Annotated in this window: 91 protein-coding genes, 1 tRNA gene and 4 pseudogenes (2 of these 96 only partly in view); 67 read left to right on the top strand and 29 right to left on the bottom strand. The window is 59.8% G+C overall.

Annotated features, from left to right (window positions below):
* The 6 genes from FFH90_RS16385 to FFH90_RS16360 all read right to left on the bottom strand — a co-directional run.
* Positions 1-724, bottom strand: the 5' portion of a protein-coding gene (locus FFH90_RS16385; RefSeq protein WP_111455245.1) for a Gfo/Idh/MocA family protein. 311 nt of this gene lie to the left of the window's left edge; the window shows 724 of its 1035 coding nt (coding positions 1-724); its start codon is at positions 722-724; its stop codon lies beyond the left edge, outside the window.
* A 6-nt stretch (positions 725-730) separates the two neighbouring features.
* Complete coding sequence (locus FFH90_RS16380) at positions 731-1618, bottom strand: shikimate dehydrogenase (RefSeq protein ID WP_225602878.1); 888 nt, start codon at positions 1616-1618, stop codon at positions 731-733.
* Between the two features lie 115 nt (positions 1619-1733).
* Positions 1734-3167, bottom strand: coding sequence for an MFS transporter (locus tag FFH90_RS16375; RefSeq protein WP_138867598.1), 1434 nt, complete (start codon positions 3165-3167; stop codon positions 1734-1736).
* A 330-nt stretch (positions 3168-3497) separates the two neighbouring features.
* A complete protein-coding gene (locus tag FFH90_RS16370) occupies positions 3498-5078 on the bottom strand; it encodes an aldehyde dehydrogenase (NADP(+)) (RefSeq protein WP_138867597.1) in 1581 nt (526 codons plus the stop codon).
* Positions 5079-5138: 60 nt separating this feature from the next.
* Positions 5139-6686 (bottom strand): UxaA family hydrolase, encoded by a 1548-nt coding sequence (locus FFH90_RS16365; protein ID WP_138867596.1) that lies wholly within the window; start codon positions 6684-6686, stop codon positions 5139-5141.
* A gap of 123 nt (positions 6687-6809) precedes the next feature.
* Positions 6810-7796 (bottom strand): LysR family transcriptional regulator, encoded by a 987-nt coding sequence (locus tag FFH90_RS16360; protein ID WP_138867595.1) that lies wholly within the window; start codon positions 7794-7796, stop codon positions 6810-6812.
* A gap of 120 nt (positions 7797-7916) precedes the next feature.
* Here FFH90_RS16360 and FFH90_RS16355 point away from each other — a divergent pair, with 120 nt between their 5' ends.
* The 6 genes from FFH90_RS16355 (at position 7917) to FFH90_RS16330 (ending at position 14185) form a co-directional block, all read left to right on the top strand.
* Positions 7917-9095: a fumarylacetoacetate hydrolase family protein gene (locus FFH90_RS16355; RefSeq protein WP_138867594.1), complete on the top strand. Its 1179-nt coding sequence runs from the start codon at positions 7917-7919 to the stop codon at positions 9093-9095.
* 290 nt (positions 9096-9385) lie between these two features.
* Positions 9386-10192 carry an IclR family transcriptional regulator gene (locus FFH90_RS16350; protein WP_138867593.1) on the top strand — a complete coding sequence of 269 codons (807 nt, stop codon included), beginning with the start codon at positions 9386-9388 and terminating at the stop codon, positions 10190-10192.
* Positions 10189-10989: a 2-keto-4-pentenoate hydratase gene (locus tag FFH90_RS16345; protein WP_138867592.1), complete on the top strand. Its 801-nt coding sequence runs from the start codon at positions 10189-10191 to the stop codon at positions 10987-10989. Before FFH90_RS16350 ends, FFH90_RS16345 begins: the two co-directional genes overlap by 4 nt.
* Positions 10990-10992: 3 nt before the next feature.
* Positions 10993-11886: a fumarylacetoacetate hydrolase family protein gene (locus tag FFH90_RS16340; RefSeq protein ID WP_138867591.1), complete on the top strand. Its 894-nt coding sequence runs from the start codon at positions 10993-10995 to the stop codon at positions 11884-11886.
* 21 nt (positions 11887-11907) lie between these two features.
* Positions 11908-12603, top strand: a complete 696-nt coding sequence (locus FFH90_RS16335) for a DUF4286 family protein (protein ID WP_019579032.1) — start codon at positions 11908-11910, stop codon at positions 12601-12603.
* A 286-nt stretch (positions 12604-12889) separates the two neighbouring features.
* On the top strand, positions 12890-14185 hold the full coding sequence (locus FFH90_RS16330) for an OprD family porin (RefSeq protein ID WP_111455235.1): 1296 nt from the start codon (positions 12890-12892) through the stop codon (positions 14183-14185).
* Positions 14186-14290: 105 nt separating this feature from the next.
* Here FFH90_RS16330 and FFH90_RS16325 read toward each other — a convergent pair whose 3' ends face one another.
* Positions 14291-14680: a helix-turn-helix domain-containing protein gene (locus tag FFH90_RS16325; RefSeq protein ID WP_019579030.1), complete on the bottom strand. Its 390-nt coding sequence runs from the start codon at positions 14678-14680 to the stop codon at positions 14291-14293.
* A gap of 102 nt (positions 14681-14782) precedes the next feature.
* Between FFH90_RS16325 and FFH90_RS16320 the strand changes: the two genes are divergently transcribed.
* Positions 14783-15901, top strand: a complete 1119-nt coding sequence (locus FFH90_RS16320) for an NADH:flavin oxidoreductase (RefSeq protein WP_019579029.1) — start codon at positions 14783-14785, stop codon at positions 15899-15901.
* Between the two features lie 634 nt (positions 15902-16535).
* On the opposite strand, the gene FFH90_RS16315 is transcribed toward FFH90_RS16320, so the two are convergent.
* Positions 16536-17117, bottom strand: coding sequence for a helix-turn-helix domain-containing protein (locus FFH90_RS16315; protein ID WP_138867590.1), 582 nt, complete (start codon positions 17115-17117; stop codon positions 16536-16538).
* 156 nt (positions 17118-17273) lie between these two features.
* Here FFH90_RS16315 and FFH90_RS16310 point away from each other — a divergent pair, with 156 nt between their 5' ends.
* Both FFH90_RS16310 and FFH90_RS16305 read left to right on the top strand, forming a co-directional pair.
* Complete coding sequence (locus tag FFH90_RS16310; RefSeq protein ID WP_138867697.1) at positions 17274-18167, top strand: DMT family transporter; 894 nt, start codon at positions 17274-17276, stop codon at positions 18165-18167.
* Between the two features lie 12 nt (positions 18168-18179).
* Positions 18180-18314, top strand: a pseudogene (locus tag FFH90_RS16305) (hypothetical protein); the annotation flags it as partial.
* A 52-nt stretch (positions 18315-18366) separates the two neighbouring features.
* On the opposite strand, the gene FFH90_RS16300 reads toward FFH90_RS16305, so the two are convergent.
* On the bottom strand, positions 18367-19281 hold the full coding sequence (locus tag FFH90_RS16300) for a LysR family transcriptional regulator (protein ID WP_086944243.1): 915 nt from the start codon (positions 19279-19281) through the stop codon (positions 18367-18369).
* A 268-nt stretch (positions 19282-19549) separates the two neighbouring features.
* Between FFH90_RS16300 and FFH90_RS16295 the strand changes: the two genes are divergently transcribed.
* The 4 genes from FFH90_RS16295 (at position 19550) to pgm (ending at position 25876) form a co-directional block, all read left to right on the top strand.
* On the top strand, positions 19550-20572 hold the full coding sequence (locus FFH90_RS16295) for a zinc-dependent alcohol dehydrogenase family protein (RefSeq protein WP_018926017.1): 1023 nt from the start codon (positions 19550-19552) through the stop codon (positions 20570-20572).
* A 588-nt stretch (positions 20573-21160) separates the two neighbouring features.
* Entirely contained in the window at positions 21161-22651 is a 1491-nt protein-coding gene (locus FFH90_RS16290; protein WP_138867589.1) for a hypothetical protein, read from the top strand.
* A 67-nt stretch (positions 22652-22718) separates the two neighbouring features.
* A complete protein-coding gene (locus FFH90_RS16285; protein WP_064618032.1) occupies positions 22719-24119 on the top strand; it encodes a PLP-dependent aminotransferase family protein in 1401 nt (466 codons plus the stop codon).
* Between the two features lie 110 nt (positions 24120-24229).
* Positions 24230-25876, top strand: coding sequence for a phosphoglucomutase (alpha-D-glucose-1,6-bisphosphate-dependent) (pgm, locus tag FFH90_RS16280; RefSeq protein WP_138867588.1), 1647 nt, complete (start codon positions 24230-24232; stop codon positions 25874-25876).
* 154 nt (positions 25877-26030) lie between these two features.
* Here pgm and FFH90_RS16275 read toward each other — a convergent pair whose 3' ends face one another.
* Complete coding sequence (locus FFH90_RS16275; protein WP_018926013.1) at positions 26031-26726, bottom strand: pirin family protein; 696 nt, start codon at positions 26724-26726, stop codon at positions 26031-26033.
* Positions 26727-27007: 281 nt separating this feature from the next.
* Between FFH90_RS16275 and FFH90_RS16270 the strand changes: the two genes are divergently transcribed.
* The 3 genes from FFH90_RS16270 to FFH90_RS16260 all read left to right on the top strand — a co-directional run bounded on the left by FFH90_RS16270 (position 27008) and on the right by FFH90_RS16260 (position 32332).
* A complete protein-coding gene (locus tag FFH90_RS16270) occupies positions 27008-29482 on the top strand; it encodes a UvrD-helicase domain-containing protein (protein ID WP_138867587.1) in 2475 nt (824 codons plus the stop codon).
* A 280-nt stretch (positions 29483-29762) separates the two neighbouring features.
* Positions 29763-31139, top strand: a complete 1377-nt coding sequence (locus tag FFH90_RS16265; RefSeq protein WP_064618027.1) for a cystathionine beta-synthase — start codon at positions 29763-29765, stop codon at positions 31137-31139.
* Entirely contained in the window at positions 31136-32332 is a 1197-nt protein-coding gene (locus FFH90_RS16260; RefSeq protein WP_138867586.1) for a cystathionine gamma-synthase, read from the top strand. Before FFH90_RS16265 ends, FFH90_RS16260 begins: the two co-directional genes overlap by 4 nt.
* A 219-nt stretch (positions 32333-32551) precedes the next feature.
* Here the strand turns inward: FFH90_RS16260 and FFH90_RS16255 are convergent, their stop codons facing one another.
* Positions 32552-32827 (bottom strand): DUF1652 domain-containing protein, encoded by a 276-nt coding sequence (locus FFH90_RS16255; RefSeq protein ID WP_018926009.1) that lies wholly within the window; start codon positions 32825-32827, stop codon positions 32552-32554.
* Positions 32828-33102: 275 nt separating this feature from the next.
* Between FFH90_RS16255 and FFH90_RS16250 the strand changes: the two genes are divergently transcribed.
* From FFH90_RS16250 to FFH90_RS16235, 4 genes and pseudogenes are all read left to right on the top strand, one after another.
* Entirely contained in the window at positions 33103-33918 is an 816-nt protein-coding gene (locus tag FFH90_RS16250; protein WP_086944249.1) for an AraC family transcriptional regulator, read from the top strand.
* Between the two features lie 51 nt (positions 33919-33969).
* Complete coding sequence (locus tag FFH90_RS16245; RefSeq protein ID WP_138867585.1) at positions 33970-35376, top strand: FAD-binding oxidoreductase; 1407 nt, start codon at positions 33970-33972, stop codon at positions 35374-35376.
* A 5-nt stretch (positions 35377-35381) separates the two neighbouring features.
* Positions 35382-35465 (top strand): annotated as a pseudogene (locus FFH90_RS16240) (cupin); the annotation flags it as partial.
* 59 nt (positions 35466-35524) lie between these two features.
* Complete coding sequence (locus FFH90_RS16235; protein WP_019579015.1) at positions 35525-36610, top strand: polyamine ABC transporter substrate-binding protein; 1086 nt, start codon at positions 35525-35527, stop codon at positions 36608-36610.
* 73 nt (positions 36611-36683) lie between these two features.
* Here the strand turns inward: FFH90_RS16235 and FFH90_RS16230 are convergent, their stop codons facing one another.
* Positions 36684-37715, bottom strand: coding sequence for an NAD(P)-dependent alcohol dehydrogenase (locus FFH90_RS16230; RefSeq protein WP_064618017.1), 1032 nt, complete (start codon positions 37713-37715; stop codon positions 36684-36686).
* A gap of 514 nt (positions 37716-38229) precedes the next feature.
* On the opposite strand from FFH90_RS16230, the gene FFH90_RS16225 reads away from it, so the two are divergent.
* The 11 genes and pseudogenes from FFH90_RS16225 to FFH90_RS16175 all read left to right on the top strand — a co-directional run bounded on the left by FFH90_RS16225 (position 38230) and on the right by FFH90_RS16175 (position 53212).
* A complete protein-coding gene (locus FFH90_RS16225) occupies positions 38230-39678 on the top strand; it encodes a serralysin family metalloprotease (RefSeq protein ID WP_138867584.1) in 1449 nt (482 codons plus the stop codon).
* A 67-nt stretch (positions 39679-39745) separates the two neighbouring features.
* Complete coding sequence (locus FFH90_RS16220) at positions 39746-40168, top strand: AprI/Inh family metalloprotease inhibitor (protein WP_111453381.1); 423 nt, start codon at positions 39746-39748, stop codon at positions 40166-40168.
* 211 nt (positions 40169-40379) lie between these two features.
* A complete protein-coding gene (locus FFH90_RS16215) occupies positions 40380-42167 on the top strand; it encodes a type I secretion system permease/ATPase (RefSeq protein WP_064618015.1) in 1788 nt (595 codons plus the stop codon).
* The gene (locus FFH90_RS16210) at positions 42164-43513 is read left to right on the top strand and encodes an HlyD family type I secretion periplasmic adaptor subunit (protein WP_138867583.1); all 1350 of its coding nucleotides are present in this window, start codon (positions 42164-42166) and stop codon (positions 43511-43513) included. Before FFH90_RS16215 ends, FFH90_RS16210 begins: the two co-directional genes overlap by 4 nt.
* A gap of 2 nt (positions 43514-43515) precedes the next feature.
* Positions 43516-44880 carry a TolC family outer membrane protein gene (locus tag FFH90_RS16205; RefSeq protein ID WP_138867582.1) on the top strand — a complete coding sequence of 455 codons (1365 nt, stop codon included), beginning with the start codon at positions 43516-43518 and terminating at the stop codon, positions 44878-44880.
* 180 nt (positions 44881-45060) lie between these two features.
* Positions 45061-45564, top strand: a pseudogene (locus tag FFH90_RS16200) (S8 family serine peptidase); the annotation flags it as partial.
* Positions 45560-45817 (top strand): annotated as a pseudogene (locus tag FFH90_RS30145) (autotransporter domain-containing protein); the annotation flags it as partial. The pseudogenes FFH90_RS16200 and FFH90_RS30145, both read left to right, overlap by 5 nt.
* Positions 45818-45883: 66 nt before the next feature.
* Entirely contained in the window at positions 45884-48931 is a 3048-nt protein-coding gene (locus tag FFH90_RS16190) for an autotransporter serine protease (RefSeq protein WP_138867579.1), read from the top strand.
* Between the two features lie 23 nt (positions 48932-48954).
* Positions 48955-50652, top strand: a complete 1698-nt coding sequence (locus FFH90_RS16185) for a polyurethanase (protein WP_138867578.1) — start codon at positions 48955-48957, stop codon at positions 50650-50652.
* Positions 50653-50749: 97 nt separating this feature from the next.
* The gene (locus tag FFH90_RS16180; RefSeq protein ID WP_138867577.1) at positions 50750-52603 is read left to right on the top strand and encodes a polyurethanase; all 1854 of its coding nucleotides are present in this window, start codon (positions 50750-50752) and stop codon (positions 52601-52603) included.
* 243 nt (positions 52604-52846) lie between these two features.
* Positions 52847-53212 carry a hypothetical protein gene (locus tag FFH90_RS16175; protein WP_138867576.1) on the top strand — a complete coding sequence of 122 codons (366 nt, stop codon included), beginning with the start codon at positions 52847-52849 and terminating at the stop codon, positions 53210-53212.
* Between the two features lie 29 nt (positions 53213-53241).
* Here FFH90_RS16175 and FFH90_RS16170 read toward each other — a convergent pair whose 3' ends face one another.
* The gene (locus FFH90_RS16170) at positions 53242-54168 is read right to left on the bottom strand and encodes a glyoxylate/hydroxypyruvate reductase A (RefSeq protein WP_026286404.1); all 927 of its coding nucleotides are present in this window, start codon (positions 54166-54168) and stop codon (positions 53242-53244) included.
* A gap of 272 nt (positions 54169-54440) precedes the next feature.
* On the opposite strand from FFH90_RS16170, the gene gabT reads away from it, so the two are divergent.
* The 4 genes from gabT to FFH90_RS16145 all read left to right on the top strand — a co-directional run bounded on the left by gabT (position 54441) and on the right by FFH90_RS16145 (position 58798).
* Positions 54441-55733: a 4-aminobutyrate--2-oxoglutarate transaminase gene (gene gabT, locus FFH90_RS16165; RefSeq protein WP_138867575.1), complete on the top strand. Its 1293-nt coding sequence runs from the start codon at positions 54441-54443 to the stop codon at positions 55731-55733.
* Positions 55734-55829: 96 nt separating this feature from the next.
* Positions 55830-56486, top strand: a complete 657-nt coding sequence (locus FFH90_RS16160) for a 2-haloalkanoic acid dehalogenase (RefSeq protein ID WP_018925992.1) — start codon at positions 55830-55832, stop codon at positions 56484-56486.
* A gap of 45 nt (positions 56487-56531) precedes the next feature.
* Positions 56532-57020, top strand: a complete 489-nt coding sequence (locus FFH90_RS16155) for an Lrp/AsnC family transcriptional regulator (RefSeq protein WP_003174918.1) — start codon at positions 56532-56534, stop codon at positions 57018-57020.
* A 572-nt stretch (positions 57021-57592) separates the two neighbouring features.
* Positions 57593-58798, top strand: coding sequence for a DUF1624 domain-containing protein (locus FFH90_RS16145; protein ID WP_138867574.1), 1206 nt, complete (start codon positions 57593-57595; stop codon positions 58796-58798).
* Positions 58799-58865: 67 nt separating this feature from the next.
* On the opposite strand, the gene FFH90_RS16140 is transcribed toward FFH90_RS16145, so the two are convergent.
* A complete protein-coding gene (locus FFH90_RS16140) occupies positions 58866-59579 on the bottom strand; it encodes a cupin domain-containing protein (RefSeq protein ID WP_138867573.1) in 714 nt (237 codons plus the stop codon).
* Positions 59580-59648: 69 nt separating this feature from the next.
* A complete protein-coding gene (locus FFH90_RS16135) occupies positions 59649-60506 on the bottom strand; it encodes a GNAT family N-acetyltransferase (protein ID WP_138867572.1) in 858 nt (285 codons plus the stop codon).
* 241 nt (positions 60507-60747) lie between these two features.
* On the opposite strand from FFH90_RS16135, the gene FFH90_RS16130 reads away from it, so the two are divergent.
* The 13 genes from FFH90_RS16130 to FFH90_RS16070 all read left to right on the top strand — a co-directional run bounded on the left by FFH90_RS16130 (position 60748) and on the right by FFH90_RS16070 (position 76887).
* On the top strand, positions 60748-62220 hold the full coding sequence (locus FFH90_RS16130) for an aldehyde dehydrogenase (protein WP_111453370.1): 1473 nt from the start codon (positions 60748-60750) through the stop codon (positions 62218-62220).
* 521 nt (positions 62221-62741) lie between these two features.
* On the top strand, positions 62742-63410 hold the full coding sequence (locus FFH90_RS16125) for a haloacid dehalogenase type II (RefSeq protein ID WP_018925987.1): 669 nt from the start codon (positions 62742-62744) through the stop codon (positions 63408-63410).
* A 42-nt stretch (positions 63411-63452) separates the two neighbouring features.
* Entirely contained in the window at positions 63453-64727 is a 1275-nt protein-coding gene (locus tag FFH90_RS16120) for an FAD-binding oxidoreductase (RefSeq protein ID WP_138867571.1), read from the top strand.
* Between the two features lie 94 nt (positions 64728-64821).
* Complete coding sequence (locus FFH90_RS16115) at positions 64822-66459, top strand: ABC transporter substrate-binding protein (protein WP_111453369.1); 1638 nt, start codon at positions 64822-64824, stop codon at positions 66457-66459.
* A 47-nt stretch (positions 66460-66506) separates the two neighbouring features.
* Positions 66507-67463: an ABC transporter permease gene (locus FFH90_RS16110; RefSeq protein ID WP_018925984.1), complete on the top strand. Its 957-nt coding sequence runs from the start codon at positions 66507-66509 to the stop codon at positions 67461-67463.
* A complete protein-coding gene (locus tag FFH90_RS16105) occupies positions 67460-68335 on the top strand; it encodes an ABC transporter permease (RefSeq protein WP_018925983.1) in 876 nt (291 codons plus the stop codon). The genes FFH90_RS16110 and FFH90_RS16105 overlap by 4 nt, the downstream gene beginning before the upstream one ends.
* Before the next feature lies 1 nt (position 68336).
* Entirely contained in the window at positions 68337-70178 is a 1842-nt protein-coding gene (locus FFH90_RS16100) for an ABC transporter ATP-binding protein (RefSeq protein ID WP_138867570.1), read from the top strand.
* Positions 70175-70483, top strand: coding sequence for a (2Fe-2S)-binding protein (locus tag FFH90_RS16095; RefSeq protein WP_018925981.1), 309 nt, complete (start codon positions 70175-70177; stop codon positions 70481-70483). Before FFH90_RS16100 ends, FFH90_RS16095 begins: the two co-directional genes overlap by 4 nt.
* A complete protein-coding gene (locus FFH90_RS16090) occupies positions 70465-71856 on the top strand; it encodes an NAD(P)/FAD-dependent oxidoreductase (protein WP_064617981.1) in 1392 nt (463 codons plus the stop codon). The genes FFH90_RS16095 and FFH90_RS16090 overlap by 19 nt, the downstream gene beginning before the upstream one ends.
* Positions 71853-73022 (top strand): FAD-binding oxidoreductase, encoded by a 1170-nt coding sequence (locus FFH90_RS16085; protein ID WP_018925979.1) that lies wholly within the window; start codon positions 71853-71855, stop codon positions 73020-73022. Before FFH90_RS16090 ends, FFH90_RS16085 begins: the two co-directional genes overlap by 4 nt.
* Complete coding sequence (argE, locus tag FFH90_RS16080) at positions 73019-74176, top strand: acetylornithine deacetylase (RefSeq protein WP_138867569.1); 1158 nt, start codon at positions 73019-73021, stop codon at positions 74174-74176. Before FFH90_RS16085 ends, argE begins: the two co-directional genes overlap by 4 nt.
* 149 nt (positions 74177-74325) lie before the next feature.
* Positions 74326-75783, top strand: a complete 1458-nt coding sequence (locus FFH90_RS16075; RefSeq protein ID WP_064617979.1) for an NAD-dependent succinate-semialdehyde dehydrogenase — start codon at positions 74326-74328, stop codon at positions 75781-75783.
* 24 nt (positions 75784-75807) lie between these two features.
* Positions 75808-76887, top strand: coding sequence for a tartrate dehydrogenase (locus tag FFH90_RS16070; RefSeq protein WP_138867568.1), 1080 nt, complete (start codon positions 75808-75810; stop codon positions 76885-76887).
* Between the two features lie 121 nt (positions 76888-77008).
* On the opposite strand, the gene FFH90_RS16065 is transcribed toward FFH90_RS16070, so the two are convergent.
* Positions 77009-77233 (bottom strand): YgdI/YgdR family lipoprotein, encoded by a 225-nt coding sequence (locus FFH90_RS16065; RefSeq protein WP_018925975.1) that lies wholly within the window; start codon positions 77231-77233, stop codon positions 77009-77011.
* 207 nt (positions 77234-77440) lie between these two features.
* Between FFH90_RS16065 and FFH90_RS16060 the strand changes: the two genes are divergently transcribed.
* The 4 genes from FFH90_RS16060 (at position 77441) to FFH90_RS16045 (ending at position 84445) form a co-directional block, all read left to right on the top strand.
* The gene (locus tag FFH90_RS16060; protein ID WP_138867567.1) at positions 77441-79108 is read left to right on the top strand and encodes a VRR-NUC domain-containing protein; all 1668 of its coding nucleotides are present in this window, start codon (positions 77441-77443) and stop codon (positions 79106-79108) included.
* The gene (locus tag FFH90_RS16055) at positions 79105-81384 is read left to right on the top strand and encodes an ATP-dependent DNA helicase (RefSeq protein ID WP_138867566.1); all 2280 of its coding nucleotides are present in this window, start codon (positions 79105-79107) and stop codon (positions 81382-81384) included. The genes FFH90_RS16060 and FFH90_RS16055 overlap by 4 nt, the downstream gene beginning before the upstream one ends.
* A 128-nt stretch (positions 81385-81512) precedes the next feature.
* Positions 81513-82421: a zeta toxin family protein gene (locus FFH90_RS16050; RefSeq protein ID WP_086944270.1), complete on the top strand. Its 909-nt coding sequence runs from the start codon at positions 81513-81515 to the stop codon at positions 82419-82421.
* A 104-nt stretch (positions 82422-82525) separates the two neighbouring features.
* Positions 82526-84445 (top strand): PAS domain-containing sensor histidine kinase, encoded by a 1920-nt coding sequence (locus tag FFH90_RS16045; protein ID WP_086944271.1) that lies wholly within the window; start codon positions 82526-82528, stop codon positions 84443-84445.
* 69 nt (positions 84446-84514) lie between these two features.
* Here the strand turns inward: FFH90_RS16045 and FFH90_RS16040 are convergent, their stop codons facing one another.
* The 3 genes from FFH90_RS16040 to FFH90_RS16030 form a co-directional block, all read right to left on the bottom strand.
* Complete coding sequence (locus FFH90_RS16040; RefSeq protein ID WP_111453363.1) at positions 84515-84991, bottom strand: hemerythrin domain-containing protein; 477 nt, start codon at positions 84989-84991, stop codon at positions 84515-84517.
* Positions 84992-85222: 231 nt separating this feature from the next.
* Positions 85223-86563, bottom strand: a complete 1341-nt coding sequence (locus FFH90_RS16035; protein WP_138867565.1) for a sodium:proton antiporter — start codon at positions 86561-86563, stop codon at positions 85223-85225.
* Between the two features lie 176 nt (positions 86564-86739).
* Entirely contained in the window at positions 86740-87894 is a 1155-nt protein-coding gene (locus FFH90_RS16030) for a MalY/PatB family protein (RefSeq protein WP_111453362.1), read from the bottom strand.
* Positions 87895-88129: 235 nt separating this feature from the next.
* Here FFH90_RS16030 and fdnG point away from each other — a divergent pair, with 235 nt between their 5' ends.
* From fdnG to FFH90_RS15995, 7 genes are all read left to right on the top strand, one after another.
* Complete coding sequence (fdnG, locus tag FFH90_RS16025; RefSeq protein WP_138867564.1) at positions 88130-91195, top strand: formate dehydrogenase-N subunit alpha; 3066 nt, start codon at positions 88130-88132, stop codon at positions 91193-91195.
* Positions 91196-92140: a formate dehydrogenase subunit beta gene (fdxH, locus tag FFH90_RS16020; protein WP_138867563.1), complete on the top strand. Its 945-nt coding sequence runs from the start codon at positions 91196-91198 to the stop codon at positions 92138-92140.
* Positions 92137-92790, top strand: coding sequence for a formate dehydrogenase subunit gamma (locus tag FFH90_RS16015; protein ID WP_111453360.1), 654 nt, complete (start codon positions 92137-92139; stop codon positions 92788-92790). Before fdxH ends, FFH90_RS16015 begins: the two co-directional genes overlap by 4 nt.
* 4 nt (positions 92791-92794) lie before the next feature.
* Positions 92795-93733 carry a formate dehydrogenase accessory protein FdhE gene (gene fdhE / locus FFH90_RS16010; RefSeq protein ID WP_086944277.1) on the top strand — a complete coding sequence of 313 codons (939 nt, stop codon included), beginning with the start codon at positions 92795-92797 and terminating at the stop codon, positions 93731-93733.
* 60 nt (positions 93734-93793) lie between these two features.
* A complete protein-coding gene (gene selA, locus FFH90_RS16005; RefSeq protein WP_138867562.1) occupies positions 93794-95242 on the top strand; it encodes an L-seryl-tRNA(Sec) selenium transferase in 1449 nt (482 codons plus the stop codon).
* Positions 95239-97158 (top strand): selenocysteine-specific translation elongation factor, encoded by a 1920-nt coding sequence (gene selB / locus FFH90_RS16000; protein ID WP_138867561.1) that lies wholly within the window; start codon positions 95239-95241, stop codon positions 97156-97158. Before selA ends, selB begins: the two co-directional genes overlap by 4 nt.
* A 6-nt stretch (positions 97159-97164) precedes the next feature.
* A tRNA-Sec gene (locus FFH90_RS15995) sits at positions 97165-97260 on the top strand.
* Between the two features lie 18 nt (positions 97261-97278).
* Here FFH90_RS15995 and FFH90_RS15990 read toward each other — a convergent pair.
* Positions 97279-98631 carry an OprD family porin gene (locus tag FFH90_RS15990; RefSeq protein ID WP_026331657.1) on the bottom strand — a complete coding sequence of 451 codons (1353 nt, stop codon included), beginning with the start codon at positions 98629-98631 and terminating at the stop codon, positions 97279-97281.
* Positions 98632-98680: 49 nt separating this feature from the next.
* On the bottom strand, positions 98681-99334 hold the full coding sequence (locus tag FFH90_RS15985) for a hydrolase (RefSeq protein ID WP_138867560.1): 654 nt from the start codon (positions 99332-99334) through the stop codon (positions 98681-98683).
* 223 nt (positions 99335-99557) lie between these two features.
* Between FFH90_RS15985 and FFH90_RS15980 the strand changes: the two genes are divergently transcribed.
* The 3 genes from FFH90_RS15980 to FFH90_RS15970 are packed head-to-tail and all read left to right on the top strand — an operon-like array spanning position 99558 to position 102549.
* Positions 99558-100523: a tripartite tricarboxylate transporter substrate binding protein gene (locus FFH90_RS15980; protein ID WP_138867559.1), complete on the top strand. Its 966-nt coding sequence runs from the start codon at positions 99558-99560 to the stop codon at positions 100521-100523.
* A gap of 1 nt (position 100524) precedes the next feature.
* Entirely contained in the window at positions 100525-101016 is a 492-nt protein-coding gene (locus FFH90_RS15975) for a tripartite tricarboxylate transporter TctB family protein (protein WP_111453354.1), read from the top strand.
* Positions 101017-101040: 24 nt separating this feature from the next.
* Complete coding sequence (locus FFH90_RS15970) at positions 101041-102549, top strand: tripartite tricarboxylate transporter permease (protein WP_111453353.1); 1509 nt, start codon at positions 101041-101043, stop codon at positions 102547-102549.
* A gap of 387 nt (positions 102550-102936) precedes the next feature.
* Here FFH90_RS15970 and FFH90_RS15965 read toward each other — a convergent pair whose 3' ends face one another.
* The 3 genes from FFH90_RS15965 to FFH90_RS15955 form a co-directional block, all read right to left on the bottom strand.
* Positions 102937-103368: a nuclear transport factor 2 family protein gene (locus FFH90_RS15965; RefSeq protein WP_018925957.1), complete on the bottom strand. Its 432-nt coding sequence runs from the start codon at positions 103366-103368 to the stop codon at positions 102937-102939.
* A gap of 116 nt (positions 103369-103484) precedes the next feature.
* The gene (locus FFH90_RS15960; protein ID WP_138867558.1) at positions 103485-104324 is read right to left on the bottom strand and encodes a pirin family protein; all 840 of its coding nucleotides are present in this window, start codon (positions 104322-104324) and stop codon (positions 103485-103487) included.
* 40 nt (positions 104325-104364) lie between these two features.
* Positions 104365-104748, bottom strand: coding sequence for a DoxX family protein (locus FFH90_RS15955; protein WP_019578966.1), 384 nt, complete (start codon positions 104746-104748; stop codon positions 104365-104367).
* A gap of 141 nt (positions 104749-104889) precedes the next feature.
* On the opposite strand from FFH90_RS15955, the gene FFH90_RS15950 reads away from it, so the two are divergent.
* From FFH90_RS15950 to FFH90_RS15935, 4 genes are all read left to right on the top strand, one after another.
* Positions 104890-105801 carry a LysR family transcriptional regulator gene (locus FFH90_RS15950; RefSeq protein ID WP_138867557.1) on the top strand — a complete coding sequence of 304 codons (912 nt, stop codon included), beginning with the start codon at positions 104890-104892 and terminating at the stop codon, positions 105799-105801.
* A gap of 88 nt (positions 105802-105889) precedes the next feature.
* A complete protein-coding gene (locus FFH90_RS15945) occupies positions 105890-107392 on the top strand; it encodes a sensor domain-containing diguanylate cyclase (protein WP_225602879.1) in 1503 nt (500 codons plus the stop codon).
* Positions 107393-107545: 153 nt separating this feature from the next.
* Positions 107546-108190 (top strand): hypothetical protein, encoded by a 645-nt coding sequence (locus tag FFH90_RS15940; protein WP_064617943.1) that lies wholly within the window; start codon positions 107546-107548, stop codon positions 108188-108190.
* Between the two features lie 75 nt (positions 108191-108265).
* Complete coding sequence (locus FFH90_RS15935) at positions 108266-108607, top strand: hypothetical protein (RefSeq protein ID WP_111453347.1); 342 nt, start codon at positions 108266-108268, stop codon at positions 108605-108607.
* 142 nt (positions 108608-108749) lie between these two features.
* On the opposite strand, the gene FFH90_RS15930 is transcribed toward FFH90_RS15935, so the two are convergent.
* The 4 genes from FFH90_RS15930 to FFH90_RS15915 all read right to left on the bottom strand — a co-directional run bounded on the left by FFH90_RS15930 (position 108750) and on the right by FFH90_RS15915 (position 113390).
* Positions 108750-109400, bottom strand: coding sequence for an MliC family protein (locus tag FFH90_RS15930; RefSeq protein WP_138867556.1), 651 nt, complete (start codon positions 109398-109400; stop codon positions 108750-108752).
* A 261-nt stretch (positions 109401-109661) separates the two neighbouring features.
* Entirely contained in the window at positions 109662-111077 is a 1416-nt protein-coding gene (locus FFH90_RS15925; RefSeq protein WP_138867694.1) for an amino acid permease, read from the bottom strand.
* Positions 111078-111252: 175 nt separating this feature from the next.
* A complete protein-coding gene (locus FFH90_RS15920) occupies positions 111253-112305 on the bottom strand; it encodes an ornithine cyclodeaminase (RefSeq protein ID WP_138867555.1) in 1053 nt (350 codons plus the stop codon).
* A 50-nt stretch (positions 112306-112355) separates the two neighbouring features.
* A complete protein-coding gene (locus FFH90_RS15915; RefSeq protein ID WP_138867554.1) occupies positions 112356-113390 on the bottom strand; it encodes a histone deacetylase family protein in 1035 nt (344 codons plus the stop codon).
* A gap of 119 nt (positions 113391-113509) precedes the next feature.
* Between FFH90_RS15915 and FFH90_RS15910 the strand changes: the two genes are divergently transcribed.
* The gene (locus tag FFH90_RS15910; protein ID WP_018925946.1) at positions 113510-114010 is read left to right on the top strand and encodes an Lrp/AsnC family transcriptional regulator; all 501 of its coding nucleotides are present in this window, start codon (positions 113510-113512) and stop codon (positions 114008-114010) included.
* 181 nt (positions 114011-114191) lie between these two features.
* Here FFH90_RS15910 and FFH90_RS15905 read toward each other — a convergent pair whose 3' ends face one another.
* Positions 114192-115343: the final stretch of a M10 family metallopeptidase C-terminal domain-containing protein gene (locus FFH90_RS15905; protein WP_138867553.1), read on the bottom strand. It continues 3663 nt past the right edge of the window; 1152 of the gene's 4815 nt are visible here — the last part of the coding sequence; its start codon lies off the right edge, out of view; it ends in the stop codon at positions 114192-114194.

Here is a 115343-nt window from a genome sequence, read left to right as displayed (position 1 = left end):
GTTGCTCGTCGGCGGTGCTGGGAAAACTGTATCCTGTTTCCACAACACCGATCACGCCATCCTCAGTCTGCAGGGTCAATACCGAATAGTCTTCGACGGCACCCCGATGCGTGAGTGAATTCATAACGGCTGAGACTCGCGAGACCTCCTTACCGGTCAATAGTCTGAAGAGATCTATGAAATGCGTAGCCACGTTGATCGTGGATCCGCCTCCTGAAAAAGCGGGATCGATGGCCCAGCCTGAGCCTGCAGTTTCATAACGAGCGGGCGGACCTACGATGAAACGGAAAGACATGTAGTTGAAGTCCGCAGGCAAGCGTCCCTCAGTATCTTGCAGTGCGCCAAGCAGTTCACTCATGCGGAAGATCAGCGGTACAGCACAGTAGAGATTGGCTTGCTCGGCTAGCTCACGTAGCCGTGTGACCTGTGCCATGTTGATGCCGCAGGGCTTTTCCAGGGCAAAGGGAATGTTTCGTGCAATCACGGCCTCTGCCAGCGACGGCATTTCCGAATGCCTGCCGAACACGAAAGCAAAATCGACCTCCTCGCGCTCAAGCAACTCATAGGATGAGCTATACAACGCGCATTTGAATCGCTCGGCAATTGCTTCACCCTTCACGTGCTCCGAATCCGATACGGCCACCACTTGGACCCCGTTGGTCTCAAGAGCATTCAGATACAGCGGGACATGCCAATGGCTGACCTCCAGTAACGCAACTTTCATGTGTACTCACTCCTGGCGCGGTGCTGTTACGTTATCGGGGTGGTAATCGAACCCAAGGAAGCGTAGTGCAAGCAACGCCTGGCCTTTGTGCATGGGGCCCCCGTCCTGGGTGCGACAACCTCTTTTACGCGCAGCATCGCAAAGCGGTGTCGATTCCGGCGAGTTGATGATATCCACGACGAGGGTGCCGGGTTCGAGTCGCTCGGGATCCACAGGCATAGGATCATTCTTGTTCATGCCAAGCGGCGTGGCATTGATCACGATTTCATAGCCATGTGGGTCGGGTGGGCCAGAAAGCGTGATGCAACCTGTTTCGGCAGCAACGGCTTTCGCCAGATCCTCGGCTCGGTGTTCGTCGACATCGGAGATAGTGAGCGATCGAGCTCCCGCCGATGCGACGGCAAATGCGATCGCTCTGCCTGCGCCCCCAGCTCCGACCAAAAGAACGTTCTTGTTCGCTGGATGATAGCCTTCCCATTGCATGCCAAGAACACAGCCGAGGCCATCGAATACGGCACCGACCCAGCGTCCGTCTGTCTCGCAACGAATGACGTTGATTGCACCCACTTGACGAGCAGTCGGATGAAGTTCGTCGACAAGAGCCAGCATCCTTTGTTTATGAGGCATGGTGACCAGGATGCCGGCGAGATTGTTCAATGCTCTGGCACCGACCACGAACGAGGACAGGTCATCGGCCTTGACCTCCAATGGAATACAAACCGCGTCTGCCTGTTGTTCTATAAAGAGTCGGTTGAATAGTTGCGGAGACTTGGCAGCCGCCAGCGGATGGCCGACCAATCCATAAAGCCGAGTTGTTCCTGTGATATGTGAGGCCATGATTGCCTGATATTTGATGTTGACGGGAAGAGGAGCGCTGGCTGGCTTCTTGGGCATGCACAGCGTCGATGGCTATGCATTGGCAAGTGCCGACCGCATGATGCTGCTCTGCCCATCGGGCCTGTGGGTCGCGAAAACCTAATGGTCGCACCAGTGTCATCGTCGAAGGTCGTTACGAACGCAGTTGGCTAGCCAGGTCATTCGGGACGGCTGTCTGAGCTGTGCCCCGCATCGCTTCGGCCCGCATACGATCGTATTCTTCTTTGGCAATAGGCACTGCGTTGCGCTTGCCGAGATCTTCAAGGCGAATCCGGTATGTTTCGCGTGTAGTGAACGCCGCGATCGCAGCGATAACACAGATACCTAATGTAAGAGAGCCGATTCTTAGCGGGATATTGTCAGAGCCGGGGGGCGCAACAGTGACGAAGATTGCCGGGAGAAACGCAGTCATCGCGGTCCCTATGTTCTGTCCGATGGCCATGCCGGTCACACGCACCCGCGTACGGAACAATTCGGGAAAGAGGCTCGGAAATACACCGTTGAAACCCTGGTAGGCGACGCCCCACATGAGTACGGAGAGAACCAGTGAAAGCCACAGGTTATGGATGCTGATAGCGTACAGATACGCGTAAGAGAGCAGTCCCGCGCAGAGAACGCCAATAATGACTGGGGGCCTGCGGCCGATCTTGTCTGAGAGGTTACCGACGAAGGGGATCAGGATTACCGCACACATGTTGCCCAGCAGAGGAATCCACAAATAGACGCCTGCAGGGAAACCGATTCCATAGGCCGGTTGAACCGCATAGGTAGCGCCGAATACCGAGGCGACAATGGCGATCACCGCAGCAAGTGCCATGCAGATCACACGCAAGAGATCACCCCAGCTCTGCCGGATGACTTCGACAACTGGCAGGACAGTAGCTTCGCCTTGCGTTTTTTGTTTGGCAAATACAGGTGTTTCGTCGACCTGGCGGCGAATGATATATCCCAGGATGACTACGATGACGCTGAGCAGGAACGGAATCCGCCAACCCCAGGAAGTGAACTGATCCGCAGGCATAAAATGAGCGAGAGGCAAGAAGACTGCTGCCGCGAGCAATTGCCCGGCCTGAACTCCTTGGAGGGTAAAGCTCGCGAAGTAACCACGGCGGCCGGACGGGGCGTGTTCGAGAATCATGGAACTGGCGCAGGAGATCTCCCCGGCCACCGCAAAACCCTGAATCAGGCGCAACGTCACAAGCAGCACCGGCGCCCAGATCCCGATCTGCTGGTATGTTGGCAGAAGTCCGATACACATCGTCGAGAAGCCCATCAGGAACATGCAGTAAACCAGAACCGTTTTACGGCCGTGGCGATCACCCAAATGCCCTAGGACAACAGCGCCTATCGGCCGGGCGATATAGCCCACACCAAAGCTGGCAAGAGAGGCAATGATGCCGACCGCAGGGTTATCAGATGGAAAAAAGAGCTGTGGAAACAGCAAGGCCGCCGCGGTCGCATAGATAAAGAAGTCGTAATACTCCAGTGCTGAGCCGATCCAACCGCTAGCTGCGGCTTTCTTTGACTGGCCTTTGGAATGAGCGTCGATCGGTATGCTCTGATTCATAATGTGTCTCCGGTTTCTCAATTGTTGTTATTGTAACTGCGTTCCATCAGTAATTCTGTTACCAGAATCGCCGCAATGTCAAGGGAGTCGTTCCTTGCTCGATCAAGGCGTGATGCTGGTTATTGTGAGGTGTTGAGTTCAGACGCCTGACGGTCGTCGCCAAGCCGAGCGAGCACGCTAAAGCCCGCTCGTGCAATTGAGCGAATAGGCTGTAAGAGGATGAACAGGCTCCGACGCGTCAAGCGCTCAGCACTGTTGCTTCATACAATGGGTAATGACGCCAACGACAGGTTCTAACGTCGTAGTACGCCGTCTTGCCCGTTTGCCAACCTACAAGCTATCTCGCGAGAGATGACCGTCGACGAGCCTCGAAATGTTCAACGGATTCGCGTTCTTGAGAGCATCGGGAAGCAATGCATCGGGGTAGTTTTGGAAGCAGACGGGTCTCAGGAAGCGGTCGATGGCCAAAGTGCCGACCGAGGTGCCCCGACTATCGGAAGTCGCAGGATAAGGGCCGCCGTGGACCATTGAATCGCAGACCTCGACACCGGTTGGGTAGCCATTGATGAGGATGCGACCAACCTTCATCTCCAACAAAGCAGTCAACTCTACGAATTGCGTAAGGTCTTCTGGCTCACCAATCAAGGTAGCGGTCAATTGTCCGTGAAGGGCATTGATGGCAGCGTTGAGTTGCGCCTGGTCAGTGACCTCGATGAAGATCGACGTGGGGCCAAAGATTTCTTCTTGAAGGACCTTGTCGCCTTTCAGCAGCAACTCTACGTCGGCTTTGAACAATTGTGGCTGCGCCTGGTGACCCTGTTGGTTACTGCCAGCCAGGTGCACGATGCCGGGGTGCGCGTGCAGGTTCTGCAATCCAGCCGCATAGCTGCGCAGGGTGCCTGCGTTGAGCATTGTTTGTGCCGGTTGGTCGTTTATTAACGCCGCCACTCTATTCTGAAAGGCACTGAATGCATCCGAGCGAATGCCAACCACCAGTCCGGGATTGGTGCAAAACTGCCCGCAACCTTGAACCACCGAGGCGGCAAGATCGTGAGCGATACTGTCGGCCCGACGCGAGAGGGCATGGGGCAGGATCACGACCGGGTTGATGCTCGACATCTCGGCGAAGACTGGAATGGGCTCGGGACGAGCGGCGGCCATGTCGCACAATGCCCGACCGCCTTTGAGCGAGCCGGTAAAACCAACGCCCTTGATGAGCGGGTGTTTTACCAAGGCTTCACCTACGCCACTGCCATAAATCATGTTGAAGACACCGGCAGGCATGCCACTGCGCTCGGCCGCCCGGATAATCGCGTTGGCGACCTGTTCTGCAGTCGCCATGTGGCCGCTGTGGGCTTTGAATATCACCGGACAGCCAGCCGCGAGCGCGGAGGCGGTATCGCCGCCGGCCGTGGAGAAAGCCAACGGGAAATTACTGGCACCAAACACAGCAACCGGACCGATGGCGGTGCGGTACTGGCGAAGGTCAGGGCGTGGCAACGGCTTGCGAAGTGGTAACGCTTGGTCGATGCGAGCGCCATAGAAGTCACCACGCCGCAGTACGTTTGCAAACAGGCGCATTTGACCACTGGTACGTGCGCGTTCGCCTTGGATACGAGCTGCAGGCAATGCTGTTTCACGGCAAACCAGGGCAATAAACTCATCGTCCAAAGCATCCAGCTCTTGGGCAATGGCATCGAGAAACTCAGCCCGTTTGCTCGCGCTCAGGCTGCGGTAGCTGGAAAAGGCGTTGTAGGCTGCATGGGCAGCGTCCTCGATTTCTTGCGAGGTCGCCTGGTGGAAGGCATAGGGTAGGGTTTCCCCCGTGCTGGCATCCACACTCTTGACGATGATAGTGCCGGCGGCGCTGCGCTGACCGCCGATAAAATTCTGGCCGGTGATGAGGGACATCGTTGTCTCCAGGTTGAATGTGCAAGAGATAGCTGGGCAAGGCATTCCCAGGACTGAAAATCAGGTGACGGCGCCGATCTGCCAAGGCACGAACTCATTTTGTCCGTATCCGTGTTGTTCGCTCATGCTGCGCTCGCCCGAGGCAATGCGCAGCATGGTTTCAAAGATCGCTGCACCGCACTCTTCGATGGTCAAAGTGTCTTCGGCTATTTCGCCGCAGTTGATGTCCATGTCTTCTCGCTGACGAGCCCACAAGGCGCTATTAGTCGCCAGCTTGATTGATGGGGCAGGGGCACAGCCATAGGCCGATCCGCGCCCGGTGGTAAACGCAATCAGGTTGGCACCACCGGCGACTTGGCCGGTTGCGGAGACGGGGTCATAGCCAGGGGTGTCCATGAAAACCAGCCCGTTGGCAGTGACGGCCTGGGCATATTCGTAGACATCCATCAGGTTGCTGGAGCCAGCCTTTGCCACAGCGCCCAGCGACTTTTCCAGAATGGTGGTCAAGCCACCTGCCTTGTTGCCGGCAGAGGGGTTATTGTTTAACTCGGCTCCCATACGCTCGCAGTAGCGTTCCCACCAATGAATTCGAGCGATGAGTTTTTCGCCGACTTCACGGTTTACAGCCCGCCGTGTCAGTAAGTGTTCGGCACCATAGATTTCAGGGGTTTCAGAAAGAATCGCGGTACCGCCGCAGGCGACCAGGCGATCGACTGCATTGCCCAACGCAGGGTTGGCAGTAATACCGGAGTAACCATCCGAGCCACCGCACTGAAGCCCGACGGTCAGATGGCGAGCGCTGACCGGTTCGCGCTGAATCTGATTGGCCTCGCCAAGCAATTCCTTCACGTGGTCAATGCCACTGGCGATGGCCTTGGATGTACCGCCACTGTCCTGGATATTGAATGTGCGCAGTGTATTACTACGGGTTAGTCCTTGCGTCGTGAGTAATGAATCGATTTGGTTCGTCTCGCAACCCAAACCGATCACCAACACGGACGCAAAGTTGGCGTGGGTCGCATATCCGGCCAATGTCCGGCGCAACATGCTCAAACCGTCGCCCGCAGGATCAACGGCGCAGCCGGCAGAATGAGTCAGAGCAACAACACCGTCGACGTTTGGATACGCTTGCAGTGCAGCGGGATTGATGTCCCGACGAAAATGGTCTGCGATGGCGCGGGCGACTGTGGCAGAGCAATTCACTGAAGTCAGAATGCCAATGTAGTTGCGCGTCGCGACGCGTCCATCCGGGCGTACGATACCCATGAACGATGGGGCTTCACTCGGCTTGAAGTTGGGCTTCGCATCGACGCTGAAAGCATAATCTCGTGTGAATTCCCCCATGGCCAGGTTATGCACATGGATATGCTCGCCTGCTTCTATGTCGACAACCGCAAAACCAATGATTTGCCCATAGCGCCTTACCGGTTGACCGGCTTCGATACGCCGGGAGGCCACTTTATGGCCCGCCACAATCGCTTGCCGGATGGTCACGCCTTCCTGCTCTAGGATTTCGCCAGCGAGTAGCGGTCGGCGTGCGATGAGCACATCGTCCAGCGGGTTCAAACGCAGCACAGCTGCTGCGCCGGTTTTCATGATCAGTTCCATCGCATCCTCACGGGCTGCTGGGTGGTGCGCGGTCACTCATAGCGCCGCACTTTTGTGCCGGCACTATAGGATTCATAGAAATGGCTGCCTAATGAGAGCTTTCGATTGCTCGATAACTTTGCCTCATCGACCTTTACGTGGATCGCTGCAGTGCTTCTTCTCCGTAGCCGTTTGCCGCAGTCTGGCGAACTCTAATAAGGTCGCAACAAACATCCGCGTTGGCTCTGACAGGGGCTCATCCTTGCGAGTGATAACCCCGTAATCCTGAGATTCAACTTTGAAGGGCGTATTGAGGATTTGAAGCTGCCCATTTTGCAGTTGCGACTGGACCATGGACTCGGGGAGCATGGCGAGCATTGGCCCAGACTGCAGCAATTGCAGGAAGGTTTGCATCGAAATGGTCTCCACTGTGTTGGTTGGCGGGGCGATCTTGAACATCGCGAAAGCGCGCTCCATGCGTTGTCGGATCGGCGTATTAAAGGGATACATGACCCATGGCCATTCGCTGAGTGCTTCGGTGGGGACCTCTTCAAGTTGGCACAGCGGATGTGTGCTGTTCACGACAAGGCAGAAGGGTTCAGGTCCCAGTGAGGTAAATTCGAAAGGCTGACAAGCCTCATCCGTGAAGCGTGCGATGATCAAATCGAGCTTTTTTTGTTCGAGCATTTCCAGCAAGTGGTTGCTGGTTTGTTCGATCACCTCGATAGAAAGGAGGGGACGATCCCGTTTGATGCTGGCGATCGCTTCAGGCAGCACCACTGATGTCGCGGCGAAAATGGTGCCGACTTTTAAATGACCATGCCCGCCTTTTCGCAGTTTGTTGACCTGGTCGACGAACGACTCCGTGTCTTCCAAGGTAATGCGCGCATAACGGGCTACGAACTCTCCCAGTTCAGTAAGCACCAGACTGCGCGTTTGACGCTCAAACAGTGGGAAACCCAGGAGAACTTCCAGATCGCGAAGCAATTTACTGATGGCCGGTTGGGTAACATTCATCTGTTCTGCGGTCGTGTGCATATTGCGGGTCTTGGCCAGGCTATTGACCAGTACCAAATGTTTGATCTTCAGCCAGCGGGAGACACTGGCAAAAGTAATTTGATCGTTTTCCATCGGATAAGGCCTTGTCTGTCGATAACGAAACAGCATTGATTAGTGAGTTTCTTTCATTGGGATTTACGGGAGCGGTCCATTAGTTTTACGGCTCTGATGGCCGACTGATCTGGAAGCTCTATGGCGAACTTGAAACTGACGCGCGAAAACACCCTGCCAGTGGATGGCTTGGCCGGAACACTGATCGGCCGTGCCTGGATCCCGGGTGCGGTTGCAGGCCCCTCGCCAGTGGTGCTGCGCGATGACGGTGTGTTTGATCTTTCTGAAGTCTTTTCGACAATGAGCGAACTGTTGGAACACACCTCGCCGTTGTTGGCGGTTCGTCAGGCGTCTGGCAGGTACGTCGGGACTGTCGAGGAATTGCTTGGAAACACTGGCAGCCATGCCGATCCCGGCAAGGCATCGCTGTTGCCCCCAGCAGATTTGCAAGTCATCAAGGCAGCCGGGGTGACGTTCGCTTCCAGCATGATTGAGCGGGTAATCGAGGAGCAGGCCCGAGGCGATGCTGCAAAAGCGGAAAGTGTTCGCCGCTTGGTGCAAGAAGCCATCGGCGATAACTTGCGGGCAATCAAGCCGGGCTCGCCAGCAGCGATGCGCCTTAAGGCTGTGCTGATCAAGCAAGGCATGTGGTCGCAATACCTGGAGGTCGGTATCGGCCCGGACGCGGAGATTTTCACGAAGGCACCGGTTCTGGCCGCCGTGGGCAGTGGCAGCGAAATCGGCATCCATCACAAGTCTGAATGGAACAACCCAGAGCCGGAAATTGTGCTGGCGGTGAACAGCCGAGGCCAAGTGCATGGCGTCACCTTGGGCAATGACGTCAATTTGCGTGATTTCGAAGGCCGCAGCGCACTGCTGCTGAGCAAGGCCAAGGACAACAATGCGTCCTGTGCGATCGGCCCATTTATTCGTCTGTTCGATGAAACGTTTACCCTCGACGACGTGCGCAACTGCGTCGTGGATTTGCAGGTTCAGGGCGACGACGGCTTCATCCTTGAAGGCAGCAGTTCCATGGCGTTGATCAGCCGTGATCCGTTGGATCTCGTGGCCCAGACGGTCGGCGGTGATCACCAATACCCTGATGGCTTCATGCTTTTTCTCGGAACCTTGTTTGCGCCTACCCAGGATCGTGAGGCACCGGGAAGCGGCTTTACGCATAAGCAGGGTGATGAGGTCAGCATTGGGAGCCCGTTGCTGGGCACGTTGCGCAACACAGTCACCTACAGCCATGAGGCTGCGCCCTGGACTTTCGGCTTGCGAGCGATGATGCACAATCTTGCTGCCCGCGGGCTGCTGTAGGTAAGGCAGGTGGGTGAGCTGCATTGGGTGTTCTCCCGCAACGATTGAACAAACACGGGTGCACGTCTATTGATAAAGAGCCGAATCCGAAGGGTCCGGTTTTTTATATCCGCCAGGCGTCTCCCACCTTCTGGAGACCCGGTTGCATGGCTAGCCCTGTCTCGATAAGGCGAACCAGGTACAAGCAGGTTTGACTTATCGGGTGACGCCTGCATACTATTGGAACGTCGTTCCAGTACGAACAATGTTGCTCACATTCACCTCATTGTCAAAGATAAGTCGAGAAAAATATGAGAGTCGTCAAAGGTGCTGTTGACCGTTGCCTGGAGGCTATTGAGCTGCTGGCACGTGAAGCTCGCTGGATGCGGATGTCCGATATCGCAGCCGAGCTGAGCTTGGAAAAGGGGCCTGCTCATCGAGTGCTTGCTCAGTTAGTCGAGCAAGGGTGGGCAGAACAGGATGAAGCCACCTCGCAATACCGCTTGACGCTGAAGCTGGCGCTGTTGGGGCAGCGCTATTTGCATGGAATTGGTTTGCCTGAGTTGGTCCAGCCGATCCTTGAGCAAGTGGCTGTTCAGTGCCAAGAGTTGGTGCGCCTGACGGTGGTCAACGAGGGCACCTTGTCTTGGCTGTCTTCGGCCCAAGGCGCCGCGCCAGGGCTTATGTATTCGCCAGCCATGGATAAGCCGATCAATCTCTACGCCACCGCCAATGGCAAAGCCTGGCTGGCCTCAATGCCGGATGAACTGGCCATTGAGCATGCGCTGCGTAGCGGCTTGGGGAAAGCTGATGCCGGGATGGGGCAGGGGCCGAAAGCGATCAACAGCATCGAAGGCTTGTTGGCCGAGCTGGCGCTGACCCGCAAGCGCGGGTATGGCTTGGTCATTGAAGAAGCCGAGGCGGGTGTCTGGGCGATCGCCGTACCGGTCAAGCTGGTTCCATCTGGCACTGTGGTTGGCACGATGAGTATCGCCGGCCCGGTCTTGCGCATGCAGCCTGAACGTTATGACCAATTGCATGCTCTGCTCGAAGATGCAGCCAACAAGCTGGGTACGGTTTGGCCGCGCCAGAACAGTGTGCATACGGAGAACGTATGAGCCAGCTCGCACCTGCATGGACCGAGGCGGGGTCAGGGTTGGAAGTCGCCGCTGCCGCTCTGGTCCGTGCACGGCTAGAGGGTGTTCGGCTGGCATCCTTGCCAGGCCCGAACCTGCCAGGCAGCCTCGCACAAGGTTTTGCCATTCAGCAGCATGTGGGGCCATTGGCTGGAAAAATCGTGGGGGGGTGGAAGTGTGCGTTACCCCCGGCTGGCAAGTGGATCGTTGCCCCGATCTACAGCGACAGCATCGTAAAAGGCGAACGTTACCGACTGGCCGCCGACGCCGATAAGGCGCGCATCGAGCCTGAACTGGCGTCCGTCCTGGCCCATGATTTGCCGGCTCGTGTTGAGCCTTATACAACTGAAGAGATCGTTGCTGCGATCAGCGACGTGCACTTGGCATTGGAAGTGATCGATTGCCGTTACACCGATCCACACACACTGCCGTTCGAGCAATTGCTCGCGGACGGTTTATTCAATCACGGCCTGGTATTCGGGGCGCCAATCACGCTGTCGAACCCTGCCAGCATTCCCTCTGAACTGGATATCACCCTGAGCGATGCAACGGCAGAGCTTGTGAATATCAAGGGCCGCCATCCGGACGGGAATCCGTTGTTGCCGATCGTATGGCTGGCCAATTTTCTGTCTACACAAGGGATAGGGCTGCAAGCAGGGCAGGTGATTATCACCGGGTCCTATGCAGGTGTTCTCGATGTGCCCGTCAACCAGCCACTGCATGTTCGGTTCGGCGAAGCCGGCTCATTGTCTGTCCATTTCTCAACGCTGGAGGAGTAACAAATGCGCTTAGTTCGTTTTGGTTTGCCGGGGCAGGAACAGCCGGGAGTTTTGGATTCGCAAGGAATCGTTCGAGACCTCTCGGGCATTGTCGATGACATCGATGCGTCGGCTCTGAGCCCTGCAGTGCTTGAAAAACTGCGTGCTGTTGACGTTGAAAAGCTGCCAGTGGTGGCGCCTGGCACACGTCTTGGTCCATGCGTAGGCAACGTACCGAACCTGATTTGCATCGGTCTGAACTACTCCGATCACGCGGCTGAAACGGATACACCTATCCCGAGCCAGCCGGTGGTCTTCAACAAACACACCGCGTCCATCAGCGGCCCCAATGACCCGGTCATTTTACCAACGGGGGCTCAGAAGCTTGATTGGGAAGTCGAACTGGCCATCGTCATCGGTACGCCCGCCTGGCAGATTGATGAGTCGCAGGCTTTGGATCACATCGCCGGTTATTGCCTGGCCAATGATGTTTCCGAGCGGGCTTATCAGCTGGAGTACGAAGGTCAGTGGACCAAGGGGAAAAGCGGTTTTTCTTTCGCACCACTGGGACCTTGGCTGGTCACCCGTGACGAAATTGCCGACCCGCAGGCCATTGACCTCTGGCTCGACGTGAACGGCAAACGTCTCCAGACCGGCAATACCCGTACGATGATTTTCAGCGTTGCACATATTGTCGCGTACCTCAGTCGCTTCATGCCGCTAATGCCGGGTGACGTCATCATTACCGGTACTCCACCAGGTGTAGGGCTCGGGCAGAAACCACCGGTTTTTCTCAAGGCGGGTGACACCATGCGTGTCGGTGGCCAAGGGCTGGGTGAGCAATTTCAGACCGTGGTTCCTTACGTTGCTGAAATGGGCGCTGCATGGGGCGCCGGTCGCCATCCCAATGTTGACTGACTATCGCTAGAGGAAAACGCTATGAGCTTTGCAGGAACAGGTGTAGTCGCGATTTGGCATGATCTTTTGCCCGAAGCGCGGGACGAGTTCTATGAGTGGCATAACCGAGAACACATGCCTGAGCGGGCCGGAATTCCGGGCTTTTTACGGGGGCGCCGATACATCGCTCTGGATGCAGGTCCGACCTATTTCAACCTCTATGAGGCTGACACTGTGCAGGTGTTGGGCGGGCAGGATTATTTATCGCGTCTCAACAGTCCGACGGCTTGGACAAAGCAGTCGGTGCAGTCATATCGCAACGTCGCGCGATCCATCTGCGAGGTTACTTACACCAGCGGTGTAGGGCAGGGCGCGTATTTGTTAACGGTCCGTTTCGATGTTGTCGAAGGCCAGCATAAATCGGTGTCAGACGCATTGCGCCAACGCGTGCTTCCTCCTCTTGCTGATAAACAAGGTATTACGGGCGTGCATTTGTGTGTAGCTGATGAGGCCGTGAGCAGAGTTGAAACCGCAGAGAAAAAGGCCCGCGCCGAAGGGACCCAAATACCGGCCTGGATCGTCATGATCGAAGGTTGTGCACCTGACTACGTTCGTGTCGCCGGCGAGTCTTTTGTGGCCGAGCTAAAACGGCTGTTGGAGGGGCAATCGACGGGACCAGAAACCACGCTTTATCAATTGGAATACACACGTTGCAAAACGCCGGGGAGTGCGGGTTGATCGCCGAGCGTTCGAGTACGTTTTAACTTTCAGTCGTTGTTCTTACGCAATTCCCCACGAGCGTGCCATTACCGGCATTGAGTCAGGCTCGCGTCTGCGCACGCTCGGGTTTTGCTTAAGGTGATATTAAACAATTATCAAGTTGCTCAATAACGGACTGTTACAAGACAGATAAGGGATTCCCGCAGTTTCTCGGTAATTAGCTCTTCGAGCTGCCTGTGACCAAGTTGATTCGCGAGCTAAAAATCGCAACAAAAACAATAATAACTCATTGTGAGAAAACATCATGCGCTACCCTATTATTTCCCGCAGCGTGCCCGCACATCACTCTCTGATCAGTCTGACTCTTGCGGTTTGCGCGGGTTCGTCAGCGGCTGTTCAAGCCGATCAAAATAGCGGTTTTGTCGATGGCGCTACCGCAACTCTCAATTTGCGCAACGCTTATATCAATCGCAACTTCATCAATCCTGCCTATCCCAACAGCGCCGCACCACAGAACAAAGCCGAGGAGTGGACACAGAGCTTCATCCTTGACGCTCGCTCTGGTTATACCGCTGGGCCGATAGGATTCGGTGTTGATGTATTGGGTCTTTATTCTCAAAAGCTTGATGGTGGCAAAGGCACCGGCGGTACCCAACTGTTGCCGATCCACGATGACGGCCGCCCCGCCGAAAACTTTGGGCGTCTGGGCGTGGCGCTGAAAGCCAAGCTGTCGAAGACTGAATTGAAGGTGGGTGAATGGATGCCCGTGTTGCCGATCCTGCGCTCTGACGATGGTCGTTCTCTGCCACAGACGTTTCGTGGCGGTCAGGTGACCTCCAACGAGATCGCCGGCCTGACACTCTATGGCGGCCAATTTCGCAGCAACAGCCCACGCAACGACGCGAGCATGGAAGACATGTTCATGAACGGCAAAGCCGCGTTCACCTCCGACCGCTTCAACTTCGGCGGCGGCGAATACACCTTCAACGACAAGCGCACCCAGGTCGGTCTGTGGTACGCCGAATTGACCGATATCTACCAGCAACAATACATCAACCTCACCCATAGCCAGCCCGTGGGCGACTGGATCCTGGGGGCTAATCTCGGTTTCTTCAACGGCAAGGAGGATGGCAGAGCCCTGGCTGGCGACCTCGACAACAAAACCACCTTCGCCCTGCTCTCGGCCAAATACGGCGGCAACACCTTTTACGTGGGCTTGCAAAAACTCACCGGCGACAGCGCGTGGATGCGGGTCAACGGCACCAGTGGCGGAACTTTGGCCAACGATAGCTATAACTCCAGTTTTGATAACGCTCAGGAGCGCTCATGGCAGGTACGACATGACTTTAACTTTGCTGTGCTCGGAGTCCCGGGACTGACATTAATGAACCGATATATCAGTGGTGATAATGTCCACACAGGTTCGATAACAGATGGCAAGGAATGGGGCCGAGAATCGGAATTGGCCTACGTTGTGCAGTCCGGCGCGCTGAAAAATCTCAGCGTTAGATGGCGCAATTCGAGTGTTCGCAGGGATTTCAGCACCAATGAGTTTGATGAAAACCGGATTTTTATTAATTATCCCATATCGTTATTGTGACGAGTATTTCGCTCGCCCAATACCTGGCAGCGTGACTTCTGCGATCGCTTGAACAGTAATAACTTCATCAGGCGGTTGCAGATAAACCCAGCGTCAATTAGGCACTTAATGTGGCGTTGGTAGGTTTGCCTCCGCGGCCTCGTCAAACTTCGACCGGGCCGCTTCAACTTCAGGCAATTTGTCGAGCGTCCATTTATGCAATTCGCGAAATGGCTGCTGCAGTGTTCGACCAAGTGGGGTGATCTCATACTGCACTGCCACAGGCGAGAACGAAATGATTTGGCGCGAGACGAGACCATTTCGTTCCAACCGTCGCAGGCACTGTGTCAGTGCCTTCTGAGTGACGCCCTCCAGGCGGCGCCTGATGGCATTAAAGCGATGCGGCCCGTCATCAAGTACCGCCAGAACCATCATCGACCACTTGTCTGCGATTTGGTCGAACAGCGCCCGGCTTGGGCACTCCGACGAAAAACATTGCGGCTTTAATTCCAGCATCGAAGTTTCCTCATGTATACCTAGGCGACTCTAAGTGCCTAATTGACATTTGGTTTACAAAATATACTTATATGGCTTCCAAAAGCAAACGGAGTCCATCCAATGTCAAACCTAGATACCAGCATTTTATTTCGTCCCTTTTCCATCCGGTCGCTTGAACTGAAAAACCGGATTGTCATGGCGCCGATGACGAGGCAATTTTCGCCGCAGGGCATCCCCGGCGAAGGGAGCACTGCTTACTACCGGCGGCGGGCAGAGGGTCAGGTCGGGTTGATCTTGTCGGAAGGCACCGTCGTTGATCGTCCCGCTTCACGTAATGGTTCCAACATTCCTTTTTTCCACGGTGAGGCAGCGTTAGCCGGATGGAAGAACGTGATCGATTCTGTTCACAATGCGGGTGGCCGGATGGGGCCGCAACTCTGGCACACCGGTGCAGTGCGTGACGTCAGCGGCTGGGAGCCTGATGCGCCAGTTGAAAGCCCATCTGGCCTCGACTCGCCAAACGACCCGCGCGGTGTGGCGATGAGCGAAGAGGATATTGCAGACACAGTTGCTGCATTCGCCAAGGCAGCGGCGGATGCGAAACGATTGGGTTTCGACACCGTTGAGATCCATGGGGCTCATGGTTATTTGATCGATCAGTTCTTCTGGGCCGGCACCAATCAGCGCACCGATCGTTATGGCGGACCGACTATCAAAGAGCGCTCCCGTTTTGCCGCTGAGATCGTGTCTGCCGTTCGTCATGCGGTCGGGTCCGAATTCCCTATTATCATGCGCGTTAGCCAATGGAAGCAGCAGGACTTTGGCGTGCGCCTCGCCGACACCCCTGCATTAATGGAAGACTGGCTGCTGCCGTTGGTTGAGGCTGGTGTTGATGTTCTGCATTGCTCGCAGCGACGCTTCTGGGAACCTGAGTTTCCCGAAATTGACGGGGAGACCGGACTGAACTGCGCGGGCTGGGCAAAGAAAGTCACTGGAGCCACAACCATCAGCGTTGGTTCGGTTGGGCTGGATAATGATGTTACTCACGCCTTCGCCGGAAAGGGATCAATCCCTGCGAGCCTGGATCGGCTCATCGAACGCATGGAGCGCGAAGAGTTTGATCTGATCGCTGTAGGGCGTGTTCTGCTGAGTGACAAGGATTGGGTCGCCAAAGTGGAAAATGGAGATTACGCAGATCTGAAGGGATTCAATCCGGCATCTTTAGCCGAATTGGCTTGAGCCTTACTGCGGAGTGGAGAGTGTGATGCCACAAAGGTTTTAGTCTGAAGGAATCAGAGGTCTAGCCTCGGATGCTGCGAGGTGGAGATCGTAATCTGCTGTTGAGTGCGCAATGACTGTTTCAATTGAGCGAACATGTCAAGGCCACTCAACATCCGCGCAAACAGGATTGCGTTGCAGTGTGGCCCGGGCATTTACGCGCAGGCTACACAGTGTTGCTAGGTAATGTAGTTAGATTTTTCATGGCGCGGGAATCCACCGATTGAGCAGCAAGGCTGCGGCGAAGTATCCATCTGCGATTTACCTATAACGCTCTGTTATTAAATGGTGATGAAGGCGGAGAGGGTGACGGGTTTGAGCGCTGCTTTTCAGGGTACACCTGAGATCGAAAACATTTGGGCAGGGCTCTAGGAAAGTGGTTCGCGCGATAAAAAAACTGATGATACCCCCCACTTTTACCCCAAGTCGCTCGTGATACACGAGCGAACGAAAATGGCGAGTGCTGGCAGAATTCCATTAGGGTTCTAATGGTTACTGTTAACTCCGCATTGGAGTCAGGGGCATCGTGAATTGCTGTCAGGGCGTCCAGAAAATTCAGGGCGATTCAACATTTGGCGTGTCCATGCCACCTATCTCAGGAATGCTCTATCACCATCACCGCAGTGGTGTCTGCCTCGAGTGCTTCGAACACGTGAGGCACATTAGCCAGGTAGCTGATGTAGTCGCCAGCGTTCAGCAATACAGGTCCAGTCGCCGGGCCGATATGGGCACTGCCACTGCACAGCACCACGTGCTCTACGGTGCCCAATGGGTGGGACTGAGACAGCCGAACTTCGCCGGGCTGCACTTTGAGCCGGTAGATATCACGTTGTACTCCCGCCGGGCAATCGGCAAGCAGTGTCGCTGCATAATTGGCAGTCTCGGCATAGGTCGTCATACCCTCGTTGGCGCGAATCACCCGCAGGGTCTGCTGGGGTTGCTCGAAGAACCGGGTGACTTGCAAGCCCATTGCCATTGCCAGCGACCACAAGGTTTCGATGCTGGGGTTACCGATTCCCGACTCCAATTGAGACAAGGTCGACTTCGCCACCCCGGCGCGCTTTGCCAGCTCGGTCAAGGAAAGCCCGGCGGCCAGGCGCTCGCGTTTGATTGAAAGGGCCAGCAGATCGATTCGGCTCGGGTTATTTCTCAGCAGGTTGTTCGTTATATTGGTCATTCGTTTTTTAAATCATCCTGAAATGAGTTGACGCTCCCAGCGCGTTTTGTTCAGTATAGTGAGCGTTAGTTCATTATAAAGTTCTATTTGCCGAACCAACCCCCGCGAATGGCGGCTTAGGTTATGGCAATGCCGGCAGCAAGGAAGCAGTGAGTGATGAAGTCGCAAACCCGTGGGACGCTCGAAATGATTTCGGCCATGGTGATCTCCGGCACGGTGGGCTGGTTCGTCATCATGTCGGGGCAGAGCCCGGAGGCCGTGGTGTTCTGGCGTTGCTTGTTCGGCGCCATGGCGATGCTGGTCACATGCCTGGTGCTTGGGGTGCTGGATCGCTCCCGGATCAACGCCCGGCAGTTCATTCTGGTGTGCCTGGGCGGGGTGGCGCTGATCCTCAACTGGGTGCTGCTGTTCAGTGCCTACAAACATTCCTCTATCGCCATTGCCACGGTGGTCTACCACGTTCAGCCGTTCATGCTGGTCGGTCTGGGTGTGCTGTTCTTCGCCGAGCGTCTCAGCACCGCCAAGGTCGGCTGGTTGCTGTTGGCCTTCGCCGGTCTGATGCTGATCGTGTCCGCCAAAGGCAGCGGGCAGGGCACTGGCGCCGACTACCTGCTGGGCGTTTGCCTGGCCCTGGCTTCAGCCTTCTTCTACGCAGTGGCGGCGGCGATCACCAAGCGCCTCAAGGACTTGCCCGCGCACCTGATCGTGCTGATCCAGATGGTGGTAGGCGTGCTGGTCCTGGCACCGTTCGTGGATTTCAGCAGGGGCGATACGGTCGAGGGCGCCTGGACATACCTGATCATTATCGGCGTGGTCCATACCGGGCTCATGTCGACCCTGCTGTACAGCGCCATCCAGAAAATCCCCACGGCGTTGGTCGGGGCGCTGTCGTTCATCTATCCGATCGTCGCCATCCTGGTCGACTGGGTTGCCTTCGCCCACCCGCTCAGCGCCCTGCAAGTAATTGGCGCGAGCGCCATCCTGTTGGCGGCTGCGGGCATGAACTTCGGTTGGTCGCTGGGCCGCGCCCCGCGTCAGGAAGTGATGTAGGGCTCGGCGAGAAACCTCCTGCTGATCGGAGCGGAAGCCTTTACCACCGTCGTCAACCCGCAAGACCGTGCCGCTTGGCCGATCTTCGGTGCCGGCGCCTCCACGGCCCGTCGCACCGTGGACGGTACGGACAATCGCCATGCATGACCGCTGTGGATAGCGCCCGGTTGCCAGCGATCAGGCGCTACGCTGGTTTGATTCAAAGACTCTCAGGGTCCCCGAAAAACATCTGAATCCGCGACCTCAACCACCGCTCACCCGGATCATTATCCTGCGACCCGCGCCAGGCCATGTGCAATTCAAAGCTGCGCACCGGCAACGGTGGATCTTCCGCCCGAACACCACCGGCGGCGGTCAACGCTTCGGCGGTGTAGTCCGGGACGGTGGCCACGATGTCGGTGCCGCTGATCAGTGTGCTCAGCCCATTGAACTGCGGCACCGCCAGCACCACGTGCCGTTTGCGCCCCAGCTTCTCCAGCTCTTCATCTATAAAGCCGCTCAGGTCGCCCGCGAACGACACCAGCGCGTGGGGGCGGGCGCAGAAGTCATCCAGGCTCAACGGCCCCGGCACGGAGTCGGCTCGCAACAGTTTCGGCATGCTGCGGCGCAGTACTTTGCGCTTGGCGTTGGCCGGCAGGTCGGCGGTGTAGCTGACGCCAATGGAAATTTCGCCCGAGGCCAACAGGTTCGGCATCAGGATGTAGTTGGCCCGACGCACCACCAGCACGATGCCCGGTGCCTCGGCGCGCAACCGCTTGAGCAGCATCGGCAGCAACGCGAACTCGACATCGTCCGACAGGCCGATGCGGAACACCGCGGTGCTGGTGGCCGGATCGAATTCCGCCGCGCGACTGACCGCGGTGGAAATCGAATCCAGGGCCGGCGAGAGCAGGGCGAAGATTTCCACCGCTCGGGCGGAAGGTTCCATGCTGCGGCCGGTGCGCACGAACAACGGGTCATCGAACAGCCCGCGCAGGCGCGAGAGCGCCGCACTGATGGCCGGCTGGCCGAGGAACAATTTCTCCGCAGCGCGGGTCACACTGCGCTCGTGCATCAGTGTTTCGAAAACGATCAACAGGTTCAGGTCGACACGACGCAGGTCATTACGATTCATCTGGGGTCCTGGCAGATTCAGCAAACTTGACGTGAGCGACCATATGAGAACAATGGCCGGCGTGAATCTTACGGGGAAAGGCTGGTACTCTGCACAGGGTAATTCAGTTTTCCCTGAAAGGCTGCTTCGGTTTTTACGGCATTGGATGATGTCGCCGTCGCTGCGGAATCAATGACAGGCATGTCGACTATTAATAGCCACTGATGGTCTTGGGTAGAAAGCCCAGATAGAGTTCAGGGCATTAGAGGTTACTTTGACGAGGTTTGCGATGTCCCGCACGATCCGTTTTCACAAGTTTGGTCCAGCCGAGGTGCTCAAATGCGAAGAGCATGCGGCCGCTCTGCCTGCGCCGGGCGAAGTGCAGGTGCGTGTCGAGGCGATAGGCATCAGCTGGTACGACATTCTCTGGCGCCAGAACCTGGCCTCGTCCCATGCTCGCCTGCCTTCAGGCCTGGGTCATGAAATGGCCGGCGTGGTCACGGCGCTCGGCGAGGGGGTCGATGACCTCGCTATCGGTGACAAGGTCGCCAGCTTCCCGGCCGAAAGCCCCAACGATTATCCGGTCTACGGCGAACAGATCGTTCTGCCGCGCACGGCGCTGACCCGCTACCCGGACGTGCTCAGTCCGGTCGAAGCCAGCGTGCATTACACGCCGCTATTGGTCGCCTATTTTGGCTACACCGATCTGGCGCGCGTCAAGCCCGGGCAATTCGCTCTGGTGACCGACGCCAGTCACTGCGCCGGGCCGTCGTTCGTACAGCTGGGCAAAGCCCTTGGTGTGCGAGTAATCGCTGCGACCAAAACCGCGGACGAGCGTGAATACCTGCTGTCGCTGGGTGCCGAAAAAGTCATCGTCACCGAAGAAGAAGATCTGCTGATGCGGATCAACAAAATTACCGACAACCGTGGCGTCGATGTGGTGTTCGATGGCCTGGGCGGCCCGCAGATGTCGCTGCTCGGCGATGTGCTCGCGCCTCGCGGCAGCCTGGTGCTCTATGGCCTGCAGGGTGGTAACCAGACGCCATTTCCGGCCTGTGCGGCGTTCCAGAAGAACATTCAGTTCTTCGTGCACTGCATCGGCAACTTCACCGGCAAGCCGGAGCTGGGCATCCTCCAGGATCAGGCCGCACTGCAACGTGCCCTGCGCGACATCAACCAGTTGACCGCAGACCATGTGCTGCTGCCACTCAAGACTCGGGTATTCCCGTTTTCCCAGTTTGTCGAAGCACACCGCTACATGGACGAATGCCCATGCCGCGAACGGGTCGCCCTTGAGGTCGAGCCTGTCTGAGCTCTTCGTACGAGCCCCCTTGTATAAACCCCTCTGGAAAGGTCCGTGCAGGCACGGACTTTTCCGCTGTCAAAACCTCCAAAATGAGACATCCCATCGATCCCTCGGTGGGGCGGTTCAGCAACTGAACTGGTTTTTGCTCTCGATCTGTATCTTCTAATCATTATGTAAGCCCTGATAATTGAATGATTATTTCATCTCAAGGAAAGAGTCATGGCTGGGTATCAGGTTGAAACTTTTCAACGCGCATCGGCAATACATGCTCAACAAATAATTCGACGCCGCTCGGCGGTCATACATTTATTGGCAATTTCTTTCTTTATTTCTTGTATTACACGTCTGTGGGATGTTGTCGGAAATTTCCTAGGACATCGCTCGGGGCCGAAAAACACCCGTCCTGCCTGGCGTTGCGGCGGTATTGCCCTGCTTGGGGTTCTCGAGACATGCAACCATTTCAAATAATTACAAAATGCTTAAGTGCTAGCATTTGATAACAACCCCGGCACCCCATTCATGACAGGCAATCCGTCGCGCAGTGCATGTAATTGTTTGCGTGGCGTCGAACTTATGAGTAACAGGTAAACAATGATGACCCATACCCATGAACAGGCAATGAATTATGTTTATCAACAAGTACTGCAGCGCTTGCTGAGCTTTTTCTCTCGCGCCGAGCGCACGGCATTGCAACTGATGATTCAGCGCCTGGTGGTGTCGGCTGGAGGTATGGAGCGTATCGGCGATTACAAGGTGTTGGCGATCCAGTCCGGGTCCCGTGACAGCTGCTACACACTGGCGCTGCTGCGCGCCGCGCAACTGAGTATCGCCGGTCGGGCACCGGCGACGTTTCAGCTGCGAGTGGCCACTTTGCGCTTGAATGGCACGGCTGTGACAGCACTGGAAAACATCCATCGCAGCAGCAGTGCATTGTTTCTCTACGACGATCCCCGGGTCGAAATGTTGATGGTCGATAATCGTGAGGTCCTGCCGTTCAATCACTTGGCGCCAATCTCCGATGCCGGCCGCGAGTCGAATCGGCTCAACCTGCTGATGGTCGGGCACCGTCGGGCCTGGAACGGGCCGCTTGAGTTGTGGGACGACGGGTACCTGGCCACAGGTGATTTTTATGGACAAATTGCCCGCTGGGACAACGGCGTCGATGTCATGGTCAGCAGCGATTCACCCCGTCGGCAGGCTCAGTTTATCGAGGGTTTGAACCGTGCCGCAGCCAAGGCCGGGCTTGCGCCGACGAGCCGCCATGAAACGGGCTACGAGGGATTGTTCGCGCGGCTCGATGAACTGGGCAGCGACTGCTATCGCGAGTTTTATCCCGACTCTGCTCAGGCTGCGTGGCGTCCTGCCGAGCGCTTTGAGGCCTGCCGTCGCACGACCTTCATCGACATCCACGACATGCTGGTCAGCAACCTGGAAGAGCGCTGGCCGCTGCTCACTGACTTCCTCGGCTTCCAACCTGACGAACTGACGGCTCAACTCAGTGATAACGACCATGTCAGTCCGTCGATATCCGCGCACCTTCGCGGCTTGCGAGCGCGCTTTGTACACGGTCGCACCTACGAAGAGGGGGTCAGCGAATACCTGCAGCGGGCGTTGGTGATGATGCGTCGTAAACAATTGCCCGAGCGCTTTTGCGAGCAGGCAGTGGAGACCTTCGGCAATCCGCTGACCATGGCCGATCAGCGCGGATTGGCGACAGCCGAGGCACAAAAAAATCTCGGTTTGAGTGAAGCCCAACTGGTATGCCTGCTGTTCGCCCCGTTTGTCGATAACGGCGCGGCCCTGGAGCATTTTCTTCGTCAATGCCATCCCGGCATGCTGGTAGCGCTGCCGGAATTGCACCGGGCGATGCAGGGCGGTCCGGCACCCGAGCAGGTTCTGCAGTGGATGGTGGATGTCAGCGGGTTACCGGTCAGCCTGATCGGTACGCTTTACCGCATGAGGCCGGTGGTTCGGGATGAGGGTAGGGTGCCAGACACGGAAAGCGGCGACGCGGGCGTGCAAGTCGAAGACATGGACCCCGAGAATGAAACAGCAGTGACTGGCGAATGGTCGATGGGCCAGTGAATGTTCCTGGTTTGGCGGATGCATCAAGAGTGCGTCATGACGTTCGTAGCGTGTTCGGTCATCACCCATGAAAGGATCACGAGATTCCGATTTCGCGTACCAGGCGGTGTACCGCTACCTGAACAATCTGATCAATGAGCCGGGCAGTGACGTGCGAGTGCGCCTGCCCTCATTGCGGCAGTTGGCGGATCGTTTGAGTGTGTCGATCTCGACCATTCAATACGCCTATTCGCTGCTGGAGAAGGAAGGACGCATCTATTCGGTTGCCAAGTCAGGCTATTACGCACTGCCGGTGTCTTCTATCGGTCTTCCCGGCAGCGGTAAAGACCTGCTCGAAACGGTCTATGTCAACGCCAGGCGCCCCGGCATGCTGGTGTTGAGCGCCGATGAACCGGCGTTGTTACAACCCCTGGACAGCCCGTTGTTGTTGCTGGAGAGAGAATTGCTGCGCCAGTATCCGCGCCAGCCACAACCGTCTTCACAACCCTGCGGCGAGCTGGAACTGCGCACGGCCCTTGCGGCACGCTACACCACTTCGCCGACACGCTGCTGGCATGCCGATGATGTCTATATCGGCGCAGATATGCGCGGCGTACTTGAAATATTGATCGCCGTTCTTGAGCTCAAAGATTCGGTGGTGGTGGTCGAGTCGCCGTGCGACTGGGTGATTCTGCGCTTGTTCCAGGACGCAGACGTGCAGGTTGTCGAGCTGCCGCTGCAAGCCTGTGGTGGCCTGGATCTCGAACAGCTGAGAGAGCTGCTCGAGACCGGGCGGGTGCGACTGATGATGCTTTCATCGGGACTGAACATGCCGCGCGGGAGCGTGGCGCCTGACGACAACCGGCAGTCCACTGCGCAACTGCTGGGACGGCATGGCTGTTGGGTGTTGGAAAACGATTGTTACGGCGAGCTCGAATTCGAGCCGAGCGGCTTGCGGTTTCGCGACCTGGTGGACCCTGATCGGCTGATCGTGTTTTCCACTTTCGAGAAAATCATCGGCTCGGAGGCGCCCTTTGGTTACCTGCTCTCGCGACAACTGCGTGCCGAACTGCAACGGCACTTTCTGCTGCGGGCATTCCGTTTGTCGCTGATTCGTCAGAAAGCCATCGCGCGGCTGTACAGCAACGGACGCATCGATCAACACCTGCTGGTGTTGCGTCGACTGCTCAAGGAACGCATGGTGCTGATGACCCAACTGCTCCAGGAGCGTCTGCCGGAATCGCTGCATTTCGTCGAGCCCCAGGGCGGGGCGACGGTGTGGATTCGCTCGTTGCGCCAGGTCAATGTACATCGAGTGTTCCAGAGACTGCTCAAGCAGCAAGTGGTCATCGCACCGGGGGAGTTGTTCAGTTTGCAGGGCCTGCACGCGCAGCACTTGCGCCTGAGTCATACGTTCGGTGGCGACCACGAGCTCGTCGCTGCACTGGGGCTACTGGGGGATGCCTTGCGTCTGGAATCGATCGATTGAGCCGAGGTGGAAGAGCTCCTCGGAACCTGACATTCGATAACGTCGCGCAACGGCCAAACTGTCAGTAAACTGCGCTCCTATCCCGAACCACTCTCTCTCAGAGGTTTTGCATGACACTCAGTCCTTTTGCGGGCAAACCGGCACCGGCAGAACTGTTGGTCGACATCCCGCGACTGGTAACGGCCTATTACACCGGCCAGCCCGATGCAGCCATTTCTACCCAGCGCGTTGCCTTCGGCACGTCCGGACACCGAGGTAGCTCGTTCGACTTGAGTTTCAACGAATGGCATGTCCTGGCCATCAGCCAGGCGATCTGCCTGTATCGCGAGGCCCAGGGCATCGATGGCCCGCTGTTCGTCGGGATCGACACCCACGCGCTGTCCACGCCGGCCGGTGCCAGTGCCCTGGAAGTGTTGGCGGCGAACGGTGTCACGGTGATGATCGCCGAAGGCGACGAGTACACCCCGACGCCGGCCATTTCCCATGCGATTCTTTGCTACAACCGCGGGCGCACTTCAGGCCTGGCGGACGGCATCGTCATCACGCCGTCCCACAACCCGCCGCAAAGTGGTGGCTACAAGTACAACCCAACCAACGGCGGCCCGGCCGATACCCACATCACCAAGTGGATCGAAGCCAAGGCCAACGAGTTGCTGGCAGCCAAGCTCGCCGGCGTCAAACGCATCAGCTACGAGCAGGCCCTGAAGGCCAGCACTACCCATCGTCACGATTACCTCAACACCTATGTCGCTGACCTGATCAACGTGATCGACTTCGACGCCATCCGCGATGCGAAGCTGCGTCTGGGTGTCGATCCGCTGGGCGGAGCAGGGGTGCGCTACTGGTCGGCGATTGCCGAGCACTACCGCCTGGACCTGGAAGTGGTGAATAAACAGGTTGATGCAACGTTCCGTTTCATGACCGTCGACTGGGACGGGCAGATCCGCATGGACCCATCGTCCAGCTATGCCATGCAAGGCCTGATCGGCCTGAAAGAGCGTTTCGACGTGGCGTTTGCCTGCGACCCGGACCACGACCGTCATGGCATCGTGACCCCGTCCGGTGGTTTGCTGGCGCCGAACAACTACCTCGCGGTCTCGATCGACTACCTGTTCCAGAACCGTCCACTGTGGCGGGCCGATGCGGCCGTGGGTAAGACCGTGGTCAGCAGCGGCTTGATCGATCGCGTCGCCAAACGCCTGGGCCGTCGTCTGTATGAAGTGCCGGTCGGTTTCAAATGGTTTGCCGACGGTCTGTTTGACGGCTCCCTGGGTTTTGGCGGTGAAGAAAGCGCCGGTGCATCGTTCCTGCGCAAGGACGGCGGTGTCTGGAGTACCGACAAGGACGGTTTGATTCCGGCGCTGCTGGCCGCTGAAATGACCGCTCGCACGGGCCGTGATCCAAGCCAGGCCTATCGCGCGTTGACCGATGAACTGGGTGAGCCGTTCTCGGTACGCGTTGATGCCAAGGCCAACCCTGAACAGAAAGCACTGCTGAGCAAATTGTCGCCGGACCAGGTCACTTCGACTCAACTGGCGGGCGAAGCGATCCAGAGCATCCTCAGTCATGCACCGGGCAACGACCAGGCCATCGGCGGTCTGAAAGTCATGACCGAGAACGGCTGGTTCGCGGCGCGGCCGTCGGGCACCGAGGACATCTACAAGATTTACGCAGAAAGCTTTGTCAGTGACGACCACCTGAAACAACTGGTGGCCGAGGCTCAGACACTGGTAGATGGCGCAATTTCTGCGAAGTGATTGAAAGTCCTGTGGTGAGGGAGCTTGCTCCCTCGCCACAAATGAAATTGTCTAGTCCTGAAGCTGGTGTAAACCTTATTCAGGACGAGACACACAGCCAAAAAAAGGGGCGACCATCAACGGTCGCCCTTTTTTTTGCCGCGCATTTACCGCCTCAAGCCACATCTACCAAGACGATTTCGCTGTCTTCGATCGCAGTCACCCGCAACACTTGCTCATCGGCAACCGCGACCCCGTCTCGAGCTTGTGCGCGCAAGCCATTGACTTCAATCGCTCCTGTCGCTGGCACCAGATAAGCGCGACGGCCACTGTCCAGACGATATTCAGCCGTTTCCCCGGCTTTCAGGTTGGCCGCCACCAGACGCGCATCGGCGCGAATCCGCAGGCTTTGATCGTCGCCGGCCTTGCCACTGGCCAGGGTCACGAAGCCTTCGCGTTGGCCTTTGGGGAAGGGCTTGGCGCCCCACGACGGTGCCAGACCGGTTTCGTTGGGGATGATCCAGATCTGAAAGATCCGGGTCTCGGTCGCTTCCAGATTGTACTCACTGTGGGCGATCCCGGTGCCGGCGCTCATGACCTGCACATCACCGGCTTCGGTACGGCCCTTGTTGCCCAGGTTGTCCTGGTGGGTAATCGCGCCTTCACGAACGTAGGTGATGATTTCCATGTCCCGGTGCGGGTGTTGCGGGAACCCGGTGCCGGGGGCAATCACGTCATCGTTCCACACCCGCAGGTTGCCCCAGTTCATGCGTTTGGGGTCGTAGTACTCGGCGAACGAAAAGTGGTGATGGGCATCCAGCCAGCCATGGTGCGCGCCGCCCAGGGAGTTGAAAGGTCTGAGTTCAAGCATGATCGTCTCCTGAAAAAGGTTCGTCATGGGGGCAGAACGTCTGAGCCACAAACGAGAACCGGTGGTTGATGGTCAGTATCATCCATCAGGTACCCATCGATAAAAAGCGTAAAAAATGCCTCAATACAATCGAATTATTTGATACCGAATAATCTCGAATTTTTCTCATCCAGCCTTCACTTCATCGCATAAGCCAATGACCTGTAAGCATTTCACTAGAACTCAACGGCAAATGCAGACACCATAGCCCCTGACAGCCTCACACACTGGAGTCCGCCTGCGTGCCGCAACACACACCCGATCTTCCGCCCGAACTTCGTCCCCTGGCCGAGATGCCTTTGCTCAAACGTCTGGCCGCCCGGTTCTTTGGCCACGGCCTGACCCGCTTGCGCGCGCAACACCGTGCGTCCTGGCTGCACGGGCAAGCCGACGGTTTTCGCAGCGGTCACAGCGCTGGCGTGGAATACGGCTATAAGGAAGGCAAGCTCGAGGGTCTGGAAGAAGGCCGGCAAGTGCTGCTGATCCGCGACTCGCGCTCCACCGAGCATCGACCGCCCAACGTCGATGACAACCTGTTCGACGATTGGCGCCTGCCATTGAGCGCCGAGCTGAAGAAGCGCATGAAGGCCGACGTGGCGCGACTGCTGCCTGCGCATGCCCAGCCAAGCGCTGCCCAATGGAAAATGATCTTCAGTGACACACCGTCGACTTCGGTGATCGCCGGGGCGGGTGCGGGCAAATCGACCACCCTGGTGCTGCGAATTCTGCTGCTCAGCCATTACCTGGGGTTTGAGCTGAGTTCGATGACCGTGGTGACCTTCACTCGCGAGTCGCGCAAGGACTTCATCAATAAGCTGATCGAACTGTTTGCCGTGTGGGGCCGGGCGCTCAGCTTCAAAGAAGCGCGGGACCTGGTGCGCACTTTTCATTCGCGGATCCTGCCAATGGTGCGCAGCCTGCCGGGTTTCGAACGGCTGCAAGCCTTCGAAAACCTCAGCTTTCGCGTGCAGGGTACCGATGAGGAGGTCGACAGCAACCCCTTCGACCTGCGAATCAACGATGCCCAGCGCCAGCAGCTCAACGCCTGCTATCACAGCCTGCATACCCGCGATGAGCGTTTCCGCGAATTGATCAAGCCGTTGTCTCGTCACGCCTTACAGCTCAAGGAGCTGGAACGCGATCACCCGGACGTGCAAAAGCGCATGGCGGTGACTGAACTGGCGGCCAAGCGCGATGAAGAGCTGTGCGACACCATCGAGGACCTGTGGTTTCGCGCCGGCGCCTGGCCGATCAAGGGCATCGAGCCGAATCGTCAGACCTTCGACATCAACGGTTCGACCTTCCATTGCCACGGTTACATTCCGGCGCTGGATGCCTGGGTGGTGCTGGGTTTCGATCCTCGGGAAAATTCGCAGGTCAGCCGCCCGAATGCCAAGCTGACGGTACGTGCGGAATGGGCTGTAAAGCGCACCCTGTTTCAAGCTTTCTGTCGTAAGCCATTGATATGGCTCGATAGTTACGAATCTTCAAAACGTGTTTTGGCGTCGCTTGCCGGTGATGCCAGCGCCGGGCCGGGCTTCGATTACAAGGTCAAGGGCGAGCTTGCTTCCGCGCCGTTGCTGGACTGTTTTGTCGCGGCAGCCGGGTTTATCGAAAACCTCGGCCTGGATGTGCCCAATGCCGTGGGCCAGATGAGTTTCGCCAAGGATGATCCGGACCGATTCTTCTTCGAGGCCTTGAGCCTGTTCTGGCGAGCGCTGGAAGATCATCTGCTGGATCAATCGCCACCCGTGATGACCTACAACCGGATGTTTGCCCTGTTCAGCGAGCATTCACCGGAGAATCTCAAGTTGCTCGGCGATGAACTGCTCAGGCCAATGTCGCACTTGATGATCGATGAGTTCCAGGACGTGTCGCCGCAGATCGTTTCCTGGATTCGCGCCAGCCTGGCCGAGATCCGCAGTCGTGGCCCGGCCATGCACGTAGGGCGCGGGGCGCAACGTTCGTCATTGCTGTGTGTGGGGGACGACTGGCAATCGATCTACGGCTGGCGTGGCAGTTCGCCGAGCTATTTCATGGAGTTCAACAAGGAGTTCCCGTCACCGAGCACGACCAAGGTGATGCTCAGCGACAATTACCGCAGCCATCAGCACATCATCGACGCGGCGGAGCACATCGTCCGCGCCGCACCGGCAATCGCCGGCAAGAAGGCCAAGGCCAGCGGAGAACCCAAGGCGTTGCTGCCGGTGAACGTCCTCGATCGGGATGACCAGGGCATGGCCCAGCGCCTGATCGAGCACTACAGAAAAGGCGATTCAATCTTGATGCTTTATCGAAAAAGTAGCGATAAGTCATTGATAGAAGAGCATATTCAGTCTGTAGTTAATGTTGATTCTAGCTTGCCGTACGACGCGCGACGGCTCAAGCAACTGACCTATCACAGCGCCAAGGGCCTGCAAGCTGATGCGGTGTTCCTGCTGGGTGATTGCCAGCATCTGACCAGTTCGCCTTACAAGAACCAGGTCTATCGCATGGCCGGGCTCGGCAAGGCCGGCGACAGCGAGCCCTACGACAGCGCACAGAAAGACGAGATCCTGCGTCTGGCCTACGTGGGCATCACCCGGGCGGTGAGCCATTGCTACTGGTATGTCGATGGCCAGGATACCCAGGCGGCGAATATGCCCAAGGCCTCCGACCGGATCGGCAAGGGCAAGGCGTTTTTTGCCGATCACCGTCAGGGAAAAGTGCAGGCCTGAACCTCAAGAGAGTCTTGAGTCAAAAACCTGTGGCGAGGGAGCTTGCTCCCGCTGGGCTGCGTAGCGGCCCCAAAAATGCGACAAGCATTGCCGATTTTTGTGAGCGCTGCGCACTCAAGCGGGAGCAAGCTCCCTCGCCACAACAAGCTCGCTCGCCACAAAAGTTGCGAGGGTCGCGATCCCGGCCTATGGTCCAAGCGAGGCTTTGACTGCGACGAGGCGCTCGACTCGCTTCAGGTCGCTGTCCATCCAGTGCGGATACCCGTAGCGAGGTGACGACATGCCGAACAACTCCCGTCCCGCCGTGCTCGAACTGATCGGCAATACGCCGTTGGTGCGTATCAGCCGCTTCGATACCGGCCCATGCACACTGTTCCTCAAGCTTGAATCGCAGAACCCCGGTGGTTCGATTAAGGATCGCATCGGCCTGGCGATGATCGACGCCGCCGAGCGCGACGGTCGCCTGCGCCCCGGCGGTACCATCGTCGAGGCCACGGCCGGCAACACTGGCCTGGGGCTGGCACTGGTCGGTCGCGCCAAGGGCTATCGGGTGGTACTGGTGGTGCCGGACAAGATGTCCACCGAGAAAGTCCTTCACCTCAAAGCGATGGGCGCCGAGGTGCATATCACCCGCTCCGACGTCGGCAAGGGCCATCCCGATTATTACCAGGACGTCGCTGCGCGGCTGGCCAAGGACATTCCCGACGCCTTCTTCGCCGATCAGTTCAACAACCCGGCCAACCCGCTGGCCCACGAGTGCAGCACCGCGCCGGAGATCTGGGCGCAGACTCAGCATGATGTGGATGCCATCGTGGTTGGTGTCGGTTCGGCCGGCACGCTGACCGGGCTGACTCGTTTCTTTCAGCGCGTACAACCGAATCTGGAAATGGTGCTGGCCGACCCGGTCGGCTCGGTGATGGCGGAATACAGCCGCAGCGGCACCCTTGGTACGCCCGGCTCCTGGGCGGTGGAGGGCATCGGCGAGGACTTCATTCCGTCGATTGCCGACCTTTCCAGCGTGCGCAAGGCCTATTCGATCAGCGACGAGGAAAGCTTCGATCATGCCCGTCAGCTGCTGCGCGCCGAAGGCATTCTCGGCGGCTCTTCGACGGGCACCTTGCTGGCGGCGGCATTGCGTTACTGCCGCGAGCAGACCGAGCCGAAGCGGGTGGTCAGTTTCGTTTGCGACACCGGCACCCGTTATCTGTCGAAGATCTATAACGACCAGTGGATGAACGATCAGGGCTTGCTTGCGCGCAAACGCTACGGCGATTTACGTGACCTGATTGCGCGGCGTTTCGAGGATGGCCGGGTGGTCAGCGTCGGCCCGGACGACACCTTGCTCACCGCCTTCCAGCGCATGCGCCTGGCGGATGTGTCGCAACTGCCGGTGCTGGTGGATGGACAGCGGCTGGTCGGGGTCATCGACGAGTCCGATATTCTGTTTGGCGTGCATGAAGACGCCACGCATTTTCGCATGACCGTGACCAGCGCGATGACCGACAAACTCGAAACCCTGCCTCCCGGCGCCAGTCTTGCTGAACTGGAGGCGGTGCTCGACCGTGGGCTGGTGGCGATCATCGCCGATACCTCGGGCTTCCATGGCCTGATTACCCGCGTCGACATGCTCAATCACTTGCGGAGATCACTGGCATGAGTCAGCACGATGAAAGCACCGCGCCACGGGGCTTTGCCACCCGTGTGATCCATGCTGGACAAACACCGGACCCGACCACCGGGGCGCTGATGCCGCCGATTTACGCCAACTCCACCTATGCGCAGCAGAGCCCCGGTGTGCACAAGGGCTTCGATTACGGGCGTTCGCACAACCCGACGCGCTTTGCCCTGGAGCGTTGCGTGGCGGACCTTGAGGGCGGTACCCAGGCGTTCGCTTTCGCCTCCGGACTGGCGGCGATCGCCACTGTGCTCGAATTGCTCGACGCGGGTGCGCACATCGTTTCTGGCAATGATTTGTACGGCGGGACTTTCCGTCTGTTCGAACGGGTGCGCCGGCGCAGCGCGGGGCATCGCTTCAGCTTCGTCGATCTGACGAACCTGACGGCCTTCGAAGCGGCGCTGCAGGACGACACGCGAATGGTCTGGGTCGAGACGCCGAGCAATCCTTTGCTCAGCCTCACTGATCTCACCGCTGTCGCACGGATCTGTCGCGAGCGCGGCATCATCTGCGTGGCGGACAACACCTTCGCCAGCCCGTGGATCCAGCGGCCGCTGGAGCTGGGCTTCGACATCGTGTTGCACTCGACCACCAAATACCTGAACGGCCACTCCGACGTGATCGGCGGCATCGCAGTGGTCGGGCAGAATGCAGAACTGGCCGAGCGCCTGGGCTTTCTGCAGAACGCAGTGGGGGCGATCGCCGGGCCGTTCGACGCATTCCTCACCTTGCGCGGGGTGAAGACCCTGGCGCTGCGCATGGAACGTCATTGCAGTAACGCGCTGGAGTTGGCGCAATGGCTGGAACGTCAGCCGCAAGTGGCACGCGTGTATTATCCGGGCCTGCCATCGCACCCGCAGCACGAATTGGCGCGGCGGCAGATGCGCGGGTTCGGTGGGATGATTTCCGTCGAGCTGAACAGCGACCTGACGGGCGCCAGGCGTTTTCTCGAGAGTGTGCGGATCTTTGCCTTGGCCGAGAGCCTGGGCGGGGTGGAAAGCCTGATCGAGCACCCGGCGATCATGACTCACGCCACCATTCCCGCAGAAACACGCGCACAGCTAGGTATCAGCGATGCGCTGGTGCGTTTGTCTGTGGGGGTGGAGGATGTCGAAGACCTACGCGCCGATCTGGCCCAGGCGCTGATGCAAGTTGCGGCGACGCATTCCTTGTAGCAGCTGTCGAGCAGCGCGAGGCAGCGTTCGGCGGCGAAGCCGTCGTGAATCCGGTTGACATAGTCTGCCTGATACACCGTGAGTTCTGATTTTACGACGGCTTCGCCGCCGAACGCAGCCTCGCAGGCTCGACAGCTGCTACAAGCCGATCGGGCTCGGCAGCTGCTACAAAAAGCCCGCTAAATCGATAAGCGGGCTTTTTTTGTCGGGTGTTGGCTGTCAGGCATAACTCCTGAGCGTCTGCGGAGGAATGAACGCTTCCAGCTCATCCTCGACCGCTTCGATAATCCGCTCTACATCGGCGGCGTTCATGACCGTTGCACAAGGAATGCCGGCAATGGCGATCATGGTTTCGCCGCTGGCTCGGTCGAATAGACGAGCAACCATGCTGCCCGGTGCATCCATGGTCGCTTCGAAACCCATGGGATGAAAATGCCAGCGCATCAGCTGGCAGGCATTTGGAAAAGTGACCTTGCTGAATGAACCTTGATTCATGTGTTGCCCACCTTCTTCATCGAGCGCTTCCTTTAGCTCATGTTAGGAGGGAAGAGCCTTCAATGGCTCAACCGGTGACTGTCTTTAAAAGTAGCACCCGGATGTGAAAATCATGTGGATTTTTTCAGACCGTTCAGCGATTGGTTCAGTTTTTTTTGATGCAGGTCATGAGATACGGGCATCTCGGCCAAGGGCCAGCATTGCCGGGCATCCCATTGGTCATTGAAGCCCGGACAGAACTTCGGCAAGCTCGATTTTTTCTCGTCGAGTCCTCTATGCACGCCGATGATGATGGTCCGTCGCAAACCCAGGCCACGGGCGACACGGTCATGCGTTACCACCTGCGCTGGAAGCACCGCGATCTGGATGGTGTGATGGCGCTTTATCACCCGGACATTCAGTACAACGACTTTTTCCAGAACCGCGTGATGGGGCTGGACGCGTTGCGCGACTACGTGCGCGACAGCATGCCCCGGGATCCGGATGAGGCGCTGGAGCACTCGGACCGTATTCGACTGGATGGCAACACGGCGTTCATTCAATACCGCATCACCCTTCGCGGCGGTGAAGGGCTGGTGTCGTTTCGGACCAGCGAGGCGATCACCGTACGTGACGGGCTGATCTGGCGGGTCAATGAATACGCCACCCTTGTACATGAACAAACATCCGGCAAAGCCGCCCGCAACCTGCGCCCGGCGGTCAGTCGGCTCGGGTTGTCACCGCGACAGCTGAGTTTCATGGCCGAAGACTTGCAGCAGTATTTCCAGGGACAGCAGCCGTATCTGGATCCCGAACTCGACCTGCAACGGGTGGCGAAGGAGTGCGGTTACAGCCGCAATCAGATTTCCTACCTGTTGAACCAGGTGCTCGGCCAAAGCTTCTACCGTTACGTCAATCAGGCGCGGTTGCAGCATTTGCTCGCGGCACTGGACAGCGCCACTCCACCACTGCGTATCGATGAGCTGGCCTTTGCCGCAGGCTTCAATTCGCTGTCGGCGTTTTACAGCTGTTTCCGCCAGCACACCGGTCTGTCGCCCAAGGCTTACGCCAAACAAATTTCTTTGCGTGCACGCGCGCAAGACGGCCCCTGAGCCCACGCACTAGGATCGACGCCATCGAAGTATTGAGTGGCGGAGTCTTGCATGGCAGCGTGGCGAACGATCAGTTTGTGGATGGATCAACTCGACGAGCCGATGCTGGCGCGCCCGGCGCTGGAACAGGACCTGGACGTCGACGTGGCCATCATTGGCGCCGGGTACACCGGGCTCTGGACGGCGTACTACCTCAAACGCCTGGCGCCGGGACTGAACATCGCCATCGTCGAAGCCCAAACCGCGGGGTTTGGTGCGTCGGGCCGTAACGGCGGCTGGTTGATGGGCAATCTGCTGGGTGAAGACCGTTTGCTCGCCGGACTACCGGCGGAACAACGTCGCGCCTCTTTCGAGCTGTTGCACAGCATCCCTGATGAAGTAGAGATCGTCCTCGAACGAGAAGGCATTGACTGCGATTACCGCAAGGGCGGGGCGCTTTACTGTGCGGCGCGTTACCCGGAGCAGGAAGCCAGCCTGCGTGATTATCTGGACGCGCTCTACCGCCAAGGGCTGACCGAGGCCGACTACCGCTGGCTCAACACCGAGCAATTGGCGCAACAGATCAGAATTGCCAAACCTTATGGCGGTATCTATGCACCGCACGTGGCGACCATTCACCCGGCAAAGTTGGTGCGAGGTCTGGCACGGACGGTGGAGCGCATGGGGGTCAAAATTTATGAAAACAGCCCGGTCACCCAGTGGCAGTCGGGCAGTTTGCGTACCGCCCGCGCGCAGGTTCGCAGCCGCTGGATCGTGCCGGCGGTAGAAGGTTACGCAGTCACGTTGCCGCCGCTGGGTCGTTATCAATTGCCCGTGCAGAGTTTACTGGTGGCGACCGAACCGCTGTCCGCCGCGACCTGGGACGACATCGGTCTCAGCCATGGTCAGGCGTTCAGCGAAAGCAGCCGCCAGGTCACCTACGGCCAGCGCACGGCCGACAACCGTCTGGTGTTTGGCGCCCGTGGCGGCTATCAGTTTGCCGGCAAGTTGCGCCATGACTTCGAGCTGAGCGCCAGCGAAGTGCAGTTACGACGCTATCTGTTCGGTGAACTCTTCCCGCAGCTCAAGAACGTGCGAATCACCCACGCCTGGGGCGGCAACCTGGGGATGTCCCGGCGTTTCAAGCCGCACATGCTCTGCGATCAGGCCAGCGGCATCGCCTTGTCGGGCGGTTATGGCGGGGAAGGCGTGGGTGCCAGCAACCTCGGCGGGCGGACGCTGGCCGATCTGATTCTTCGGCGCGATACCGAACTGGTGCGCCAGCCGTGGGTGATTGCGGAGGGCGGTCTCGACGCGCTCAAGGCCTGGGAGCCGGAGCCCTGCCGCTGGCTGGGCTACAACGCAATCATCCGCAGCTTCGTTCACGAAGACCAGACCCTGGCCAATCCGTACACCGCGCCCTGGCGTCGCAAACTGGCCGGCCGGGTCGCGGGGTTCATGGAAGGTTTCATGCGCTGAACGACGATGCACTGATGTTGCCAGCCAACAGCCTCGGCATCTGGGACATCCAGGAAACCGTGCGCAAGACCTACGTTTTGATTTTTTGATCTCTGATTGCCTGCCAGTTCTCCAATAAAAAGAAAACAACCCATACAGGAATCGACCCATGATCCGAAAGACACTGACGCTTGCTCCACTTGCGCTCGTCGCGACGCTCAGTCAGGCCGCCGAGACCGTGAAAATCTACAACTGGTCGGACTACATCGCCCCGGACACCACAAAAAACTTCCAGAAAGAAACCGGTATCGCCTTCAGTTACGACGTCTTCGACAGCAACGAAACCCTGGATGGCAAATTGATGACCGGCACATCCGGGTATGACGTGGTATTCCCGTCCAACCACTTCATGGCCCGACAGATTGAGGGCGGGGCCCTGAAGAAACTCGACAAGAGCCAGCTGCCGAACTGGAAAAACCTCAACCCGGTGTTGCTCAAAACGTTACAAGCCAACGACCCGGGCAACGAGCATGGCTTCCCGTATTTATGGGGCAGCACCGGCATCGGCTACAACGTGGCCAAGGTCAAGGCGGTGCTGGGCGACAACGCGCCGGTGGATTCCTGGGACCTGATCTTCAAACCCGAGAACATGGCAAAACTGCAAAAGTGCGGCGTTGCGATCCTCGACAACGGGCCCGAACTGTTGCCGGCGGCGTTGAATTACCTGGGGCTGCCGCATCACAGCAAGAACCCCGAAGACTATAAAAAGGCCGAAGCGCTGCTGATGAAAGTCCGGCCCTATGTCAGCTATTTCCACTCGTCCAAATACACCAGCGACCTGGCCAACGGCGATATCTGCGTGGCCGTCGGCTTCTCTGGCGACATTCTCCAGGCGGAAAACCGCGCCAAGGAAGCCGGGAATGGTGTGGACATCGGCTATTCGATTCCCAAGGAAGGCGCGGCCATCTGGTTCGACATGGTCGCCATGCCCGCCGACGCCCCGGACGAGAAAGCCGGTTACGCGTTCATGAACTACCTGCTGCGTCCCGACGTCATGGCCGGCATCAGCAACTACGTGCACTACGCCAACGGCAACGAACAGGCCGACCACCTGATCGATCCGGCGATCAAGAACGACACCAAGGTGTATCCGAGCCCGGAAATGATGGGCAAATTGTTTGCCCTTGAGGCGATGCCGTTGAACATCGACCGGGTGCGGACGCGGGTGTGGAACAAGATCAGGACCGGTAGCTGATCGGTCTGCCTGCAACACCTCTCGAGTAGCGATGGCAAAAGGCGCGTGCGGTATTACCCGACGCGCCAGTCTGTCATTTGCTGGCGTCCAGCACGACGCGGTAACGCGCCTTGCCACTGCGTAGGTGATCAATGGCGTCGTTGATCCGGCTCATGGGAAAGTGTTCGACCTGCGGCAAGATCTGATGCCGGGCGCAGAACTCAAGCATGGTTGCTGTGTTACTGGGCGAGCCAACCGGCGAGGCGGACACACTCTTTTGTTGGGGCAGGAGGTTGAATACGTGCACTGGAATAGCGCCAGGCACGACGCCGACAAAGTGCAGGCGACCCTTGCCGCGCAGCGTGCCGAGCATGGCCGGCCAGTCGAGGTCGGCGTTGGCGGTGACCAGGAGAAAATCCAGGGTGCCGGCAATGGATTTCAGCGCGTTGCTGTCGGTAGAGGCGAGCACGTTGTGCGCGCCCAGGCGCCTGGCTTCGTCCTGCTTGCTCAACGACGAGGTAAAGGCCGTGACTTCGCAACCCCATGCGTTGAGGAAGCGTAGTGCCAGATGACCGAGGCCGCCGATTCCCACGACACCGACCCGGTCAGTGGGCTTGACGTCGAATTCCACGAGCGGGTTGAACACCGTCGAGCCTGCGCAGAACAGCGGTCCGGCCATGGCCGGGTCAAGTCCGTCCGGTATCGCAAGCGCCCAGGCCCAGTGCGAACGCAGGCGATCGGCGAAGCCTCCATTGCTGCCAACGATGGTGGGTTGGACTGTGCTGCACAGATTGTGGGAGCCTCCGATGCACGAGGAGCAATGCATGCAACTGCCCTTGTACCAACCAATGCCCACCCGTTGCCCCACTTCGAGACCGCGTACCTGTGCGCCCACTCGCACGATACTGCCGACTACTTCGTGGCCAGGGATAAACGGGTAGTGGCTCAGGCCCCATTCGTTATCGATCATCGACTGGTCGGAGTGACAGACGCCGCAATACTCCACGGCGACTTCCACCTCCTCGGCGCCCAATGGACCGGGGTCGTAGCTATAGCGCTCCAGCGGCGCGCCTGCCGATGTTGCGGCCCAGCCGGTAAAAGTTGTGAGTTCGGTACTGTTGCTCATGGGATACCTCCAGATCAGGAGACAGGGACTTTGGCCGTTCGGATGCGGTGGCCTGGCAAGCCAGAGCGTAATCAGTCTAGCAGGCCGCAATCACGAGCATGGTCTGAGGGCGGTGCCGGGATTAACGGGTCGTCGGAGCCCTGTCGTTGTCCACTGCGGCAACTAACTGGACGTTTAATTTGATTGATATCAATACACTGGCACTGATACTAAGAAGTCCAAAAAAAGAGAGCCAATCAACAAAAAAACAACTTACCAATATTTAATATTTAAATATGAAATTGTCGGACAATCCGGCTGAAACCCTGTACTAAGAACAATCTTTCGACAGCACAAGCAATGTTTGCTGGAGTTCTGCGAAACAGTTCAATTTGACGTCAAAAAAAATGTAGACGTTTGATTTCGAATTGTGTCAGTTTTCATACGCCTTCATTGGGCGAGTGATAGGACGATCTCGCCAGAGATTGTCGTATCGGACAAAAACTGTTCCATTGCTAAACAAGGAAGTGTGTTTATGTCGAAAGTAAAAGACAACGCTATTGATCTTGCCGAACAGGCCTTTGCACCATTGGCTGCCGCCAGTTCTGCCTACAACCAGATCGATAGTTTCAGCCATCAGTATGATCGGGGTGGCAATCTCACGGTCAATGGCAAACCCTCCTTCTCCGTCGACCAGGCCGCTACCCAGCTGCTGCGTGACGGCGCTGCTTACCAGGACAAGGACGGCAGTGGCAAAATCGAACTTACCTACACGTTCCTGACCTCGGCCTCGTCGAGCACCATGAACAAGCACGGCATTACCGGGTTCAGCCAGTTCAATACGCAACAGAAAGCCCAGGCCGTGCTCGCCATGCAATCCTGGGCCGACGTGGCCAACGTCACCTTCACCGAGAAGTCCTCCGGTGGTGACGGTCACATGACCTTCGGCAACTACAGCGGTGGTCAGGATGGCGCAGCGGCATTCGCTTATCTGCCTGGCACGGGCGCCGGTTATGACGGTACTTCGTGGTACCTGACCAACAGCAGCTATACGCCGAACAAGACGCCGGACCTGAACAACTACGGCCGTCAGACCCTGACCCACGAAATCGGTCATACCCTGGGGCTGGCCCACCCTGGCGATTACAACGCCGGTGAAGGTGCACCGACCTACAATGACGCGAGTTACGGGCAAGACACCCGCGGTTATAGCGTCATGAGTTACTGGAGTGAAAGCAATACCGATCAGAACTTCAGCAAGGGCGGTGTGGAAGCGTATTCTTCCGGCCCGCTGATGGACGATATCGCGGCCATCCAGAAGCTCTACGGTGCCAACACCATCACCCGTACCGGTGACACCACCTACGGCTTCAACTCCAACGCCGGTCGCGACTTCTTGAGCGCATCTTCCTCGTCGGACAAAGTCGTGTTTTCGGTGTGGGATGCGGGCGGCAAGGACACCCTGGATTTCTCCGGCTTTAGCCAGAACCAGAAGATCAACCTCAATGAAGCCTCGTTCTCCGACGTTGGCGGCCTGGTGGGCAACGTGTCCATCGCCAAAGGCGTCACGATCGAGAACGCGATTGGCGGCTCGGGTAGCGACCTGTTGATCGGTAACAGTGTGTCCAACGAACTGAAGGGCGGTGCCGGCAACGACATCCTCTTCGGCGCGGGCGGTGCAGACAAACTGTGGGGCGGCTCGGGTTCGGACACCTTCGTGTTCGCGGCCAGCAGCGACTCCAAGCCAGGCGCGGTCGACCAGATCCTCGATTTTGTCAGCGGCCTGGACAAGATCGACCTGACCGGCATCACCAAAGGCGCGGGCCTGCATTTCGTGAACTCGTTCACCGGTGCGGCAGGCGATGCAGTGTTGACCACTTCGGGCGGCAACAGCCTGTTGTCGGTGGACTTCTCCGGGCACGGTGTGGCTGATTTCCTGGTCAGCACCGTTGGCCAGGCGGCGTTCTCGGACATCGTGGCCTGATTCAAGGCATAAAGGAGGGCGGCGCTTTACGCGTCGCTCTCTGCCCCGATCCAGAGTAAAACGCCCTATGACCCAGAACGCTTTTACCTGCAAAACAACCGCGTGGCTGTTAGCGACGCTGATGATGTTTCTTGGAGAAGTAGCCATGGCAAGCAGTCTGAAATTAGCCGACCCGTCGGAGCTCGCCGGCAAATGGCAAGCCATTTTGAATACCGCGCAAGACTCGCCCGAGTCTCAGGCGCTGCAGGACAAACCGTCGAATGTCTGCACGATAGAGCTTAAATCGGACCAGACCCTGGGTGAGGGGGCCGATTGCTTCAGTGCCTGGCTGAACAAATCGGCGATGGGCTGGTTCCCGGAGCCGGACGGCATTGCCGTGACCGGGGAAGAAGGCTCAAGAATTGTGTTTTTCAGCCGACAGCATGAGGGGCTTTATAAAAGCACCTTGAAGTCGGGGCTGATTATTACGCTTAAGCGCGCAGCGCAATAAGCGAAAAGCGTCGGACCGATAGCAGTGCTGAATATAAAGACCGTTATTGCAGTTATAAGCAGCAGATCAATAACCGGGACTCTTTAAAGTTTAAAAAGAGTTGTTATTAATCTGTCAGCGATAACCGGCAAGAGAATGTCTCGACCCGCGTGCGGACAGTTAATTGGAACCTTGCCAAGTGAGGCGAGGCTTAATACCTCAGGAAAAACCAATGAAGATGGCGAAGAGCCCGGCCACCGCACCGTTATTCAAGGCACTGGGCGACTATAAGAGCATCTTGATCAGCGTCGGCTGCTTTACCGCATTGATCAACGTTCTGATGTTGGTCCCGTCGATTTATATGCTCCAGGTTTATGACCGGGTGCTGTCGTCGCAAAACGAAACCACACTGGCGATGTTGTCGCTGATGGTGGTCGGGTTCTTCGCCTTCATCGGGTTGCTGGAGACTGTGCGCAGTTTCATCGTCATCCGTATCGGCAGCCAACTGGAGCGCCGTTTCAACCTGCGGGTGTATCAGGCTGCTTTCGAGCGCAACCTGTTCAAGGGTGAGGGCAACGCCGGGCAATCCCTGGGCGACTTGACCCATATTCGCCAGTTTGTCACCGGTCCGGCGCTGTTTGCCTTCTTCGATGCGCCATGGTTCCCGGTCTATCTGTTTGTGATTTTCCTGTTTAACGTCTGGCTCGGCGTATTGGCCACCGCAGGGGCGGTGCTGCTGATCGGGCTGGCCTGCCTCAACGAGGCCATGACCAAAAAGCCTTTGGGCGAAGCGGCAGGGTTTTCCCAGAAATCCAGCCAACTGGCCACCAGTCATCTGCATAACGCCGAAACCATTCAAGCCATGGGCATGCTTGGTGCATTGCGCAAGCGCTGGTTCGGGGTGCACTCGCGTTTTCTCGGCCTGCAGAATCAGGCCAGCGATACCGGCGCGGTCATCAGTTCCTTGAGCAAAACCCTGCGCCTGTGCCTGCAATCCCTGGTCTTGGGGTTGGGCGCCTTGCTGGTGATCAAGGGCGACATGACCGCCGGGATGATGATCGCCGGCTCCATTTTGATGGGCCGGGTGCTGAGCCCCATCGATCAGTTGATTGCCGTGTGGAAACAGTGGAGCGGCGCCAAACTCGCGTACCGCCGCCTCGACGCCTTGCTGCAAGCCTTTCCTGCGAGTGACGAGGCCATGGCGCTGCCGGCACCGAAAGGCCAGATCACGTTCGAGCAAGTCAGCGCCGGCCCGCCGGGGCAGCGGGCAGCGACCTTGCACATGGTCAATTTCAACCTCGGCGCCGGCGAAGTGCTGGGCGTGCTCGGGGCTTCCGGCTCCGGTAAATCGACTCTGGCACGGGTGCTGGTCGGCGTCTGGCCGACGCTGGGCGGCACGGTGCGCCTCGATGGCGCGGACATTCATCGCTGGAACCGCGACGACCTCGGCCCGTATATCGGCTATTTGCCCCAGGACATCGAATTGTTCAGCGGCAGCATCGCCGAAAACATCGCCCGATTCCGTGAGGCAGACCCGCAAAAAGTCGTCGAAGCCGCGCAACAGGCTGGCGTCCATGAATTGATTCTGCGCATGCCCCAGGGCTACGACACCGTGCTCGGCGAAGACGGCAGCGGTTTATCCGGTGGCCAGAAGCAACGGGTGGCCCTGGCTCGTGCGTTGTACGGCCATCCGAGCCTGGTGGTACTGGATGAACCGAACTCCAACCTCGATACCGTCGGCGAAGCGGCACTGGCCGGCGCCATCGCACACATGAAGGCCCGGGGCACCAGCGTGATTCTGGTCACCCATCGTTCTTCGGCCCTGGCCCAGGCCGACAAGTTGCTGGTGCTCAACGAAGGTCGCTTGCAAGCCTTCGGCCCAAGCCAGGACGTGCTCAAGGCGCTTGCCGGCAACCCGTCGGCTACCCAGGAACAATCACGTGAAAAAGCCGCGCAGGCACCGGGCGGGCTCAGCATGAGCCGGCAGTATCAGCCCACGACCAGGAATTCGGGTGTATGAGCAGCACACGCATGAACCACGACAGCGAAGCGACGATGGAACACGATTACATTGCCGAACGCCCTGAGCGCGATGCCCGTTTCTTCGCCCGCATGGGTTGGATTCTGGCGATTGTCGGCGCCGGCAGTTTTTTCACTTGGGCGAGCCTCGCGCCACTCGACCAAGGCATCCCGGTGCAGGGCACCGTGGTGGTCTCGGGCAAGCGCAAGGCCGTGCAATCGATGAGCAACGGCGTGATTAGCCAGATTCTGGTGCGTGAAGGCCAAGTGGTGAAACAAGGCCAGCCGCTGTTCCGCCTCGACCAGACCCAGGTCGCGGCCGACGTGCAATCGCTGCAAGCGCAATACCGCATGGCGTGGGCCAGCCTGGCGCGCTGGCAGAGTGAACGGGACAACCTCAAGCAGGTGAATTTCCCCGCTGAACTGAGCAACGATCCCGATCCGCGCCTGGCGTTGGTGCTCGAAGGTCAACGGCAATTGTTCAGCAGCCGCCGCGAAGCGTTTTCCCGTGAGCAAGCCGCTTTGCGCGCGAACATCGAAGGCGCCAGCGCGCAACTGGCCGGCATGCGCCGCGCGCGCACGGACCTGACAGCCCAGGCCAGTTCCCTGCAACAACAGTTGAGCAATCTGCAGCCCTTGGCAGACAACGGCTACATCCCGCGCAACCGCTTGATGGAGTACCAGCGTCAGCTGTCGCAAGTGCAGCAACAATTGGCAGAGAACACCGGCGAAAGCGGCCGGGTGGAGCAGGGCATCCTCGAATCCCGACTGAAGCTGCAACAGCACAGCGAGGAATACCAGAAGGAAGTGCGCAGCCAACTGGCCGACGCGCAGCTCAAAAGCGTGACCCTGGAAGAGCAGCTGACTTCCGCCGGCTTCGACCTGCAACACAGCGAAATCGTCGCCACCGCCGATGGCATTGCGGTCAACCTTGGGGTTCATACCGAAGGCGCGGTAGTACGCCAGGGCGAAAACCTGCTGGAGATTGTCCCGCAAGGCACCAGCCTGGAAGTGGAAGGGCATTTGCCGATCAACTTGATCGACAAGGTCGGCACGCACTTGCCGGTGGACATTCTGTTCACCGCGTTCAACCAGAGCCGCACCCCGCGAGTGCCGGGCGAAGTCAGCCTGATCTCCGCCGACCAAATGGTCGATGAGAAAACCGGTGCGCCGTATTACGTGCTGCGCAGCAGCGTCAGCGATCAGGCGATGGAAAAACTCAACGGCCTGGTGATCAAGCCTGGCATGCCGGCAGAAATGTTCGTGCGCACCGGTGAACGTTCACTCCTCAACTATCTGTTCAAACCGCTGCTCGACCGGGCAGGCTCCGCGTTGACCGAGGAATAAGGATGTTCGGTTGTATGAATAAGCTTTCCCTGCTCGCAGCGACCCTGGCGTTGCTGACGTGCAACAGCGCAATGGCCATGGGGCCGTTCGACATCTACGAGCAAGCGTTACGCAATGATCCGGTGTTCCTCGGTGCCATCAAGGAGCGCGATGCCGGCCTCGAAAACCGCGACATCGGCCGCGCCGGGCTGTTGCCGAGGCTGGGTTACAACTACAACAAGGGGCGTAACTCCTCCAAGGCCACCAATCTGAATGCCCGCGGTAACAGCCAGAGTGAAGATCGCAACTACAGCAGTTACGGCTCGACCCTGACCCTGCAACAGCCGTTGCTCGATTACGAGGCTTACGCTGCGTATCGCAAAGGCGTGGCGCAATCGCTGTTCGCCGATGAAAACTTCCGTGGCAAGAGCCAGGAACTGCTGGTTCGCGTGCTGGAGAATTACACCAAGGCGCTGTTCGCCCAGGACCAGATCGACATCGCGCGCGCGAAGAAAAAAGCCTTCGAGGAGCAGTTCCAGCAGAACGAGCAGATGTTCCGCCAAGGGGAAGGCACGCGCACCGACATCCTCGAAGCCGAGTCACGTTACGAGCTGGCGACCGCCGAGGAAATCGAGGCGCGGGACGAACAGGATGCGGCTCTGCGGGAACTGGGCGCCCTGGTGGGTGTAGCCGCCATCGACATTGGCGACCTGACGCCGTTGGATCAGAACTTCCAGACCTTCACCCTGCAACCGGCCAACTACGACACCTGGCACGAGATGGCGGTGGCCAATAACCCGAACCTGGCTTCCCAGCGCCAGGCGGTGGAAGTGGCGCGCTATGAAGTCGAACGCAACCGCGCCGGGCACCTGCCGAAAGTCAGCGCCTACGCCTCGATGCGCCAGAACGAATCGGAAAGCGGCAACACCTACAACCAGCGCTACGACACCAACACCATCGGTATTGAAGTCAATATGCCGCTGTACGCCGGTGGTGGCGTCTCGGCCTCGACCCGGCAGGCCAGCCGCAACATGGAACAGGCTGAGTACGAGCTGGACGGCAAGACCCGGGAAACCTTGATCCAGCTGCGCCGCCAGTTCAGCGCCTGCCTGTCGGGGGTCAACAAGCTGCGCGCTTATCAGAAGGCCCTGACCTCGGCCGAAGCGCTGGTGGTCTCGACCAAACAAAGCATTCTGGGTGGTGAACGGGTCAACCTCGACGCATTGAATGCCGAACAACAACTATTTACCACCCGCCGGGATCTGGCGCAGGCACGCTACGACTATCTGATGGCCTGGACCAAGTTGCATTACTACGCGGGCACCTTGAACGAACAGGACTTGGCCAAGGTGGATGAGGCGTTCGGCCAGGGCGCGAGGGCACAGTAGCCGTTAGAAAACAGTGTGGCGAGGGAGCTTGCTCCCGCTGGGCTGCGAAGCAGACCCAATGGCGGTTGCTGCGCAACCGAACGGGAGCAAGCTCCCTCGCCACAGAATCACAGCAACACCTCGCCCCTGGGACCGGGGCCTAGAACTCTAAAAACGCCAAGAAAGCGAGATTTCATGCACATGGACGTACAGATCAAGCCGATGTCGGTCGGCACGCTGCTGATCTTGATTTCATCAGCGCCGGGTTCGGCCCTGGCGCAGTACCTGGAAACCGGCACCCTCGGTGACCCGGCCAGTTGGCGTTCGGCGGAGTTCCAGCGCGATTGGGGCCTGGGGTGGATGCAGGCCGATCAAGCCTATGCCGCCGGCATCACCGGCAAAGGCGTAAAAATCGGCGCGCTGGATTCCGGTTTCGATTCCAGCCATCCCGAATTCGCCGCAGATCGTTATCACGCGGTGACGGCCAGCGGCAGCTATGTCGATGGTTCAGCGCTCAATATCGACGGCACGCTCAACGCCCACAACGACTCCCACGGTACCCACGTCACCGGCACCATGGGCGCGTCCCGGGATGGCAGCGGCATGTACGGCGTGGCGTTCAACGCACAAATCTACGTCGGCAACACCAACAAAAACGACAGTTTCCTGTTCGGTCCCAACCCCGACCCGCGCTACTTCACAGCTGGACCTGAGCGGCAGCCTCGGTTGGCAGCACAACCTGAGCAACACCGACTCCGAAGAACACCTGGTGTTTGCCAGCGGTGGCGCACCGTTCGCGGTGCAGAGCTCGCCGCTGGTTCGTGATGCGGCGCTGGTGGGCGCCCATGCCAGCCTGGTCTTGAGTCGGGATATTCGGTTGAACCTCGATTACACCGGCCAACTGGCCAGCCGCGAGAAGAGCCATGGAGTAGGGCTGAGTCTCAATTGGCAGTTTTAGTAGCAGGACAAGACACGCCTTTGAAGGCCCAAGGATCTTTGCAACACAACTAAGGACGGTAGCTTGATGGATAACAAGTACAACAAACTTGCCTTGCTCTGTGCACTGGCAACCCTGGGCACCGCACACGCGGCACCCTACGTGGAAAACGGCAGGGTCGGTGACCCGAACAGTTGGCGCAGCGCGGAGTTCAACGCCGACTGGGGGCTGGGGGCGATCAACGCTCAGGAGGCCTATGCGGCCGGTTACACCGGCAAAGGGGTGAAACTGGGGATCTTCGACCAGCCGGTCTACGCCTTGCACCCGGAGTTTTCCGGGGCCAACAAGGTAATAACCCAGGTCACCAGCGGCATCCGCGAGTACACCGACCCATACATTCCGGTCAAAGCCGGGGACGCCTTTCTCTATGACGGTTCGCCTTCAGTAGGTTCCAACGGCAAACTCGGCGCCCACGGCACCCACGTTGGCGGGATCGCCGCGGGCAGTCGCGATGGCGGACCGATGCACGGCGTCGCCTTTGGCGCGCAAATCATCAGCGCTGACAACGGCGACCCAGGCCCGGAAGACGGCATCATCCGTGGCAACGACGGCGCGGTGTACAAGGCCGGCTGGGACGCCCTTATCGCCAGCGGCGCGCGGATCATCAACAACAGCTGGGGCATCGGCATCACCGACCGCTTCGACCTCGGAGGCCGGGACCCGGCATACCCGCACTTCACCGTGCAGGACGCGCAACTGCAATTCAACGAAATCCAGACCTTGCTCGGGACCAAACCCGGCGCTGCCTACGACGGCGCCATTGCGGCGGCCCGCAGCGGCATCGTCACGATCTTCGCCGCCGGCAACGATTACAACCTCAACAACCCGGACGCCATCGCCGGCCTCGGTTACTTCGTCCCCCAGATCGCGCCGAACTGGATGACCGTCGCCGCGTTGCAGAAGAACCCGGACATCAACAGCCCCGACCTCTACACCATCAGCACCTTCTCGTCGCGCTGCGGCTACACCGCGAGTTTCTGCGTGTCGGCACCGGGCAGCCGCATCTATAGCTCGATCATCAGTGGCACCAACGCCGATAACCTGACCACCGGCTACGCCAACTACAACGGCACCTCGATGGCGGCGCCGCACGTTGCCGGCTCGGTGGCAGTGTTGATGGAACGCTTCCCGTACATGACCGGCGCGCAAGTTGCCAGCGTGCTGCGCACCACCGCCACCGACCTCGGCGCACCCGGCGTCGACGCACTGTACGGCTGGGGCATGATCAACCTGCGCAAAGGCATCGATGGCCCGGCGATGTTCGTCACCGAGCAGGACATTCCCGAGGAGTTCCGCATCAACGGCGCCTACGGCTCCAGCCAGTTTGTCGCGGACTTGCCGGGTATCGGCGCGATCATCGATGCTGGCAAACCCACCGAGCGTGTGTGCAATGACGTGCATTGCGGGCTCGACTATTGGCGTAACGACATTTCCGGCCATGGCGGCCTGACCAAGCAGGGCATCGGCACGCTGGTGCTGACCGGCGCCAACACCTACACCGGCCCGACCCTGGTCAATCAGGGCCGATTGGCGATCAACGGTTCGCTGCTGTCGGCCGTCACCGTCAACAACAGCGGCATCCTTGGCGGTAACGGCAGCATCGCGGCACTGACCGCGAAAAGCGGCGGTACTGTAGCCCCCGGCAATTCCATCGGCACCTTGCAGGTGGCGGGCGACGTGACCTTCGAACCTGGTTCGACCTACGCCGTAGAACTGTCGCCCACCAGCAGCGACCGGATCATCGCCGGCGGCAAGGCGATCATTGACGGCGCAACGGTCAGCCTGTCGCTGGAAAACAGCCCGACGCTGCTGACCACCGGCGAGGCGAAAACCCTGCTCGGCAATCAGTACAACATCCTGCAAGCGGCCGGCGGAATCGAAGGGCGCTTCGGAGCAGTGCTGCCGGATTACCTGTTTATCGGTGGCACCCTCGACTACGCGGCCAACGGCATTCAACTGGCCGTCGAGCGTAATGCGACGTCCTTCACCAGCGTTGGCCAAACCCCGAACCAACGCGCCGTGGCCGCTGCCGCCGAGCAACTGGGGGCAGGCAATCCGCTGTACGAAACCCTGCTGCTGTCGCCGACCGCCGCTGTCGCGCAACAAGCGTTCCAGCAGCTGTCTGGCGAGATTCATCCGGCGATCGGCACGCTGCTGATCAACGACAGCCACTACCTGCGCGATGCCGTCGGCGAACGTTTGCGCGAGCATGATCTGTTCGACGCCGGCGCACCGACCGATGACCGCAGCAATGCCTGGCTCAAAGTGCTCGGCGCCTGGGGCAAGAGCGATGGCGGGCATGACAACGCCAGTTCTAACAGCTCCATTGGCGGGTTGCTGGCCGGTGTCGATGGCTTGATCACTGAAGATACGCGCTTGGGTTTCGTCACTGGTTACAGCGACAGCTCATTGAGCATGGGCGATGGCACGCACTCTTCAGCTTCCGTCGACAGCTATCACTTGGGCGCCTACCTGGGCCATGAGATCGACGCGCTGCGCCTGAGTGTCGGCGGCGCTTACAGCTGGCATCGCATCGACGTCAAACGCGACCTGCAATTCGGTGACGTCAGCGGCAAGCAGAAATCCAAACGCGATGCGACCACCGCACAACTGTTCACCGAAGCGGCCTATCGCCTGGACCTGCAACCGCTGGCACTGGAGCCGTTCGCCAACCTGGCCTACGTGCATTTGAACAGCGACAGCTTCAGCGAAAAAGGTGATGCCGCCGCACTCAAGAGCGGCGAAAACAACCGCGATGCGGTGCTCTCGACCCTCGGTCTGCGGGCGAGCAAAGCCATTGCGCTGTCCGACCAGCATCAGTTGGAACTGTCCGGCACGCTCGGCTGGCAGCACAACCTGAGCAGCACCCGTTCCGAAGACCACCTGGCCTTCGTCAACGGCAACACCGCGTTCAGCGTGCAAAGCGTGTCCATGGACCGCGATGCGGCAGTGGTCGGGGCTCGTGCCGGACTGGCGCTGGGCCGCGATACCCGTTTGAACCTGGATTACAACGGGCTGCTCGGCTCCCGGGAAAAAGACCACGGTGTGGGCCTGACCCTGGACTGGCAGTTCTGATTTGACGCAAAGGAAGCCACAACATGGGACTGTTTGATTACAAAAATGCCGGCAGTGCGGCCGGCAAGGCGTTGTACTCCGACGCGATCGCGCTGACGCTCTACGCGTACACGCCCACCGGCCAGCCACTGCCAGCGACCGCTTGGGCGCCGATTGGCGCTGCAGCCCTGGGCTATCAGGGCAAGGTGGGGCCTCAAGGCACCTTCTATGGCGAGAAGGACGGTTTCACCAGCGCCGAAGCCGAAATCCTCGGTAAATACGACGGGGCAGGGCAGCTGATCGGCCTCGGCATTGCGTTCCGTGGCACTGGCGGCCTGGGTTACAGCGACACCTTCGGCGACATGAAAAACAATCTGCTGGCCGCGGTCGGACCGGCGGATTACGCGAGCAACTACGCGAAAAACGCCTTCGATACCTTGCTCAAAAGCGTCGCCGAGTTTGCCATCGCCCACGGCCTGAGCGCCAAGGACGTGCTGGTCAGCGGGCACAGTCTCGGTGGGCTGGGGGTCAACAGCCTGGCGGAGTTGAGCGGCAATAACTGGGGTGGTTTCTTCAAGGACGCCAACTACATCGCCTTTGCCTCGCCGACCCAAAGCGCCACCGACAACAACGTGCTGAACATCGGTTACGAGAACGACCCGGTGTTTCGCGTGCTCGACGGCACCACTTTCAGCAGTGGCTCGCTGGGCAAGCACGACGGTCATCAGGATTCGGCGACCAACAACATCGTCAACTTCAATGACCAGTACGCGTCCACCGCGCAGAACCTGGTGCCGTTCAGCATCCTCAACCCGCTGAACTGGTCGGCCCACGGCTCGTTGGGCTATGCCGACGGTTTGAACCGGGTGATCGACTCGCGCTTCTACGACCTCACCGACAAGGATTCGACACTGATCGTGTCCAACCTGTCGGAGTCGTCCCGAGGCACTACCTGGGTCGAGGACCTGGGCCGCAGCGGCGAGCCCCACACCGGCAGCACGTTCATCATCGGCACCGACAGTAATGACTGGCTCAAGGGCGGCGCCGGCAATGACTTCATCGAAGGTCGAGACGGTAACGACAGGTTCCGCGATGACGGCGGCTACAACCTGCTGCTGGGCGGCAAGGGCAGCAACACCTTCGAACTGCAGAAGCCGTTGCAGAACTTCAGCTTTGCCAATGACGGCGACGGCACCCTGTATGTGCGCGACGCCTACGGCGGCATCAGCATGACCCGCGACATCGGCGCGCTGGTGAGCAAGGAATCGGGCTCGTGGTGGGGCAGCAAGGAGGTGACCTACAACGTCACCGCCAATGGCTTGCTCAATGGCACGGAACTGACCCACTACAACCATTCGCTCAACGGCGATGCCTTCAGCAACACGCTGGTGGCCAGCGTCGACGGTGACTGGCTGTTCGGCAATGCCGGCGACGACCTGCTGCGCAGCGATAAAAGCCATGTGACCTTCGTCGGCGGCACGGGCAATGACGTGATGCATGCCTCGGGAGGCGGCAACACCTTTTTGTTCAGCGGCGCCTTCGGTTTCGACGCGATCAATGGCTACCAGGGCAGCGACAAACTGGTGTTCATGGGCGTCCAGGGCGCGGGGCAGGGCTATGACTACACCCAGCACGCTTCACAGGCCGGCAACGACACGGTGCTGAAGATTGGCGATTACGCCGTGACGCTGGTGGGGGTGGGACTGGATAACCTGTCGGCTTCGGGAATTACGTTTGCGTAAAGGCGGCATGCACTAGAGGCTCCGGGGCGCCTCGTGATCGAGGCGTCCTGGCTGTGAGCTATCTCTGACAATTCCAACAAAGAGAGAGGCAATAGCAATGGGTGTGTATGACTACAAGAACTTCGGCGCAGCAGACTCCAAGGCGTTGTTCAGCGACGCCATGGCGATCATGCTGTATTCCTATCACAACCTCGACAACGGTTTCGCCACCGGTTACCAGCAAAACGGTTTCGGCCTGGGCTTGCCGGCCACCCTCGTGACCGCGCTGATCGGCGGCACCGACTCCCAGGGCGTGATTCCCGGCATTCCCTGGAACCCCGATTCGGAAAAGGCCGCGCTCGACGCTGTGCAAAAGGCCGGCTGGACCCCGATCACGGCCACGCAACTGGGCTATGACGGCAAGACCGACGCTCGCGGAACCTTCTTCGGCGAGAAGGCCGGTTACACCAGCGCGCAAGTGGAGATCCTCGGCAAGTACGACGCCCAGGGTCATCTCACGGAAATCGGCATTGCCTTTCGTGGCACCAGCGGCCCAAGGGAAATCCAGATCGGCGATTCCATCGGTGATGTGATCAACGATCTGCTGGCGGCGCTCGGCCCCAAGGATTACGCGAAAAACTACGCGGGCGAAGCCTTCGGCAATTTGCTCGGCAAAGTCGCGGCGTTTGCCCAGGCCAATGGCCTTGCGGGCAAGGACGTGCTGGTCAGCGGCCACAGCCTCGGCGGGTTGGCGGTCAACAGCCTGGCGGACTTGAGCAGCGAAAAATGGTCCGGGTTCTATCAGGATTCCAACTACATCGCCTACGCCTCACCGACCCAAAGCAGCAGCGACAAAGTGCTGAACATCGGTTATGAAAACGACCCGGTGTTCCGCGCGCTCGATGGCTCGTCGTTCAACCTGGCTTCGGTGGGCGTGCACGATGCTCCCAAGGATTCAGCGACCGATAACATCGTCAGCTTCAACGACCATTACGCCTCGACGGCGTGGAATGTGTTGCCGTATTCCATCACCAACATCGCCACCTGGATTTCACACTTGCCCACCGGTTACGGCGACGGCATGACCCGGGTGCTGGAGTCCAAGTTCTACGACCTGACCAGCAAGGACTCGACGATCATCGTCGCCAACCTCTCGGACCCGGCGCGAGCCAACACCTGGGTCCAGGACTTGAACCGCAACGCCGAAACCCACAAAGGCAGCACCTTCATCATCGGCAGCGACGGCAATGACCTGATCCAGGGCGGCAAGGGCAACGACTACATCGAAGGCCGCGACGGTAACGACACCTTCCGCGACAGTGGTGGCTACAACATCCTGTTGGGCGGCAAGGGCAGCAACGTGCTGGACCTGCAGCAGTCGGTGAAGAATTTCGTCTTCGCCAATGACGGTGTCGGCAACCTGTACGTGCGCGACGCCAATGGCGGCATCAGCATCACCCGCGACATCGGCAGCATCGTCACCAAGGAGCCGGGGTTGCTCTGGGGCCTGTTCAAGGATGACGTGACCCACAGCGTCACCGCCAATGGCCTCACCGTCGACAGCAACCTGACCCAGTACGCCTCGAGCGTGAAGGGCACCACCGGCACCGACACCCTCAAGGCCCATGCAACGGGCGACTGGTTGTTTGGCCTGGACGGCAATGACCACTTGATCGGCAGCGCCGGCAACGATGTGTTTGTCGGCGGGGCGGGTAATGACCTGATCGAGTCGGGCGGCGGGATTGATACTTTCCTGTTCAGCGGCGCGTTTGGCCAGGACCGGGTGGTGGGCTACCAGGCCAACGACAAACTGGTGTTCCTCGGGGTTCAGGGCGTTGCGCCAAACGACGACTTCCGCGCCCATGCCACGGCGGTGGGGCAGGATACGCTGCTGACGTTTGGCAGTGATTCGGTGACCCTGGTAGGCGTTGGGCTGGACAGTTTGTCCAGCAGCGGCATTGTGATCGCCTGAGGGTGAGGCGGCGCCGGTAAGGGCCTCTTCGCGAGCAAGCTTCGCTCCAGGGAATGCATTCCAATGCAGGAGCGAGGCTTGCCCGCAAAGAACGATAACGCGGTTGTCTCCGTGACTCACCAACCGCTCCCGGACTCGAATACCTGCACCAACAGGAACTGGCACTAAAGCATCAGCCCTCTCATGCGTTACGCTATAACGCTATAGCTGCATGCCGCCATTGAGTACAGGAGATTTTGCAACGTGAGTAACAGCAAGAGGTACACCTTCGGTCTGGCGCTGGCCTTGTTATCGGCAGCCGCCGCCGCAGAACTGCCTCAGAGCTCGATTCTGACCCGTTACGGGGTCACCTCCGATCAACTGCCGAAACCGCCAGCAACCGAAACCGCCAAGCCCATCGAAGAAAAAAGCCGCTTCCAGCTCCAGCCGGAACAGCCCTGGGTGACGTTGCGCCTGGGCGATGGCAAACAACCGGAGAAGACCGGCAACATCAGCATTGATCGTTCGATGCAGCAGGAACAGGAGCGCTGCCAGCGGATGCAGGAACAACTGCTTCGGCGTGGCGGGCAATACATTTCCTGCGATAACAGCATTCCGGGCACCCACTAAACACCGAGCGCCCGTTACTGCATCGGCGTTCAATAACCCTGCGCGCGATCGATCTCGCCGAGCATCGGCTCACCCCGTTGATGCCGGCGGATGTTCTCCAGCAACACTCCGAACGCGCTTTCCGGCTGGGTCATCGCCGCGATGTGTGGCGTCAGCAGAATCTGCGGGTGGTGCCAGAACGGATGATCTACCGGTGCCGGTTCCTGTTGCAGCACATCAAGGACTGCGCCGCTCAAGTGCCCGCTGTCCAGCGCTTCCAGCAGATCCTCTTCGATCAAATGCCCACCACGGCCCATGTTGATCAGCGCCGCGCCCTTGGGCAGTTGCTCAAACAGGTTGCGATCAAGAATGCCCTGGGTCTGTTCGGTCAGCGGCAACACACACAACAGAATGTCGCACTGGCTGAGGAACGCCGACAGTTGCGCGTTGCCGGCATAGCAATCGACCCCCGGAATGTGATGGGCACTGCGCGCCCAGCCAGACAAGGCAAAGCCCAGCGGTTGCAAGGTCGCCAGAATCTGCTGCGCCTGGGCACCGAGCCCCATGACCCCGACCCGACGTTTGGCCGCCGGTTGCAGCAAGTGCGCCTGCCAGCAGCGGGCCATTTGTTGCTGGCGGTAGCGCAACATGTCGCGGTGCAGGCTGAGTACGGCAAAAGTCGCGTATTCGCACATGCCACGGGTGATGCCCGGATCCAGCAGACGCACCACCGGCAAGCTCGCCGGCAAGCGACCGAGGTCGAGTTGATCGACGCCGGCGGACAAGGCAAACAGCACTTGCAGATTCGGCAGCACAACGTCGAGATCGTCAGGTGCCTGCCACGCGGCCAGGTATTGAATGTCCTTCGGGTCGCCGATGTCCGGCCAGGCGCGCCATTCAATATCCGGGGCGTGTTCGGCAAACAGCGCTTGCCACTGTTTGCCGCGCACAGGGTCAGCTTTATACAGCAGGGCCATGGGCATTTCCTGAAAGGTGAAGGGGCTGCCCATCATCGCGCAATACCAGCGCAGGATCTGTCGAAAGCAGCGGCTTTAACGGGTTGTGTGATCTTGTATCGACCCGGCATCGGCAGATTCGGCGGGCTGAAGGAATCTGCCGTTTGGCGGGGTGAAAACAGTTGATCCGAATTTCTCAGGGGGCAAGTTCGGCGTAGTTCGTTTCGCGCAAGCCTTAACCTGAACACCATCGCAACCACTTCCCGGTTGCCGGACTCACGATGGGAAATGCCATGAATAGCAAAGTCGACGAAACCCCTCATTTGCTCCGTCAGCGCGATCAATTCGTGCCACGTGGCCTGGTTACCGCGCATCCGTTGGTGATCGATCGGGCCCTGGGTTCAGAATTGTGGGACGTGGACGGCAAGCGCTACCTGGACTTTGTCGGCGGTATCGGTGTGCTTAACATCGGTCACAACCACCCGAAGGTGGTCGCGGCGGTGCAGGCGCAGTTGCAAAAAATCTCCCACGCCTGTTTTCAGGTGGTGGCCTATAAGCCTTATCTCGACCTGGCCCAGCGCCTGTGCGAAATGATCGGCGGCCAGGACGCTTATAAAGCAGCGTTCTTCACCTCCGGCGCCGAAGCGGTGGAAAACGCGGTGAAGATCGCCCGCGCCCACACCAACCGCTCGGCGGTGATCGCCTTTCGTGGTGGGTTCCATGGCCGGACCTTGCTCGGCACCACGCTGACCGGCATGAGCCAGCCGTATAAACAGAACTTCGGGCCGTTCGCCCCGGAGGTCTTCCACACCCCGTATCCGAATGCCTATCGCGGTGTCACCAGCGACATGGCGCTCAAGGCACTGGACGAGTTGTTGGCGACCCAAGTGGCGCCTGAGCGGGTCGCGGCGATCATCATCGAACCGGTGCAGGGCGATGGCGGTTTCCTTGCGGCACCGGCGGAGTTTCTTCAGGCTCTGCGCGCGCTGACTGAAAAGCACGGCATCGTGCTGATCCTCGATGAGATCCAGACCGGTTTCGGGCGTACCGGCAAATGGTTCGGTTTCCAGCACGCCGGAATTCAGCCGGATCTGGTCACCGTGGCCAAGAGCCTGGCTGGCGGTTTGCCGCTGTCCGGTGTGGTCGGCAAAGCAGAGATCATGGACGCGCCATTGCCCGGCGGCCTCGGCGGTACTTACGGCGGTAACGCGCTGTCGTGCGCGGCGGCACTGGCGGTGATCGAGGCCTACGAGCAAGAGCAGTTGCTGGCCCGTGGCGAAGCGTTGGGCGAGCGTCTGCGTCAGGGACTGTTGCGCTTGCAGGCCCGTTACCCGCGGATCGGCGACGTGCGCGGCAGCGGCTTCATGCTGGCGATCGAACTGATCAAGGATGACGAGGCACGGACCCCGGACGCCGACCTCAACCAACGACTGATCGACGAAGCCAGGGCCGGTGGCCTGTTGGTAATCAAGTGCGGCGTGCAACGCAACGTGTTGCGTTTCCTCGCGCCACTGGTGACCAGCGAAGCACAGATCGATGAAGCGTTGCAGATTCTCGACGCGGCACTGGCACGAGTCTTGAACTGAGCTCACGCCAGCTCACGGGCGCAGCCACACGGCATCGCCCGTGAGCATTTATGGAGCATGGATTGATGGAATGCATCATCGGAGGCTTTACACACCATGGGGCTGACTGATTATCGAGCGTTGCTGATCGATTGCGATGAGGTGCTGGTGGATCGCGATTCCGGAGTCTGGGCGGCGTTGCAGCCGCTGCTCGACAGCCGTGGCGGTCACCCGGACAAGGCACAGGTGCTGGCCGAATTCAGCGAGGTGGTGCGGGCGCTGTACCCGCGTTTCGGCGAGTTGGGCTTCAGTGGTTTGCTGTGTTTCGCACACCGTCAATTGGCCGAGCGCTGGGAGTTGAAAGCCAGTTGGGAGGAGGGCATGAGCTTCGCCCGGTCCGTCGTCGGCTGGTCGTTGTTCGAGGATGCACCCGGCGCCATGCTGTACTTGCGCAAGTTCTATCGCCTGCTGGTGCATGGCGACCGTGACGCCGAAGATCGCGGCCTGCTGTGCGAACGCCTGGGGATCATGCCCGACGATTTTATTTCCTTGGCAAGCGACCCATTGCAGGACCATGACTGGCTGGCGGCCAATGACCTTGATGCCAACACCATCCTCCAGGTAACCCGGCCTGGCGCCCGGCAACCGGGGGCGGGGGCGGTCTGCCTGATCTGTCGCGGCCGGGCCAGACAACCGTCGCCGTGCGCGGCGGATTACTGCATTAACAGCATGGCGGATCTGGTGGCTCAGCATCAGCTGTCTTTACGGCGCTGATTTTGCTAGAAGATTGTCTTACAAACGGCAGTCAAGAGGTACGCAATGGAAGGTTTAGTAAAACTGGACCGAATCGACATCAGCATCCTGGTTGAGCTGCAAAAGGACGGGCGCATGACCAACGTCAGCCTGGCCGATGCCGTGGGCCTGTCGGCCAGCCCCTGCCTGCAACGGGTCAAGCGGCTGGAGTCGGCCGGGTATATTTCCAGCTACAAGGCTCACCTGAACCTGGCCAAGATCACCGACTCGGTCACGGTGTTCACCGAGATCACCTTGAGCGACCACAAGCGCGAAGACTTCGCCAAGTTCGAGTCCAATATCCGTCTGGTCGACGAAGTGCTCGAATGCCACCTGATCAGCGGTGGCTACGATTACCTGGTGCGCTTCATGACACGCAGCATCCAGCATTATCAGGAAGTGGTCGAAAGCCTGCTGGACAAGAACATCGGCATCTCCAAGTATTTCAGCTACATCGTCATCAAGTCACCCGTACTGAAGGACGGCGTGCCGCTGCGCAAATTGTTGCGGCACTGAAGCTGACTCCACATCCCCCCATTCCCTTGCAGCCTGCCGCGCCTTCGAAAGAGGCGCGCGACGGGCTCTGTGTAGCAGCTGTCGAGCAGCGCGAGGCGGCGTTCGGCGGCGAAGCAGCCGCAAAATCAGTCACTGCGATCCGTCAGGTACACCGTGCATTCAGGGTTTACGACTGCTACGCAGCCGAACGCCACCTCGCGCTGCTCGGCAGCTGCTACGGAGAATTCGGTTTGGGCATGCACCTCAATCGGACATCGGGGCCGCACAACCGCTTCAACACGCTTCATGCTGGCGCAGGCCGTATAAACCGCTGTTTACGCGGCGAAAACAGTCTTCGTTTGCGTTACGGGCGATGAATTCGGAACAAAGCGCAAAATCGCCTGCGTTGTAATGCGTTCAGAGAGAGGGGCAGGTCGTTGCACGGCTTCAGTTCAACACTGTCGCTCTATCGAAAGGAAGGTCAGGTACCCTTGCCGCGGGCGCCGTCGCAGCTGCCGGCATCGGAAGTTGCCAGGCTGAAGAAACAGGGCTGAGCCAGCGGTAGTCCACTGACCAAGACATGAGTGACTGATATGACCCTATCTACAAGCGTGGCAGGGCAGGCGGGAAGTGTTTCCCCTGCGCTGGCCACCAGCGTTGCCAAAACCAACACCCGGATGTTGGCTATCGATGCCTTGCGCGGCTTCGTCATGCTGTTGATGCTCATCGACCATGTGCGCGAAACCTTTCTGCTGCACCGTCAGGTCACCGACCCGATCGATGCGCTGAACGTGACCCCGGACCTGTTTTTCACCCGCCTGCTGAGCACCCTTTGCGCCCCGGTGTTCATCTTCCTCACCGGGTTGTCGGCCTGGCTCTACAGCCAGAAACACACGGCCAGTGAAACCTCGGTGTTTCTGCTCAAGCGCGGGCTGTTCCTGGTGTTTCTGGAGCTCACATTCGTATGCTTTGCCTGGAACGCCGAGTTCCCGCCCAAGACGCTTTGGCTGCAAGTGATCTGGTGCATTGGCATTTGCATGATCGTGCTTGCCGGGTTGCTGCACTTCAAGCGCCGTTGGCTGATCGTGCTCGGGGTGGCCATTGTCGCCGGGCACAACCTGCTCGATGGCGTGACCGTGGGGCCGGAGTCGCCGGTCTTCGTGCCGTGGTCGATCCTGCATCAGCGCGTATTCATCGACATCACCGAGTTCACCCGGGCTCGCACCACGTATCCGGTGTTGCCGTGGATCGGCGTGATTCTGCTGGGCTGGGCCATCGGGCCATGGTTCGGCAAGGACATGGAACCGGCCGAGCGGATTTCCCGCTTGCTCAAAGTCGGCTTCGGCCTGCTGGCGGCGTTTGTGTTCATCCGCTATCTGAACGTTTACGGCGAGAAACCCTGGGTGCAGACCGGTGATTCGCTGCGCACCTTCATGAGTTTCATGAGCGCGAAGAAGTATCCGCCGTCACTGATGTTCCTGATGCCGACCCTCGGCCTGGGGCTGATTCTTCTGGCGGTGTTCGAGAAGGCCCAGGATCGCTGGTCCACCGCGACCCTGGCGGTCTACGGCGGCGCGCCGATGTTCTTCTACTTGCTGCACCTGTATGTGCTGAAGGCCATGTACCTGGTGGCCGTTGCCATCTGGGGCGCCAATCAGGGCACCTATTACGGCTTCGACAACCTGCCGATGGTCTGGCTGTGGAGCGTGATTCTCGGGGTGCTGCTGTTCTTCCCGACGCGCTGGTTCGCCAACCTCAAGCAGCAGCGTCGCGACATCGCGATTCTCAAATACCTCTGATTCAAAGATCTTGCTGAACTCAGCACAAATACCTGTGGGAGCGGCGGTGCGGCGCTCCCACAGTTCCCTATTTGACGGCATACACCTTGCGCACATACCGCGCACTGCTCCAGGCGCACGGTGCGCCTTGCGGCACGAACACGGTGTCACCGGGGTTGACCGTTACGCTGGTTCCATCCGACGCCTGCAAAGTCACGCTGCCTTCAAGCAGGTGCATCAACTCATTGAGTTTGTGCGCTCGGCCATGGCGGGTGTACGGCGTCGAATCCCACACGCCGACGCGCAGATCAGTGGTGTCATCTTCGAAGGCATTGCGCGAGCGGCACTGCGGCGTAGGCCCGATCAGTATCTGCGGTTCCGGTGCCGCCGAAGGGGACAGCATCGCCAGCGGGTCGAGCGCTGTCAGCCCCGGTTTCTGTTCGGCGCTGGGGCTGGTGACGGCGCAGAAGGCCCAGCACGTATCGGGTTGTGCCTGAAACCTGAGCGCTGTGCCGCGACCGATCACCGCGCTGGCACCGATGCCCAGTTCCAGCACCTGTTCCCCGGATTGCAGCACGACGTGCCCCGCATGGACCACGATCACTTCGGTGTGCGGAAAGTGCTCGATATCGACGGTTTTGCTGGTGTGAACAAGGCCCGCCGAGACGCCGTCGGACCCAATGTAGGCGATCTGACGACCCACCATGAACGGATCGATGGAACTCAAGGGCGCTGCCTTGAAAGACGTAGAAACGCGGCTGCCGTCGGCGCGGGCCAACAGCACAATGGTGGGTTGAGACATGCGGGTGACGCTCCCTGCAAATGGGGGGTAGAAAGTGATGGAAGGCGCTCGCTTCATCGCGCGCCGGAATCAGCCGATGGCTTGGGTGACAAGGGCAAATTGGCGTACGCCGTTGGCCGCTTGCGGCGGTGTACCCCGTGCCATTTGCGCCACGGTGTCGACCTGTTTGAGACCGGCCAGCTCCAGCCACTCGCTCAAACCACTGTCCGCTGGAATGTCGATTCGCACGAAAGCATCCGGCACCTGGGCCAGCAATACGGCGATCAGGTGTTTGGCCTGTTCAAGATTTTCGGCGATGACCGGGCCGAGGCAACGACCACGACCAAACGGGCGCAGCAGGGCGAAGGCACGCAACTGACCGTCGCGCTCGATGCCTACCGAATGCTCGGCCACCGTAAACAGCTCCGTGAGCACCGCTTGCCGGTCCAGACCACTGCCGGCGTTGGCCAGTGCCAGTTGAGGAGCCCGATCCGTCGCCTGTAACGGGCGGCATTCCTCACCGTCCGCCAGTGGTTCAAGCGCGGGCACCTGGGCCAGGCCTTGATGCTGCTGAATTCGTCCGTACTCGACAAACCCCTGGCTGGCATAAAGCGGCGCACCGGCGAGGGTCGCATTGAGCATCGGCGTGCGCGACTGGCAGGCCTCCAGTGCGTGCTCCATCATTCGACGGCCGATGCCCTTGCCCTGATAGTCGTCACTGACAATCACCAGGCCGATGGTGGCGAAGTCGCCTTGCCGGCAGGCGAATGCGGTGCCGATCAATCGGTCGCCATCGAGCACCACAAAGCCTTCGCTGACCCGCTGCAACATCGCCCAGTCTTCCAGGCGATGAGGCCACTTCAACTCGACAGACAAGGCATGGGCCGAAGGCAAATCAGCAGCGGTCATCGGCCGATAGACATAAGCGGAAGGGTGCGAGGCGGACATGATGAATCTCCGTTTTACAGTGTGCGCGATCAACCGGTTTTCCGGCGCGAGGATGCCTGTATCCCATCTGTGTGAAGGCCTGACAAGGGGGGCGGAAGGATTCGGCAGATTCCTCACATCAAAGGCCTGCAGACCACACTTACTACTTAATTGCCCCATAAGGTCGGCAGCAAATGCTTGGGCTTTTTTTCTACGATGGAGGCCTGAGTAAACGCCTCGCCGTCCCTTTCTGGAGTGCTCCATGGATAGCTTCGATCCTCGCCTTATCGCTGTGCGCAGCGCTCACTTTATTGCTGGCAAATACCGCGACGCCCAACCGGGGCTGGAGGTGGTTCGCCCTTCAGACGGCCAGGCCTATGCCCAGTTGCCGATCGCCGATGCCGACCTGGTGGATGAGGCGGTCAACGATGCCTGGCAGGCGTTTAACCGCAGCGATTGGGCCAGCCGTCCGCCCCGGGAGCGGGCACGGGTCATGCGTCGCTGGGCCGATCTGATCGAAGCCGATGTCGCCGTGCTGGCGCCGCTGGAAGCGGTGGGCTCGACCCGTCCGCATAAAGATGTGATCGCCTGGGACATTCCTTATGTCGCCGAGGGCATTCGTTTCTTTGCCGAACTGGCGGACAAGCACGGCGGCCAAGTCGCGGCGACCCAGACCGATCGCCTGGGCATGCAGATCGCCGAACCGTACGGCGTGATCGCCGCCATCGCGCCGTGGAATTTCCCCTTGAGCATGGCTTCGTGGAAAGTCGCGCCGGCGCTGGCTGCCGGCAATGCCGTGGTGCTCAAACCGTCGGAGCTGACGCCGTTTTCCAGCCTGCGCTTTGCCGAACTGGCGGTGCAGGCGGGCATTCCTGCCGGGATATTCAACGTGGTTCAGGGCGATGGCCGGGTCACTGGCGACGCCTTGTGCCGTCATCCACGGGTGGGCAAGGTAACCTTTACCGGCTCCACGGCGACGGGTTCGAGCATTATGTCCACCTGTGCATTGGTGGGGCCGAAACCGGTAACGCTGGAGCTGGGCGGCAAGAGCCCGCAACTGGTGTTCGCCGACGTGCCGGACATCGCGAAAACCGCGCGCACCGTGGCGCTGGCCATCACCGGCAATGCCGGGCAGGTGTGCGTGTCTGGTTCGCGGTTGTTGATTGAGCGCTCGATCATGGAACCGTTCGTTGCGCACTTGCAGGCGTACTTCGAGGAATTGCGCCCGGGGCCGACCTGGTCCTCCGAGAGCACGCTGTCGCCGATTATTTCCCGGTTGCAGGCCAGCCGTATCGACGGCATCGTCCAGCGTTCGCGCCAGGCCGGGGCCGAAGTGCTGACTGGCGGTGGTTTGTTTGAAGGGCTGGGCGGTGCCTATTACCAGCCGACCTTGCTGGCTGGCCTGGACAATCAGAACCCGGCGATCTGTGAAGAAATCTTCGGCCCGGTGCTGACGGTGCAGGCGTTCGATGACGAACAGCAGGCACTGAGCCTGGCCGCGCACGCCACCTACGGCCTGGCGGCGGGCGTGCACACCGCCGACATCAACCGCGCCCTGCGACTGGTCCGGCGGCTGGAGGCGGGCACGGTGTGGGTCAACCGCTATGGACGCAGCAACGACTACATCCTGCCGACCGGTGGCTACAAACGCTCCGGCATCGGCAAGGACCTGGGGCGCGAAGCCTTCGAAGCCAACTTGCGCTTCAAGAGCGTGCTGATCGATATCGTCCAATAACACGGCCCCCGTAGCAGCTGCCGAGCAGCGCGAGGCGGCGTTCGGCGGCGAAGCCGTCGTAAACCCGATTTGCAAGGTTTTCATGACACACCGCAATAGCTGATTTCACGACGGCTTCGCCGCCGAACGCAGCCTCGCAGGCTCGGCAGCTGCTACACCGGGTAGTCATCAAGAGAAGGTTCAAACCGCACCCAAACGGGCGCTTCCTCAGGGAAGCGCCCGTTTTCGTTCAGCCCGGCGCAGGTTCTGCCGTGAATGGGGGCGTTCGTCAGCCTCGCATAGCCATGAAGGTCCATAAGAGCGCATAAATACGGGGGTTGCCCAAGGCTGGAGCGAGCCGCAAAGTCTGCTGAGGGGGCAGGCTAAAACGGTGGTTTGTATCAAGCAGAGGTCGCTTTTAACGCCATCTGCTGATTTCACGGTGTTGTAATGACGGTGTGCTGCAGCGTTGCATCGCCGCTCCCGAAACGCAGCGAATACCTGTCGCGCCATGACCTCAACGAACTTCAGGACCGCACTCAATGAGCTTTCTACGCCCCAAATTCATTACGTTCGACTGCTACGGTACGCTGACCAATTTCCACATGGGCACGATGACTCGCGAACTGTTCGCCGACCGCGTGGCGCCCGAGCAGATGGATCAGTTCGTCAAGGACTTCTCGGCCTATCGCCTGGACCAGGTCATGGGTGACTGGATGCCGTATGACGAAATCCTCAAGACCTCCCTGGCGCGGGTCTGCAAGCGTTGGGGTGTCGAATACCGTGGCGAAGGCCAGCTGTATTACGACGCCGTGCCGACCTGGGGCCCGCACCCGGACGTGCCGGCCGGTCTGTCGAAAATCGCCGACAAGATCCCCCTGGTGATTTTCTCCAACGCCAGCAACAGCCAGATCATGTCCAACGTCGACAAGCTCGGCGCACCGTTTCACAAAGTCTTCACCGCCGAACAGGCCCAGGCCTACAAGCCGCGCCTGGCCGCGTTCGAGTACATGCTCGACAACCTCAACTGCGGCCCGGAAGACATCTTGCATGTGTCTTCCAGTTTCCGTTACGACCTGATGCCGGCCCACGACATGAAGATCAAGAACAAGGCCTTCGTCGCCCGCGGTCACGAGGTTCCGGGCAATGCGTTCTACGGCTACCAGCAGATCACCGACATCGGTGGACTGGCGGCGCTGGTCGGTCTCTGAGTTGAACGGTAACGGCGCTCTTCACGGAATAAGGGGTTAGACATGGGCAGTGAATCCTACTGGCTCGACACCGCACCGGCTTTCACCGGTGCTCAGCTCGGCGCATTGCCCGGGCAGGTCGACGTGGCCATCGTCGGTGGCGGTTTCACCGGCCTGGCGGCGGCTCGCGCGCTGGCCTTGAAGGGCGCCAGTGTGGTGGTGCTGGAAGCGGGGAGAGTGATCGGCGAAGCCTCCGGGCGCAACGGCGGCCAATGCAACACCGGCGTTGCCCAGGACTATGCCGGGCTGAGTGCCGGCCTCGGTGCCGACAAGGCGCGGGCCTATTACCAGGCCTATGAAAGCGCGGTGCAGAGCGTTGTGTCCCTGGTGGAGCAGGAGCAGATCGCTTGCGACCTCAAGCGCAACGGCAAGCTCAAACTGGCGGCCAAACCGCTGCACTACGAAGGCCTGGCGCGCACCTGCGAATTGATTCGCAAGGAGGTCGATGCCGAGGTCGAGTTGCTGAACGCCGAACAGACCCGCGCCGAAGTGAATTCGGCCCAGTTCCATGGCGGCTTGCTGCAGCGCAACGGTGTGCAGATGCATGTCGGGCGTTTCGGCGTCGGTCTGGCTGAGGCTGCGGCGCGTCACGGCGCGCTGATCTATCAAGGTACGTCGGTGACGGACTGGAAGGCCCAGGCCGGCGGTTATCGGGTCAACACCGCCAAGGGTTCTTTGCACGCCGGGCAAGTATTGCTGGCGACCGGCGCTTGTCAGCACGGTGGCCTGGGCTGGTATCGGCGGCGGATCGTGCCGGTCGGCAGTTTCGTGATCGCCACTGAGGTGCTGCCGCAGTTCCTCATCGATCAGTTGCTGCCCGGTCGGCGTGCCTATGTCACCAGTCGCATGATCGGTAACTACTTTCGCCTGACCCCGGACAACCGCTTGCTGTTCGGCGGACGTGCGCGGTTTGCGATGTCCGACAGCGTGTCCGACGCCAAGAGCGGCAAGGTGCTGCAAGCGGCGATGGTGCAGATGTTCCCGCAGTTGGCCAAGGTGAAAATCGACTACTGCTGGGGCGGGCTGGTGGACATGACCTCCGACCGTTTGCCTCGCGCCGGTCAGCACGGCGGGGTTTATCACTCCATGGGCTACAGCGGCCATGGGGTGCAGATGTCGGTGCACATGGGCCAGGTGATGGCCGAGGTGATGGCCGGCAAAGTCGAGGCCAATCCCTGGCGCGAACTCGACTGGCCGGCGATTCCCGGGCATTTCGGCAAGCCGTGGTTCTTGCCGTTCGTGGGCGCTTACTACCGCCTCCAGGACTATTTGCATTGAGTTGATGTTGTGGCGTCACCGTCGTTTGCGTTTCCAGGACGTTCCGGTCAACCGGAGCACTCGAATCTTCTGATTTTCGACAGGTACAACTGATATGACTGACAACAAGATCGACTCGAAACTGATTTCCGGCCAGGACAGCCTGCGGGTATTCGAAGGCCTCAATCGTGGCATGTCACGCCGCCACGCCTTGCAGATGCTCGGCGTGGCGGGTGTTGCCGCAGCGGGCGCCGGTAGCCTGTTCGGCGCTGCCGGCAAACTGTTCGCCGAAGAAGCGGCGACCCCGGGCAAAGGCAAGCCGGGCGGGCGGATTCGCGTCGCCGGCATGTCCAGTTCCACCGCCGACACCCTGGACCCGGCCAAGGGCGCGCTGTCTACCGACTACGTGCGTCACTTCATGTTCTACAACGGCCTGACCCGTTTCGACAGCCACCTGGTGCCGCAACTGGAACTGGCCGAGCGCATCGATAACACCGATGCGACGCTGTGGATCATCACCCTGCGCAAGGACGTGACCTTCCACAACGGCAAGACCCTGAGCGCCGCCGACGTGGTGTTCTCGCTGTCGCGCCACAAAGACCCGCTGACCGGTTCCAAGGTCATGCCGCTGATGGCGCAGTTCGAAGAGATCAAGGCCACCGGCACCCACGAAGTGCAGATCCGCCTGAGCGCGCCGAACGCCGAGCTGCCGTCGATCCTCGCCGTGTCGCACTTGCTGATCGTTCCCGAGGGCACTACCGACTTCAACCAGGGCATCGGCACCGGGCCATTCACGGTCAAGGAATTCAAACCGGGCGTACGCTCGATTGCCGCGCGCAACACCGGCTACTGGAAACCGGGCCTGCCGTACCTGGACGAGATCGAATTCATCGCGATTGCCGACGAACCGTCACGAGTCAACGCACTGCTGTCGGGCGACGTGCACATGATCAACGAGGTCAACCCACGCTCGACCACACGGATCAAGGCCAGCGCCAAACACCGGGTCGTCGATGCGCCGTCGGGCAACTACACCGACCTGATCATCCGTCAGGACCAGATGCCGGGTAAAAGCGCCGAATTCACTCAGGCGATGAAGTATTTGCTGGACCGTGAGCAAGTGAAGTCCGCGGTGTTCCGTGGCTTTGCCGTCGTCGGTAACGACCATCCGATTTCCCCTGGCTCGCGCTACTACAACGCCGACCTGCCGCAGCGGGCCTACGACCCGGAAAAAGCCAAATTCCTGCTGAAGAAGGCCGGCATGGAAAGCATCAGCATGCCGCTGGTGGCATCGCCTGCCGCGACCGGTTCGGTGGACATCGCCGTGCTGTTGCAGCAATCGGCGAAACAGGCCGGGCTCAAGCTCGACGTCAACCGCCTGCCCAGCGACGGCTACTGGTCCAACCACTGGATGAAGCACCCGCTGAGCTTCGGCAACATCAACCCTCGGCCGAACGCCGACGTGATGTTCTCGCAGTTCTTCCAGTCCAGCGCGCCATGGAACGAGTCGGGCTGGAAGAACGATCAGTTCGACCAGTTGCTGATGCTCGCCCGCGGTGAAACCGACGACGCCAAGCGCAGCAAGATGTACGCCGATATGCAGGCACTGGTGCATGAACACAGTGGCATCGGCGTGCCGGTGTTCATCAGCAACATCGACGGCGTCGACCAGCGCATCAAGGGCTACGGCAGCAACCCCCTCGGCGGTTTCATGGGCTACATGTTCGCCGAACAGGTCTGGCTCGATGCCTGATCGGCCGCACACGGGCGTCAGCGGGGCTATTGCATGAGGGTAGGGCGATGAATAGCAACACACTGTGGTTGATCGGCCGGCGCCTGGGCGCGGCGATCGTGACTTTGTTGATCGTGTCTATGGTCGTGTTTGCGATCACGGCGGTATTGCCGGGGGACGCGGCGCAACAGGCACTCGGGCAATTCGCCACGCCGGAACAGGTGGCGGCCTTGCGCCTGAAACTGGGGCTGGATCAACCCGGTGTGGTGCGTTACCTGCATTGGTTGATGAACCTGCTGAGCGGCGACATGGGGCAATCGGTGTCCAATGCCTTGCCGGTCAGCGAGCTGATGGCCGGGCGGGTGCCCAACACACTGATGCTGGCGGCCGTCACGGCGCTGGTGTCGGTGCCGGTGGCGCTGATCATCGGCATCGGCTCGGCCATGGGCCGGGGCGGGCGCATGGACAGTGTCCTCAGCTTCATCACCCTGGCCCTGGTCGCCGTGCCGGAGTTTCTGGTGGCGACCCTGGCAGTGCTGATCTTTGCGGTGAACCTGGGCTGGCTGTCGGCGCTGTCCTATGCCAGCGACATCACCTCACCTTGGCAATTCATGCGCACCTACGCCTTGCCGGTGATGACTCTGTGCTGCGTGATTGTCGCGCAAATGGCGCGCATGACCCGGGCGGCAGTGATCGATCAGCTCGACAGCGCCTATGTGGAAATGGCCCGGCTCAAGGGCGTGAGCCCGGTACGGATCGTGTTGCGCCATGCCTTGCCCAACGCCATCGGGCCGATTGCCAATGCCATCGCCCTGAGCCTGTCGTACCTGCTGGGCGGGGTGGTGATCGTCGAGACGATCTTCAACTACCCCGGCATCGCCAGCCTGATGGTCGATGCCGTGACCAACCGTGACATGGCGCTGGTTCAGGCCTGCACCATGCTGTTTTGTACGGCGTACCTGGGGTTGGTGCTGATTGCCGACCTGTGCGCGATTCTTTCCAATCCGAGGCTGAGAAACCAATGAACGATCTCATGGCGAAATCGGCGCCTGCCGGGCCCGAGCTGGCATTGGGCAAGGTCGCCCATGGACCGTCGTGGCTTGGCCTGGTCGGGGCGGCGATGTGTGTGATCTGGCTGCTGGTGGCTATCTTCGGTCCGTGGCTGGCGCCGCACCCGGTGGGTGAAGTGGTCTCCGATAATGTGTTCGACAGCCTCAGCGCGGCTTACCCGTTGGGCACCGATTACCTGGGCCGCGACATGCTCAGCCGGATTCTCGTCGGCGCGCGGTTCACCGTGGGGCTGGCGCTGATTTCAGCGGTGTTGGCCAGCACGCTGGGGACCGGATGTGCGCTGCTGTCGGTGGTGTCGCCGAAATGGCTGGACGAAGTGATCAGCCGTTTGATGGATGCCTTTATATCCATCCCGAGCAAGATGCTGGCGTTGATCATGGTCTCGGCGTTCGGTTCTTCGGTGCTGTTGCTGATTTGCACCGCTGTGCTGAGCTTCACCCCTGGCGCGTTCCGCATCGCCCGCAGCATGGCGGTGAACATCGAAGCGCTGGAATACGTGCAAGTGGCCCGCACCCGTGGCGAGCGTCGGTTGTACATCGCCTGCGTGGAAATTCTGCCGAACATGCTCAACCCGGTGCTGACCGATCTGGGGCTGCGCTTCGGCTTCATCGTGCTGCTGCTCAGTGGCATGAGCTTCCTTGGCCTCGGTGTGCAACCGCCGGATGCCGACCTCGGTTCGCTGGTGCGCGAGAACATCGGCGGCCTCAATCAGGGCGCGCCAGCCATCGTGATTCCGGCGCTGGCCATCGGCACCCTGACCATTGGCGTGAATCTGTTTATCGACCGATTGTCGTCACGGCGTAGTCGACGTACGGGAGGTCATTGAAATGAGTGATTTGATTCGAGTCGAAGACCTGCGCGTGGTCGCTTGCGGCGAGCGTGGCGAAGTGGAGATCGTCAAAGGCGTGAGCTTCTCCCTGGCCAAAGGTGAAGTGCTGGCGTTGATCGGTGAGTCCGGCTCCGGCAAGACCACCATAGCGCTGGCGTTGCTCGGCTATGCCCGACGCGGTTGTCGATTGGCGTCCGGCGTGGTGCAAGTCGGCGAACACGACATGCTGGCGTTGAGCGAAAGCGAACTGCAAGGCCTGCGCGGCAATCGGGTGTCGTACATTGCCCAGAGCGCCGCCGCTGCGTTCAACCCGGCGAAAAAACTGATCGATCAAGTGGTGGAGGGCGCATTGATTCACGGCCTGGGTAGCCGGGCCGTGCTGGAAGCCAAAGCCATCGAACTGTTCCGCGATCTGGCCTTGCCGGATCCCGATCACATTGGCCAGCGTTACCCGCACCAAGTATCCGGCGGGCAGTTGCAACGGGTAATGGCGGCCATGGCGCTGATCAGCGATCCGCTGCTGGTGGTGCTCGACGAGCCGACCACCGCCCTCGACGTGACGACGCAGATCGACGTGCTGCGCGCCTTTAAGCGCGTGGTCCGCGAGCGCGGCGCGACGGCGGTTTATGTGTCTCATGATTTGGCGGTCGTAGCGCAAATGGCCGATCAGATTGTGGTGCTCAATGGCGGGCAGATTTTCGAGCAGAGCGCCACCGCGCCGCTGCTCAAGGCCCCGGCCCACGAATACACCCGCAGCCTGCTGCTGGCGGCCCGCCCGGACACGACGATCCGCCCACCTTGCGGCATCGCTGAAGAAACACCGCTGCTGACCATCCAGGGGCTGACCGCCGGTTACGGCAACAAGAACCTGCAAGGCATGCCGTCGATTCGCGTGCTGGAAGACATCGACCTGACCGTGCGCCGGGGCCAGGCCATTGGCGTGATCGGTGAGTCGGGTTCCGGCAAGTCGACGCTGGCGCGGGTGGTGGCCGGGTTGCTGACGCCAGCCTTGGGCGGCCTGACCTTCGATGGCCAGCCACTGGGCGGTAGCCTGTCCGAGCGCACCGATGAGCAGTTCCGCCGGATTCAGATGGTGTTCCAGAATGCCGACACTGCGCTCAACCCGATGCACAGTGTCAGCACTATTCTGAGCCGTCCGCTGAAAATGTACTTCGGCCTCAAGGGCGCCGCGCTGCGCGAGCGTATCGGCGAACTGCTGGACCTGGTGCGCTTGCCCCGAGCCATGGCCGAACGCCGTCCGAATGAACTCTCCGGCGGGCAAAAACAGCGGGTCAACCTGGCCCGTGCCCTGGCGGCCAAACCGGACCTGATCCTCTGCGACGAGGTGACCTCGGCGCTGGACACCGTGGTCGGCGCGGCGATTCTCGAACTGCTGCGCGACCTGCGTCAGCAACTGGGCGTGTCGTATCTGTTCATCAGCCATGACATTTCCACGGTGCGCGCGCTGTGCGACGACATTGTGGTGATGTACAGCGGCCACAAGGTTCAGGCCGGCAGCCGGCAGGCGTTTACCCAGGCACCGTTCCATCCCTACACCGACCTGTTGATCCATTCGGTGCCGGAACTGCGTCAGGGCTGGCTGGAAAACTGCGGCACCACCTGCGGCACGCTGCCGCCGATTGGCGCCAAGGCCAATGTGCCAGAGCTGTGCACCTTTCTCAGTCGCTGCCCGGTGCGGGTCGACGGCCTGTGCAATCGCACCGCGCCGAACCGGCGGATCATCGACGGCGGTAGCGAAATTCTTTGTCATCACGACAGTGCCGAGTTGCTGAAAACACAGCAGGGTTTATCCACCATGAGCCTGGGAGCTTATGCATGAAAGGGCGTTTTGTGAGGCTGGCCGAGCAGGGCCGGCCGACCGTCAAGCTGACGGTGGACGGTTCGCCCATTGAGGCATTGCAGGGCGACACATTAATGGTCGCGTTGCTGACCCAGGGCTCGGCGCTGCGCCAATCGGAATTCGACTCGGGCCGCCGCGCCGGTTTCTGCCTGATGGGCGCCTGCCAGGATTGTTGGGTCTGGACCCGCAGTGGCGAGCGTTTGCGCGCCTGTTCCAATGAAGTCCGCGAAGGGCTGGACATCGTCACCACACAACCGGAGGCAATATGGCCACTGCACGGCTGAGCGCTCAACGAGTGGTTATTGTCGGCGCCGGGCCGGCCGGCATTCGCTGTGCCGAAACGCTGCTGGCGGCTGGCTTGAAACCGATCCTGATCGATGAGAATCGCCGGGATGGCGGGCAGATCTACCGGCGCCAGCCCGAAGGTTTTACCCGGGACTACGCCACCCTGTATGGCACCGAAGCGGCCAAGGCCAAGAATCTGCACCAGAGTTTCGACCGATTGCGCGGGCAAATCGACTACCGCCCCGACACGCTGGTGTGGAACCTGACGCCGGGGCAATTGTGCTGCGTCAGCCAGGGCAAGCACTCGACGGTGGATTACGACGCGCTGATCCTCTGCACCGGTGCCACCGACCGCTTGATGCCGATCGAAGGCTGGCAGCTGGCAGGCACCTACAGCCTTGGCGGGGCGCAAATCGCGCTCAAGTCCCAGGCGGTTTCCATCGGCCACCGCGTGGTGTTCATGGGCAGCGGGCCGTTGCTGTATCTGGTCGCCAGCCAATACGTCAAAGCAGGCGCCAATGTGGCGGCGGTGCTCGACACTTCACCCCTCAGCAAGCGCATCGCGGCAGTGCCGAAGCTGATGGCGCGTCCGGGATTGCTGTTCACCGGGATGAAGTTACTGGCGCAGTTGTATCGGGCGAAAATCCCGGTGCATCTGGGGATTTCGCCGCTTCAGGTGCAAGGCGACGCGGCCAGTGGCGTCAGCGGTGTGCGGGTGCGTACCGCGCGCGGTGAGACGTTAACGGTGGATTGTGATGCTGTGGCGTTGGGTTATCACTTGCGCCCGGAAACCCAACTGGCCGATCTGGCCGGTTGTCGCATGCGCTTCGATGAGGCCTCCAGCCAGTGGTGGCTGGCCGTCGATGAAGAGGGCCGCACCTCGGTCAACGGTGTGTATGCCGCCGGGGACGGTTCGAAGATTCGCGGCGCCGATGCCGCCGAGCACGCCGGGCGCCTGGCGGCGATGGCGTTGCTGGAGGATCTGCAGCAACCGGTGAACGCCGGTTTGCGTGACGAACAACGCCACGCGCTGGCGGTGATGGATGAGTTTCGCCTCGGTCTGGCCCAGGCGTTTCCCTGGCCGGCGGATCAAGCCAAAGCCTTGCCGGACTCAGCCATCGTCTGTCGCTGCGAGATGATCAGCGCCGGCGAGTTACGCCGCACCGTCAGTGAGAAGGGGGCCTGTGAAGTCAATCGGGCCAAGGCCTTCAGCCGGGTCGGCATGGGCCGCTGCCAGGGGCGTTATTGCTCCCAGGCCGGGGCCGAAGTGATCGCGGCGGCGGCAGGCGTCAGCGTGCAACAGGTCGGTCGGCAGCGTGGACAGGCACCGGTCAAACCCCTTTCGATGCTCACCGAGGAGGTGTCGCCATGACGCTACACAAAGCCGATGTAGTGATTGTTGGCGGCGGCCTGATGGGCTCGGCGGCGGCGTTTTTCCTGCGCCAGCGCGGGCAGTCGGTGATTCTGCTGGAGCGCGACCAGATTGGTCAGTACGCCAGCGGCGTCAATTTCGGCAACGTCCGGCGGCAGGGGCGCTTCCTCGGTCAACTGGAATTGGCCAACCGTTCCTGGGCGCTGTGGAAACGCTTGCCAGAGCTGATCGACGACGACCTCGAGTTCATCGCCAGCGGGCACATGCGCGTGTGTTACCGCGAGGATGAAATTCCCGAACTGGAAGCCTATGCGGCAGCGCCCGAGGCGGCGCAGCTGGATTTGAAGATCTATCGTGGCGCCGAGCTGCACCAGCGCTTTCCGTTCCTCGGGCCGGACGTGAAGGGCGGTTCCTATGCGCCCCACGATGGCCACGCCAACCCGCGTCTGGCCGCGCCGGCGTTTGCCCGGGCTGCCCGCCGCCTCGGGGCGCGGATCGAGGAACAGACTGAAGTCGCCGAGGTGCAGAAAATTGCCGGCGAGTTCACGGTGACCACCACCGACGGTCGCCAGTTCGGCGCCGAGCGCTTGCTGATCACCGCCGGCGCCTGGGGCCAGAAACTCTCGGCGCAGTTCGGAGAACCGGTGCCGCTGGATACCAACGGCCCACAAATGGCCGTGACCGAACCGGTGCCGTACGCCTTGCCAACGGTGATCGGCGTGTACACCAAGATCCCCGAAGAAGTGATCTACTTCCGCCAGATCCCGCGCGGCAACATCATCATCGGTGGCGGCTACCGCAGCAAACCGGACATGCTCAACCGCCGCGCCTATGTCGAGCCGCGCAGTATTCTCAATCAGATGGATCAGATGCGTCGCCTGCTACCGGGCGTCGGCAACCTGAACATCATCCGCGTGTGGAGCGGCATTGAAGGCTACTTGCCCGATTCCCTGCCGGTGATGGGCCCCAGCGGCAACGTTGACGGTTTGTACTATGCGTTCGGCTTCTGCGGTCATGGCTTCCAGCTCGGCCCAGGCGTCGGCGACGTCATGGCTGAATTGATCAGCACCGGCAGCACCAGCACTTCGATTGAGCCGTTCTCGATCCGCCGGTTCACCCCTTCAGCCGAGCAACGGACAACCGAGCAAAGGAGCAGGGCCTCATGAAACCCCGTGTACTGGATATTCTCAAACGCCTGATGGCCTTCGACACCGTGTCTTCGGAGTCGAACATGGCCCTGATCGAGTACGTACGCGACTTGCTGCTGACCAAGGGCATCGAGTCACTGATCGTCAAGGACGAAACGGGCAAAAAAGCCAACCTGTTCGCCAGCACCGGCCCTAAAGAGTTACCGGGCATTCTGTTGTCCGGCCACACCGACGTAGTGCCGGCGGCAGGCCAGGCCTGGACCTTGCCGGCGTTTGAGGCGACGGTGCAGGACGGGCGGATTTACGGCCGGGGCAGTTGCGACATGAAGGGGTTTATCGCGTTAGCCATCGACGCCATGCTCGATGCCGCCGACCATTCGTTGAGCCGACCGCTGCAAATCGCCTTGTCCCATGACGAAGAAACCGGCTGCGTCGGTGTACGACGTTTACTCGACGTGCTGCACCTGGCGCCGGTACGGCCGTTTTTGTGCCTGATCGGTGAGCCGACCAACATGCAGTTCGTGCTGGGGCACAAGGGCAAGGGGTCTTACCGCACTTATTGCCGTGGCCTGGAAGCGCATTCCTCGTTGGCGCCGCGTTCGGTCAATGCGATTCACGTGGCCTGCGATTTCATCGCGGCTCTGCGTCAGAGCCAGCAGCAACTGCAAGAGCAGGGCGCACAGGATGCCGATTACGACGTGCCTTACAGCACCGTGCACGTCGGGCAGATTGTCGGCGGCAAGGCGCTGAACATCGTGCCGAACCTGTGCACCCTGGATTTCGAGGTACGTAACTTGCCGGCGGACGATCTGGATCAGTTCCTGGAGCAGATGCGCGAGCGTGCCGAAGTGATCGTGCGCGAGGCGAAAAAGCTGTCCAGCGTGGCAGACATCGAGATCGAAACCCTCAACGTCTATCCGGGCCTCGATACCCACCCGAGCGTTGAAGCGGTGCGCTTCCTGAAAAACTTCGCCGCGCCGGACACCGGCACCGCCAAAGTCTCGTTCGGCACCGAGGGCGGGCTGTTCAAGCAGCGTCTGGATGTACCGGTAGTGGTCTGCGGCCCGGGCTCGATCGAACAGGCGCACAAGCCGGACGAGTTCATCGAGATCAGCCAGATGGAGGCGGGGGAGCGGTTTCTGGAGGGATTGCTGGGCTCCCTGAAACTTTGAGATCGTCAAGATCTTTTGATTTGTGCTTGCCGGTAGAGCCTGCCGTCCCACCGCGAATTTCAGCATCCAACACTGCCCATCAAACGCTTTCAGCATCCTTATCCGTGGCACCTCCCTAGACTGGAATTGTCTCGGATCAGGACTCGACCATGCTCAAGAATCGTTTGAAAGACCCCAGCCTTCTGGCAGAACTCGCTTATGTGGACGGGCAGTGGATCGGCGCCGATAACGCCGCGACCCTGGACGTCATCGACCCGGCCACCGGCCAGTTGCTTGCCCGGGTGCCGGCCATGCAGGGCGCAGAAACCCGACGCGCCATCGAAGCCGCCGAGCGGGCCTGGCCCGCGTGGCGCACACGCCCGGCAGCAGAACGGGCGGCGCTGCTGGAGCGCTGGTATCAGGCGATGATCGACAACCTCGACGACCTCGCCTTGATCATGACCTGCGAGCAGGGCAAACCGCTGAACGAAGCCAAGGGTGAAATCCGCTACGGTGCCGGGTTCGTCAAATGGTTCGCCGAAGAGGCCCGCCGGGTCTACGGCGAAACCATACCGGCCCCCAGCGGCGACCGCCGCCTGCTGACCCTCAAGCAACCGGTCGGCGTGTGCGCCGCGATCACCCCGTGGAATTTCCCCAACGCGATGATCACCCGCAAGTGCGCGCCGGCCCTGGCCGCCGGGTGCCCGATCATCGTCAAACCCTCGGACTTGACCCCGCTGTCGGCCCTGGCCCTGGCAGTACTCGCCGAACGCGTCGGCATTCCGGCCGGGGTGTTCAACGTGCTGACCGGCATGCCCGCCGGCATCGGCGAAGAACTGACCGGCAATCCGACGGTGCGCAAGATCTCCTTCACCGGCTCCACTGCGGTCGGTCGGCTGCTGATGCGTCAGAGCGCTGAGCACATCAAGCGCTTGAGCCTGGAACTGGGCGGCAACGCGCCGTTCATTGTGTTCGACGACGCCGACCTGGAGCAGGCGGTAACCGGGATCATGCTCAGCAAATTCCGCAACGCCGGGCAGACCTGCGTCTGCGCCAACCGCATTCTGGTGCAGGATGGCATCTACGAACGTTTCGCCCAGCGACTGGTGGAGGAGGTGGGCAAACTCAAGGTCGGCAATGGCCTGGACGCCGACGTGACCATCGGCCCGCTGATCAACCCGGCGGCGGTGAGCAAGGTCGCCCGGCACATCGACGATGCCCTGAGCCAGGGCGCGCGTTTGCTCTGCGGCGGCATTCCCGAGGGTGACAACCAGTTCGTTCAGCCGACCGTCCTTGGCGACACCCACGCCGGCATGCTGCTGGCCAACGAAGAAACCTTCGGCCCGGTGGCGCCGTTGATGCGGTTTACCTCTGAGGCCGAAGCGCTGGCCTTGGCCAATGCCACGCCTTACGGCCTGGGCGCCTACTATTTCACTCAGGATTTGCGCCGTTCCTGGCGGTTCGGCGAGGCGCTGGAGTTCGGCATGGTCGGCCTCAACACCGGGCTCATTTCCATGGAAGTCGCGCCGTTCGGCGGCATCAAGCAGTCTGGGCTGGGCCGTGAAGGCAGCAAGTACGGGCTGGATGAATACCTTGAAGTCAAAGCTTTCCACATCGGCGGGCTGTAATTAACGGACACGGGGGCACGATTGATGAGCAAGACATTCAGAATCGCCGCGATTGCCGGCGATGGCATCGGCAAGGAAGTCCTGCCGGAAGGGTTGCGGGTACTGGAGCAAGCCGCGAAGAAGTGGCAGTTGGAGCTGAGCATCGAAGTGCTCGACTGGGCTCACTGCGATTACTACCTGGAACACGGGCAAATGATGCCCGACGATTGGTTCGACCAGCTCAAGGGGTTCGATGCGATCTACTTTGGCGCCGTCGGCTGGCCGGACAAGGTGCCGGACCACATTTCTTTGTGGGGCTCACTGCTGAAGTTTCGTCGCGACTTCGACCAATACGTGAATATTCGCCCGGTACGTCTGTTTCCCGGCGTGCCGTGTCCGCTGGCCGGGCGCAAACCGGGGGACATCGATTTCGTGGTGATTCGCGAGAACACCGAAGGCGAGTATTCCTCGGTCGGTGGCAAGATGTTCGAAGGCACCGAGCATGAATTCGTGCTGCAAGAGTCGGTATTCACCCGGCGCGGCGTGGACCGGATTCTCAAGTTCGCCTTCGACCTGGCCCAGACCCGACCGCGCAAACGCCTGACGGCGGCAACCAAGTCCAACGGGATTTCCATCAGCATGCCGTACTGGGACGAACGCACGGCATTGATGGCCGCGCAGTACCCGGACATCACTTGGGACAAACAGCACATCGACATCCTGTGCGCGCGTTTTGTACTGCAACCGGACCGGTTCGACGTGGTGGTGGCGTCGAACCTGTTCGGCGACATCCTGTCCGACCTGGGACCTGCCTGCGCCGGCACCATCGGCATTGCGCCATCAGCCAACCTCGATCCCGAGCGGCGTTTTCCGTCGTTGTTCGAACCGGTGCACGGCTCGGCCCCGGACATCTACGGGCGCAACATCGCCAACCCGATCGCGATGATCTGGTCCGGTGCGTTGATGCTGGATTTTCTGGGCAACGGCGATGAGCGTTATCGCGCCGCACACGACGGGATTCTGCAGGCGATCGAACGGGTGATTGCAGAAGGGCCAATCACCCCGGACCTGGGCGGGCAGGGCTCGACTCAGGAGGTCGGCAAGGCGATCGCGCAAGCGCTTTAAAGCCAACACCCTGTAGGAGCGAGGCTTGCCCGCGAAGAATGCACCGCGGTTTATCAGGTATTACGCGTCATCGTTCTTCGCGGGCAAGCCTCGCTCCTACAGGGGCGGCCCGCTCAGGGGATCAGTCTTCCTTGCGAATCGTGGCCACGTCATCGGCGCGGACTTTCACTTTCGCCCCGGAAATATCTTCGAATTCGAAGAAGCCATCCTTGCCCTTGGTGTTCGGCATGTCCTTGGTCAAATACTGGGTGCCGTTCTGCAGGGTCACGACCGTTGGCGTCGAGCAACCGGTCAGGGCCAGAAAGGCCGCTGCCGCCAGAGGCAAACCCAGAGTCTTGATATTCATACACACCTCCATCACTCAATAAAAACAGTGCGAACGCCTCGTTCGAGATCAATCCTCACTGTGCTTCTAACGCGGTTGGTGCGATGGAATGGCAGAAAGTTCGATGGTCACCCGAAAATTGTCCGATTGCGTCGCCACTTATCCTTTTCCGTTTGCACCGGGTGGGGCATAGCTGGTATCTGTACGCATAACCAGTATTCGCTTGCCATGGCCCGATTGCCCGTGATTGTAAATCCGCTCGATGATCCGTTCTATTACTTGAACAACTTCATGCAAGTGCTTGATTGGCTTGAGCATCGTTATGCCGATGTACTCAGCCTCGAAGAGCAGGACTTCATCCACGACTTCAATCGACTGCCCCGCGAGTCCCAGGCTTTGCTGGTCAGATTGGTGATGCGCAAGGGCGTGCATTTCAGGGCCGGCAAACTGAGTTACGTCGAAATCGGCGACATCGCCAGCGCCGCCGCGCCGCTCCTGGCCCTGGGCTGGATCGACGAGCAGTTGCCGCTGCCTGTCGAGGAGGTGTTCGAGGTGCTGCTCAAGGCCGAGATTCTCCAGTGTTTTGGTGACGCCATCGATCAACCGAAAGGCAAAAAGAGCGATTGGCTGCGAGCCCTGAGCGAGCAGTTTCCTGAAGAGCAAAGTTTTGCCCAGTGGTGCCCGGCACTGGATGACCGGTTGTTCAGCCTGACCGTCATGGGCCTGTGCGATCGGTTGCGCCTGATGTTCTTCGGCAATCTTTACCAGGACTGGTCGGAATTCGTGCTGGCTGACCTGGGCATCTACACCTACGAAAAAGTCGAGTTTTGCGCCGAGTCCCGAGGCTTGCGCAGCCGCGAAGACGTCGACGCCTGCCTGTTCCTGCACAGCTGTCAGCAGCATTTCGAGGCGGGTGAAGAGGTGGCGACGGTTGTCGAGCAGATCAACAGGCTGGAACTCGCCAATCCCTGGCTGCAAAGACGTCGGGCCAAGCTGCTGTTCCAGATCGCTCAGCACTGCGAACGCATGGCGGATTTTTCCACCGCCCTGGGCCTCTACCGCGATTGCGCCTACCCCGGCGCACGCCTGCGGCTGATTCGCGTGCTGGAGCGCTGTGGTGAATTTCAACTGGCCATGGATTTGGCGAGCCACGCCGAGCAAACCCCGGAAAGCGCCACCGAACATCAGCATTTATTGCGTGTGCTGCCCAGGCTGCGGCGCAAACTGGGCGGGCCGCCGATCAAGCGGCCAGCCCCGCGGCCCATGCAGCGTCTGGACCTGCAATTGCCCAGGCACGACCCGGCATTGTCGGTGGAGTATTACGTTCAGGCGCATCTGGCGGACGAGTCGGCACCGGTGCATTACGTCGAGAACAGCCTGATCAACTCGCTGTTCGGGTTGCTGTGCTGGCCGGCGATCTTCGCCCCGTTGCCGGGGGCGTTTTTTCACCCATTCCAGCGCGGCCCGGTGGACCTGCACAACGAAGACTTTCATGCGCGGCGCGCGGATCTGTTCCAGGCCTGCCTCGCCGAACTCGATGACGGGCGTTACGCCCAGACCATCCGCGAGCGTTACACCGCCAAGTGGGGCGTGCAGTCGCCGTTCGTATTCTGGGGCGCGATGAGCGAGGAACTGCTGGAGCAGGCGCTCGACTGTCTGCCCGCCGAACACCTCAAGCACTGGTTCAATCGACTGCTGCTCGACATCAAGGCCAACCGCGCCGGCATGCCGGACTTGATCCAGTTCTGGCCGCAACACAAAACCTACCGAATGATCGAAGTCAAAGGCCCCGGCGATCGCCTGCAAGACAACCAATTGCGCTGGCTGGAGTTCTGTCACGAGCACCAGATGCCCATCGCCGTTTGCTACGTGCAATGGGTGGAGCAGGGCGCTTGAGCTACAGCATCGCGGTGCGGGCGTTGTGTGAATTCACCGCCAAGGTCGGCGACCTCGACCTGCGTTTCACCCCGTCGCCAACCGCGCTGGAAGGCATTGTCGGCCATCGCACCGTGGCGTCACGACGCAGCGAGGGTTACCAGAACGAGGTCGCACTTGAGGGCCAGTATCGAACCTTGAGCGTGAAAGGCCGGGCGGATGGCTACGATCCGGGGCAAAACTGCCTCGAAGAAGTCAAAACCTACCGGGGCGACCTGAGCAAGCAACCGGCCAACCACCGGCAGTTGCACTGGGCGCAGGCGAAAGTCTATGGCTGGTTGATGTGCCAGAAACTGGATTTGGCGCAGATCGACCTGGTGCTGGTGTACTTCGACATCGTCAGCGAGAAGGAAACCTGTCTGGTCGAGACCTTCAGCGCCGCCGACTTGCAGCTGTTCTTCGAGCACCACTGCGGGTTGTTCCTGCATTGGGCCGAGCAGGAAATGGCCCATCGCGAAGGGCGCAATCTGGCGGCTCGACAGCTGAGCTTTCCCCATGCCGATTTTCGCCCTGGCCAGCGGCATCTGGCCGAATCGGTGTTCAAGGCGGTCAGCACCGGCCGCTGTCTGATGGCCCAGGCGCCGACCGGTATCGGCAAGACCATTGGCACGCTGTTCCCGATGCTCAAGGCCCTGGCGCCGCAGCAACTGGACAAGGTGTTTTTCCTCACGGCGAAAACCCCGGGGCGCAAATTGGCGCTGGACGCTGCTCAGGTCATCCTCGACAGCGCCGATGCACAGCCGTTGCGAGTCCTCGAGATGATCGCCCGGGACAAGGCTTGCGAGCACCCGGACAAGGCCTGTCATGGCGAATCCTGCCCGTTGGCCCAGGGTTTTTATGATCGTCTGCCGGGCGCGCGTCAGGCCGCCAGTCAATTGAGCCTGTTGAACCAGAGTGCCTTGCGCGAGGTTGCCCTGCAGCACGAGGTTTGTCCTTATTACTTGAGCCAGGAAATGGCCCGCTGGGCGGACGTGGTGGTCGCTGACTACAACTACTATTTCGACTTCAGCGCGTTGCTGTTCGGGTTGGCCCAGGCCAATAACTGGAACGTCGCGGTGCTGGTGGACGAAGCCCACAACCTGGTGGAGCGCGGCCGGCAAATGTACAGCGCCAGCCTCGACCAGGCGACTTTGAACGGCGTACGAAAAACCGCGCCCGAGTCGTTGAAGAGATCCTTGCAGCGAGTCAATCGTGAATGGAATGCCTTGCACGATCAGCAACTCGGCCCCTATCAGGCCTACGACAAAGCCCCGGAAAAACTGCTTCAGGCCTTGTCCTTGTGCTGCGCAAGCATCGGCGACTACCTGAATGATCATCCTCAGGGCCTGGACAGCGGCTTGCAGAATTTTTACTTCGACATGCTGCAATTCGGCCGCGTGGCTGAACTGTTCGACGAGCATTTCCTGTTCGACATCAGCAAGCGTGACCTCGAGCGCAAGCGCAATCTGTCGCAGCTGTGCCTGCGCAATGTGGTACCCGCCGGTTTCATCCGCCCGCGCCTGACTGCTGCGCGCAGCACGGTGCTGTTTTCCGCGACCCTGAGCCCTCGGCATTACTACGCCGACTTGCTGGGCACTCCGGCGAATACGGTATGGATCGATGTGGAATCGCCATTTCACGCCGATCAGCTGCAAGTGCACATCGTCAGCCAGATCTCCACGCGGTTCGTCCACCGTCAGGCGTCCCTTGCGCCCATCGTCGAGCTGATCGCCAAACAGTTCAGCCAACGCCCCGGCAACTACCTGGCGTTTTTCAGCAGTTTCGATTATTTGCAGCAAGTGGCGCAGTTGCTGGCCGAGCGGTATCCGCAGATCACGCTGTGGTCGCAGTCCCGGGGCATGGGGGAAGCGCAGCGTCAGGACTTTCTCGACCAGTTCACCGCCGACGGGCAGGGCATCGGGTTTGCGGTGCTGGGTGGCGCGTTCGGTGAAGGCATCGATTTGCCCGGCGCCCGCTTGATTGGCGCCTTCATCGCCACCCTGGGGCTGGCGCAACTCAATCCGGTCAACGAACAGCTGAAACAGCGCATGGCGGCGATTTTCGGTGCCGGTTATGACTACACCTACCTGTTTCCAGGTGTGCAGAAAGTGGTGCAGGCGGCAGGAAGGGTGATCCGTACACGGGAGGACCAAGGGGTGGTGATGCTGATCGACGACCGGTTTGGCGAGAGTAAGGTCAAGCAATTACTGCCGCGTTGGTGGTCCGTTGAGCTGACGCATTTTCCTTCTGGCTTGTAGGGGATTTTACCTTGTAAAACAGTGACATATCTTGAAAGACACGCTCATTTGAACAAACAACGAAACACCGCTTTATTCAAAGGGCAGGCAATCACTTTCAAGCGAATCTTTGATAAGGAAATCAAGGTATGTCAGTAGCACCGAATTATGCTTACACGCCAGAACAAGTCACCGCAGCGTTCACTGAAATCACCACCACATTATTCAGCGGCATCACCGCCGAAACACTCCCCAAGATGCTGATTGTCGCGGGGGTACAGGGCTCGGGTAAAACCTATCTTCTGGAAAAAAGCCTTTTGCCCACCAACCGCTATGCCAATTATGTCCGGCTGTACTTGCCCGAATACCGAAAAAAACACCCTCAATACGCAGAAATGATCAAACTCGGTGTCCTGCACGCTTATGAACATACGGAGGCTTTTGTCCGGGATGTGAGCACGAAGATCTTCACCGAGGCGTTTAAAAACAAATACAACATCATCATGGAATGTGCATTCGACAGCATCGATTTCGCGGCTTTCCCACCGACGGCGACGGCTGCCGGCTACCAGTTCGAAACTCACATCGTCGCCTGCAATCAGGAGTTCGCTCATGTATCGAGCATCAAAAGAGCACTGAAAAGCCTGGAAGATCAGGAAATGGAAAGATTTCTCCCGGCATCAAAGCTGGAGGCCAGCATGAGATATGCACAAGCGATCATCCCGGCCTTCGAGACAGCCGCAAAGGCGATCAGCGGCTCGCAAATCATCTTGTACGAACGTGGGTTTGGTGGTTTGAAAGACCGTGTCTTGCGCGCTCAGAGCACCTACACCAAGGCCGCCAACGGAACGATCGATTCGACGACACTCAACACGCATTTTTCGCACGGCGTCTATTCCGGCATCATCGACAAGCATGTCTTCGCGATGACCGACCGGGACGAAATGGTCAAAGAGTGTCATGTGGCGTTGCATAAGTCCCGGACTCATGCCCGCTATGTCCCGAACTTCGTCTACAACGAGCTGTACGCCTACATCGTCAAATACGTGCACCGGTAATTCCTCCCGTCACTGCGACACACCAACGTATTGGTTATTTTTGGACCTTCCACCCGTTTGGTTTGTCGCATACTCCAGAAGAACAACAATAAGGGCAGGGTTCCATGAGCGATGACCGGACCAAGAATGCCATTGAAGAGATGCGCTTTCGGCTGCTGATAGATGCGGTGGTCGACTACGCGATCTACATGATTGACCCCGATGGCATCATTACCAGCTGGAACGCTGGCGCCAAGCGATTCAAAGGGTATGAAGAAGCGGAGATCCTCGGCCAGCACTTCTCGCGTTTTTATACCCCGGAAGATCGCAAGGCCGGCTTGCCTCAGCGCGCCCTTGATACCGCCATTAACGAAGGGCGTTTCGAAGGCGAAGGCTGGCGGGTTCGCAAGGACGGCACGCATTTCTGGTCCCACGTCGTGATCGATCCCATTTTCGATCCGTCGGGCAAGTTGCTGGGTTTTGCCAAGATCACCCGGGATTTGACCGATCGCAAGATGGCCGAGGAAATCCTCAAGCAAAGCGAGCAGCAGTTCCGGCTGCTGGTTCAAAGCGTTACGGACTATGCCATCTACATGCTCGCCCCCGATGGACGCCTGACCAACTGGAATCCGGGGGCGCAGCGCATCAAGGGTTACCGGCCAGAAGAAGTCATCGGTCAACATTTTTCGATTTTCTACACGCCTGAAGACCGTGAAGCCGGCGAACCGCAGCGGACGCTGGACATTGCGACTCGCGAGGGCCGATTCGAAAACAAGGCCTGGCGCGTTCGCAAAGACGGTACGCGCTTTTTCGCGCATGTCGTGGTCGATCCGATCTGGGGCGACACCGGTACATTGCTGGGATTTGCCAAGATCACCCGGGACATCACCGAGGTGACACAAGCCCAGCAGGCGCTTGAACAAACCCGCGAAGCGTTGTTTCAGGCGCAGAAAATGCAGGCCATCGGCCAACTCACCGGGGGCATTGCCCACGATTTCAATAATCTGCTGACCGTTATCCTCGGCAATCTGGAAATCGTGCGCAAACGCGCAGCGGACGATCCGAGAATTACCCGCCTGCTCGACAACGCGACCCAGGGTGCCTTGCGTGGCGTTTCCCTGACCCAGCGCATGCTGGCGTTTGCCAGGCGTCAGGAGCTCAAGACCGAACCGGTCGAGATACCGACGCTGGTGCAGGGAATTACCGGGTTGCTGCGCAGCTCCCTAGGGCCTTCGGTGAGCATAGAAACCCGCTTTGCGCCCGAACTCGAACCTGTGATGGCCGACGTCAATCAGCTCGAACTGGCGGTACTGAATCTAGCGACCAACGCCCGCGATGCAATGCCCGACGGTGGAAAACTGCTCATCAGTGCCCGGATGGAGGAGGTCTCCGATCAGACGAAGTTATCCCTTGCGGCCGGTCGTTACGTCTGCCTGAGTGTCACGGATACGGGGGAGGGTATGGATGACGCTACCCTGTCGTTGGCAATGGATCCGTTCTTCACCACTAAAGGCGTCGGCAAAGGCACAGGACTGGGACTGTCGATGGTTCATGGGTTTACCGAACAACTGGGCGGACGTTTCATCCTGAAAAGCCAGCAGAATGCCGGCACCACTGCCGAACTCTGGTTACCCGTCGCAGTCGCAGGCTCGACCACCGAACCCGCTACCGAGCAGACCGCTGCGTCGCGGGTGCCCAGTTTGTGTGTGTTGGTCGTTGACGATGACAGCCTGGTGTTGACCAGTACCAGTTTGTTGCTTGAGGACCTTGGCCATCGGGTGATCAGTGCCGCGTCCGGTGCCCAGGCACTGGAGCTGTTCGACAACGGACATGACATTGACCTGGTGATTACGGACATGGTCATGCCCAGAATGAGTGGCGCGCAACTGGCGCAGGCGATCCGGACCTTGAAGCCACACCTGCCGATCATCCTCGCCACCGGTTACGCCGAGCGACTGGAAGGCTTCGCGGCCAGACTGCCGCGCCTGTCCAAGCCTTTTACCCAACTCAACCTGGTGGAAGTCATTGCTCTGGTCATGAAGTGACACCACCGCATTTATTGGATAAGCCAAAGGCCCGCATTCACCGGGCCTCTGCTGGTTACTCAACCGCTATCAAGCGGCGAGGTTGGTTGCGCCAAGTTCTTTTTTGTACCGAGCCTTCAGGCTTTCCATCTCTGCGCCCAACTCCTCAAGCGTCGTTTTGCTCAGCAGCTTTTTGGCCTGAGGAAACATTTCCTTTTCCTCTTCTTCGATGTGATGTTCCAGCAACTCCTTGACCACTTTCACTCGGCCGGCGAATTGCGGAGTAGAGGGATCGGTGGTTTTCAGGTCGGGAAGCACCAGCGAATCGACAGTGCGATGTTCTTCCTTGGCTTCGTAATACATCACATCCTGCTCCTTGCCCCCGGCTTTTTTATACGCCGGGTACAAGACTTCTTCTTCCAGGCGGGTATGGATCGAGATCTCCATTTCCAGTTTGGCCAGTAGCTCGGTGCGTTTTTTCACGCCACGCTCGGTGGATTCGCTCAATTGGCTCAGGATGCCTTTTACGCGTTCATGGTCGGCTTTCAACAGGTCAATGGCGTTCATGGTCGAAACCTCTTGTTTAGTCATGGGTCAAGCGCAAACGGTCTTCCTCCCGTCAGTCGCTCCCATGGTCGGAGCATTTCCCGTGCCTGCTTCTGGATTAAAAAAAAGCCATTTGAAAACAATCGGTTGCGCTGAAGCGGCAGCGCTCATCATCGTGCAGCCTGCATGAATCTGCGTAATTGCTCAGTGCAGGTTGACCGAAGGATTGATTTCGCCGAACGCCAGTAAAACCTATGGCCGATTACGCCGCTCATAACGGGCAAGCATCGGTTGGGTGCTGATGCCATGGACCAGAATGCTGAGCGCCACCACCGACAATGTCAGGTCGGTGCACAACGTCGCCGACGACGGACCGAGGTCATGGTTCAAGGCATGGAACAGATAGTAAAAGCTACCAATGCCGCGAATCCCGAACCAGCCGATCAACAGGCGTTGTCGGCCATCCAGCAAACGCCCCCACGGCATAAGCCATACGCTTAAAGGGCGAATGGCACAAAACAGCACCAACGCAACCACCAGTGCTCGCCAATCCCAGTGGCCGACCAGCACCACGCCCAGCAGGGTCACCAGAAACACTTCCATGGCGCGCTCCACCAGGCCGCCGAAAGCCAGCATGTCGCCCATCATGATGCCGGCCGCCACTTGAGTATCCTGCAGATTCGACACGTCGCCATGGACGGCGGCTTCAGGCTCGACGTTCTGGTGACCAACCACCGGCTGCACCAGATGCTCGGCGGGCATCTGGGTGTCGCCGGTGGATTTGACTTCGGCTTGCCGCAAACCGAGGCCAGCGGCGAATACCGACAGAAAGCCATAGCCATGGATCTGTTCGGCGGCGACGTAAGCCAGGGCGATCAAAGCCAGGGTCAGGTAATCGTTGGGGGAAAGGGTGCTGTCGGCATTGCGGATGCGCATCGACAAGGTCAGGCGCCCGATGCCGTGGCCCATCCAGTAACCGATGAGTAAGCCCGCCGGTACGGCCCACAACACGCGTTTCAATGCCCATTCACCGAGCCAGGCATCGCTGGCACCGTTCTGCTGCACAAACAACAAACCAAGGATCACGAAAGGGAAGGCGATGCCGTCGTTAAGGCCGGCCTCACCGGAGAGCCCGAAACGTACTGCGTCGTCATCCGTGGCGTCGTTGACTTGTACCAGCGAGGCCAGCACCGGATCGGTGGGTGCCAGAATCGCTCCGATCAGCAGCGACGGCCCCCAGGCCAGATCAAATCCATAGTGGAGCAACAGGCAGATGCCAATGATGGTCAAGACCATCACCGGTCCCGCCAGGCCGAACGCCACCCGCCATTGGCGATCCTTGAGCGGCAGGCGCAATTTGAGTCCGCAGACAAACAGCGAAAAGAGCACCGCGACTTCCGTCAGGTGCTCCATCCAGACCGCAGCGTCCTTGATGTCCAGTTTCAGCAAGCCCAGGCCCGCCGGGCCGATCGCCACGCCCAGCGCAAGGCACACCGCCGAGGTGGTCACCGGCATCCAGCGCAGATAGGAAGAGGTCAGCGCCAGGGTCAGCAGCACCGCCCCCAACACCGCCATCCAAACGATGAAACTCATGCCTGGTTCCCGGATACGTGCGGCCGACCGCCGAGGGATGGCTGGCCCAAGGCACTTAACCTTGGGCTCCTAAGGTATCGAGGTGCGTCAATCGTCAGGGTTCATTTTTTTTGCCGGGACAGCATCATGCGAGCAGTGCGGGAGCGAGCAAGCCCCACATTGGATCTTCGTTGCTATCAGGCCTTGCGGCTACGCAATCCATGCTCCATCCGCGCAATTCCTTCTTCCAGCAACGCCCGTGGGCAGCCGAAGTTCAGGCGCACGAATTGCCGGGCGTGATCGCCGAAATCCAGCCCGGCGCTCAGCCCGACTTTGGCCTGTTCGAGGAAGAATTGCTGCGGGTTGTCCAGCCCCAGTGCCGTGCAATCGAGCCACGCCAGATAAGTGCCCTGGGGCACGTTCATGGTCACGCCCGGCAACCGCGTGCGAACGGCCTCCACCAGATAGTCCCGATTGCTTTGCAGGTAGACCATGAGTTCGGTCAGCCATGGGCGACCTTCGCTGTAGGCGACGCGGGTGGCTTCCAGGCCCAGCGGGTTGACGCTGTCGACCATGCCGCAGCGGGCATGGTTGACGCGATGGAGCAGCGCTGCGTCTTGAATGATCATGAACGCAGTCTTCAGGCCAGCGATGTTGTAGGCCTTGCTCGCCGACATCAAGGTGATGGTGCGCTTGGCGATCTGCGGGCTGAGCGAGGCGGTCGGAATATGCACGCGCCCATCGAAGCACAGCTCGGAATGGATCTCGTCGGAGATGATCCACGCATCCTGTTCCAGGCAGATGTCGGCAACCGCTTGCAGTTCTTCCCGAGGGAAGACCTTGCCCAGCGGGTTATGCGGGTTGCTCAGCAGCAACGCGCCACCGCCTTGCAGAGCCTGGCGCAAGGCATCGAGTGGCGTGGCGTACGTGCCATCGGCCAGCACGTTGAAGTCCAGTTCGACCTTGTTCAGCTGCCAGTGGCCCGGCGCATGGCGCAGTGGTGGGTAGTTGGGCGTCTGCACGACCACGTTCTGTTGCGGTTGAACCAGTGCATGCAGGGCCATGTTGAAGCCTGATTCGATACCCGGCAGGAACACCAGTTCCTGGGGCTGCACACGCCAGGCGTACTTGCTCCACAGGTCGGCGACGATGGCGTCACGCAAGTCATCCTGAGCCACGCTGTAACCGAGCATCGGGTGTTCCAGGCGTTTTTGCAGGGCCTGAATGATCGCCGGCGGCGCGGCGAAGTCCATGTCGGCGACCCACATCGGCAACACGTCGGCCGGGTAACGGCTCCACTTGGTACTGCCGGTGCCATGGCGGTCGAACACCTGATCAAAATCGAAAGTCATGCTCAGTCTCATAAAAGGCAGAGGGGGTAATCCGGCGGCCATGATAAGCGCCAACCTTCACTGCTGGCGAGTTGTGCAACAGGGCATGACCGGCAAGCCGCCGACGGTCGGTTTTCAGACCGTGCACCACAACATTGTCTAAAGTTCTAATTGGCGGTAGTTCCGTTGCCGTCACCGTGATCGTCCAGAAAAACCCGGCCAACGCACCGGGCTTCCACCTGATCAGGAGTGCACGATGGACCTCAACCGTCGTCAGTTCTTCAAGGTCGCTGGTCTCGGCCTTGCAGGATCCACCCTCGGCGCGCTGGGCATGGCTCCGACGCCAGCCTTCGCCGAACAAGTGCGTCATTTCAAGCTCGCCCATACCCATGAAACCCGCAACACCTGCCCGTACTGCTCGGTCGGCTGCGGTTTGATCATGTACAGCCAGGGCGACAATGCGAAGAATGTCGCCCAGAGCATCATTCACATCGAAGGCGATGCCGACCACCCGGTCAATCGCGGCACCCTCTGCCCAAAAGGCGCAGGCCTGCTCGACTTCATTCACAGCCCCAGCCGTCTGCAATACCCGCAAGTGCGCAAGCCCGGCACCAAGGAGTGGACGCGGATCTCCTGGGATGATGCGCTGGACCGCATCGCCGACCTGATGAAGGCCGACCGTGACGCCAACTTCATCGAGAAGAACGCCCAAGGGCAAACGGTGAATCGCTGGCTGACCACCGGTTTCCTCGCGGCCTCGGCCTCGTCCAACGAAGCGGGTTACATCACCCACAAGGTCATTCGCAGTCTGGGCATGCTGGGGTTCGATAACCAGGCACGTGTCTGACATGGCCCGACGGTGGCAAGTCTTGCCCCGACGTATGGCCGTGGTGCCATGACCAACCACTGGACCGATATCGCCAACGCGAATCTGGTTCTGGTGATGGGCGGCAACGCAGCAGAAGCACACCCTTGCGGTTTCAAATGGGTGACCGAAGCCAAAGCCCACAACAAGGCGCGGCTGATTGTGGTCGACCCGCGCTTCACCCGTACGGCCTCGGTAGCGGACTATTACGCACCGATCCGCACCGGCACCGACATCGCCTTCATGGGCGGGCTGATCAATTACCTGTTGACCGAAGACAAGATCCAGCACGAATACGTGCGGGCCTATACGGACGTGTCGTTCATCGTCAAGGCCGGCTACGGTTTCGAGGACGGCTTGTTCAGCGGTTACGACGCGAGCAAGCGCAGCTACACCGACAAGTCCGGCTGGGGGTATGAGATCGGCGAGGACGGCTTTGCCAAAGTCGACCCGACCTTGCAGGACCCACACTGCGTCTATCAATTGATGAAGCAGCATTACAGCCGCTACACCCTGGAGCTGGCCAGTCAGGTCTGTGGCATGCCCACCGACGCGATGAAGAAAATCTGGGAAGAGATTGCCACGTGTGCGCAACCGGGCAAGACCATGACGATTCTCTATGCCCTGGGCTGGACCCAGCACTCGATCGGCTCGCAGATGATCCGCAGCGCGGCCATGGTGCAATTGCTGCTGGGCAACATCGGCATGCCCGGCGGGGGCGTCAACGCTTTGCGGGGGCACTCCAACATCCAGGGCCTGACCGACCTCGGCTTGCTGTCCAACCTGCTGCCCGGCTACCTGACCCTGCCATCCGAAAGCGAACAGGACTACAACGCCTACATCGCCAAGCGCGCACTCAAACCGCTGCGTCCCGGGCAGATGTCCTATTGGCAGAACTACGGCAAGTTCCATGTCAGCCTGATGAAAGCCTGGTATGGCGCCAATGCCACCGCCGAGAATAACTGGGGCTACGACTGGCTGCCGAAACTGGACATTCCCGGCTACGACATCCTGAAAATGTTCGACATGATGGGCAAGGGCCAGGTCAACGGCTACATGTGCCAGGGCTTCAACCCGATTGCCGCCTTGCCGGACAAGAACCGGGTGATGAAGGCTCTGGCCAAACTCAAGTGGCTGGTGGTGATGGACCCGCTGGCCACCGAAACCTCGGAGTTCTGGCGCAACGTCGGGCCTTACAACGATGTGCAGACGGCCGACATCCAGACCGAAGTCATCCGTCTGCCCACCACCTGTTTCGCCGAAGAAAACGGCTCGCTGGTCAACAGCGGTCGCTGGCTGCAATGGCACTGGAAGGGCGCCGATGGCCCTGGGCAGGCGCGCACTGACGTGAAAATCATGGCCGAGCTGTTCATGCGCCTGCGCCAACGCTATCAGGCCAATGGTGGCGCCTGGGCCGAGCCGATCCTCAAACTCGACTGGCCCTACAAAGTGCCGGATGACCCGACGCCAGAAGAACTGGCCCGGGAATTCAACGGCTACGCCATCGCCGATGTCACCGACGCCTCGGGTGCGGTGGTCAAGGCCGGTCAGCAACTGTCCGGCTTCGGCCAGCTCAAGGACGATGGCAGCACGGCGTCCGGGTGCTGGATCTTCTGCGGCAGCTGGACCGAGCAGGGCAACAACATGGCCCGGCGTGACAACAGCGATCCTTTCGGCATGAAGCAGAACCTGGGCTGGGCCTGGGCCTGGCCGGCGAACCGACGGATTCTCTACAACCGCGCCTCTTGCGACCCCCAAGGCAAACCGTGGGATGCGAAAAAGCGGCTGGTGTGGTGGAACGGCAAGGTCTGGACCGGCACCGACGTGCCCGACTACAAGGTCGATGTGCCGCCGGAAGCCGGGATGAACCCGTTCATCATGAACCCCGAAGGCGTGGCGCGGTTCTTCGCCCTCGACAAGATGAACGAAGGGCCATTCCCCGAACACTATGAACCGTTCGAGACGCCCATCGGCATCAACCCGATGCACCCCAACAACAAACAGGCGACCAGCAATCCGGCCGGGCGGATCTTCGATTCGGTCTGGGACACCCTGGGCCAGGCCAAGGACTTCCCTTATGCGGCGACCAGCTACCGGCTGACCGAACACTTCCACTTTTGGACCAAGCATTGCCCGATCAACGCCGTGACCCAGCCCGAGCAGTTCGTCGAAATCGGCGAGGCGCTGGCCAAGGAGAAGGGGATTGCCGCTGGCGACCGGGTTAGGGTCAGTTCCAAGCGCGGACATATCGAAGCAGTGGCGGTGGTGACCAAGCGGATTCGTCCACTGCAGGTCAACAATCAGGTGGTGCACCAGATCGGTATCCCGTTGCACTGGGGTTTCACCGGCGCCACCCGCCACGGTTACCTGACCAACACCCTGGTGCCGTTCCTCGGCGATGGCAACACACAGACCCCGGAATCCAAGTCATTCCTGGTCAACGTGGAGAAAGTCTAAATGGCCAGCCAAGACATCATCGCCCGTTCGGCCACCACCACCGTGCCGCCCTCGGTGCGCACCCAGGAGGAAGTGGCCAAGCTGATCGACACCACCAAGTGCATCGGCTGCAAGGCTTGCCAAGTCGCCTGCTCGGAATGGAACGAGCTACGCGACGACGTCGGTCACAACCTCGGCACCTACGACAACCCCCACGACCTCAGCGCAGACACCTGGACCCTGATGCGCTTCACCGAGCATGAAACCGACGCCGGCAACCTCGAATGGCTGATCCGCAAGGACGGCTGCATGCATTGCGCCGAGCCCGGCTGCCTGGCGGCGTGCCCGAGCCCCGGCGCGATCATCAAGCACGCCAACGGTATCGTCGACTTCGATCAGGACCACTGCATCGGCTGCGGTTATTGCATCACCGGTTGCCCGTTCAACATTCCGCGCATCTCGCAAAAGGACCACAAGGCCTATAAATGCACGCTGTGTTCGGACCGGGTGGCGGTGGGGCTGGAGCCGGCCTGTGTGAAAACCTGCCCGACCGGGGCCATCGTGTTCGGCACCAAGGAAGACATGAAGGAACACGCCGCCGAACGCATCGTCGACCTCAAGAGCCGCGGCTTCGACAACGCCGGTTTGTATGACCCCGCGGGCGTCGGCGGCACCCACGTGATGTATGTGCTGCACCATGCCGACACGCCCAGGTTGTATGCCGGTTTGCCGGATCGCCCGGCGATCAGTCCGCTGGTGGACCTGTGGAAAGGCCTGAGCAAACCCCTGGCGCTGCTGGCCATGGGCGCGGCGGTGCTGGCCGGGTTCTTCCACTACGTGCGCGTCGGGCCACAACTGGTCGAGGAGGACGAACATCCGACCACCGTTGACCCTGCCGTGCATGAGTTCGATCCGTCGGTGCACACCTTCGATCCGAGCAAACCGGGCGGGGAGGACAGGCCATGAACGACAAACCAATCCTGCGCTATACCGTCAACCAGCGCACCAATCACTGGCTGGTGGCAATTCTGTTTCTCATGGCGGCGCTGTCGGGGCTGGCCCTGTTCCATCCGGGGCTGTTTTGGCTGAGCAACCTGTTTGGCGGCGGTTCGTGGACGCGCATTCTGCATCCGTACCTGGGTGTGACGATGTTTGTGCTGTTCCTCGGCCTGGTGTGCAGTTTCTGGCGGGCGAACTACTTCATCACCAACGACCGGCTGTGGCTCAGGCGTGTCGGGCATGTGATCCGTAACGAGGAGGAGGGTGTGCCGCCGATCGGCAAATACAATCCGGGGCAGAAGCTGCTGTTCTGGGTATTGCTGATCTGCATGCTGGTGCTGCTGTTCAGCGGGCTGGTGATCTGGCGTGCCTGGTTCAGCGCGTACTTCGGCATTACCAGCATTCGCTGGGCGATGCTGTTGCATGCGTTGGCGGGGTTCATCCTGGTGCTGAGCATCATTGTCCACGTCTACGCGGGTATCTGGATTCGCGGTTCGGTCCACGCCATGGTGCGTGGCCGGGTCAGCCGCGCCTGGGCGAGAAAACACCATGAGCTCTGGTACCGGGAAGTGACCGGTGACGAAACGCCTGAGCGACCGATCAGCAAAAAAGGATGACCCCTTGGCCACGATCCTCGAACCTGGGCAAATAGAAGCGGCGGCGAGTTCACCGCCGTTTTTGTACCTGCCGCCGAACAACCTGTTCACCCTGCGCGCGTTGCGCCTGGAACGTTTGGCTGACGGCCATCCCATGGCGGACTATCTGCGTTTGATCGCGGGGTTGTGTCATGTCCAGCAGCAGCTGATGGATGATCCGCTCGTGGCGACCATGCCCGACCCCGAACGCCTGCGGTTGTGCGTAGAACATGGCTTACCGCCGTTCGCCGCCGACAGTCTGGTGCGCGAAAACGTTTGGCTGCCATACCTCGAGGCCTTGTTGCAGCGCTATCAGCCATTGCCACACTCGGCGGTAGAAAATGCCGTGGCGACGTTGCGCAGTGCGAACCCTGGGCTGCTCAAGGCGTGGGCTATTGCCCTGGTCAGCGGCCAGTACTCGATGCTGCCGGCAGCGCTGGTGCCGTTTCTCGGTGCCGCGCTGCAAGCGGCCTGGAGTTATTGGCTGCTGAACACGCCTAACCTTGAACTCCATCTGCAGCGCCAGCATGGCGACAGCCTCAGTCAATGCCCGGCCTGCGGTTCACCGGCGATGGCCGGGGTGATTCGTCATCGCGGCAAATACAACGGTTTGCGTTATCTGGTGTGCTCGTTGTGTGCCTGCGAGTGGCATGTGGTGCGGGTCAAATGCGTGTATTGCGAACAGAGCAAGGGGCTTGAATACGTCAGCTTCGAGGATGATCGCCACGCCGCCAATCAGGCGCCGTTGCGGGCGGAGGTCTGTCCCGGCTGCAACAGCTACCTGAAACTGATCTACCTGGAAAACGACGCCGAAGCCGAAGCCCTGTCGGCGGACCTGTCCAGCCTGATGCTGGACATGCGCCTGGAGCAGGAAGGTTACCAGCGACCAGCGCCCAATCTGCTGCTGGCGCCCGGAGGCGACTGAGCTTATCGATCCCAGAGGCTACACTCAGACGCGACGGTCACTCGCTTCCGGGAGCCTCTGATGCCCGCAACACTCGCCGGCCAAACCTTGCGGCTGCCTTCCATCGACAGTTTGCTACGCCATCCCGCCTGCCAACCGTTGGCCGAGCGGTACGGACACGACGCACTGCTGGCCGGCCTGCGGCAATTGCTCGATGACTTGCGCGAGCCGGTGCACAACGGTGAACTCGCCGCCATTGAAATCGCCCCCGAAGTATTAGCAGGGAGGGCAGGTGAGCGTCTGGCAATTCAGCATCGCAGCCAGATCCGGCGGGTGTTCAACCTCACCGGCACGGTGCTGCACACCAACCTCGGTCGCGCGTTGTTGCCGGAAGAAGCCATTGAAGCGGTGCAACGGGCTGCACGCTATCCGCTCAATCTGGAATTCGACCTGCACAGCGGCAAGCGCGGCGACCGGGACGATTTGATTGAAGGCTTGATCCGCGAACTGACCGGCGCCGAAGCGGTGACGGTGGTCAACAACAATGCCGCCGCCGTGTTGCTGACGCTCAACAGCCTGGGCGCGCGCAAGGAAGGGATCATCTCCCGAGGAGAGTTGATCGAAATCGGCGGCGCGTTTCGCATTCCCGACATCATGGCCCGCGCCGGGGTGCGGTTGCATGAGGTGGGCACCACCAACCGCACCCATGCGCGCGATTACGAGGCCGCCATCGGCCCGCGCAGTGGTCTACTGATGCGCGTACACGCGAGCAATTACAGCATCGAAGGCTTCACCGCGAGAGTGCCGACGGCGGAATTGGCGCAGCTGGCTCACCGCCACGGACTGCCCTTGCTCGAAGACCTCGGCAGCGGCAGCCTGCTGGACCTGACACGCTGGGGGTTGCCCGCCGAACCGACGGTGCGCCAGGCCCTGCTCGACGGCGCGGACATCGTCACCTTCAGCGGCGACAAACTGCTCGGCGGGCCTCAAGCCGGATTGATCGTCGGCCGCAAAGACCTGATCGCCAGGATCAAGAAGAATCCGCTCAAGCGTGCCTTGCGGGTCGACAAACTGACCCTGGCCGCCCTAGAAGCCGTATTGGCGCTGTACCGCGATCCCGATCGTCTGGCCGAACGACTACCGAGTCTGCGTCTATTGACCCGACCCCAAGCCGATATCCTCGCCCAGGCCGAACGCTTGCAACCGTCATTGGCGCAGGTGCTGGGCGATGGCTGGAGCGTCAGCGCGGTGCCGGCACTGGGCATGATCGGCAGTGGCAGCCAACCCGTGGCCCGGTTGCCCAGCGCGGCGTTATGCCTGCGGCCCAACGTTTCCAAACGCCTGCGTGGGCGACGGTTGCTAGGGCTGGAGGCAGCATTACGGCAACTGCCCACTCCGGTGCTCGGTCGCATTGACGATGACGCCTTGTGGCTCGACCTGCGTCAACTCGACGACGAAGCCGCGTGGCTGGCGCAGCTCAATCAGCTGGCGCAATTCGATCAACTGCAGGAGGAGGGCCGGGACGGGTGATTGTCGGCACGGCGGGGCATATCGATCACGGCAAGACTTCCTTACTCCAGGCTCTGACCGGGCAGGCCGGTGATCGTCGCCGCGAAGAACGCGAACGCGGCATGACCATCGACCTGGGCTATGTCTATGCGGCGCTGGAACCGGGCGCCGCCCTGACCGGTTTTATCGACGTGCCCGGCCATGAGCGCTTCACCCACAACATGCTGGCTGGTGCTCAGGGGATTGATCTGGTGTTGCTGGTGGTAGCGGCCGATGACGGCGCCATGCCGCAAACCCGTGAGCATTTGGCGATTGTCGAGTTGCTGGGCATCCCTCGGGCACTGATTGCAATCAGCAAGTGCGACCGGGTTGACCCGGCTCGGGTGCAGGCTGTTCGTGAGCAGATCGAAGCATTACTGGCGCCCGGACCGTATGCTGGCGCGGCGCAAATCCCGCTGTCGAGTGTCACTGGCGAGGGCATCGAGACACTGCGTCTGGCCTTGCTGGAGGCACAGCGTGAAGTGCTTCAACGTAGCACCGGCGGCGGTTTTCGTCTGGCGATTGATCGGGCCTTCAGCGTGGCCGGCGCCGGCATCGTGGTGACCGGTACGGCGTTGTCCGGTCAGGTGACAGTGGGCGATACGCTGATGTTGAGCCCGCAGGGCAAACCGGTGCGAGTACGTGGTCTGCATGCGCAAAACCAGGCCGCTGACAACGCAATGGCCGGGCAGCGCGTCGCGCTGAACCTGAGTGCCGAGCGTTTGGCCCTGGAGCAGATCCACCGTGGCCACTGGCTGGTGGCCGAATGGCTGCATGCGCCGACCCAGCGTCTGGATATCCAGTTGAGGGTGTTGACCAGCGAAGCGCGAAGCTTCGAACACTTTCAACCGGTGCATGTGCATCTTGGAACTCAGGACGTGACGGGGCGGGTGGCCTTGCTGGAAGGTTCCAGCCTGGCACCGGGCGGGCAGATGTTCGCGCAACTGCTGGTCAATGTGCCGGTGTTGGCAGTGAAGGGCGACCGCTTGATCCTGCGCGACCAAAGCGCCCAACGCACCCTTGGCGGTGGCCAAGTGCTGGACCCGTTCGCCCCGGCCCGACATCGTCGCAGCCCTGAGCGATTGGCGCAGCTACAAGCGCTGTCCGCCACCAATAGTCTGGAAGCGGCACTGCCGGCGCTGCTGGCCAACAGCGACACCGGGCTCGATCCGCTGCGCCTGGAGCGTCAGTTCAACCGTTCGCGCGAGACTTGGGAATTGCCCGATGACGTGCGTCTCATCGATACGCGGCAGGGGCCATTGTTGTTCAGCGCGGTGCGTTGGGAAGCCCAGAAAACGCCGCTGCTGGAACACCTCGCACGCTTTCATCAACTCGAACCGGACCAGATGGGACCGGACCGGGATCGCCTGCGTCGCTTCGCCGGCAGCGTGCTGGAACGGTCGACCTTTATCAGCCTGCTCGACGAATTACTGGCCAGTGGTGCAATGGCGGCCAGCGGCCCATGGCTGCATTTACCCGATCACCAGGTGCGCTTGAGCGAGGACGACGAAAGCCTCTGGCAACAATTGCAGCCATTGTTCGAACAGGCGGGTTTCGATCCGCCGTGGGTGCGTGATCTGGCCAAAGCCACTGGCCATGACGAGGCTGCCGTGCGCCTGCTGCTGCGCAAGATGGCCCGGTTGGGACTGCTGCATCAAATCGTTCGCGACCTGTTTTACACCGACACACTGGTGCGCCGATTGGCGGCTATGCTGGTGCAACTGGCCAGCGATAACCCGGTGATCCAGGTCGTCGGGTTTCGCGATGCCGTGGGCCTGGGGCGCAAGCGCAGTATTCAGATTCTTGAATACTTCGACCGGCTCGGCCTGACCCGCCGCTTTGGCGATCGACGCCATATCCGGCTCGACAATGCACTGGCCCAACAAGCCGCAGTCTGACTTCAAGGAAGGCAATCGCGCCCGGTGGCGCGGCCGGGCTTCAAACCCGGTTGGGGACGGCATCCGTTCCCGGGCAGGTTCGACTCCGGCTGCCTTCCGCCATTTCCATGGTGATCTCGATCACAGGTGCCCGAAGGTCAGCGGGTACTGGATGACGACGTAAACCCTGTCGATGTCATCGCCCGCCTGAGCGGTGTTGGCCCGATGAGACACATGGGACAGTTGCAGTGACAATCCCTTGGCGGAGCCTGACTGCACGATGTAGCGCAGGTCGATGTCGCGCTCCCAATGCCGCCCGCCATCGCCCTGTTGAGGCACGTACTCGCCGATGGTCGGGTCGAACGGGTTGTAGGCTCCACCCTTGGGCGCACGGGTGCCGTCGATGTCGCTGCCCCGGACATAACGCGTCATGAAACTCAGGCCGGGGATGCCATAAGCGCCGAGGTCGAGGTCGTAGCGTGCCTGCCAGGAACGTTCGTGGGCGCCGTTGAAGTCGGCGTACTTGATCGAGTTGGCCAGGTAAATCGAGTCGCCACCGACGAAGTCGAACGGTGTGTCGCCATTGATGCGTTGCCAGGCCAGGGTGAAGGCATGGGCATCCAGGGTGTATTTGCCCGAGAGGCTGTAGGCGGTGTTGTCGATGGCACCGGCCAGTGCCTTGCCGGTGTCCTGCGTGCGATACAGGTTGGCGTCGAGGAACACGGCGGACTGTTTCAGGTGCAGGTTGGCGTAATACTGGCGCCAGGTGTCGCTCAGCTCGGAGGCGTACAACGCGCCGCCGACAGGACTGTTTGTGAACAGGTCGGTGCCCAGAAACGTGATGCCACCAGCTTCGGTGTTGGCGCCGTAGCCGTAAAAGTTGCCCTTGCTTGTCGTGTTGTCCTGATTCTTGAACGCCGTGAAATGACCAGCCACCAGTTTCATGTTGTCGATTTCGTTGCTGTTCAACAGAAAGCCCGTGGCGTATTCCGGTTGCAGGCGTTTGTCGGAGGTGTCGAACACCGGGGTTTCCACGGTCATTTCACCGAAGGCCAGGGTGGTTCGGGAGGCCCTGATTTTCAGCGCGCCACCGGCACTGGAGTAGTTGTCTTCGCTGCGACCGTCACTGTCCAGCGGCAGTAACCCGGTTCCCGAATGCCCTTTGCCGCCGTCGAGCTTCAGCCCCATAAACGCGTGGCTGTCGACGCCGAAACCTAGCGTGCCGGGAGTGAATCCGGATTCAAATGAGCCGATAAAGCCTTGAGCCCACTCTTGTTTGTAGTTCTTGCCCGAAGGCTGGGGTGAGCGGTAGTCGCTGTTGAGGAAGAAATTTCGACTGAGCACCTCAAGCTTCCCGCCCTCGAGAAATCCTTGCGCGGAATCCGGTGCCTCATCCGCCAGGGCTGTTCCGGCAAAAAACACGCAGAGCCAGAAGGACGCCCTGGGTACGTCCTTCCGCCCGGAAATGCGCGGGAGGGTTTGTAAAGAAAACATGACGGATCTCCCGCTTGAAACAGCGACTCCGAAGAGTCGCTATTTATTCTCAATGGCCTTCAGAGGCATGGAACATGGTCTTGGCGTAGATCAGGCCCAGACCATAGGCACCACCGTTGGCGATGGAGGTTTTCACCGTCTCGTCGTAAGTCTCGGTGCGTGCCCAGTCGCGCTGCAGTTCAAGCAGGTATTGCAGCGAAGTCATTGGGCGGGCACCGAGCTGGATCATGCGTTGCACGGCCATTTCATGGGCTTCGATGGAGACATCGCCACAGGCATCGGAGATGAAGTACACCTCGAAGCCTTGGTCGAGGGCCGACAGTGCCGGGCCAACGATGCACACGGAGGTCCACAGACCGGCCAGGACGATTTTCTGTTTGCCGATGGCGTTGACTTCAACGGCAATGCGCTCGTCTTCCCAGGTGTTCATGCTGGTACGGTCGATCACTTTGTGTTCCGGGAACACCGATTTGATTTCGTCGAAGATCGGGCCGGAGAAGCTTTTCTCGGCGACGGTGGTGAGGATGGTCGACACCTTGAAGCCCCGGGCTGCCTTGGCCACCAGTGCGGCGTTATTGCGCAGGGTGACGGCATCGATCGACTTGGTCGCAAAGGACATTTGCGACTGGTGATCGATCATGATCAGGGTGTGGTCGGTTGGGTTCAGCAGGGTTTTGCCCGGTACAGCTTTTGCGATGGCCATGGTGATGTCCTTGCAAGTGGATTGTGGGTGGTTCACAGGGCCTATGGTTGCGTAGATTTCGATGCGGATATTGAGTCGATGTGCTGTCTTTGATTAACGGCGCATCAGCACAAAGGCCGTCAACAAACACATCTATGACCTACGCTTGTTTCCAGACGAATGCTCACCGAACAGGGGCTCTCCCTGATCGAAAACAACAAGAACGGCTATCCGGAGACGTCTCATGTTTGCACTGGCCCGTCGATTCAGCAGCAACCTCGCCGCTTTCATTACCGCCGCCGCACTCGCATCCCCCGTTTTTGCCCTGGACACCGTCAAGTTCATGGCCCCAGGTTCCGTGGGTGGCGGTTATGACCAGACCGCGCGAGTCCTGGGCAAAGCCATGGTCGAGGCCCAAACGGCCAAAGCCGCCACCTTCGAGAACAAGGGTGGCGCCGGCGGGACCCTGGGGTTGGCGCAATTTGCCAACGCCACCAAGGGCGACCCCGATGCGCTGATCGTGGTCGGCGCGATCATGGTCGCGTCCATCGAGCAGAACAAACCGCAAATCACCTTGAAGGACGTAACCCCGATCGCCCGGCTGTTTACCGAATACAACGTGATCGCCGTACGCGACGACTCGCCGTACAAAACCCTGGAGGACTTGCTCAAGGACTTCAAAGCCAACCCGTCCAGCATCAAATGGGGCGGTGGCTCCAAGGGGTCGATCGACCACATCGGCATCGCCGAACTAGCGAGCAAAATGGACATCCCCGTCAACAAGGTCAATTACGTTGCCTTCGCCGGTGGCGGCGAAGTCGTTGCCGCGGTGCTGGGGGGGCACATCACGGTGATCACCGGCGGCTACGCTGAGCTGGCCAAATACGTGCAGTCCAAACAGTTCCGCTTACTGGCCGTCGGCGCGCCCAACCGCGTTGAAGGCATCGACGCACCGACGCTCAAAGAGTCTGGCTACGACGTGACGATCGGCAACTGGCGGGGTGTTTACGGCGCCGCGGGCCTGACGCCTGAACAGCGCAAGGCACTGACGGAAGCCGTGCTGACCGCCACCAAAAGCGCCGTATGGCAGGGAAACGTAAAAACCAATGCGTGGTCGCCGAGCATTCTGACCGGAGATGATTTCGGCAAATTCGTCGATGAGGAGCACGGACGCCTGCGCGCGATGCTGGTCAAGGTCGGGCTGCTTTGAGATGGCCGGGCGCTGGAGCGTAAGGCCGGCCCAACTGGCGATTGGCGTCGGTATTGTCGTGATCAGTGCGGTATTGGCGGTCGGCGCCTCGCGGTTTCCCGCCGAGATGGGGTTCGTCATCATGCCGGCCTACGTCTACCCCTATGCCGTGGCGGCATTTCTGGGCGCCGTTGGTCTGTTGATGGGCTATCAGGCGCTCACCGGTGGTTTTCGCAACCTCGCCGATGATCATGAGACTTCCGGGGCCGAGCCCGGCGGCAAGTCCGGGGCGACCTGGGTTACGGCAGGGCTGCTGGGCGTGGCGTTGCTCATTTCCTACATCGGCTTCGTATTGGCTGCTGCATTGCTGTTTGCCTGTTCGGCGCGGGGCTTTGGCAGCCGCAGCCCGGTGCGGGACCTGGCCATAGGCATCGCTCTGGCACTGCCGATCTACTGGCTTTTCACCGCCGGGCTAGGGGTTTCCCTTCCGCCCTTGATCAACGCCTGGATCTGATCCAGGCCGAAGGAGGTCGACAAGGTGGATATTCTCTCGAATCTGGCCGTCGGCTTCGCTGGCGCGCTGACACCGATCAATCTGATGTGGGGTTTTATCGGTTGTCTGCTGGGCACTGCAATCGGAGTATTGCCGGGGATCGGCCCGGCGCTGACCGTCGCCTTGCTGCTGCCGATTACCGCCAAGGTCGATCCGACCGGGGCACTGATCATGTTCGCCGGCATCTATTACGGCGCTCAGTTTGGCGGCTCCACCACCTCGATCCTGCTCAACACGCCAGGGGAGTCATCCTCGATGGTCACGGCCCTGGAAGGCAACCTCATGGCCCGCAACGGACGGGCAGGCCCGGCGCTGGCAACGGCCGCCATCGGTTCATTCGTGGCTGGCACCATCGCAACGATCTTGCTGACGTTGTTCGCGCCCCTCGTAGCCACGCTGGCGCTGAAATTCGGGCCGGCGGAGTATTTCGCGATTCTGGTGCTGGCCTTCACCACCGTGTCGGCAGTGCTCGGCGCGTCGATGCTGCGCGGCTTTGCTTCATTGGGCATCGGGCTGACCATCGGTTTGATCGGCCTCGACTCGACGTCAGGCATTGCCCGCTACACCTTGGGAGTTCCCGAACTGGTCGATGGCATCGAAGTGGTGCTGGTCGCGGTGGGGTTGTTTGCCGTCGGTGAGGCCTTGTACGGCGTACTTTACCAAAAGGAAGAAACGGCCAGCCGACACCGCCTGACCTCGTTGTGGATGACCCGCGCCGACTGGAAACGCTCGGTCCCGGCGTGGCTACGGGGCACCTTGATCGGTTTTCCCTTCGGATCGATTCCGGCCGGTGGCGCGGAAATCCCGACGTTCCTGTCCTATTCCACTGAACGCAAACTCAGCAAGTACCCGAAAGAATTCGCCGCCAGCAAGGGCGTAGGCGCCATCGAAGGCGTCGCAGGTCCCGAGGCGGCGAACAACGCGAGCGCCACCGGCTCACTGGTGCCGCTGCTGACCCTGGGCATACCGACCTCCGCCACGGCGGCGATTCTGTTGGCGGCGTTCCAGAACTACAACCTGCAACCGGGGCCGCTGCTGTTCCAGACCTCGGGCGAGTTGGTCTGGACCCTGGTGGCCTCTTTGTACATCGGCAACGTCATCCTGCTGGTGCTGAACCTGCCGCTGGTGGGGCTGTGGGTCAAACTCTTGCAAATCCCTCGGCCGTACCTGAACGCCGGGATCCTGGTGTTCGCCACCATCGGCGTGTACGGCATGCGCCACTCATCCTTCGACTTGTTTCTGATGCTGGGTATCGGCTGGGCCGGGGTGTTGATGCGCCGCTTCGACTTCCCCGTCGCCCCGGTGATCGTCGGCATGCTGCTGGGGCCGATGGCGGAAAAACAACTGCGTAACGCCTTATCCATCAGCCAGGGCGACTGGATGATATTTGTGACGCAACCGATTGCAGCGTCGGTGCTGGCGGTGACGTTGTTGGTGCTGCTGGTGCCGTATTTGCTGCATAAACGCGGGATCAAATTGCATGAGGATGATTGACGGCTGATTGCCTGGCTCCCAGCGCGATCCATAGCAGGTGCCGAAGGCTGCGTTCGGCTGCGAAGCGGTCGTGTATACGATTGACGCGGTCTGCCTGACATACCGCATTCGCTCCCGGGCAAATCGTAGGAACGTGGCGCACAGGCTCGGGCGTTGCAAAGGGAGGAGGGGTTCAAGGCTGCTGTCTAGCGGTGTAGCGACGGACGAGCAAGCCCGCTCCCATATGTGATCGCTGACGTGCACAAATAATGTGTTCACAGGCAATCCAGTGTGAGAGCGGGCTTGCTCGCGATCCAGCATTGCAACTGCCTGACACCCCCACTTAATTCTCGCCGCAAGGGACTGAGGAGTGGCCGCGCGATGGCCGAAAACCGGCTTACGCGACAGTCAGAGCCGAAACGCTTGTCGTCCTACCAGTAACCATTTTCCTTGCTGCTTTTGCCAGATCTGAAAGTTCTCGATTTCTGTGGGAACAATCTCGGTGCCCTTGATGGCTTGCGCCGAAAAATGATGGCGGACCAACGCCACATCACCCGAGACGGTGATTTTCTGGTTCTGCATCTCCAGCGTTTTGAAAGCGCTTTTTCCGGTTTCGATGTCGGCGATGAATTCTTTCTTGTCCTGGATTTTCCCGCTGGAATGCCCGTAGGACAGGTTTTCAGCGGTGAGCGCATTCAGTTGAGGGACGTTTTTGGTCAGCATCGCTTGAGTCAGATGGTCTACCGCAGCGGCAACATCCTTCTCGCTCGATGCGGGGGAGGCCGCCACGTAGCCACTGAACAGGCATAAAAAACCGATAATTAGCTTCACTTTTTTCATGGGTAATTCCTTGTTGTTATAGGTGCGAGGATGACAGATGAATTACGCAAACTCATCTGTCATCGTACAACATATCAGGTTTTTACCAAGTGATGCAGATATGGCATTAGCGAGTGCTAGGCCAGCCGTCCCTCATGAAACAGACGCGCGCCAATACGCTGAATTTCAGCTTCGCCCTGCGCCAGTGCCGCTCGGCTGGTGTGTACTGAATAACGACCCATCACCAAATCATGTGGGTGCTTCACCGCCGAGCCCAGCACGAAAGACGTGTCGCCGTGCGCCACGAAATCGATGGGTTGGTCTGACTCCTCGAACACCGCCAATTCGCCAGTATTGACCGGGCCACCAACGTCCAGCCGACCGGCATTGACCGCCAGCCACGCCACGTTGTGGCCGGCGGGAGGTGTGTAGCGCCAGCGTTCCCCTTCTTTCAAGCGCACGACGAGGTAGTTCATGTCCGAAGGTGCTGCAATCGCGCTTTGCGCTGCGCCATAGCGTCCGAGCAGCACACGCGCCGGGCCTGCTTGCGGGATCTGCGAGGGCGCCAGGTAGAGGCTTTCCGCCGGTGTGTTTTCGTGCGAAGCGGGCAGGGCGACCCAAAGTTGGAAGCCCGATATTGAGCTGTCGCCGACTGGTTTAGCGTCGTGCCACACGCCATTACCGGCGCGCATCCACTCCACACCTTCGGTGGGCAGCACGCCCGTCTTGCCCGTGGTGTCTTCGTACTCCACGCCGCCCTCAATCATGTAGGTCAGTGTTGCGATCCCTGAATGCGGGTGCATGCCGAAACCTTTCTGCCCGCCTTGGGGCTTGAAGCCGAAGAGATCAAGAAACACAAAAGGCTTCAACAACTGGCCCAGGTCGCCAGGGCTCATGAGTCGCGTGATCGGCCCGTGAGTGCTGCCGGATGTGCGGTGAACGATGGCGCGCGTTGGTGTGGCGACGATGTTGTTCATAGGTTTTCCTCAAGTCTTGAGCCGATCGCCTTGGGATGGATCAGCGCGCTGCACCGAGCAAGGCCGCGGGCTTCTGCCGCCAGGCCACGAAGGCAGACATCGCCAACAGCACCAGGGCAGGGGCGGGATTGCCGCCAATCACGAACAGATGCGTGACCACTGCGCCGGTCATGGTCGCCGTCAGCAGCAGCCCGGCGAAAAAGCTCGTGACCGGGATGAGCAGCAACACAGCGCCAGCCACTTCAATGGCACCGGTGAGGTAGCGGAACCATTGCCCAAGGCCGACGGCATCGAACACCTGAACCATCTGCGGAGCGCTGGCCAGCTTGGCGATGCCGGCCGCAGCGAACGCCAAGGCCAGAAAGATGCGAACACCCCAAAGGATGCGGTTTTGAATAGGGGAGAGGGATGAAGTTTGAGTCATGGGGAACGATGTCCTTGCCTGTGGTTTACGCAGTTAGAGGGCTAACTGCCGCGATGCAAGAAGGATAAGCGTGCCCGGATTGGTTGATTAGATGGCACAATTGGATTGAGCCCGTCCATTTTTTGCTGGAATTATCGCCTTATGCTCGACTTGAATGACATTGCCTTGTTTGTCCAAGTGGTCCGCAGCGGCAGCTTTGCCGAAGCGGCGCGGCGGCTGGGCATGCCGCCCAACACCGTCAGCCGGCGTGTCCAGCAGCTCGAGGCACAACTCGACACACGACTGCTGCAACGCTCCACGCGCAAGTTGACGCTGACTCATGCCGGGCAGGCTTTTCACGAGCGCTGCGTGGGCGCGGTGGACGGGCTGATCGAGGCGGGGCACGAGTTGATGACGGGCAGCCAGGAACCCAGCGGCTTGGTGCGCGTCGCGGCGACGGCGGATTTCTTCGACTTCTTCCCCATGGAATGGGTGGCTGACTTTCTTGCCGCGCATCCGCGGGTGCGGCTGGACTTCGTGCTCAGTGATGCCCGCGCCGACTTGATCGCCGAGCGCATCGACATCGCGTTTCGCGGCGGTCCGCTGCAAGACTCAGGTTACGTCGGGCGCCAGCTCTTCAGCGCAGGCAGCGAGGGCTTGGTGGCGAGTCCGGCTTACATCGCTGCTCGCGGTATGCCCGGTACGCTGCAGGACCTGGTGAACCATGACTGCGTGAGTTTCGCCCATCCCAGCGGCTTCACCACCTGGCGTCTGACCGGACCAGAGGGCGTGGAGGAAGAAGTGCAAATCGCCAGCCGTTTTTCCGGTAACACGGCCCAGGCACTGCGCAAGGCTACGGTGGCCGGCCTGGGCATCGCACTGCTGCCGCCGACGCTCGCCATGCTCGATCTTCAGGCGGGTCGACTTGTACGTGTGTTGCCACACTTCCAGCGTGCGGGCTTTGGCCTGCACGTGCTTTACCCGAGCCGGCAGCATCTGCCGTTGGCGGTATCGGCCTTCATTGAACTGGTGATGGAGAAACTAAGAGTGGAAGCATTCCCGGCGCAGGGCTGACCTATGCATATGCATCAGCAATGCTGGCCAAAAGCCTTCTATAATGCGCAGCTTTTGACGCCAGTGTACTCAACAGCCCGGTACTTCCTTGAAACGCGATCTTCGACTTGCCACTTTTCTGATCTTTCTGGTGTGTGTCTCCGTGGTGCTGCTGACGGCCTGGCAGACATGGACAGCCCGACAGAACACCTTGAGCGACATCAATACCGATACATTGAACCTGACTCAGGCGCTCAACACTTACACCGAGGGCACCTTCAAGCAAAGTGAAGTGCTGTTGCTGGGCCTGACAGAAAGGATCGAGAAAGACGGCACCGGCCCGGAGCAACTCAAACGGCTGAGCAAGTTGGTTGCCCAGCAGATGGATGCGCTCCCGCAATTAAATAATGTGGTGCTATATGACGCCCAAGGGGACTGGCTATTCTCGACCAGCATGCTGATCTCATCCAATAGCAACAACGCAGATCGGGCGTTCTTCAAGCATCACCGAGACGTCGCGGATCGCGGTATCTATATCGGCCCGGCGATTCTCAGCCGTGTCACTTGCGCCTGGGTGATTTCCGTCAGCCGACGCATCGATCACCCTGATGGAAGTTTTGCCGGGGTAATCGCCGCGACTATCAGCCTCGAACACTTCCTCAAACTTTATCGAAGCATCCACGTGGGGCAATTCGGCGCGATCAGCCTGACCTCATCCGAAGGGCGCCTGCTGGTGCGGTATCCCTTTCAAGTGGAAGACATCGGCCGTGACCTGTCTCACGCACCCATATTCTCCGAATACTTGCGCAACACCTCATCGGGCACCGTGGATTTTGCGTCGAAAGTAGATGGCATCCATCGCCTCTACGCATTCAAGAGAAACGATCAATATCCTGTCGTCACGACGGTTGCGGTGGGGCAGGCCGAGGCAATGCAAGCGTGGCTCAGTCAGACAAAGCAATCTGTCGCTGTGGTGCTGCTGTTGTTGGGGCTCCTGGTCGCACTGGGACGCCGGCTGATTTCCCACATCAGCCGGCGTATTCGGGCGGAGGAAAAATTGCTCGCCACCCAAACCGCACTGATCGAGCTTAACCAGACGCTGGAAGTTCTCGCCAGCGAGGACAAACTCACCGGCCTCGCCAACCGCCGGCATTTCGATCAGTTCCTGGATGTCGAACTCAAACGCGCCAAGCGACTCGCAAGCCCGTTGTCACTGATTCTGATCGATGTGGACTTTTTCAAACGCTACAACGATCACTACGGCCATCTCGCTGGAGACGAATGTCTGCGGATCATTGGTCAGGCGATCAAACACTGTGTACGTCGCCCGGGAGACATGGCGGCTCGCTATGGCGGGGAAGAAATCGCCGTGGTGATGCCCAATACGGACGAATCAGGAGCGCGCAAGGTGGCCGAGGCGATCCTGTCGGGTATTGCGGCCGAGCAGCTTGCGCATTTGTCGAGCCCGTTAGGTATCGTGACCGTCAGCCTGGGGTTGGCGACATATGTCGCCGACGGCAGCGACCCTGATGAAAAGGCACTGATCGGTCGTGCGGATCGCGCGCTTTACGCGGCGAAGTCGCAGGGGAGAAATCAGCTGAGCGTCGCGTGATCGAGCAGGCACTTGGAGGAAAGAGCGAACAATCGGCACGCGGCGCAACTATCGGTTCAAGTGATAGTGACAATCAAGAAACGCAAGTTCTGCTGGATCGGGTAAAGGCGGAAAATCGCCTCCATCGAAGACGCAGCTCAAGGAATTTGCGCGATGAAGACATTGACCCGACTGGCAATTGTCGCCCTGTTGATGGGCGGGGTTGTTACTGCTGCAACCGCCTACGCAGACGACGCCCAGTCGTGCCATTTTCTGCCCATCGCCGGCGCCAGTACCGGATTGCAGCATTCGCAAACCGTCGGTGTGCTGTACAGCGAAAACACCCTGGACAACCTGCAATACCTCGAGCGTTACCACGATGTGGCGGTGAACGGCGCGCGCGATGCGCTGGATGCGCGGATTCGCGACGCGTTCATCAACAGCTCCGACCCAGAGTTGGCAATCGACTGGCTGATGAGTTCGTTACAGCAGCAGTTCCTGTCGGTGACCGTCTACAACAACCTCGATGCGTTGTTGCAGGCCCATCCGGATGTGGTGGTGATGCTCGATACGCATAACCGTCTGCTGACCCAACGCAACAGTCAGGTCGAAGCGCGTTTCGCCGCACGGTTCTACGATGCCAACCTGCAATACATCGGCAAGGCCGAAGGCGCCGTCGAGAAACAAATGCCTTCGGTCTGGGTACACCGTAAAGCGGCAGCCGAGATTGCCGCCCAGATCGATCAACAACGCGACCTGCAACTCAGCGCCTTGAAGCAGTTCGATGACTCGCTCAAAACCCTGGTGACTGCTGGCTGAACACCCGGACCATAACCGCAACGACAGTGACCCGTTGCGCAACGAAACAGATTTTTTACTTCAGGACTTGCACCGATGCGCCCTTTATTTGTTCCTGCCATGGCTTTCGCCACCTTGCTGCTGGCCGGTTGTGCCACTGCGCCGAACGACCCGACGCTGATCCTGCAGACGAAAAAAACGCCTGCCGAATACGCCGATTGCGTGGTGCCGAAGTTGCAGGGCAGCGCACTGAACCCGACGGTCTCGCAAACCCAGCGCAGCTACCGGATCGTGGTGCCGAGCAAAGTCGCCGCGGACAACGTCCTGGAAGCCTACAAAGCGCCGAACGGCGGCAAGGTGTTTTTGTATGAGCGCCACTTGCTGGCGTCGAACTTCATGCCTTCGAGTTTCGAACGTGCCGCGCAGGATTGCCTGTAACCCGTAACCGCTTTGAAAAATGCTCCTTTGGTTGGCCGCAACCAACCAATTTTTTGCCCCGTACCTTATGTGGTTTCGGGGCTTTTTTTTGCATGCAGGTTCGGGGGCTGGGAGCAGGGCGCCGGTACTTGCGCCAGAGACATCAACTGACCGGCTCGGCCTTGCAACTCATTGGCCCTGAGCCTGGCTTCTGGAATAGCACCACGTCGCCGTCTTGCCAGAAACTGTAATTCCCTTGGGAGTCCTTGCCTGTGTATCGGGTTCCCGAATCACTCGGCTCCTGGTTCAGGACGATCGAGGTGTTCGCCCATTTCAGGTACACGACACCAGGCTGCGTGGTGAAGAAGGTGGCGGCAACCAGCGGGGCAAGCCCTGTACAACGAAAAGCCAGGGGGCCCTCGGTGAGTCTGTATGGGTCCTTGGTTCTCACGATGGCCGAGCCTTGGCGCAGCTGGTACGCGCGTTCGGCATAACTGCGGACTGTGCACGTCTTGGGTACAGGTGTGGAGGCGCACTGATTGCGGGCATCGATCCAGAACTGCTGGTCGATCATGATTTTGTCCGGACGCGGCACTGAATGTTCATCCGTGAGCGCCAGGCGATAAAGACGCGTCAGTTCGATATCCATCTGCGCCAGCTGCGGATCGCGACAAATCAGCTTTTCGACGGACGCCTTTGCCTCGGCACAGTCGAAGCTGGTCTTGAAGGTTGGTGCTGCATTAACACAAGTGCTCGCCGCCGCGCATACGCTGGCAGCGAGTAGACAGGTGAAAAGGGCCGTGACCGTTTTCATGTTGGCTTCACCCAGATCATTACGTGATGCCCGGATTGCCGTGGGATTGATCGATGCGTTGAATAGTTATTCGTTCGCATTGGTGTATCGCAGTGTAAGTCAGTGCTCAGAACTTGCCATACCGCTCGGCGGCGGTGGGGTTGCAGGAGCGAGTTGGCCGCCACTGAAATTTGACGGCCTTCGCCTGCAGCTATTCGACCCGCAGGTGCCCCACAAATGCCACGTCACTCTAGAGGGCGCCCCCAAAGGCTCCAGGTAAAATCAGTTGTACTGACTTATCGATCCAGCTGCGGGTTTGGGCCTCCAGGTGTGGGTCAGCTGATAGGCAATTGCCAACCATATAAACCACCCCGGCATGACCATTAAAGCAATTCGGGTGTCAGGTCTTAATGCCAGCAAACAGAGAACAAAGCCCAGGAACGCCAAGGAGAACCAGGCCATCGGCACGCCGCCAGGCATCTTGTAGGCCGATTGCGCATGCAGGTCGGGCCGGCTTCTGCGATAGGCAATGTACGACGCGAGGATGGTCGACCAAGTGAAAATCACCAGGATCGCCGACACGGTCGAGACGATGGTGAACGCTGTCATGACTTCCGGAACGATGAACAGCAACAATACTCCCACCAGCATCAACAGTGTGGTGAACGCCAGGCTCAGCAGAGGCACGCTATTGCCCGACAAACGCCGAAAAATCCCTGGTGCATTGTCGTGACTGGCCAGCCCAAACAGCATGCGGCTGGATGAAAATACGCCACTGTTGGCCGATGAGGCGGCAGATGTCAGCACGACAAAGTTGACGATACCTGCTGCTGCGGGAAATCCCGCAACCAGAAACAGTTCGACGAAAGGACTCTTGTTGGGCGAAACCTGTTGCCAGGAGGTCACCGCAATAATGCAGGCCAGTGCCAGCACATAAAACAGGATGATTCTCAGCGGAATCGAGTTGATGGCTTTAGGCAGGGTCTTCTCGGGGGAGCGGGTTTCGGCTGCTGCTGTGCCGATCAGCTCGGTGCCGGCAAAGGAGAAGATGGCCATCTGGAAACCGGCAAAGAAACCGAACAGGCCGTTGGGGAAGGCTGCCTGTTTATCCAGCAGGTGGTTCAGGGAGGCAGTGACGCCATTGGGTGAGACGAAGGAGCTGGCAATCAGCACCATGCTGACGCCAATCAAGGTGACGACGGCTATGATCTTGATGATCGCGAACCAAAACTCCACTTCACCGAAAAGCCTGACCGTCAGCACATTCAAGGCAAACAGCGTCATTAGCACGCCGATGGCCGGTATCCAGGCGGGTACATCAGGGAACCAGTATTGAAAGAAGCCGCCGACCACCACGGCATCACCCACTACCGCGACGCTCCAACTCAGCCAGTACGACCAACCGAGAAAAAATGCCGCTCGCGGGCCAAGGTAGGCACCGGCAAAATCCGCGAAGCTTTTGAAGTTTAAGTTGGAGAGCAACAGTTCGCCCATGGCGCGCATGACGAAGTAGACGAACAAGCCGATGATCATATAGATGAGGATGATCGACGTGCCGGAAAGGGCGATGATCTTCCCGGAGCCCATGAACAGCCCTGTACCAATGGCGCCTCCCATGGCCATTAATTGAATGTGACGATTGCTGAGGGTGCGCTGCAGCGCGGGCTGTTCAGGCAGCCCGGACGGAGTCGTTTTCATTACAAAACCTCTTGATTTTATGTTTTTGAGTTTTGGCAGAAAGTGGGTGTCTAGCGTTCTTGTTAGAGATGCAACGGCTACTGACGGTGGTGGTTTTCGTGTGGCAGGGTTTCTCGTCCGGTCACACGGTGAGTAGCCCCTTGGCACTTTGCTCAGGAGGCCTCACCTATGGCGATCAGCTGACTGTGCGCAGGCGCGAGGGAACTGCTGGCTGCTGATCAAGCAGTTGATAGAGGTTTTTTATGTTGGCAGGCGTCGGCACCAGATGGATGCGCTCACCGATGGCATGCTCCCGCGCAAGGTCGTGCACGTAGCGCAGTGACGAAAAGTCTTCGAGTGCAAAACCCACGGAATCGAAAACCGTGACCTGGGCGTCGTTCTCACGGCCCGCGACTTCATCTTGAACAATCCGGAAGAATTCGACGACGGGAAAGTCGGCCTCCAGTTGTTGAATATCGCCTTCAATCCGGGTTTGAGGCTCAAACTCAACGATGACCCGGGCATTGCGCAGGATGTCGGCGTGCAGTTCGGTTTTCCCAGGGCAATCACCGCCGACGGCATTGATATGCATGCCGGGCTCGATCATCTCGGGCGTCAGAATCGTTGCATAGGCCTTGTCTGCAGTGACCGTGGTGACGATGTGCGCACCCTTGACCGCGTCCTGTACCGAGTTGGCCAGAATCACCTCGATATCCGGGAATGCGGCTAGGTTGTGCTTCAACTTAAGTGAAGCGTCGCGATCGATATCGAAAATGCGGATTTCCTTGATGGACAGCATTTCGTAGAAGGCGATGGCTTGAAATTCGCTCTGGGCGCCATTGCCGATGATTGCCATGATGTTTGCATCAGGGCGCGCCAGGGACTTCGCGACCAGGGCGGAGGTCGCGGCGGTGCGCACGGCGGTGGTCAATGTCAGTTCGCTGAGCAAGGTTGGATAGCCACTGTGGACGTCGGCCAGGACACCGAAGGCCATGACCGTCAGCAAATTGCTTTGACCGTTGTCCGGGTGACCGTTCACGTATTTGAACGAGTACTGTTGGCCATCGTCGGTCGGCATCAACTCGATCACACCATCGGCCGAATGATTGGCGGTGCGCGGCGACTTATCAAACTGCGCCCAGCGTGAGTAGTCAGCTTCGATGTAAGCCGCCATTTCGCGTATTGCCCGACGGATTCCCACCTTGGCGAACAGGCGTGCGGCATGATCGACGTCTATAAAAAGAGTCATGTTTTTATTCTCCGATTCAATAGTTGAAACGCTGCGATTCAGGGGATGACTCAGGTGCGTTTGCTCTCGTAACCGTGCAGCACGTTGACCGCATTGATCCCGATTTCATCGACCATGTAGCCGCCCTCCATCACGAACAGGGCGGGGCAGCCCACGCCCGCTATCAGCTCGCCGATGCCGATGAAATCGTCGCTTTCCAGCAGAAAGTGGCTGATGGGGTCGTCCTTGAATGTGTCGACGCCGAGTGAAATAACCAGCACTTCAGGGGCGAATTGCTGAAGTTTCTTGCAGGCGTGGAGCAGGGTGTTGCGATAGCTTTCCCAGGTGGTGTTCTTCGGCAACGGGTAGTTGAGGTTGTAACCTTCGCCGTGGCCGGCGCCGACTTCGTGGCTGTAGCCTGAGTAATACGGATAGGACACCGTCGGTTCGCCGTGCAGCGAGACAAACATGACGTCACTGCGCCCGTAGAAGATGTTCTGGGTGCCGTTGCCATGATGAAAGTCGACGTCCAGTACCGCGACACGTTTGGCGCCTTGGGTAATGGCGTGCTGTGCGGCAATGGCGGCGTTGTTGAGATAGCAATAGCCGCCCATGTATTCACGTGCTGCGTGATGGCCGGGCGGACGGCACAGGGCAAAAGCACTGTCGTGGCCTTCATCGATCAGCGCCAGCCCGGTCAGCGCGATATCGGCGCTGGTTTTTACCGCTTGCCATGTGGTGGCGGTAATCGGGGAGCCGGCGTCCATGGCGTAGAAACCCAACTTGCCGTCGATGTAAGTCGGCACATGCTCGTTAGCCAGATCGCGCACTGGCCATACCAGCGGTAAGGCATCGTGGGTGCGTCCGGTTGCGCTCCATTCAGACCAGGCCGATTCAAGAAAGGTTACGTAGCGCTCGCTGTGCGCGTTGACATAGCACGACCGGTCAAAGGCTCGCGGTTCGATGACCTGACCAAGCCCGACCTGCTTGACCCGATGATGGACGGTATCGGCCCGACTGGGCTGTTCGAAGGACGGCTTGAGTACGCCGTCTTTCAATTCGGTGCCGTGGTGCAAACGGTGGGAATCACTGAAAACTGTAAACATTGTGCGCATCCGTTGATGTGAGCCAGTACAAATATTTTGTTCTGGTACAGATGCGATTTCTTTGCTTTGTTTTCGGTGTTTGGTAGATATTACGGGAGGTTTTACTCAGGAATGGCGCAATGCAGAAAAAAACATCCAAGCGCATCAGTCTCGACGACACCGACCTGGCGATTCTCGCATTGCTGCAAGAGGATGCGAGTATCTCCAACGCCGAGCTCAGTGAGCGCCTGTCGTTAAGCCTTACGCCTTGCTGGCGGCGGCGTAAGAGAATGGAGGAGGCGGGAGTGATTAAGGGCTATCAGGCTAACCTTGATCGACGAATGCTGGGGCTGGACATCATGGCGTTCGTGCACATCCGTTTTTCCACCCACGCCGATCACGCCCCCGACGACTTCGAGGCGGTGATTGCGCAGTTGCCCGAAGTGTTGTCCTGCCACAAGATCACCGGGGATGCCGACTACGTGCTGCAAGTGTTGGCAGAGGATCTTGATAGCTACAGTGACTTTATCGAGCAGGTGCTCAGGCGCCAGGTGGGTATTGCCTCCATCCAGTCCAGCCTGGCATTACGCGAGGTCAAGACCAGTAGCCGTATTGCGATACCCAAATCGAGCAAGGACTGAAGGGCAGGGGTTGGATCACCTTTCCAAAACCTACCTTGACCGAGTTTTTTTCTCGCTGGCGAAATTGACGCCTGCCCCCGTACCAGAATGCAAAATGCAGGAGCAGGCAAGCCCGCTCCTGCATTTTGACCTGTGGCTGTCCTCGATTTTTCGAGCACTGCAAATCCCTTTTGGGCGTAACTCAGGCTGTGAAATCGCTGGCGTGCAACTCCGTGACGCCCACCAGTGTGATTTCGAACTCGGGGGCGGCGTCGGCATCGACACTGCCGTAGAGAATGCCATCGGCAAAGCGCAGTTGGCCGGTGGCGTCGGCAGGGTCGAAGGCGTTGGCGCCGATGAAGGTGAAGGCGTCGATAGCAGTGGTCAGCGGGTTGGCGTCCAGACCGGAGAAGTCCAGATGATCACCCTCGGTGCTCTTGAAACCGTTGATCACATCGCGTAAAGCGCCGGCGCCCATGTCCGACAGCGCATCAAACACGTAGGTATCCGCGCCAGTGCCTCCGGTGAGGTTGTCGGTGCCGGCACCGCCGATCAGCCGGTCATTGCCCGAACCGCCCACCAACGTATCGTTGCCCGCACCACCGTTCAGAACGTTCGCGCCGCTGTTACCCGACAGAGTGTCGGCGTAGGCGCTTCCCGTGAGGTTTTCGAAGAGCTTCACGGTGTCGAGCCCGGAACCCACGGTGTTTTGCTGCGCTGACGTCGAGAGGTTGACGGTAACGCCAGACGCGGCGCGTTCAAAAGACACCGTGTCATTGCCCTCGCGTCCGTCCAGCACGTTGTTGCCGGCTCCGGCGAACAGCGTGTTGTCCAACGCGTTGCCCGTGCCATTGGCGGCGCCAGTGCTATCGATATACAGATGCTCGACGTTGTTGCCGAGGGTATAGGCCGCCAGGCTGCTGTGCACGCTGTCGATCCCTCCGGACGCCGCATTGCTGTTGGTCTCGATCACGGCGTCGTCAGCGTTGTCGACATAGTAGGTGTCGTTGCCATCGCCGCCGCTCATGCTGTCGGCCCCTGCGGCACCATCGAGCACATTATTGCCGGCATTGCCGGTGATGAAGTTGTGCTGCTCATTGCCGGTGCCGTTGATGCCCGACACGCCGGTGAGCACCAGGTTCTCGAGATTGGCGCCCAGGGTCCAGCTGACCGAGGCCTGTACCGTATCGATCTGCGAGGTCGAGGTGTTGCTTTCCACCACGCGGTCGAGCACGTTGTTGACCACATAAATGTCGTTGCCGTCACCACCGGTCATGGTGTCGGCGCCCAGGCCGCCATCCAGCGTGTCGTTACCCGAGCTGCCCACCAGGGTATCCGCCTGGTCGGTACCGGA

The organism is Pseudomonas sp. ATCC 43928 (genome assembly GCF_005938665.2).
Classification (GTDB): Bacteria; Pseudomonadota; Gammaproteobacteria; order Pseudomonadales; family Pseudomonadaceae; genus Aquipseudomonas.
Note: the sequence above shows the minus strand (reverse complement) of the source record. Positions and strands in the feature narration are given on the sequence as shown.

Bases quoted from the DNA above. Each gene is read 5' to 3' on its own strand.
- FFH90_RS16380 (WP_225602878.1), bottom strand. From the start codon at position 1,618: ATGCCCAAGAAGCCAGCCAGCGCTCCTCTTCCCGTCAACATCAAATAT.
- FFH90_RS16375 (WP_138867598.1), bottom strand. From the start codon at position 3,167: ATGAATCAGAGCATACCGATCGACGCTCATTCCAAAGGCCAGTCAAAG.
- FFH90_RS16370 (WP_138867597.1), bottom strand. From the start codon at position 5,078: ATGTCCCTCATCACCGGCCAGAATTTTATCGGCGGTCAGCGCAGCGCC.
- FFH90_RS16365 (WP_138867596.1), bottom strand. From the start codon at position 6,686: ATGGAACTGATCATGAAAACCGGCGCAGCAGCTGTGCTGCGTTTGAAC.
- FFH90_RS16360 (WP_138867595.1), bottom strand. From the start codon at position 7,796: ATGGAAAACGATCAAATTACTTTTGCCAGTGTCTCCCGCTGGCTGAAG.
- FFH90_RS16355 (WP_138867594.1), top strand. From the start codon at position 7,917: ATGGCGAACTTGAAACTGACGCGCGAAAACACCCTGCCAGTGGATGGC.
- FFH90_RS16350 (WP_138867593.1), top strand. From the start codon at position 9,386: ATGAGAGTCGTCAAAGGTGCTGTTGACCGTTGCCTGGAGGCTATTGAG.
- FFH90_RS16345 (WP_138867592.1), top strand. From the start codon at position 10,189: ATGAGCCAGCTCGCACCTGCATGGACCGAGGCGGGGTCAGGGTTGGAA.
- FFH90_RS16340 (WP_138867591.1), top strand. From the start codon at position 10,993: ATGCGCTTAGTTCGTTTTGGTTTGCCGGGGCAGGAACAGCCGGGAGTT.
- FFH90_RS16335 (WP_019579032.1), top strand. From the start codon at position 11,908: ATGAGCTTTGCAGGAACAGGTGTAGTCGCGATTTGGCATGATCTTTTG.
- FFH90_RS16330 (WP_111455235.1), top strand. From the start codon at position 12,890: ATGCGCTACCCTATTATTTCCCGCAGCGTGCCCGCACATCACTCTCTG.
- FFH90_RS16325 (WP_019579030.1), bottom strand. From the start codon at position 14,680: ATGCTGGAATTAAAGCCGCAATGTTTTTCGTCGGAGTGCCCAAGCCGG.
- FFH90_RS16320 (WP_019579029.1), top strand. From the start codon at position 14,783: ATGTCAAACCTAGATACCAGCATTTTATTTCGTCCCTTTTCCATCCGG.
- FFH90_RS16315 (WP_138867590.1), bottom strand. From the start codon at position 17,117: ATGACCAATATAACGAACAACCTGCTGAGAAATAACCCGAGCCGAATC.
- FFH90_RS16310 (WP_138867697.1), top strand. From the start codon at position 17,274: ATGAAGTCGCAAACCCGTGGGACGCTCGAAATGATTTCGGCCATGGTG.
- FFH90_RS16300 (WP_086944243.1), bottom strand. From the start codon at position 19,281: ATGAATCGTAATGACCTGCGTCGTGTCGACCTGAACCTGTTGATCGTT.
- FFH90_RS16295 (WP_018926017.1), top strand. From the start codon at position 19,550: ATGTCCCGCACGATCCGTTTTCACAAGTTTGGTCCAGCCGAGGTGCTC.
- FFH90_RS16290 (WP_138867589.1), top strand. From the start codon at position 21,161: ATGACCCATACCCATGAACAGGCAATGAATTATGTTTATCAACAAGTA.
- FFH90_RS16285 (WP_064618032.1), top strand. From the start codon at position 22,719: ATGAAAGGATCACGAGATTCCGATTTCGCGTACCAGGCGGTGTACCGC.
- pgm (WP_138867588.1), top strand. From the start codon at position 24,230: ATGACACTCAGTCCTTTTGCGGGCAAACCGGCACCGGCAGAACTGTTG.
- FFH90_RS16275 (WP_018926013.1), bottom strand. From the start codon at position 26,726: ATGCTTGAACTCAGACCTTTCAACTCCCTGGGCGGCGCGCACCATGGC.
- FFH90_RS16265 (WP_064618027.1), top strand. From the start codon at position 29,763: ATGCCGAACAACTCCCGTCCCGCCGTGCTCGAACTGATCGGCAATACG.
- FFH90_RS16260 (WP_138867586.1), top strand. From the start codon at position 31,136: ATGAGTCAGCACGATGAAAGCACCGCGCCACGGGGCTTTGCCACCCGT.
- FFH90_RS16255 (WP_018926009.1), bottom strand. From the start codon at position 32,827: ATGAATCAAGGTTCATTCAGCAAGGTCACTTTTCCAAATGCCTGCCAG.
- FFH90_RS16250 (WP_086944249.1), top strand. From the start codon at position 33,103: ATGCACGCCGATGATGATGGTCCGTCGCAAACCCAGGCCACGGGCGAC.
- FFH90_RS16245 (WP_138867585.1), top strand. From the start codon at position 33,970: ATGGCAGCGTGGCGAACGATCAGTTTGTGGATGGATCAACTCGACGAG.
- FFH90_RS16235 (WP_019579015.1), top strand. From the start codon at position 35,525: ATGATCCGAAAGACACTGACGCTTGCTCCACTTGCGCTCGTCGCGACG.
- FFH90_RS16230 (WP_064618017.1), bottom strand. From the start codon at position 37,715: ATGAGCAACAGTACCGAACTCACAACTTTTACCGGCTGGGCCGCAACA.
- FFH90_RS16225 (WP_138867584.1), top strand. From the start codon at position 38,230: ATGTCGAAAGTAAAAGACAACGCTATTGATCTTGCCGAACAGGCCTTT.
- FFH90_RS16220 (WP_111453381.1), top strand. From the start codon at position 39,746: ATGACCCAGAACGCTTTTACCTGCAAAACAACCGCGTGGCTGTTAGCG.
- FFH90_RS16215 (WP_064618015.1), top strand. From the start codon at position 40,380: ATGAAGATGGCGAAGAGCCCGGCCACCGCACCGTTATTCAAGGCACTG.
- FFH90_RS16210 (WP_138867583.1), top strand. From the start codon at position 42,164: ATGAGCAGCACACGCATGAACCACGACAGCGAAGCGACGATGGAACAC.
- FFH90_RS16205 (WP_138867582.1), top strand. From the start codon at position 43,516: ATGTTCGGTTGTATGAATAAGCTTTCCCTGCTCGCAGCGACCCTGGCG.
- FFH90_RS16190 (WP_138867579.1), top strand. From the start codon at position 45,884: ATGGATAACAAGTACAACAAACTTGCCTTGCTCTGTGCACTGGCAACC.
- FFH90_RS16185 (WP_138867578.1), top strand. From the start codon at position 48,955: ATGGGACTGTTTGATTACAAAAATGCCGGCAGTGCGGCCGGCAAGGCG.
- FFH90_RS16180 (WP_138867577.1), top strand. From the start codon at position 50,750: ATGGGTGTGTATGACTACAAGAACTTCGGCGCAGCAGACTCCAAGGCG.
- FFH90_RS16170 (WP_026286404.1), bottom strand. From the start codon at position 54,168: ATGGCCCTGCTGTATAAAGCTGACCCTGTGCGCGGCAAACAGTGGCAA.
- gabT (WP_138867575.1), top strand. From the start codon at position 54,441: ATGAATAGCAAAGTCGACGAAACCCCTCATTTGCTCCGTCAGCGCGAT.
- FFH90_RS16160 (WP_018925992.1), top strand. From the start codon at position 55,830: ATGGGGCTGACTGATTATCGAGCGTTGCTGATCGATTGCGATGAGGTG.
- FFH90_RS16155 (WP_003174918.1), top strand. From the start codon at position 56,532: ATGGAAGGTTTAGTAAAACTGGACCGAATCGACATCAGCATCCTGGTT.
- FFH90_RS16145 (WP_138867574.1), top strand. From the start codon at position 57,593: ATGACCCTATCTACAAGCGTGGCAGGGCAGGCGGGAAGTGTTTCCCCT.
- FFH90_RS16140 (WP_138867573.1), bottom strand. From the start codon at position 59,579: ATGTCTCAACCCACCATTGTGCTGTTGGCCCGCGCCGACGGCAGCCGC.
- FFH90_RS16135 (WP_138867572.1), bottom strand. From the start codon at position 60,506: ATGTCCGCCTCGCACCCTTCCGCTTATGTCTATCGGCCGATGACCGCT.
- FFH90_RS16130 (WP_111453370.1), top strand. From the start codon at position 60,748: ATGGATAGCTTCGATCCTCGCCTTATCGCTGTGCGCAGCGCTCACTTT.
- FFH90_RS16125 (WP_018925987.1), top strand. From the start codon at position 62,742: ATGAGCTTTCTACGCCCCAAATTCATTACGTTCGACTGCTACGGTACG.
- FFH90_RS16120 (WP_138867571.1), top strand. From the start codon at position 63,453: ATGGGCAGTGAATCCTACTGGCTCGACACCGCACCGGCTTTCACCGGT.
- FFH90_RS16115 (WP_111453369.1), top strand. From the start codon at position 64,822: ATGACTGACAACAAGATCGACTCGAAACTGATTTCCGGCCAGGACAGC.
- FFH90_RS16110 (WP_018925984.1), top strand. From the start codon at position 66,507: ATGAATAGCAACACACTGTGGTTGATCGGCCGGCGCCTGGGCGCGGCG.
- FFH90_RS16105 (WP_018925983.1), top strand. From the start codon at position 67,460: ATGAACGATCTCATGGCGAAATCGGCGCCTGCCGGGCCCGAGCTGGCA.
- FFH90_RS16100 (WP_138867570.1), top strand. From the start codon at position 68,337: ATGAGTGATTTGATTCGAGTCGAAGACCTGCGCGTGGTCGCTTGCGGC.
- FFH90_RS16095 (WP_018925981.1), top strand. From the start codon at position 70,175: ATGAAAGGGCGTTTTGTGAGGCTGGCCGAGCAGGGCCGGCCGACCGTC.
- FFH90_RS16090 (WP_064617981.1), top strand. From the start codon at position 70,465: ATGGCCACTGCACGGCTGAGCGCTCAACGAGTGGTTATTGTCGGCGCC.
- FFH90_RS16085 (WP_018925979.1), top strand. From the start codon at position 71,853: ATGACGCTACACAAAGCCGATGTAGTGATTGTTGGCGGCGGCCTGATG.
- argE (WP_138867569.1), top strand. From the start codon at position 73,019: ATGAAACCCCGTGTACTGGATATTCTCAAACGCCTGATGGCCTTCGAC.
- FFH90_RS16075 (WP_064617979.1), top strand. From the start codon at position 74,326: ATGCTCAAGAATCGTTTGAAAGACCCCAGCCTTCTGGCAGAACTCGCT.
- FFH90_RS16070 (WP_138867568.1), top strand. From the start codon at position 75,808: ATGAGCAAGACATTCAGAATCGCCGCGATTGCCGGCGATGGCATCGGC.
- FFH90_RS16065 (WP_018925975.1), bottom strand. From the start codon at position 77,233: ATGAATATCAAGACTCTGGGTTTGCCTCTGGCGGCAGCGGCCTTTCTG.
- FFH90_RS16060 (WP_138867567.1), top strand. From the start codon at position 77,441: ATGGCCCGATTGCCCGTGATTGTAAATCCGCTCGATGATCCGTTCTAT.
- FFH90_RS16050 (WP_086944270.1), top strand. From the start codon at position 81,513: ATGTCAGTAGCACCGAATTATGCTTACACGCCAGAACAAGTCACCGCA.
- FFH90_RS16045 (WP_086944271.1), top strand. From the start codon at position 82,526: ATGAGCGATGACCGGACCAAGAATGCCATTGAAGAGATGCGCTTTCGG.
- FFH90_RS16040 (WP_111453363.1), bottom strand. From the start codon at position 84,991: ATGAACGCCATTGACCTGTTGAAAGCCGACCATGAACGCGTAAAAGGC.
- FFH90_RS16035 (WP_138867565.1), bottom strand. From the start codon at position 86,563: ATGAGTTTCATCGTTTGGATGGCGGTGTTGGGGGCGGTGCTGCTGACC.
- FFH90_RS16030 (WP_111453362.1), bottom strand. From the start codon at position 87,894: ATGACTTTCGATTTTGATCAGGTGTTCGACCGCCATGGCACCGGCAGT.
- fdxH (WP_138867563.1), top strand. From the start codon at position 91,196: ATGGCCAGCCAAGACATCATCGCCCGTTCGGCCACCACCACCGTGCCG.
- FFH90_RS16015 (WP_111453360.1), top strand. From the start codon at position 92,137: ATGAACGACAAACCAATCCTGCGCTATACCGTCAACCAGCGCACCAAT.
- selA (WP_138867562.1), top strand. From the start codon at position 93,794: ATGCCCGCAACACTCGCCGGCCAAACCTTGCGGCTGCCTTCCATCGAC.
- FFH90_RS15990 (WP_026331657.1), bottom strand. From the start codon at position 98,631: ATGTTTTCTTTACAAACCCTCCCGCGCATTTCCGGGCGGAAGGACGTA.
- FFH90_RS15985 (WP_138867560.1), bottom strand. From the start codon at position 99,334: ATGGCCATCGCAAAAGCTGTACCGGGCAAAACCCTGCTGAACCCAACC.
- FFH90_RS15980 (WP_138867559.1), top strand. From the start codon at position 99,558: ATGTTTGCACTGGCCCGTCGATTCAGCAGCAACCTCGCCGCTTTCATT.
- FFH90_RS15975 (WP_111453354.1), top strand. From the start codon at position 100,525: ATGGCCGGGCGCTGGAGCGTAAGGCCGGCCCAACTGGCGATTGGCGTC.
- FFH90_RS15965 (WP_018925957.1), bottom strand. From the start codon at position 103,368: ATGAAAAAAGTGAAGCTAATTATCGGTTTTTTATGCCTGTTCAGTGGC.
- FFH90_RS15960 (WP_138867558.1), bottom strand. From the start codon at position 104,324: ATGAACAACATCGTCGCCACACCAACGCGCGCCATCGTTCACCGCACA.
- FFH90_RS15955 (WP_019578966.1), bottom strand. From the start codon at position 104,748: ATGACTCAAACTTCATCCCTCTCCCCTATTCAAAACCGCATCCTTTGG.
- FFH90_RS15950 (WP_138867557.1), top strand. From the start codon at position 104,890: ATGCTCGACTTGAATGACATTGCCTTGTTTGTCCAAGTGGTCCGCAGC.
- FFH90_RS15940 (WP_064617943.1), top strand. From the start codon at position 107,546: ATGAAGACATTGACCCGACTGGCAATTGTCGCCCTGTTGATGGGCGGG.
- FFH90_RS15935 (WP_111453347.1), top strand. From the start codon at position 108,266: ATGCGCCCTTTATTTGTTCCTGCCATGGCTTTCGCCACCTTGCTGCTG.
- FFH90_RS15930 (WP_138867556.1), bottom strand. From the start codon at position 109,400: ATGAAAACGGTCACGGCCCTTTTCACCTGTCTACTCGCTGCCAGCGTA.
- FFH90_RS15925 (WP_138867694.1), bottom strand. From the start codon at position 111,077: ATGAAAACGACTCCGTCCGGGCTGCCTGAACAGCCCGCGCTGCAGCGC.
- FFH90_RS15920 (WP_138867555.1), bottom strand. From the start codon at position 112,305: ATGACTCTTTTTATAGACGTCGATCATGCCGCACGCCTGTTCGCCAAG.
- FFH90_RS15915 (WP_138867554.1), bottom strand. From the start codon at position 113,390: ATGTTTACAGTTTTCAGTGATTCCCACCGTTTGCACCACGGCACCGAA.
- FFH90_RS15910 (WP_018925946.1), top strand. From the start codon at position 113,510: ATGCAGAAAAAAACATCCAAGCGCATCAGTCTCGACGACACCGACCTG.